99 protein-coding genes, 1 tRNA gene, 2 pseudogenes, 1 riboswitch and 2 other annotated features are annotated in these 105,098 nt (G+C 36.4%); of the genes and pseudogenes, 76 read left to right on the forward strand and 26 right to left on the reverse strand.

Annotated elements, in window-relative coordinates; genetic code table 11:
• Positions 1–196: 196 nt before the first annotated feature.
• The 3 genes from FC81_RS03040 to FC81_RS03050 form a co-directional block, all read right to left on the reverse strand.
• A tRNA-Lys gene (locus FC81_RS03040) sits at positions 197–269 on the reverse strand.
• 85 nt (positions 270–354) lie between these two features.
• A complete protein-coding gene (locus tag FC81_RS03045; RefSeq protein ID WP_057742892.1) occupies positions 355–915 on the reverse strand; it encodes an ECF transporter S component in 561 nt (186 codons plus the stop codon).
• A 1-nt stretch (position 916) separates the two neighbouring features.
• Positions 917–1,774, reverse strand: coding sequence for a pyridoxamine kinase (locus FC81_RS03050; RefSeq protein WP_338041709.1), 858 nt, complete (start codon positions 1,772–1,774; stop codon positions 917–919).
• A gap of 310 nt (positions 1,775–2,084) precedes the next feature.
• Between FC81_RS03050 and yycF the strand changes: the two genes are divergently transcribed.
• The 24 genes from yycF to FC81_RS03170 all read left to right on the forward strand — a co-directional run bounded on the left by yycF (position 2,085) and on the right by FC81_RS03170 (position 28,864).
• Positions 2,085–2,798, forward strand: a complete 714-nt coding sequence (gene yycF, locus FC81_RS03055; protein ID WP_057742894.1) for a response regulator YycF — start codon at positions 2,085–2,087, stop codon at positions 2,796–2,798.
• Positions 2,799–2,838: 40 nt separating this feature from the next.
• Positions 2,839–4,701 carry a cell wall metabolism sensor histidine kinase WalK gene (walK, locus tag FC81_RS03060; protein ID WP_057742895.1) on the forward strand — a complete coding sequence of 621 codons (1,863 nt, stop codon included), beginning with the start codon at positions 2,839–2,841 and terminating at the stop codon, positions 4,699–4,701.
• Entirely contained in the window at positions 4,691–6,034 is a 1,344-nt protein-coding gene (locus FC81_RS03065; RefSeq protein ID WP_057742897.1) for a YycH family regulatory protein, read from the forward strand. Before walK ends, FC81_RS03065 begins: the two co-directional genes overlap by 11 nt.
• Before the next feature lie 19 nt (positions 6,035–6,053).
• Positions 6,054–6,857 (forward strand): two-component system regulatory protein YycI, encoded by an 804-nt coding sequence (locus tag FC81_RS03070; RefSeq protein ID WP_057742899.1) that lies wholly within the window; start codon positions 6,054–6,056, stop codon positions 6,855–6,857.
• A 52-nt stretch (positions 6,858–6,909) separates the two neighbouring features.
• Positions 6,910–7,728, forward strand: a complete 819-nt coding sequence (locus FC81_RS03075) for an MBL fold metallo-hydrolase (RefSeq protein ID WP_057742900.1) — start codon at positions 6,910–6,912, stop codon at positions 7,726–7,728.
• Between the two features lie 146 nt (positions 7,729–7,874).
• Entirely contained in the window at positions 7,875–9,179 is a 1,305-nt protein-coding gene (locus FC81_RS03080) for a S1C family serine protease (RefSeq protein WP_057742902.1), read from the forward strand.
• A 453-nt stretch (positions 9,180–9,632) separates the two neighbouring features.
• On the forward strand, positions 9,633–10,112 hold the full coding sequence (gene rlmH, locus FC81_RS03085; protein WP_057742904.1) for a 23S rRNA (pseudouridine(1915)-N(3))-methyltransferase RlmH: 480 nt from the start codon (positions 9,633–9,635) through the stop codon (positions 10,110–10,112).
• A gap of 33 nt (positions 10,113–10,145) precedes the next feature.
• Entirely contained in the window at positions 10,146–11,711 is a 1,566-nt protein-coding gene (locus FC81_RS03090) for a hypothetical protein (RefSeq protein ID WP_057742905.1), read from the forward strand.
• 174 nt (positions 11,712–11,885) lie between these two features.
• Positions 11,886–13,571: a DUF927 domain-containing protein gene (locus FC81_RS03095; RefSeq protein ID WP_057742907.1), complete on the forward strand. Its 1,686-nt coding sequence runs from the start codon at positions 11,886–11,888 to the stop codon at positions 13,569–13,571.
• A 109-nt stretch (positions 13,572–13,680) separates the two neighbouring features.
• Complete coding sequence (locus tag FC81_RS03100) at positions 13,681–15,069, forward strand: recombinase family protein (protein ID WP_057742909.1); 1,389 nt, start codon at positions 13,681–13,683, stop codon at positions 15,067–15,069.
• Between the two features lies 1 nt (position 15,070).
• Entirely contained in the window at positions 15,071–16,708 is a 1,638-nt protein-coding gene (locus FC81_RS03105) for a recombinase family protein (RefSeq protein ID WP_057742910.1), read from the forward strand.
• Between the two features lie 434 nt (positions 16,709–17,142).
• Positions 17,143–17,421 carry a Mor transcription activator family protein gene (locus FC81_RS03110; RefSeq protein WP_057742912.1) on the forward strand — a complete coding sequence of 93 codons (279 nt, stop codon included), beginning with the start codon at positions 17,143–17,145 and terminating at the stop codon, positions 17,419–17,421.
• Positions 17,421–17,795, forward strand: coding sequence for a hypothetical protein (locus tag FC81_RS03115; protein WP_057742914.1), 375 nt, complete (start codon positions 17,421–17,423; stop codon positions 17,793–17,795). The genes FC81_RS03110 and FC81_RS03115 overlap by 1 nt, the downstream gene beginning before the upstream one ends.
• Complete coding sequence (locus FC81_RS03120; protein ID WP_057742916.1) at positions 17,785–18,258, forward strand: hypothetical protein; 474 nt, start codon at positions 17,785–17,787, stop codon at positions 18,256–18,258. Before FC81_RS03115 ends, FC81_RS03120 begins: the two co-directional genes overlap by 11 nt.
• Positions 18,259–18,288: 30 nt before the next feature.
• Positions 18,289–18,783 carry a hypothetical protein gene (locus tag FC81_RS03125; protein ID WP_057742918.1) on the forward strand — a complete coding sequence of 165 codons (495 nt, stop codon included), beginning with the start codon at positions 18,289–18,291 and terminating at the stop codon, positions 18,781–18,783.
• A 286-nt stretch (positions 18,784–19,069) separates the two neighbouring features.
• Complete coding sequence (locus FC81_RS11100; protein WP_235804623.1) at positions 19,070–19,324, forward strand: JAB domain-containing protein; 255 nt, start codon at positions 19,070–19,072, stop codon at positions 19,322–19,324.
• The gene (locus tag FC81_RS03135; RefSeq protein WP_057742921.1) at positions 19,317–19,637 is read left to right on the forward strand and encodes a DUF960 family protein; all 321 of its coding nucleotides are present in this window, start codon (positions 19,317–19,319) and stop codon (positions 19,635–19,637) included. The genes FC81_RS11100 and FC81_RS03135 overlap by 8 nt, the downstream gene beginning before the upstream one ends.
• Entirely contained in the window at positions 19,624–19,926 is a 303-nt protein-coding gene (locus FC81_RS03140; RefSeq protein ID WP_057742923.1) for a hypothetical protein, read from the forward strand. The genes FC81_RS03135 and FC81_RS03140 overlap by 14 nt, the downstream gene beginning before the upstream one ends.
• Before the next feature lie 562 nt (positions 19,927–20,488).
• On the forward strand, positions 20,489–21,532 hold the full coding sequence (locus FC81_RS03145) for an SMEK domain-containing protein (RefSeq protein WP_057742925.1): 1,044 nt from the start codon (positions 20,489–20,491) through the stop codon (positions 21,530–21,532).
• Positions 21,522–21,749: an ABC-three component system middle component 6 gene (locus tag FC81_RS03150; protein WP_057742927.1), complete on the forward strand. Its 228-nt coding sequence runs from the start codon at positions 21,522–21,524 to the stop codon at positions 21,747–21,749. Before FC81_RS03145 ends, FC81_RS03150 begins: the two co-directional genes overlap by 11 nt.
• Positions 21,736–23,481, forward strand: coding sequence for a DUF2326 domain-containing protein (locus FC81_RS03155; protein WP_057742928.1), 1,746 nt, complete (start codon positions 21,736–21,738; stop codon positions 23,479–23,481). The genes FC81_RS03150 and FC81_RS03155 overlap by 14 nt, the downstream gene beginning before the upstream one ends.
• A 428-nt stretch (positions 23,482–23,909) precedes the next feature.
• Entirely contained in the window at positions 23,910–25,004 is a 1,095-nt protein-coding gene (locus tag FC81_RS03160; protein WP_057742930.1) for a hypothetical protein, read from the forward strand.
• Positions 24,988–27,018, forward strand: a complete 2,031-nt coding sequence (locus FC81_RS11105; RefSeq protein WP_235804624.1) for an McrB family protein — start codon at positions 24,988–24,990, stop codon at positions 27,016–27,018. Before FC81_RS03160 ends, FC81_RS11105 begins: the two co-directional genes overlap by 17 nt.
• The gene (locus FC81_RS03170) at positions 27,002–28,864 is read left to right on the forward strand and encodes a nuclease domain-containing protein (RefSeq protein ID WP_057742932.1); all 1,863 of its coding nucleotides are present in this window, start codon (positions 27,002–27,004) and stop codon (positions 28,862–28,864) included. The genes FC81_RS11105 and FC81_RS03170 overlap by 17 nt, the downstream gene beginning before the upstream one ends.
• Positions 28,865–29,492: 628 nt before the next feature.
• On the opposite strand, the gene FC81_RS03175 is transcribed toward FC81_RS03170, so the two are convergent.
• Positions 29,493–29,750, reverse strand: a complete 258-nt coding sequence (locus FC81_RS03175) for a hypothetical protein (RefSeq protein ID WP_057742934.1) — start codon at positions 29,748–29,750, stop codon at positions 29,493–29,495.
• Positions 29,751–30,405: 655 nt separating this feature from the next.
• Positions 30,406–30,981, reverse strand: coding sequence for a TetR/AcrR family transcriptional regulator (locus FC81_RS03180; RefSeq protein WP_057742936.1), 576 nt, complete (start codon positions 30,979–30,981; stop codon positions 30,406–30,408).
• 169 nt (positions 30,982–31,150) lie between these two features.
• Here FC81_RS03180 and FC81_RS03185 point away from each other — a divergent pair, with 169 nt between their 5' ends.
• The 3 genes from FC81_RS03185 to FC81_RS03195 all read left to right on the forward strand — a co-directional run bounded on the left by FC81_RS03185 (position 31,151) and on the right by FC81_RS03195 (position 33,940).
• Positions 31,151–32,272: a M24 family metallopeptidase gene (locus FC81_RS03185; RefSeq protein ID WP_057742937.1), complete on the forward strand. Its 1,122-nt coding sequence runs from the start codon at positions 31,151–31,153 to the stop codon at positions 32,270–32,272.
• Between the two features lie 71 nt (positions 32,273–32,343).
• Entirely contained in the window at positions 32,344–33,192 is an 849-nt protein-coding gene (locus FC81_RS03190; protein ID WP_057742939.1) for a YitT family protein, read from the forward strand.
• 235 nt (positions 33,193–33,427) lie between these two features.
• A complete protein-coding gene (locus tag FC81_RS03195; RefSeq protein WP_057742941.1) occupies positions 33,428–33,940 on the forward strand; it encodes a GNAT family N-acetyltransferase in 513 nt (170 codons plus the stop codon).
• A gap of 2 nt (positions 33,941–33,942) precedes the next feature.
• Here FC81_RS03195 and FC81_RS03200 read toward each other — a convergent pair whose 3' ends face one another.
• On the reverse strand, positions 33,943–34,410 hold the full coding sequence (locus tag FC81_RS03200) for an HXXEE domain-containing protein (protein WP_057742942.1): 468 nt from the start codon (positions 34,408–34,410) through the stop codon (positions 33,943–33,945).
• Positions 34,411–34,669: 259 nt separating this feature from the next.
• Here FC81_RS03200 and yidA point away from each other — a divergent pair, with 259 nt between their 5' ends.
• The 5 genes from yidA to FC81_RS03225 all read left to right on the forward strand — a co-directional run bounded on the left by yidA (position 34,670) and on the right by FC81_RS03225 (position 38,389).
• Positions 34,670–35,473, forward strand: coding sequence for a sugar-phosphatase (gene yidA, locus FC81_RS03205; RefSeq protein ID WP_057743097.1), 804 nt, complete (start codon positions 34,670–34,672; stop codon positions 35,471–35,473).
• Positions 35,474–35,674: 201 nt separating this feature from the next.
• A complete protein-coding gene (locus FC81_RS03210; protein ID WP_057742944.1) occupies positions 35,675–36,613 on the forward strand; it encodes an NADP-dependent oxidoreductase in 939 nt (312 codons plus the stop codon).
• Positions 36,614–36,761: 148 nt separating this feature from the next.
• The gene (locus FC81_RS03215; protein WP_057742946.1) at positions 36,762–37,097 is read left to right on the forward strand and encodes a PadR family transcriptional regulator; all 336 of its coding nucleotides are present in this window, start codon (positions 36,762–36,764) and stop codon (positions 37,095–37,097) included.
• Positions 37,097–37,948 (forward strand): DUF1129 domain-containing protein, encoded by an 852-nt coding sequence (locus tag FC81_RS03220; RefSeq protein WP_057742947.1) that lies wholly within the window; start codon positions 37,097–37,099, stop codon positions 37,946–37,948. Before FC81_RS03215 ends, FC81_RS03220 begins: the two co-directional genes overlap by 1 nt.
• Positions 37,949–38,071: 123 nt before the next feature.
• The gene (locus FC81_RS03225; protein ID WP_057742949.1) at positions 38,072–38,389 is read left to right on the forward strand and encodes a hypothetical protein; all 318 of its coding nucleotides are present in this window, start codon (positions 38,072–38,074) and stop codon (positions 38,387–38,389) included.
• A 427-nt stretch (positions 38,390–38,816) separates the two neighbouring features.
• On the opposite strand, the gene FC81_RS03230 is transcribed toward FC81_RS03225, so the two are convergent.
• Positions 38,817–39,488, reverse strand: coding sequence for an ABC transporter ATP-binding protein (locus tag FC81_RS03230; RefSeq protein WP_057742951.1), 672 nt, complete (start codon positions 39,486–39,488; stop codon positions 38,817–38,819).
• 2 nt (positions 39,489–39,490) lie between these two features.
• The gene (locus FC81_RS03235; RefSeq protein ID WP_057742953.1) at positions 39,491–40,525 is read right to left on the reverse strand and encodes an ABC transporter permease; all 1,035 of its coding nucleotides are present in this window, start codon (positions 40,523–40,525) and stop codon (positions 39,491–39,493) included.
• Between the two features lie 317 nt (positions 40,526–40,842).
• Here FC81_RS03235 and FC81_RS03240 point away from each other — a divergent pair, with 317 nt between their 5' ends.
• Positions 40,843–41,130 carry a hypothetical protein gene (locus FC81_RS03240; protein WP_057742955.1) on the forward strand — a complete coding sequence of 96 codons (288 nt, stop codon included), beginning with the start codon at positions 40,843–40,845 and terminating at the stop codon, positions 41,128–41,130.
• 282 nt (positions 41,131–41,412) lie between these two features.
• Here the strand turns inward: FC81_RS03240 and FC81_RS03245 are convergent, their stop codons facing one another.
• Positions 41,413–42,360 (reverse strand): S41 family peptidase, encoded by a 948-nt coding sequence (locus FC81_RS03245; protein WP_057742956.1) that lies wholly within the window; start codon positions 42,358–42,360, stop codon positions 41,413–41,415.
• 789 nt (positions 42,361–43,149) lie between these two features.
• The gene (locus FC81_RS03250; RefSeq protein ID WP_057742958.1) at positions 43,150–43,770 is read right to left on the reverse strand and encodes a LexA family protein; all 621 of its coding nucleotides are present in this window, start codon (positions 43,768–43,770) and stop codon (positions 43,150–43,152) included.
• A 126-nt stretch (positions 43,771–43,896) separates the two neighbouring features.
• Here FC81_RS03250 and FC81_RS03255 point away from each other — a divergent pair, with 126 nt between their 5' ends.
• On the forward strand, positions 43,897–44,160 hold the full coding sequence (locus tag FC81_RS03255) for a hypothetical protein (RefSeq protein WP_157054691.1): 264 nt from the start codon (positions 43,897–43,899) through the stop codon (positions 44,158–44,160).
• A gap of 32 nt (positions 44,161–44,192) precedes the next feature.
• A complete protein-coding gene (locus FC81_RS03260) occupies positions 44,193–44,570 on the forward strand; it encodes a hypothetical protein (RefSeq protein WP_057742961.1) in 378 nt (125 codons plus the stop codon).
• Positions 44,571–44,856: 286 nt separating this feature from the next.
• Here the strand turns inward: FC81_RS03260 and FC81_RS03265 are convergent, their stop codons facing one another.
• Together FC81_RS03265 and FC81_RS03270 are read right to left on the reverse strand one after the other, a co-directional pair.
• The gene (locus FC81_RS03265) at positions 44,857–45,372 is read right to left on the reverse strand and encodes a MarR family transcriptional regulator (protein WP_057742963.1); all 516 of its coding nucleotides are present in this window, start codon (positions 45,370–45,372) and stop codon (positions 44,857–44,859) included.
• On the reverse strand, positions 45,365–45,766 hold the full coding sequence (locus FC81_RS03270; protein WP_057742964.1) for a hypothetical protein: 402 nt from the start codon (positions 45,764–45,766) through the stop codon (positions 45,365–45,367). The genes FC81_RS03265 and FC81_RS03270 overlap by 8 nt, the downstream gene beginning before the upstream one ends.
• Positions 45,767–46,115: 349 nt before the next feature.
• On the opposite strand from FC81_RS03270, the gene FC81_RS03275 reads away from it, so the two are divergent.
• Genes FC81_RS03275 through FC81_RS03290 form a run of 4 tightly spaced genes read left to right on the forward strand, consistent with a single transcriptional unit; the run spans position 46,116 to position 49,648 of the window.
• Positions 46,116–46,697, forward strand: coding sequence for a hypothetical protein (locus FC81_RS03275; protein WP_057742966.1), 582 nt, complete (start codon positions 46,116–46,118; stop codon positions 46,695–46,697).
• A gap of 47 nt (positions 46,698–46,744) precedes the next feature.
• On the forward strand, positions 46,745–47,791 hold the full coding sequence (locus FC81_RS03280) for an efflux RND transporter periplasmic adaptor subunit (protein WP_057742967.1): 1,047 nt from the start codon (positions 46,745–46,747) through the stop codon (positions 47,789–47,791).
• Positions 47,784–48,467 (forward strand): ABC transporter ATP-binding protein, encoded by a 684-nt coding sequence (locus FC81_RS03285; RefSeq protein ID WP_057742969.1) that lies wholly within the window; start codon positions 47,784–47,786, stop codon positions 48,465–48,467. The genes FC81_RS03280 and FC81_RS03285 overlap by 8 nt, the downstream gene beginning before the upstream one ends.
• Positions 48,467–49,648, forward strand: a complete 1,182-nt coding sequence (locus FC81_RS03290) for an ABC transporter permease (protein ID WP_057742970.1) — start codon at positions 48,467–48,469, stop codon at positions 49,646–49,648. The genes FC81_RS03285 and FC81_RS03290 overlap by 1 nt, the downstream gene beginning before the upstream one ends.
• A 609-nt stretch (positions 49,649–50,257) precedes the next feature.
• Here FC81_RS03290 and FC81_RS03295 read toward each other — a convergent pair.
• Entirely contained in the window at positions 50,258–51,121 is an 864-nt protein-coding gene (locus FC81_RS03295; protein WP_057742972.1) for a YitT family protein, read from the reverse strand.
• 107 nt (positions 51,122–51,228) lie between these two features.
• On the opposite strand from FC81_RS03295, the gene FC81_RS03300 reads away from it, so the two are divergent.
• From FC81_RS03300 to FC81_RS03320, 5 genes are all read left to right on the forward strand, one after another.
• A complete protein-coding gene (locus tag FC81_RS03300; RefSeq protein WP_057742974.1) occupies positions 51,229–52,566 on the forward strand; it encodes an MFS transporter in 1,338 nt (445 codons plus the stop codon).
• Between the two features lie 432 nt (positions 52,567–52,998).
• Positions 52,999–53,490 carry a GNAT family N-acetyltransferase gene (locus FC81_RS03305; RefSeq protein WP_057742976.1) on the forward strand — a complete coding sequence of 164 codons (492 nt, stop codon included), beginning with the start codon at positions 52,999–53,001 and terminating at the stop codon, positions 53,488–53,490.
• A gap of 253 nt (positions 53,491–53,743) precedes the next feature.
• A complete protein-coding gene (locus FC81_RS03310; protein ID WP_057742977.1) occupies positions 53,744–54,163 on the forward strand; it encodes a hypothetical protein in 420 nt (139 codons plus the stop codon).
• A gap of 182 nt (positions 54,164–54,345) precedes the next feature.
• Entirely contained in the window at positions 54,346–54,699 is a 354-nt protein-coding gene (locus tag FC81_RS03315; RefSeq protein ID WP_057742979.1) for a bacteriocin immunity protein, read from the forward strand.
• An 84-nt stretch (positions 54,700–54,783) separates the two neighbouring features.
• Positions 54,784–55,530 carry a CPBP family intramembrane glutamic endopeptidase gene (locus FC81_RS03320; protein WP_057742980.1) on the forward strand — a complete coding sequence of 249 codons (747 nt, stop codon included), beginning with the start codon at positions 54,784–54,786 and terminating at the stop codon, positions 55,528–55,530.
• An 82-nt stretch (positions 55,531–55,612) separates the two neighbouring features.
• Here the strand turns inward: FC81_RS03320 and brnQ are convergent, their stop codons facing one another.
• Positions 55,613–56,995 (reverse strand): branched-chain amino acid transport system II carrier protein, encoded by a 1,383-nt coding sequence (gene brnQ / locus FC81_RS03325; RefSeq protein ID WP_057742982.1) that lies wholly within the window; start codon positions 56,993–56,995, stop codon positions 55,613–55,615.
• Between the two features lie 132 nt (positions 56,996–57,127).
• Positions 57,128–57,366 (reverse strand) — a binding site (T-box leader).
• Between the two features lie 319 nt (positions 57,367–57,685).
• Between brnQ and tnpA the strand changes: the two are divergent.
• The 22 genes and pseudogenes from tnpA to FC81_RS03430 form a co-directional block, all read left to right on the forward strand.
• Positions 57,686–57,952: pseudogene (gene tnpA, locus FC81_RS11255) on the forward strand (IS200/IS605 family transposase); the annotation flags it as partial.
• Between the two features lie 21 nt (positions 57,953–57,973).
• A complete protein-coding gene (locus FC81_RS03330; protein ID WP_235804628.1) occupies positions 57,974–59,239 on the forward strand; it encodes a KUP/HAK/KT family potassium transporter in 1,266 nt (421 codons plus the stop codon).
• Positions 59,240–59,382: 143 nt separating this feature from the next.
• Entirely contained in the window at positions 59,383–61,224 is a 1,842-nt protein-coding gene (locus tag FC81_RS03335) for a heavy metal translocating P-type ATPase (RefSeq protein ID WP_057742984.1), read from the forward strand.
• Positions 61,225–61,273: 49 nt separating this feature from the next.
• Positions 61,274–61,504, forward strand: a complete 231-nt coding sequence (locus FC81_RS03340) for a heavy-metal-associated domain-containing protein (RefSeq protein WP_057742986.1) — start codon at positions 61,274–61,276, stop codon at positions 61,502–61,504.
• The gene (locus FC81_RS03345; RefSeq protein WP_057742988.1) at positions 61,504–62,049 is read left to right on the forward strand and encodes a ferritin family protein; all 546 of its coding nucleotides are present in this window, start codon (positions 61,504–61,506) and stop codon (positions 62,047–62,049) included. Before FC81_RS03340 ends, FC81_RS03345 begins: the two co-directional genes overlap by 1 nt.
• A 48-nt stretch (positions 62,050–62,097) precedes the next feature.
• Complete coding sequence (locus FC81_RS03350) at positions 62,098–62,778, forward strand: Crp/Fnr family transcriptional regulator (RefSeq protein ID WP_057742990.1); 681 nt, start codon at positions 62,098–62,100, stop codon at positions 62,776–62,778.
• A gap of 208 nt (positions 62,779–62,986) precedes the next feature.
• On the forward strand, positions 62,987–63,232 hold the full coding sequence (locus FC81_RS03355) for a hypothetical protein (RefSeq protein WP_057742992.1): 246 nt from the start codon (positions 62,987–62,989) through the stop codon (positions 63,230–63,232).
• 379 nt (positions 63,233–63,611) lie between these two features.
• Entirely contained in the window at positions 63,612–64,907 is a 1,296-nt protein-coding gene (locus FC81_RS03360; RefSeq protein ID WP_083478743.1) for a threonine/serine exporter family protein, read from the forward strand.
• A gap of 98 nt (positions 64,908–65,005) precedes the next feature.
• Positions 65,006–65,141, forward strand: a riboswitch (FMN riboswitch).
• A gap of 172 nt (positions 65,142–65,313) precedes the next feature.
• Positions 65,314–66,354 (forward strand): bifunctional diaminohydroxyphosphoribosylaminopyrimidine deaminase/5-amino-6-(5-phosphoribosylamino)uracil reductase RibD, encoded by a 1,041-nt coding sequence (gene ribD, locus FC81_RS03365; protein WP_057742994.1) that lies wholly within the window; start codon positions 65,314–65,316, stop codon positions 66,352–66,354.
• 3 nt (positions 66,355–66,357) lie between these two features.
• Entirely contained in the window at positions 66,358–66,957 is a 600-nt protein-coding gene (locus FC81_RS03370; RefSeq protein ID WP_057742995.1) for a riboflavin synthase, read from the forward strand.
• 15 nt (positions 66,958–66,972) lie between these two features.
• Positions 66,973–68,175, forward strand: coding sequence for a bifunctional 3,4-dihydroxy-2-butanone-4-phosphate synthase/GTP cyclohydrolase II (locus FC81_RS03375; RefSeq protein ID WP_057742997.1), 1,203 nt, complete (start codon positions 66,973–66,975; stop codon positions 68,173–68,175).
• Positions 68,176–68,192: 17 nt separating this feature from the next.
• Entirely contained in the window at positions 68,193–68,657 is a 465-nt protein-coding gene (gene ribH / locus FC81_RS03380) for a 6,7-dimethyl-8-ribityllumazine synthase (protein ID WP_057742998.1), read from the forward strand.
• 216 nt (positions 68,658–68,873) lie between these two features.
• Entirely contained in the window at positions 68,874–70,856 is a 1,983-nt protein-coding gene (locus tag FC81_RS03385; RefSeq protein ID WP_057743000.1) for an ABC transporter ATP-binding protein/permease, read from the forward strand.
• Positions 70,857–71,360: 504 nt separating this feature from the next.
• Positions 71,361–72,101 (forward strand): EAL domain-containing protein, encoded by a 741-nt coding sequence (locus FC81_RS03390; protein WP_057743001.1) that lies wholly within the window; start codon positions 71,361–71,363, stop codon positions 72,099–72,101.
• 19 nt (positions 72,102–72,120) lie between these two features.
• Positions 72,121–73,227 (forward strand): GGDEF domain-containing protein, encoded by a 1,107-nt coding sequence (locus FC81_RS03395; protein ID WP_057743003.1) that lies wholly within the window; start codon positions 72,121–72,123, stop codon positions 73,225–73,227.
• Between the two features lie 228 nt (positions 73,228–73,455).
• Positions 73,456–74,304, forward strand: coding sequence for an alpha/beta hydrolase (locus FC81_RS03400; RefSeq protein WP_235804626.1), 849 nt, complete (start codon positions 73,456–73,458; stop codon positions 74,302–74,304).
• Positions 74,305–74,574: 270 nt separating this feature from the next.
• Positions 74,575–76,263: a glycoside hydrolase family 13 protein gene (locus FC81_RS03405; protein WP_057743005.1), complete on the forward strand. Its 1,689-nt coding sequence runs from the start codon at positions 74,575–74,577 to the stop codon at positions 76,261–76,263.
• Between the two features lie 69 nt (positions 76,264–76,332).
• Complete coding sequence (locus tag FC81_RS03410) at positions 76,333–77,727, forward strand: glycoside-pentoside-hexuronide (GPH):cation symporter (protein ID WP_057743007.1); 1,395 nt, start codon at positions 76,333–76,335, stop codon at positions 77,725–77,727.
• Between the two features lie 23 nt (positions 77,728–77,750).
• Entirely contained in the window at positions 77,751–77,993 is a 243-nt protein-coding gene (locus FC81_RS03415) for a hypothetical protein (RefSeq protein WP_057743009.1), read from the forward strand.
• A gap of 144 nt (positions 77,994–78,137) precedes the next feature.
• The gene (locus tag FC81_RS03420; RefSeq protein WP_057743102.1) at positions 78,138–79,127 is read left to right on the forward strand and encodes a LacI family DNA-binding transcriptional regulator; all 990 of its coding nucleotides are present in this window, start codon (positions 78,138–78,140) and stop codon (positions 79,125–79,127) included.
• A 352-nt stretch (positions 79,128–79,479) separates the two neighbouring features.
• Positions 79,480–81,156 carry an adenine deaminase gene (gene ade, locus FC81_RS03425; RefSeq protein ID WP_057743011.1) on the forward strand — a complete coding sequence of 559 codons (1,677 nt, stop codon included), beginning with the start codon at positions 79,480–79,482 and terminating at the stop codon, positions 81,154–81,156.
• Between the two features lie 170 nt (positions 81,157–81,326).
• Positions 81,327–82,436 carry a PQQ-dependent sugar dehydrogenase gene (locus tag FC81_RS03430; RefSeq protein ID WP_083478737.1) on the forward strand — a complete coding sequence of 370 codons (1,110 nt, stop codon included), beginning with the start codon at positions 81,327–81,329 and terminating at the stop codon, positions 82,434–82,436.
• Between the two features lie 66 nt (positions 82,437–82,502).
• On the opposite strand, the gene FC81_RS03435 is transcribed toward FC81_RS03430, so the two are convergent.
• From FC81_RS03435 to FC81_RS03470, 8 genes and pseudogenes are all read right to left on the reverse strand, one after another.
• Positions 82,503–83,261 carry a MurR/RpiR family transcriptional regulator gene (locus FC81_RS03435; protein ID WP_057743013.1) on the reverse strand — a complete coding sequence of 253 codons (759 nt, stop codon included), beginning with the start codon at positions 83,259–83,261 and terminating at the stop codon, positions 82,503–82,505.
• Between the two features lie 66 nt (positions 83,262–83,327).
• On the reverse strand, positions 83,328–85,007 hold the full coding sequence (locus FC81_RS03440; protein ID WP_057743014.1) for a glycoside hydrolase family 13 protein: 1,680 nt from the start codon (positions 85,005–85,007) through the stop codon (positions 83,328–83,330).
• Complete coding sequence (locus FC81_RS03445; protein ID WP_057743016.1) at positions 85,007–85,429, reverse strand: PTS sugar transporter subunit IIA; 423 nt, start codon at positions 85,427–85,429, stop codon at positions 85,007–85,009. Before FC81_RS03445 ends, FC81_RS03440 begins: the two co-directional genes overlap by 1 nt.
• A 16-nt stretch (positions 85,430–85,445) precedes the next feature.
• On the reverse strand, positions 85,446–86,255 hold the full coding sequence (locus FC81_RS03450; protein ID WP_057743018.1) for a PTS system mannose/fructose/sorbose family transporter subunit IID: 810 nt from the start codon (positions 86,253–86,255) through the stop codon (positions 85,446–85,448).
• Positions 86,239–87,042: a PTS mannose/fructose/sorbose/N-acetylgalactosamine transporter subunit IIC gene (locus FC81_RS03455; protein WP_057743019.1), complete on the reverse strand. Its 804-nt coding sequence runs from the start codon at positions 87,040–87,042 to the stop codon at positions 86,239–86,241. The genes FC81_RS03450 and FC81_RS03455 overlap by 17 nt, the downstream gene beginning before the upstream one ends.
• 11 nt (positions 87,043–87,053) lie before the next feature.
• Positions 87,054–87,530, reverse strand: coding sequence for a PTS sugar transporter subunit IIB (locus tag FC81_RS03460; protein WP_057743021.1), 477 nt, complete (start codon positions 87,528–87,530; stop codon positions 87,054–87,056).
• A gap of 220 nt (positions 87,531–87,750) precedes the next feature.
• Positions 87,751–88,451, reverse strand: a pseudogene (locus tag FC81_RS03465) (fructose-6-phosphate aldolase).
• Between the two features lie 290 nt (positions 88,452–88,741).
• Entirely contained in the window at positions 88,742–89,215 is a 474-nt protein-coding gene (locus tag FC81_RS03470) for a nucleoside 2-deoxyribosyltransferase (protein WP_057743023.1), read from the reverse strand.
• Positions 89,216–89,398: 183 nt separating this feature from the next.
• Here FC81_RS03470 and FC81_RS03475 point away from each other — a divergent pair, with 183 nt between their 5' ends.
• The 3 genes from FC81_RS03475 (at position 89,399) to FC81_RS03485 (ending at position 91,770) form a co-directional block, all read left to right on the forward strand.
• Complete coding sequence (locus tag FC81_RS03475; RefSeq protein ID WP_057743106.1) at positions 89,399–90,133, forward strand: deoxynucleoside kinase; 735 nt, start codon at positions 89,399–89,401, stop codon at positions 90,131–90,133.
• Positions 90,134–90,230: 97 nt separating this feature from the next.
• A complete protein-coding gene (locus FC81_RS03480) occupies positions 90,231–91,184 on the forward strand; it encodes a CPBP family intramembrane glutamic endopeptidase (RefSeq protein WP_057743025.1) in 954 nt (317 codons plus the stop codon).
• 109 nt (positions 91,185–91,293) lie between these two features.
• Positions 91,294–91,770 (forward strand): universal stress protein, encoded by a 477-nt coding sequence (locus tag FC81_RS03485; protein WP_057743027.1) that lies wholly within the window; start codon positions 91,294–91,296, stop codon positions 91,768–91,770.
• Between the two features lie 67 nt (positions 91,771–91,837).
• On the opposite strand, the gene FC81_RS03490 is transcribed toward FC81_RS03485, so the two are convergent.
• Positions 91,838–93,304, reverse strand: a complete 1,467-nt coding sequence (locus FC81_RS03490) for an amino acid ABC transporter substrate-binding protein/permease (protein WP_083478738.1) — start codon at positions 93,302–93,304, stop codon at positions 91,838–91,840.
• A gap of 218 nt (positions 93,305–93,522) precedes the next feature.
• On the opposite strand from FC81_RS03490, the gene FC81_RS03495 reads away from it, so the two are divergent.
• The gene (locus tag FC81_RS03495) at positions 93,523–94,383 is read left to right on the forward strand and encodes an endonuclease/exonuclease/phosphatase family protein (RefSeq protein ID WP_057743028.1); all 861 of its coding nucleotides are present in this window, start codon (positions 93,523–93,525) and stop codon (positions 94,381–94,383) included.
• Positions 94,384–94,500: 117 nt separating this feature from the next.
• On the opposite strand, the gene FC81_RS03500 is transcribed toward FC81_RS03495, so the two are convergent.
• The gene (locus FC81_RS03500; RefSeq protein ID WP_057743030.1) at positions 94,501–95,328 is read right to left on the reverse strand and encodes an undecaprenyl-diphosphate phosphatase; all 828 of its coding nucleotides are present in this window, start codon (positions 95,326–95,328) and stop codon (positions 94,501–94,503) included.
• Positions 95,329–95,633: 305 nt separating this feature from the next.
• Positions 95,634–96,440: a 2-keto-4-pentenoate hydratase gene (locus FC81_RS03505; protein ID WP_057743032.1), complete on the reverse strand. Its 807-nt coding sequence runs from the start codon at positions 96,438–96,440 to the stop codon at positions 95,634–95,636.
• A 258-nt stretch (positions 96,441–96,698) separates the two neighbouring features.
• Positions 96,699–96,943, reverse strand: a binding site (T-box leader).
• A gap of 164 nt (positions 96,944–97,107) precedes the next feature.
• Between FC81_RS03505 and FC81_RS03510 the strand changes: the two genes are divergently transcribed.
• The 6 genes from FC81_RS03510 (at position 97,108) to FC81_RS03535 (ending at position 103,525) form a co-directional block, all read left to right on the forward strand.
• Positions 97,108–97,914 (forward strand): hypothetical protein, encoded by an 807-nt coding sequence (locus tag FC81_RS03510; protein WP_235804627.1) that lies wholly within the window; start codon positions 97,108–97,110, stop codon positions 97,912–97,914.
• 167 nt (positions 97,915–98,081) lie between these two features.
• Positions 98,082–98,645: an alkyl hydroperoxide reductase subunit C gene (gene ahpC, locus FC81_RS03515; RefSeq protein ID WP_057743035.1), complete on the forward strand. Its 564-nt coding sequence runs from the start codon at positions 98,082–98,084 to the stop codon at positions 98,643–98,645.
• Between the two features lie 18 nt (positions 98,646–98,663).
• Complete coding sequence (locus tag FC81_RS03520; RefSeq protein WP_057743037.1) at positions 98,664–100,337, forward strand: FAD-dependent oxidoreductase; 1,674 nt, start codon at positions 98,664–98,666, stop codon at positions 100,335–100,337.
• A 304-nt stretch (positions 100,338–100,641) separates the two neighbouring features.
• The gene (locus FC81_RS03525; protein WP_057743038.1) at positions 100,642–101,433 is read left to right on the forward strand and encodes an alpha/beta hydrolase; all 792 of its coding nucleotides are present in this window, start codon (positions 100,642–100,644) and stop codon (positions 101,431–101,433) included.
• Between the two features lie 120 nt (positions 101,434–101,553).
• Positions 101,554–102,426 carry a fructokinase ScrK gene (gene scrK, locus FC81_RS03530; protein ID WP_057743040.1) on the forward strand — a complete coding sequence of 291 codons (873 nt, stop codon included), beginning with the start codon at positions 101,554–101,556 and terminating at the stop codon, positions 102,424–102,426.
• A gap of 193 nt (positions 102,427–102,619) precedes the next feature.
• The gene (locus FC81_RS03535; protein WP_057743042.1) at positions 102,620–103,525 is read left to right on the forward strand and encodes a LysR family transcriptional regulator; all 906 of its coding nucleotides are present in this window, start codon (positions 102,620–102,622) and stop codon (positions 103,523–103,525) included.
• A 103-nt stretch (positions 103,526–103,628) separates the two neighbouring features.
• Here FC81_RS03535 and FC81_RS03540 read toward each other — a convergent pair whose 3' ends face one another.
• Positions 103,629–104,756, reverse strand: coding sequence for an oxidoreductase (locus tag FC81_RS03540; RefSeq protein ID WP_083478740.1), 1,128 nt, complete (start codon positions 104,754–104,756; stop codon positions 103,629–103,631).
• Between the last annotated feature and the right edge of the window lie 342 nt (positions 104,757–105,098).

Here is a 105,098-nt window from a genome sequence, read left to right on the forward strand (position 1 = left end):
TGAGCTGGTTATTTTTTTGCACTAAAAAACTGCTACTCGATTGAGTAACAGCCACTTGCCGCCAGAAAATATTTTGTAGTTCTCTTTTTGGTTCTCTTTTTTTATTATTTATTCTGATTAGATGCAAATATATAAAATAAAAAACCAGCAACAACGCTATTTTACAAGCCTTTATCACTGGTTACGTACTGTCTGATGGGTGGCCAGGGGATCGAACCCTGGACCCACGGATTAAGAGTCCGTTGCTCTGCCAGCTGAGCTAGCCACCCATATCTTATCAACAAAAAATATATTACCATTTATATTGATAAGATGCAAGGAAAAATTAAAAAAAGTTATAAAAGAGTGGCCTTACTAATTGTGGCGTCGCCTAATTGAACTAAAAATTTGTTTCAATAAAAAGTAAAGCAGAGGAACACAGATTGCTGTCGAAATTGAGTTGATAACAGTCGCTGGCAGACTGAAGAAAGAGGCAACAATTGCTGTTTTAAAGGTCGTTCCAACCATCAACGCTTCAATAATCGATGTACAGTAAGATGTTCCAATTTTGAGCGTACCAGCGATAATAGCGATAATAATAATATTTTGCTTACTATCATTGTAGTCGAAAGCTTTTAGTAAAAGACTGACAACAACTGCAACAACTGTAATCTCTAACATAGTTAACCATGAAGTTAATGCATAGCCATTTAAAATATCGAAACCGCCTAAGCCAATTACTCCGGCTAAAGCGCCGTTACGTAAACCAAGAAACAAAACAGCTAAAATTGCTAAGGTATTGCCGAAATGGATAAAAGGCCTACCAACAAGGGCTGGAATCGGTATTCTAAAGATAAAAATCCCGAGATAAATCAGTGCGGTAAACAGTCCAGTCATAATAATTGCTTGCAACGAATTCTTATTATAATGCAGCATGTTAAGCCCTCCTTGGCATATGTGCTAAATCTTTTAAAAGCTGTGGTAGTTGCGCAGCATAATCAACACCGTAGTGTGGATTAAAATCAACCATGTTGAGTGTACTATGAATAGAGTGACTAACAAAATCCATTGCTTTACTGATAGCAGTCTTAAGATCGATCTTCTGTACTAGCATAATGAATAGAACGCTGGCAAAAAGATCGCCAGTACCAAAATAACTTCCAGGAATTTTAGGTACCTGCCGACTCCATATTTCCTGGGAAATTTTATCGTAGCTAAGAACAGCGATCTTATTATTGAGTAAATGAACACCTGTTAGAACAATTTGTTCGATATCAAAGGTTTCTTTCAATTCTTGCAGCAGTTGTTCTGCTTCAAAAAGAGAAATTGCTGTAGTTGTTGGCTTTTTACCCAAAAGAAATGCAGCTTCAGTTATATTGGGAGTAATTATTCGTGCCTTACTTACTAACTGCCGCATTCCTGCAGTATAGTTATTATTGAATCCGCGGTATAAACGACCATGGTCGCCCATTACAGGATCAATAAGAACAAATGATTGTGGAGTTACAAGCATATCGAAGTATTGTGAAATAATCGTTAATGGTTGTTGACCTAAATATCCAAAATAGACACCTGAGAATTTAAGGTCAAGTGAATGCCAATGGTTAATAATTTTTTTTAGCTCATTGCTCAGGTCAAGGTAAGTATTAGTTCCTAAACCTCCAGTATGGGTTGATAGAAGAGCTGTTGGTAAAATAGTTGGACGCAAACCTGCGGCACCCAGCAAAGGTAAAGCGACACTCATAGATACTTGTCCAGCACACGAAAGGTCTTGGGCAACAAGAATATTTTTCACTATAAGATACACCTCCTTAATTTTTATAAAGTAACAATATTATAGCACAATTAGACCTTTGCCATAATTCATTATAAAGTAGCTCAGATAGTTGGTATTTAGAGGCTAGTTGGCTTTAATTTAAGGATAGGTTATAATGAAGTGGACTACGGTTTGAAAGATTCTAAAAAAATATAATTTAGCCAGAGAGATAACTGAAATTGAGCGTAGATTATATCAGTTAACAATATGGCAGTCTTTTTTTGAAAAACTGCTTAAGTGATCGCTTAAATTCGCAGTTTATTAAGCGGTTATTGGAAGGAGCTTGAAAATGAAAAAAATATTAGTCGTGGATGATGAGAAGCCGATCTCTGATATAGTTAAATTCAATTTGACTAAGGAAGGCTTTGATGTCTATACAGCTTATGATGGCGAGGAAGCGTTAAAACAAGTAGAAGAGGTTAATCCGGATTTAATTTTACTTGATATTATGTTGCCTAAAATTGATGGCCTAGAAGTTGCTCGTGAAGTTCGTAAAACGCATGATATGCCTATTATCATGGTGACTGCGAAAGATGCTGAGATTGATAAGGTTTTGGGATTAGAATTAGGGGCTGATGATTACGTCACCAAACCTTTCTCCAACCGGGAGTTAGTTGCGCGTGTTAAAGCCAATTTGCGGCGCCAATCAAGCGTAGCGGCAACTGCACAAAATGAAGATGAAAATAAGAATAACGAAATTACAATCGGTGATTTAACGATTCATCCGGAGGCCTATATGGTTTCTAAACGGGATGAAAATATTGAATTAACACATCGTGAATTTGAATTGTTGTATTACTTGGCCAAACATATCGGTCAGGTTATGACGCGTGAACATCTTTTGCAAACAGTTTGGGGCTATGATTATTTTGGCGATGTTAGAACAGTTGACGTAACAGTTCGACGCTTACGTGAAAAGGTCGAAGATAATCCCAGTCATCCGACATGGTTGGTCACACGTCGTGGAGTTGGCTATTATTTACGTAATCCAGAAACAGAATAAAAATAGTTGGAATTAGGTCTAGTAGGTTAGTGGAGTTGTAATGAATAAAAAACTATATTTTTTTCAATCCATACACTTTAAAATAGCTCTCGTTTTTGCGTTATTATTTCTAATAACGTTCCAAATAATCGGGGCTTATTTTGTACAACAATTAAAGAAAGATGACTTAAAGACCTTTAAGCAACAAGTCGAACTATCAAGTTATGTTGATAATTCTTTGATTGATAATCTAGCTAAGGGTGATATGAAGAGCGCCAATGCAAATATTCGAGATATTTTGGAGGACATCAATAACTCTAACGTAACGCAAGTTCAAGTTGTTGATACAAAGGGAACTATCAGAGGCGATAGTGACGTTAACAGTCAATCATGGGTCGGTCAAAAGACAACTGATGAGGATATTAAACAAGTTCTTTATAATGGGAGGACCTATACTAAATTAACGTACGATAAAACTGATGATAAGCGATATTATGTTTCAATTACGCCTTTATTCAGTTCAAGTGGAAATACGAATACTTTAGTAGGGGCTGTTTATTTAAGGGCAAGCTTGGAACAGGTTTATTCATCACTTAGTAATGTTACGGTGATCTTTTTTTCTGCCGCGTTAATTGCAACGGGGCTGGGCTTATTCCTAGCGATCTTAATTTCCCGGGCTATTACACAGCCGATTGATGAAATGAAGAAACAAACAGCACGAATTGCGCGCGGTGATTATTCTGGACAAGTGCATGTCTACGGTAACGATGAGTTAGGACAACTGGCACAGGCGGTTAATAATCTATCAGTACGAGTGGAAGAGGCACAGGAATCATCGGAAGCTGAACGACGACGCTTAGATAGTGTATTGTCACATATGTCTGATGGAGTGATCGCAACTGATCGGCGCGGAAATGTCATTATTATGAATGAGATGGCTTCCGAAGCACTAAATATTGACGCTGCAGAAGCTGATGGTCAGTCCATTTTAGATGTATTGAATATTCGTGGCCGGTATACGTTACGTGATTTGTTGGAGAAACATGATGAAATTATCCTTAATCTTTCTGACGATGAACACGAACAGGTTCTGAATGCCTACTTTTCTTTAATTCAGCGTGAATCAGGTTTTATTAGTGGACTAGTATGTGTTTTACATGATGTTACTGAACAAAAGAAGATTGATCGTGAACGGCGGCAGTTTGTTTCGAATGTGTCACATGAATTGCGAACACCTCTGACAAGTATGCGAAGCTATATCGAGGCCCTGAACGACGGTGCATGGAAAGATCCTAAGGTCGCACCGAACTTTCTAAAGGTGACTCAGGATGAAACTGACCGAATGATCAGAATGATCAACGATTTATTGAGCCTTTCCCGAATGGATTCTGGAACATCAAAACTAGATTTAGAGTTAGTTAATTTAAATGAGTTATATAATTATATCCTTGATCGTTTTGATATGATGTTGAAGACAGATACAAACGATAATAAAAAAGCCAAGAAGAACTATACTATCAAGCGCGACTTTACACGAAGAGAGCTATGGGTCGAAATCGACACAGATAAGTTCATGCAAGTTGTTGATAATATTATGAATAACGCCATTAAGTATTCACCTGATGGCGGAGTGGTCACATGTCGCTTATTAGAGACACATAACCACGTTATCTTAAGTATTTCGGATCAAGGTCTGGGGATTCCTAAGAAGGATGTATCACATATTTTTGATCGTTTCTTCAGAGTGGATAAAGCAAGATCACGTGCGCAAGGAGGAACTGGTTTAGGTTTGGCTATCTCGAAGGAAGTTATCGAGCTACATGGTGGAAAGATATGGGTTGATAGTATAGAAGGAAAGGGTTCAACATTCTATATCTCGTTACCTTATGAAGAATACGAGGGGGATTTATGGGATGAAAATTAAAGGCTTCTTATTGCATACAGGTTTGACAGTTACCGTGATTATAAGTGTTATTTTAACAACCATCATCTTAACGAACCCGGCTACTTTTCAGCGAGACTCAAAGACAACGACTTCGCCAGGTGAAAACGACGCAACTGCAAGTAATAAAACTTTAAGTGATATCTATGCCCCTGTACAGGTTATTTTGAATCAAGATCGGCAGCAGTATCAGCTGGACAGTTCAAAAGTTAGTTTGGTTAATAAGTTACGGACAGAAATCCGTAAGTGGAAAGTATCGGATACAGTTACTAAAACAGCTCTAAGAAACGAAGAGGAATACGTTGCTTTTCTAGAACAGAAAAATGCGGTTGTTTTAAATTACTCAGATCATCTAACAATAAAATTATTTAACAAAACTTTTTCAAAAACAATAAAAAAATATCATGATGATAAGTATAATCGCATTTTAATTCCTCTGAAGCAGAAAAAAGTGATGTATCTTCTAAATGATCAGGCAAAAACAATTTATAAACTTGAACTAAGAAATGAGAATATTAGAAAAACAGCTAAAATAGCTGAGAATAATAAAAGTAACAGATTACAGGTAGAGTATTATTTACTAGATGGGTATTTGACGATGTTTTATTTGAACACTGTTCAAGTACCGCATTATACTTACTTAATTAACAAGGCTAATGCCAGTTCTTTTGTTACCCAGCTATTGGATTCTAATGGCGGAAACTCAATAACGACTAAAATGCAAAAGGATAAGATTATCTACTCAGATGGAGCAGATAACCGAATGACAGTTGAGGATCCAACTAACCGGATCAAGTATGCTAACTACTCTAACTCTGACTATAATAACAGTGTAATTGAGCGCCAATCTTTTAATGATCATCTAAAAAGGAGTTTTACAAAGTTAAACATAATTGGAACATCCCTGGATGATGTGCATTATTCAGAGTTTAATCAAGTAAATGGAACTGTTATCTATCGTAGTTATGTTGCTGGATTTCCAATTATCAATGAAAATAATTATGGGGCATTTAAGATCCAGACACTAAGTTCTGGCGGACTGAAATATGACTTTTCACTGTTGAGTTTGCAGGTTCCGGTCCCATCAGGTGGGAAAAGTGTAACGTTACCGCCAACTGTGACTGTTTATCAAAACTTAATCAACGCGGGCTATTCGGCAAATAAACTAAAAAATATTCAAATCGGGTATAGCTGGCGTAAAAATGAAGCTTCAAGTTTAGTTATCGACTTAGTTCCGACGTACTTTGTGAATTATAATGGCAAGTGGACAGAATATAACAAGTTGTTAAACTCGACTTCAAATAGTGGGAATTAGCTGAAAGGGCGGCGCAAAAGTGAATTTTAAACGAATAGAATTGATTTTCTTTATAGCATTTATTGCGCTGGATATTTTTTTGTTTGCATCATACAAGCAAAAAGATGATGCGGTTGAATCAACAGCTAATACTTCATCAAGAAATACTACAACGTCGATTATGAGAAGTATTCATAATGATCAAATATCGTATGGGTCGTTGTCTAATCAAAAAAAAGAAGGTTTCTATATTGCAAGTCCGGTAAAGAGTAATCTTAAGGAACGAGCAGGTCAGCTTCAGGGTGTTCTCTGGTCATATAATAACCATAAATTGACTGTTGATTTTGGAACGAGCATTAAAATCAAAAATACTGATTATCCACAAAAAACACTAGATGAGGTTGTAAAGGACAGTACTAAAGTGATTGACGGGGATGACTATCAATACGATAAGTATCTGTCAACTAAGAAGAGTGCTGTGTATACTCAAAGGGCCTTGGGATCACCCGTTTACACAGCTAATGGGCAAATTAAATTTACAATTCGAAATGGTTATATAACTGAGTATACACAAGGGCATCTAGCTAAAATTGAGACGTTGCGCGAAAAGAAACCAATGATCAGTCAGCAACGGGCCTTGATCTGGCTGTATCAATATAATAAGCTGATCAATAATAGCACAGTTGAATGGGTTCGTCTGGGGTACACTCAGCTACTAACAGTTAATGACAGTATTGTTTATATCCCAACCTGGGTTATCAAGGTTAAAAGCGATTCGTCAGGCGGCATTCAGTATCGGCGGATAAATGCCTTCACTGGTGCATTTATGGAAGAAAATAATTAAATAGCTATTTAAGTAAAATACAGTAAGAATCAAGAAAGGGCAGATAGATAGAATGGCAATAGATAATCAACAAGAAGATACAATGAAGATCAGTGTGCTAGCTAGCGGAAGTACGGGTAATGTTACATATATTGAAACGCCTAAACGTAAAATACTCGTTGATGCCGGATTAAGCGGTAAGAAGATAGCTGGGTTAATGCAGTCAATTGGTCGGGATCTGAATGACGTTGACAGTTTACTGGTAACACATGAACACAGCGATCATTGTAAGGGTGTTGGTGTTTTAGCCCGAAAGTATCAGCTTGATGTCTATGCTAATAAGGGAACATGGGGAGCAATGGCACATAAGATCGGTAAGGTTCCGGTTGAGCAAAAGCATATTTTTGAGATGGGAAAGACGATGTCGTTCGGTGACTTAGATATCGAAAGCTTCGGTGTTTCGCATGATGCTGTAGAACCACAATTTTATCAGATTCATCATAATGGACATGCATTTGTTATTTTAACGGATACCGGCTATGTTTCTGAAGGTGTTGAAGGAGTCATCAAAAATGCTGATGGATATTTATTAGAATGCAACCATGATGTTGAAATGTTACGTATGGGTGGCTATCCATGGCCACTTAAACAACGGATATTGAGCGATCGCGGGCATCTTTCAAATGATGATGGAGCAACGGCCTTAATGGATATTTTAGGCCGAAATACTAAGAAGATTTATCTTGGTCACTTAAGTCAGGATAACAATGTTAAGGAGTTAGCTCATTTAACAGTAGCATCAACGATGGAGCAGCACGATTTTGGTGTTGGTCATGATTTCAATATTTTTGATACTGATCCAAATAAGGCAACAAAATTAACAATCATTTAATAAAATTAATTTTTTTTAGACAAATTTAGTATTTTATTCATGCTTTTTTCAAACTTTATCGTTAAAATGGAAACATACGTAAGTATGGATATTTTAATTGGAGGGAGGGAAGTATTTATCTCTAACTAAGAGAAAATACAAAACGCATGAAAAATGGTAATGAGCAAAAGGAAAAAGAAGCAAAGTATAGCGAGGTTGGCGGGGCTAAGAAACGATCTGGGATGCTAAAACTTTTTTTGATCGCACTAGTAGGTGGTATTATCGGCGGTGGTGCAATTGTTGGTGGATATACAGTTTACCAGCAAAGTGAATCCAACGCGGTGACGACAAACAATGCTAAAGGTCAAACTGGTGTTAGCAATATCAAAGTTAATGTTAGTACCCAAAGTACAAAGGCATTTAATAAGATTCAAAATGCAGTTGTCTCGGTAGAGGCTTACTCAACGAAAAGTTCTGGGGACTCACTAGATGATATTTTCGGCTCTGGTTCCAGTAGCAGCGGAGCAACCTCGGAAAGTGAAGGATCAGGGGTAATCTATAAAAAGAGTGATAATACGGCTTTTATTGTAACTAATAACCATGTTATCTCTGGTTCAAATAAAGTAGAGGTTCTATTAAATGACGGGAAGAAGGAAGAGGCCACAGTAGTTGGTCACGATTCAGTTACTGACTTAGCGGTTTTGAAAATCAACGCTAATAACGTTAAACAGGTAGCTTCCTTCGGCAATTCTGACAATATTCAAGTTGGGCAGACAGCTCTTGCAATCGGATCACCGTTAGGTTCAACCTATGCAACTTCATTAACACAAGGAATCATTTCAGCTAAGAAGAGGACGATTGATACAACGGATAGTTCTGGTGTTAATTCAGGACAAACAACGGTTATTCAAACAGATGCAGCTATTAATCCGGGTAATTCTGGTGGTCCATTGATTGATCTTTCGGGACAAGTTGTTGGAATAAACTCGATGAAACTAGCTAATACTGGGTCAAGTAGTAGTTCAACCAGCTCAACCTCTGTTGAAGGGATGGGTTTTGCGATCCCTAGTAACGAGGTTGTCAAGGTCATTAACTTACTGGTAAAAGACGGCAAGATAAAACGACCAGCATTAGGAATCTCACTAGTAGACTTAAACTATGTTTCTACAAGTGATCAGAAGTCAGTACTTAAGTTACCAACAAGTATTACAAGTGGGGTAGTTGTCTTAAAAGTAGCTGACAATTCACCGCTTAAGTCTGCAGGGATAACTAAGTATGATGTTATTACTTCGCTTGGTGGTAAAGAAGTTAAAGGATTATCTTCTCTACGTGAAGTTTTGTATAACCATAAAATAGGTGATACAGTTGAAGTGAAGTATTATCATGAAGGGACACAGAAAACAGCGAATGTAAAACTATCACTTGAAGCAGATGATTCAAATACAACAACGTCTTCAAATTCAGGTAATTAGTATTATAAAGTTTAAAGATAATTATGGATTAAAAAAGGTCTTTCTGTATGCGACTAAACAGATGCAGAAAAGCCTTTTTTTGTGTCTTAACGGTGGATAACTCTTTATTTGTGGATAAAAAAGTGATTTACTAGGATAGTGGTTGTTGAAAAAGGTCAAAACGGTTGGCAAGTTAGCTTTTTATACAGTTTGGAGTTATCCACAGTTGTGTGTAAAAGCTGTGTGTAACTTTTTAAAAAATGGGTAACATAACTAATAAACGTTGCTATAATAGTGTTTGATAGTGAAAGATAAATACTTATTAGTTGTTAATAACTGTGGATAAAAAATTTTGACTTGACAAAATTGAAATTAATAAATATTGTGACGAAAATTTGTTCGGTGCAAGATATAGAAATCGGCTTGTGGATAAGTGGATAACTTTGGGGATAACTTGTGAAAAGGTGGAGAGTTATGAACATTAAAATTGTAGTTGTTGGTAAACTGAAAGAAAAATATCTAAAACAGGGAATTGCAGAGTACACAAAAAGATTAAGCAAGTTCTGTAAGTTTAAAATAATTGAAGTTGCGGATGAAAAAGCACCGGAAAAGTTGAGTCATGCCGAAATGGAGCAGGTTAAAGAAGTTGAGGGTGCGCGAATCCTAAACAAAATTCAAAGTAAAGAATATGTTTATGCACTGGCTATTCTGGGTAAAGAACGCTCATCTGAGGAATTAGCTGACGAGTTACAAAAGCTAGGAACATATGGTCATAGCGATATCACCTTCATTATCGGTGGTTCATTAGGTTTGAGCGAAGCTGTCCTTAAGCGGGTTGAAGCACAAGTATCTTTTGGTCGTTTTACATTGCCACACCAGTTGATGCGGTTAGTTCTGACGGAACAGGTTTACCGCAGTTTTATGATCAATGCAGGTAGTCCGTATCATAAGTGATGCGGTTTCAAATAGTTTTAAATTAGGAGATTTGTGATTAAAAAAATTATGACTAAAAATAAAAGAGATATTTACAGAAAAGCTGTGTCAAAGGCAGACATTAGCAGTAAGTCTATAGCAAATACCTATGAAAATATGCTTCAAACATTTAAAAAAAGCGATGTTTTTTCTAAAGATAATGATGATGGAAATTTCCATTTTATGGAAGAGGAAGTTGAGATTTTAGGGACACTTTTAAAAGCAGAGTTGAAGAAATCAAATCCTTATTTGATTAAGGGAAATGGTGTACGAACAGCGGAAGCATTTAAAAGAGTGGATGTAGAAGATCAAATAGATTATTACTGTGAGTTGGACAAAGCCATATGGAAAATGAAAGAAGATAGTATAGCTAGGAAAATTATTCTTGAGTCAAGGGCATATAAAGATATGAACGCACAGGTTCAAGAGTTGATAAATTTTAAATCTACGGTGTCAGAGTTCTTGGAAACTGCTAAGAATATGTCCAACCAGACGAGGTCTTCTTTTTATGAAGAAGCCACACGATCTTTAGAGCTTATTATTAGAGAAAATAAGGATTTTGCTTCTAAAAAATATAAATTATTAGATATAGCTGATGAAAATTTTATCAGTGATTTAAAAATAGCAAAAAGTAACTTAAAAGATGACGTACTTTCAAAATATATGGAAGTGGTTATAAATGAGTATATCAATAATAGCTTATTAACGATTAGCGGACGGTATGCGGATATTAATACACCTGCTCTTATGATTAATATTGCTGTGTTTATCCACAAAAGAGAAGAAATAAAAAGGAAATCTAAAAGCTTAGAAAAATTTATGAAGTTTAAAGAAATGCAGTGTTATGAAGTAGAGCATAAAAAATATAAGAATCTAAAAAAATCTTTTTCTGAGGAGCTTAGGAAAAATGAGCTTTTAGGCAATGTATGTTCTATATATGAGAATCTAGAACGAAAAGAAGCCATGCTAAAAAATGGTAACGACAAACAAAAAAGGATAGAGGTAGAAAGAAACTTTGCCAATTTTATATGGGGGGATGAAGTCGGTTACGAAGATGGGACTCTTTATAAGAAAAGAAGCAAATTAGATATTTTGGATTTTACAAATCGATTAGAAACTACTCTTTTGAAGTTAAAAGGTGAAATTAATTCTATAAAGGATGCAAAGTTTCATAAAGTTTCTTCAGATGAGGTTGTTCTTTTTCGTAAAGTATTAAAGTGTGTGGATAAAGAGCATTTAAAATGCTTAGAAACGTACGGTGGAAAAGACATAGCTAATCAGAAAAGGAATTTAATTGGACGACTTATTATTGAATTGAATCAAATAAATCAAATAATAAGATATCTGGTTGCTGATGAAGATGAAATAAGGAAAAAATATCCTAAAGAAGAAAATATCTCTGAAATTAAAAATGAAATGATTACCATGCTAGACAGTATCATTAAAAAAACCTGTATATTATTGTGGACATTTGAAGAAGTCAGTAAAAATGGTTCCGATACTAGGGATGATTATCTTGAAAAAATTTCGAGTTATTTTATTCAATCTCCGATTAGTAGAAAAATGATGGATAACCTTTAAATATAACAAATCTAAAAAAAAAAAATAAGCTGAAAGCAAAAATCTTTTTTTCTTGCTTTCAGCTTATTTTTTTTATACGGAAAGTTAGTATATATGCATCGGATGCAGATATTAAGTGAGTATCTGTTCCGAGTACAAACTTATGCATATATTATTTTATAGGAGGAATTCAAAATGTATTTAAATGAGAATATCATACCTTACCCTTATTGTTTACAGAACACGGCTATTTATAGACGTGAAAAGGATGGGGCTAAATTTATTACACCTGTCATGGGAATTGTTGGTCACTATCGAAGTTTAGAGACTCATGCTGAGATTTACGATTTGCAGTATTTTGAAACTGCAACGGGCTATTTTGAAAACATTAGAATTGATGGGAAGCTTTTCACAACACAGGGTATTGAGAAGTTGATTTCGCAAGGTGTAAATTTCCCAGTTAGGAATAAAATTGCGGTACTTGATTATTTAATCGCGCAGAGAGGATGTATACCGATTCAATATTATTACAATTCAGTTGGTTGGGTAGAAAAAAATAATTGGCAAGATGATAAGCAATTTGCCCATGCTGAATTGATAAGTTCTAAAAACATGGTTGGCTTTAACGAAGGCTCTCGATATGATCTCGTTTCACGTGGAACTTTTGATGATTGGAATAATATGGTCCAACAGGAAGTAATGGGGAATACGGCCTTAGAACTTGCTTTGGTTCTGGGGGCTTCGTCAACACTGGTTCCATTGGTTTCTTTCATTAATCCAGATATTTCCAATCTCCTTGTTCATATCGTAGGTCAATCTTCTTCGGGAAAAACCACTAGTGCGCAGCTTGCTGCTTCAGTTTCCGGCCGCCCAACTACTAACAATAGAGGCCTTATACGGACTTGGGCAACAACTCAGAATGCTCTTATGGCGACCCTTAATAACAATTTCGGGATACCACTAGTGTTAGATGAGATTTCTATTTCTCAAATTCGTGATATGACTTCGTTGGTTTATCAATTAGTGGACGGAAACGAAAAAGCACGTTCAAATCAGGATGCTGGGTTAAAGAAAATTCGTAATTGGAGTACTACCATTATTAGTACAGGAGAAGCCCGTTTGACTGAAAAAGTTGCTAAAAATGATGGTCTAAAAGTGAGGATACTTGAGCTATCAGATGTTGAATTCACAACTAGTCCAGAACAGGCAGAACATATAAAAAGTGTGGTAGCAACAAACTATGGATGGTTACAGCCTGAGTTCGTAAGAAGACTTATAGCTGAAGATGTTATCTGGAATGCTATTCCGGAGCGCTATACACAGTGTATTGACCTTTGTGTTAAGCAGCTGCCTGAATCAAGGTATCGTCATCGGATTGCGGATCGAAATGCTGTAATAGTTCTAACAGCCTATCTTTTAAATAAACTGATGGGAACAAGTATTGACTTGGAAAAACTACATGGTTTTATTGTCAAGCATACAGATAATGCTCATATTGGCCAAGATGTGGGTCAAGAGGCATTTTCAGATGTTGTGCAATATTTGATACAACATCAGCGAGATCTCAAGTCGTATGTAGATAAGTACAACACACCTTTAAACTTAATTGGAATTTTTCTCCGTCCAGAAGGCACTGATACAAATATTCGTGTGGCTATTTTGAAAAAGGAAATGACACGGATACTCGATGATCTGGGCTACGAAGATAAGGCAACAATTCTTAAATTATGGAAAAAGCGTGGTATTTTAGAAAGCGAAAAAGACCGAAAAACTAATCGAGTTACAATAAACAGGCGGCGTGAAGTAACTTATACTCTAAAATTGGATTGGAATTATCGAGAAAGCTTTTTTGTACTTAATCAAAAACATTTTTCAAATTAATAAGGAGGATTATTTGTTATGGACGAAAGAAATATGACGATAGAGCAATTTGCTGAGCAATTAGTAAAAATTATTTTTGAATTTTTGAATGGAAAGGAGGAGGGATAATTTGAAAATAAAGGCTGTCGGATATGTACGTGTATCGACCCAAAGACAAGCCGCGCAGGGTTTTTCCCTGTTGTCTCAAAGCCAAAGGATAGCAGGGACTGCACAAGAGCGTGGCTGGAGTTTGAAGATGTTTCAGGATGAAGGCGTGAGTGGACATCACATATCTAATCGTCAGGGGATACAGAGCCTGATTAGAGAAATAAAGTGTATTAATCAAATTGATTATCTAATTGTCACTAAACTTGATCGCTTAAGTCGTAATGCAAAAGAGCTTCTACAATTGATGGAGCTCTTTCAAAAGAATGGGGTAGAATTAATTAGTCTGACTGAACAGTTAGACGACTTTACAACACCTGTGGGGATGGTACAAGCACAAATTTATGGAGCCGTTGCAGAATTTGAAAGATCAATTATCCAGGAAAATGTACAATTGGCTCTAGCTCATAAGTTTCAGCAGGGACGGATAATTTCATCTCAGTTGCCGTATGGATATTTTTTTGATAGACAACACAAGGTTCAAATTGAAGTAACGACTTCGGTGATTGTTAAGTTTCTTTACGAAACATATCTAGAGGGTAAGGGGTACCGTAAATTATCGACGTTGGTAAAAGAAAGGTTTAACAGGGATCTTCAACCAGTGAGGATAAAACAAATTTTGATGAATCAACACTACATTGGGATAGCTAAAACGAATTACGGGAAGCGTCAGGATATTTATCCGCCTATCATAGAAAAGCAAATTTTTGCTGAGGTACAGTCATTAATGGTAAAGAAAAGAAAATTCTGTCAAAAAAGAAAAACCAGAAAAAAGCCGCAATTACTGCAAGGAAAATTAATATGCCCCTTATGTAAGCATCATATGTCAGATAACCGAGTATGCTCAAACGGTAAAACTTACAGCTATTACTATTGCAGTGTGGGCACAAACTATTCACGACAAGATAGGGCGTACCATTCCTATAGGCTTAGAAGTACTGATGTTGAACGGAAAGTCACGGAAACAATTCACGATATTTTTAAAAGTGAAATTTTTCAAAAATATTTCATTAAAGCTGTGGTACGACATTTTTCCACCAATAAAAAAATAAAGGGGGATGGGAAGCACTCCATCAACCATAAACAAATCTTTAGACAGTTTGAAAACGGTGATTTAACCGTAGAACAATTAAGGGAACGGCTGGTACTTGTCAGTGATAGAAGTACATCTAAGAACGGACAACGTAAAATGAAATTAAGTTTGTGGTTAGAGATGTTTTCAAGGCTAGAACGAGATGGGTTCATCGATCTAATTGTAAATAGTGTAATCATTGATCAAAGAAAAAATATTAAGTCTATTTTATTGGTCAAGGGCAAGTTTGACCTTATACGATTAAAAAAGGAGTTGTTATAATTTGGCTGAAATAAAAGTAAAAAAGACAGTTGGATATGTCAGAGTGTCTACTAGAGATCAGGCAATAGAAGGTTACTCGTTAGATGCGCAACGACAAAAGATAAGTGAATTCTGCCAGCAAGATGATATGGAGCTAGTAAAAATCTATGCTGATGAAGGGATTTCTGGAAGTAGTGTCGAAAAAAGGCCTGGAATTCAAAGACTTCTTGCTGATGCTCAAAACAAGAAATTTGATATGGTTGTTGTCTGGAAGAATAGCCGAATTGCACGTAATACGAAGGATCTGCTTGAAATGGTCGATATTTTTCAGAGAAACGGAATAGGTTTTACTTCTGTCTCAGAAAAAATAGATCTTGACTCAGCACAAGGAAGATTTATGTTTACAATCATGGGCACGGTTAGTGAACTTGAAAGAAATAATATTGCCGAGAATGTTTACCTTGGGACATACAAGAGAGCACAGGAAGGATATGCAACTGTTGGTCGTGTGTTAGGGTATAAACCTGGGCTTGATAAATCGGGAAAGAAAATTTTAAACATCGAACCCCGAGAAGCAAAAATTATTCGTCTGATTTTCAATTTGTTCGATCGGGGGAAGGGATTTAGAGCAATTGCTAATGAGTTAAATCAGTGCGGATATCAGACAAAAAATAGAAATGCATTCTCAACAATAGCGGTAAAAAATATTATTGATAATCCATTGTATGTCGGGAAAGTACGCTATGCTAAGTACCGTAATTGGGATAAAAAAAGGCGCAATGGCTTAAATAAAAAAATGGTATTGGTGCAGGGAAAACATGAGCCTATAATTTCCCAAGAACTTTGGGATCGAGTTGAAGCGAGGCGGAAAAGTACAGCAAAGATTCCTGCGTGGGATCATCAAGGAACGAACATCTTAACAGGATTATTAAGGTGCCCAGAATGTGGTGGAGTGATGGCAGCAAGTAATACGACCAATACTTTGAAAGATGGAACTAAAAAACGTATTCGTTATTACAGTTGTGCAAATTTTCGTAATAAGGGTAGCAAAGTTTGTCACGCTAATTCAATTCGTGCAGAAGAAGCCGAAACACTAGTGATGAAAAAATTATTATACGTTGTAACCGAGCCGAACATTGCGCAGATCATTGCGAGAAAAATGGACAAGGAAAAAAGCGCTAATATTCAACAGCTGCGGGAAACTATTTCTAACAAAAAGACTATTATTGCAGAATTAGAGGAGAAAATTAGCAAATATGAGGACCTCAGTAAAGAGGATGCTATCCTTGCACAAAGTATTACGCCTAGAAAATTAGCTTTAGTCAATGAAGTTTCTAAGTTACAACTACAAATAGACCAGTGTTCGAAGAAAATATTGGTGTATGGAAAAGGGCCAACAAATATATCGATAAAAAGAGTTGTAAGATTAATCAAAGAGATTATTTCGAACAAGGAGCGTAAATACCTCAAAAAAATGTTTGCATTGTTTATTGATAACATTCAATTTAACCGCAAAGAAAAATTAGTTTGGGTAGAAATGCTCTTCAATAAGGAAATCATACAGCAGATTAAGAAGCATCAACAAGAAAGAGCAGGTTCTCTGAAAGGAGCACCTGCTCTTTCTTTGCAATCTAGTGAAGAAATAATAATAAAAGTATAAAAAATGGTAAACGTATATTTTTATGATTAATTACAGGTAGGGTTACCAAACTGCAATTTATTGTACACGATTATATGTAGATGTATTAGTTGTCTTAAAAAATCGGGAAAACGGGTCTAGTCTTTCTAGACACTTGAGAACAGCCAATACATTTGTCCGATCAATAGATAATTAAGGAATGTTGAACGGGTGTTATTGGGAATTTTAAGGAAAAGTTCCAGCTCAAGATGTAATAAATGGTACTTCACATATATATTATTAAATTGGATGCAGGCTAATTTACATAGCGGGCATTTATTTGAATAGAAGGAGAAGTGTAAGGAAGATGCAAGGCAACGTTACTTCTAAAGTGAAGTAGCGAAAGGATTACGCAATGACTAAAATTTAAAGGGAGGTTAATTTGTGTTTAAAGATGTATGAAGGGAGGAACGGTTATGAAAGAGCCAATTGATATTGAGTCTCTACAATCTTTTTATAAGGGGCTCAGTGAAATAATTGGAATTGATGCAATGCTGGCAGTTTACGAACACTATCGCGGATCACAATTGACAATCCCAACGCACTTGTATGATAGAAAACGAGCTGCGATACAGGTCTTAAAAAAATACGATGGAAGTAATTCCCAGTTTTTAGCACGAAAGTATGGTTATTCACAGAAGTGGGTTATGAAAACGGTTCATCAGGCAGATAAAGAAAAAAAGGGGGATAAATAATGAATTTTGCAGAACTATTTGGTTTTAATGATCGAGTATTGCAAGACACAGTGATGGTAAGGGAGATTAATGGCAAAACAATTAAGAAGCAGGTTAAAGGATCGTTTAACTGGCTAGGAGGAATTTTTACAATCTTTTATGCAGTGTTTAGCCAGAAATATAAGACTACAGGTTTTGTTGCCAAAATTGCTATTCCATTCGTAATTGCGTTGGTAGTCAATATTATCGTTTCAAGTGCGATGGGGTCAGTAATATCATTGATCCTTAATTTAGCTGAGCTAGCTTGGTTTGGTTCAATGTATGATACATGGTTCAAAAATCAATTGCTTGCTAATGGTTATACGGAAGAAGGTACAACAGAAAATGAACATTAATACTAAAAAAACAATAGCTAATTTAGATATAATTGGGTCAATCATTATGATAGTATCTTTGTTCGTCGGTAATTTTTATGCTGGGGATCCAGGTGGAGGGTTAGTTTACAGTTTGTCTTATCCAGGTTACAAGCTGATTTTTAACAGTGATTACATGTTGGGAACTTTATTTATCATTGTCCCAGCCTTGATTTTAGTTGTGGATCGTATAAAATCACTGCAGCAATATGAAAGTTTGCTTAAATTTGGTTTACCAATTGTGAGTTTAATCTTTTTGTTTGTGTTGAAAGGACAGTTAGGTGATACTGGGAACTTTGGTGGTTCATCATCATTTGCCTTAGGAGCTTGGTTATTTTTACTCGGTAATGTACTGGTTCTTGTAAGTGGAGCGGCTCGCTTTTTCCACATAGATCTTGAACAAAAGATCACTGACATCACAAAACAGAGTAGAAGCAAAAAATAATTTTAAGTTTATAGAATATGGGGGTAACAAATGTACTATGAAATTAGTGAAGATGACCTAAGAAAAATTGAAGACTTGTTACGGTCAAAAATTAAAACAGACTGTTACCAAACAAAATTTGAACATGCGGATTTTAAATTGCCAGAGTTCCCGGATAAGGAATTTCTTAAAGGTGTCCAAAACAAAGAATTACAGAAGGAAATTCAGAAAATAGCAGCAAATAACTCACGCATAGTTGTTTTTAAGGCTATTAATCCTAACGAAAAGAATCGTGTATTCTGTTTTACGTTTACCCAGAATAGAGCAAATCAAAAATGGGAGTTTTCAACTAGAATTATTAAGGGAAATCTTACTAAAGCAACAGATCAGTTGGAAACAGTAGCTTTTCTCATTGGGATTTTTAATTGGCCAATTTTAGCCTTGGCTTCCGGGCTGAAAATTGTAACGGTTGGACCAAGCTTTTTCAAAATGATGAGTTATAAAGCAGAAGTACAGAAGTATTTAAGGGACAAAACACAAGCGTAAGCTAAAAGACTTGGATTAACAAACCAAGTCTTTTTTTGTGTATTAAATCAGAAAAGGTGAAAACTCATTAGTAAATACAAGAACAAGAGGGTTTCTATTGTCAGCATTAAGCTGATTAAAAAAGGAAGTTTTTTATATGAAAAGCGCAAATGTACGACATCCCAGGCGGCTTATGGCCTATTTTCATCATTTATCGAGGATAAAGCCAGTGAGCAGTTAGTGGTAGGCGGCACTTAATGCCAAAGGAGAACCAGTTAATATTTCAATAGTTCATATTGTAACGATTTTGAGTTCAAGGGCTATATCACATGATGTAGTTAGAAATGCAATTTTGTCCAATGCTCCCAGTATTATTGTTGCTCATAATCATCCAAGTGGAGATATTACACCCTCTAAAGCAGATATTAGTTTCACACAAGAGCTTTATAAGGTTTGTGAGTTATTACAAATTAAGCTATTAGAGCACCTTATCATAGGTTTTGGTGGAAGTTATCTTTCAATGAAATCAAAAGACATTTTTGGGGCAGCAAGCAATGAATGAGATGGGTATTTTTTATACTCAAAAAGTTAAAGAAACAGTACCTAGAGAATTACAGGCGGTTTGTTGGCAACTGCTCAATAAAAGACGACGTAATAGTCAAGTGCTTGCTTTAGTTCAAAGATTTGAATTTACAATTCAGAGCCAGCAGCTGTTTTTAAAGTATGAAGATAAAAATTACAGTAAAGTATTTGAAATCAAAAATTATAAGCATTTGTTTGAAGGAACGCTATGGGTGATTGTTCAGTCTGACAGGGCAACGATGATTTTCCCAGAGGAAATCAATGAGGAGAAGAGCGAAGATGAAATTCTATAAACATCAAGCGGAAATGATAATTGTTCAACAGTTAAGTTCTTTGTTGAATCGCAAAGTAAAAAATGAAGAACTTGTACCTGAAACATATTTTTTACACAAGGATGAAATGATTCAAGTACCAACAATTGATGAAAAGCCATTGCCGCAAAAGGTAATGGCTTATTTTTATGGTTGTGAAAGTTATATTGGTTTTTTGATAACCGACTTGCAACAGCAGAAATTGCTAGCATGGGGGATTTTGGATAGCAATAATCAACTAGTTAGGGGGAGGGGAGGTCAAAATGAGTAAGTGGATTGAAGTAGCGCTACGAGTAATTATCTCAGCCGCTGCGACAGTTATTAAAGAAATGAAAGGCAAATAATAATGGCAGAAAATGAAGTGCAGAAACATCTAAAAAGAAACTAAGTTTGCGAATACAAAAATAAGCTTTACTAATCTTTTATAAGTAAAGCTTATTTTTTTTAATTCTAGCATTTACGTTTACATTTTAAAGACAAAAGTTAGTGACTGGCAGGAATTGGGACAAGCGGTTGGTTATTTAATAAAGTACTGGGTAAACAACATTTTTTTGGTGGGCAATGACTGTGACCAAGATCATCAGAGGTATAAACTAAGTTGATAACTAGATGTAGGTGGCCCCGTATTTCTTGAATGATGGTCATGGTATTTTGACCCAGTAGATAATTAGTAAAGATTAAAGACAGTGTATTCAGTAAACTGTCTTTTTGGGGGTGATTTTAGGTAAAATAATTATTAAAAGGATAACAGGATATGCGCTATAATAAAATAAACATGGATTCAGTGGTAAGCTGATAGAATATGGTAATTAGTTGGAAGGATGGATTCTGTCATGAATAAAGAGGATGTTTTACGCCTTATTAATAGAAGGCTTTCACTGTGGGCACAACAAATTGAAATGTTTAGTGCAGCTAACATGCATGATGCAGCTATAGTTGCTGAGCCAATTATTGCACAATTATTGCAACAAGTTTTTAATTGGAATTTAGAAAATCTAAATGAACAGGTCCTGAATTTTCCCGGGGCTGATTTAATTGATTGCAAAAATCAGATTTTGGTTCAAGTTACTTCTACTCCATTAAATGCAAAAAAGGCGAAGAATACGTTCGAAAAGTTAAAAAAACAACCATCTTTTTCATCGTATCGTGTTTTAATTTTTTCCTTAATTGTGGTCACACCATCATGGGCAAAAAAAGTACATTCAATTAAAAATAGCGAAAATAAAATTATATCTAAATTCGATCCAAAAAATAATTATCTTGATTTTAAACTTCTTTATGCTGAACTTGTTTCTTCTAGTCAGTTCAAATTAGATAAGCTCGAGGATATTCTCGATGTTATTAATGAAGCTGTTAGTGAACTAGTTGCCGAGAGAAATCCATTGATCTTAGAGCAACTTATTAGTCGGCTCTCAAACGCTGATCTTAGTGTAAATCAAAGGTCAATACGCATACCCCCCCATGCATTTCATATTCAAGAAAAAATAAAATTCAACAAGTTAGAGACATTAACAGCATTTATTCTTAAGAATACAGATTCTGAATTATTTGACTCAATATATAAAAGTTTTTTAGAACAAGGGAAAAATGCGGATAAGACTATATTTTCATTACTTCAGGAAGGATACTTTTTTGACCAAGAAGTTATTGCAGCCCAAACTTCTGTACAAAAGTTTGGTAAACTGATTGGTTATCTCACCAAATATCTTAATACCAACGGTACAGGTTTTCGAGATGCTCTTGGTCATTCACTTGGACAGGATGAAATCGGTCGTTACATTGTAGAGATAGTAGTTGACGCTTTCAATAGATGTGAGGTTTTTGAAGAGCCACCACGCATACCTTTAGGAAAGGAGAATGTTCAACATGTTCAATAAAATTGATCCAAAATTAAGTCCATACTATGTTGGAGCATTTTCCTTGTCAATTATCCGACAATATTCTCAGTTGAGTTTTCAGGAATGGTTTGAGTTAGTTGAACAAAAAATAAGTTTTAAAATTGGTGAAAAATTATTTACTTTGTCTCTTGCTTGGCTGTATATTTTGGGACAGATTGACGAACAAGGGGGGCGGTATATTTATGTACATCATTAAAGAGCTTAAAATTAGCATTAATAACAAGGTTATTCGTGATGTGAATTTTATTAATGCGGCTAACCTGATTGTTGATGAAACCCCTATGCCAGATGGTGTTCCTACTAAGTCGGGTAATAATATAGGCAAGACTACTTTCTTACGTATTATTGATTTTATGCTTGGTGGTAATCGAAAAAAGTTGTTTACTAGACCCACTGACGTTTCGGAAGAGTATCTTACTAAAAATTTAGGAACTTTTAGTATGACTCTTCAAGATACCAAAACTAAAAACAGAGTTAATGTTGTACGTGGATTTAATTCTAAAGGCCATGTTTTTAGTCAAATTAATGGAAAGAATGTTTCTAACCAAACTGAATATTTGAACTATCTAGCGAATTTATTTTTTACTGATGAAATTACTTCTGATTCTTCACCATCTTATCGAGAGTTAATCGATCGAGTAGTCCGGTATAGCAGTAGAGCAGTGGAAAACACTTTTAAGTATTTACAAGGAACTCCAACTGGACGGCGTTATGAATCTATCTATCTTTATATGTTTCAAATAGATCCTGCGATTTCTACTGAGGATATTAAATCTTTAGAAGATACTAAAAGTACTTATAATCAGTTTCTAGATCAATTGACAACTAACGCTGATATTCATCAATTAGAAGCCGAAAAAGCTATACGCGAAACCGGCGTTCAAAAACTTGATCAACGTCGAAAGGATTTACTAGAAATTCCAAATTATCAAATAATCCTAGATGAAGTAATTGCTGATAAAAAGAAAATTACTAAGATTAATCAACAGCTTGCTGATGTCCGTATCAAACGAGACATCCTTAGAGAACAAAAAGAAAAATTAAATCTTGATGATAATATTGTTGATGATACTGAGCTACAGTCAATGTATGCTGATGCTAATGAGTTATTAGGTACTCTCCCAAAAGACTTCCGTGAAGTAGTTCAATTTGTTCGTACAATGAAGATGAATCGTTACAATTTTGCTAAGAAGAATCTGTCTGACGTGTTTTTAACGATAAAATATTTAGTAAATCGTCGTGATAAGATTTTAACTAAAATCTCTAAAAATGAACATATTTTATTACGTGGTGATGTTGGTGAAGTAACTGATATCCAAAAACTTATTAGCGAATATACCCTACAGGTGGATAAATTAGGCCGATTGACTGAGCAAATTAATCAAATAAAGCAAGCCCAAGATAAGCTAGACCAGTCGACTCAAAGGTTAGAAAGTAAAAGTTTACAATCATATACTGCTGAGCACCTTAATAAATTTAATAGTGTATTACATGAATTTAGTACAAGTTATTTAACACCTGTTTTTCAGTACCTATATGGTAATAACGAAAGTGCTTATATCTACGCTGAAGAAGGGAAAAGCGCTCAGGGTTCTCCTTTTTATAAACTTAAAATCTCTAATACATTAGAAGCAAATTCTTCTGGAAGTAAGCAAGCATTAACTATTGCTTTTGATATTGCTTACTTAGAATATGCTCGTTCTTCAGGAATTGCTACACCTGGGTTTGTCATTTCAGACCGAAAGGAATTGGTAGATAATCGACAATTAATACGTTTGATAGAATATGCTAATAAGAAGCGTATTCAAGTGATCTTTCCAATATTACAGGATAAGCTATCAGATGAAAATCTGAACAATACCAATGTCCTTATTCGCCTTAGCCAAGATGATAAACTCTATCGAATTGAATTATCAGGTAATAACTAGTTAATAATGACGTCTACCTTTTCCTTCTGGAGGCCTTGGATATTATTTTAATGTTTAGTATGATAGTATGTTTGTTTCTAAGTGTTAATTATTTAAAATGATGTCAGTACATTGATTGTACGGTATTTATTGCAGCATCAATGATAATTAGAATATTGTTTGAGTGGTAGTTACTGCAGATAAAATCATGTAATTAATAATTAAAAAAAGAAATATTAAGGAAAATATTTCCTTTTTATCGTGAGGCTGACCGCCTATACTGAAATAGTATGTGCATGAATGCGAGTGGCTAATTAAATACGCTTTCTTGCGTCAAAATGAATTTAACGCATACTATGCACCAAGTGATTATGGTATCAAAAATAACGAGATTTTATGCATTAATAAATCCAAGTCGTATGACGGTTTGATGAGTAGGAGGAACAAATTTGGAATACTCGATTTTTACGATACGCGTGGCAGAAATGTTATTAATGCCAATTGATTCTCAGATGTTAGCTGGGATATATGAAAAAGCACCGAAAAAGAAAATGGCTAGTGTTGCAAAAAAAATTCCTGATCGGATGCGAGAAAAAATTATTGGTAATCTCTTGGATCGTGGGAACGTTGCTTATACAGTTTCTCAGATTATAAATGGGAAGGTAGATCGATTCTATAAAATAAATAATTTTAATATCATAATAAAAGATATTTCTTATTCTGGACTTCAAGAGCTTATACAACATCATGATTCCAAAGCGGGAGCTATTTTACTTACGATGCTAAAGAATTATAAAAATAAGGCTATTGAAGTGTATATTGGTGATGCGGTAACCAACATTGAAGATTGGCATGAAGCATGGAAGGAAATTGATTGGTCTGTAAACAATAAACCATCGATATCTCAAGATAATTTAGTAGAGGATAAATTAAACAGTGAAATTATAAGATTGACCAAGGCCAACTCAAAATTAAAAGAGAAATTTAATCAAGCGAAAAAGCAACATAATAACGAAATAGAGCAGTTAACTAATAAATTTAAAAAGCAACTAACTGAACAAGCTGAATTTGCAATTAAAGAACGAAAACAAAAAATAGATGAAATAGAAAGAAAATATGGTGATGTTAGTGAAACGGCAGCTAGTAAGTATGAGGCAGAAGTTAATAGATTAAACAGTGAAATGGATAGACTTAAACGAAAACTATTTCAGAAATCTGAAATGGCAGATAAATACAGTTCAATGCTGAAGTTAGTCGGAACAGCGTATATTAAAAATTTAACATTGGTTGCCGGCGAAAAGCAATTAGAGAGTTCAAATGATGAATATATTTATATTGGTGTTTCAAATACGATGGATCAATTAATGGAATGGATAAAATTTATAAAACCAGAGCGACTTGTGTTGCTACAAGAGATTACTGCAAGATATGTATGGTTATCATTAATGGAGAGGATTCGTGAAGAAAAAATAACAACAGATGTTATTTTCTTAAGTCAGTATGAATTGATTAATGGGGGGACATATAATGTTGGCAACAATTAATGAAGGTAAGCAAGATTTCAAAATGGTTGGTTATCTTGCTAGTAGAGATGATCTGGATATAACAGCGAAGGGGAGTTTACGCGCAAGACTATATCCAAGTACAGATTGGCCGGAATCTATAGATATTACGAATATTCCGCATCAGATGAGTATGATCATTAATAATAATTATCATATTGGTTTCACTGATGATGAGTCTAGTTCTGACCCCGAACAACGCAAAGACATTGCATTCGATTATCTGAAGAATAAGTGGTTTGTTACCACCCCAAGCTTTAACTATAGTGATTCTGGAGATCGTTTATTTTTAAATGCGTTTGACGTAGAAGTACTACCGCAAAATCCAGGGACCGAGCCCAGTCAAGTTTGGTTTACACGCATTCCACAGTTTAGTGTAGTCGATGAATATAATAGGCCAAACAATCAATACGAATTTGAAGATGCGTTACTGAAGGGGAAGGTTCTTGGAAATGTTGTTCCGTGGCCGGCCGATGCCAGTGAAGCTCCTAGAAGTGTCATTTGGAAAAACAGTGATGTTGAAATGTCTTTTTATGTTGGTATTGAAAAACAAGAAAAGACCACTAGAGGCTTTGCATACTTTCCGAAAAACGGTGAAAAAATAAGACGTGTTGGAATTACTGTAGATGATACGGATTGGCTCAGTAATTTATTGACACTTCGAGGTAAAGATGTTATGTATGTTCCTCAAGATATTGTTCTGAGATATGAGAAGCGTGCATCTGAATTTCATCCTCAACGAGTTACTAATACTGAAACCAATATAACTGACAAACAATCCGAGAACATCACTATTAGTGAAGACAATGTGGAGGAAGCAAAAATTGGTAAGCAAGTAACTAAGTTGGACGATACTATAATGAAGTCAACGGTTAAGTCAGATTTAAATAATTCTAAGCAGTCAAGGTTTATTCAACGTTTTATTCAGCAAACAGATCGAATGGGTTTGCACTATAATGTGAAAGACTTGATTAATTTCCATACTGCGATGGAAAGCAATGGATTGGTGATTTTGTCCGGTTTGAGTGGTACAGGAAAATCAAAATTAGTAAGTGCCTATGCAACTACCTTAGGAATTGCTGATCAAAAAACTTTATCTGCTCGTTTGTGCTTTGTGCCAGTCCGGCCGTTTTGGGCAGATGATTCTGATTTACTAGGTTATGCTGATACGGTAAATAGTGTTTATCGTCCAGGGGACAGTAGACTTGTAGAAACATTATTAGCTGCAGATAAAGATCCCAATAACCTGTATATTGTTGTCTTTGATGAGATGAATTTAGCACGAGTTGAACACTATTTCTCGCAGTTTTTGTCGGTTCTTGAGCTTTCTTCTGATAGCAGGTATGTTCAGTTATATAATCCACAACTTAGCAATAGACTATATAACCAAGAAACATACCCGTCCCGTATAAAAGTTGGAAGTAATGTTCTTTTTGTGGGAACGGTGAATACAGATGAGTCAACTTTTCAATTTTCTGATAAGGTCCTTGATCGTTCTAACGTTATCTCTTTGCACATAGTACCGTTTAATCAGAATTTCAAGAATGCTCCCGCTTCGGAGAATGAAGATTCTATGGATACTATGAAAATGAGCACTGAAGATTATTTCAACTTAGTGGATAAAAATAACGCAAAACCGTTAACTTCTGAAGAAAAATCATTGCTTTGGGATATCCATAGTGCATTGAACTCAAAAGATCGGAACCTTGGTATTGGCTGGCGAATTGTACAGCAAATCGAAAGCTTTCTCATTTCTTTACCGGATATCGAAAACGGTGTATCACGCGGTGAAGCGTTTGATCTGCAGTTAGTTCAACGTGTATTGACTAAAGTTCGAGGTTCAGAGGAATTATTACGTGATCTAATTGAAAATGGGGATGATGGTATTTTAGTTAAAATTTTCGATAATAATAAAACGATTTCAAAGTTTACTGAATCACGTCAGATAGTCCAACAAAAAGCTCGGGAGTTGAAATTATATGGGTTTACAATGTAATTTAATAATTAAGTCTCAAGACTCACAAGGTAAAATTAAATTGAAGTTAAAACTATATGATGAAGACTGCTTGTTTGAATTATCAGAAGATCAGATTGAATCAGTTCCTGAGTATAGACCATTCGATATTTTGATTACATCTGGGGATTCTGAAAATGGGTTTTTTGAACTACCAGAACTTGAAGATTACGAAATTCAAAATCGTAGAGACTATTCGGAGTCAGATGATGTAAACAGCTATAGTTTTAATCAAAATTATTGTATTTATACGAACAGTTGGGAAGATAAAAAAAGTTCTGTTGATTTGCAAACTGTTCCTTTAACTCCTGGATATTACACAGTACGTGTTAAAGAGAATAATGGGCAAACTTTCTTTGCATACTGGTATATTTCTCCCAAAGAACTCACTACACCAGAGTGGCAGGTTATGCGTGATGATGTTGAAAGGATGGTCAAAGGATTAGCTCTAGATTATTCAAAAAAAATGCGAAGTAAGGTTAAAAGTATTGAAGGTGCACATACTATGAGTATTCTTGACGATGATACTGCATTTTTAGTTGAACAAGAAACACGGATTAGATATGCGATTGAAACGCTAAGAAATGAAGCAAAGTATCAAATTAGTAAAGCATACTCATGGGTATCAGCAGGGTTAAAGAATGAAATTGATCAACAGACGATTCGTAAAATTGGTGAACGTCCAGATAAACGTGGAATGTTATATACCCCACAAAGGTATTTGGAGTATGATGTAGCAGCAAATCAGTGGTTAAAATTATTCTTGACTCGCCTAGTTAAATTTTGTGGAAAGCAAATTGCTTATAACTGTCAAATAGAGATTGCAACTAAGGATGACTATAATGGACAGCATAAATATGAACAACAATGGACTAAAAGTGAACGAATACACTTTGAAAAAAATTTTATTAATAATCTTACTGAGCTGCAAAAGGCCACAACTATTTTAAAAAAATTACAAGAATATTTGCGCCTTGTACTTGAGGATGCTTTTCTTAAAAATGCATCTATGCCTAGTAACACTGCATTACCTAAGGCACTTATGCTAAACGCATCCTACAATGTTTTATACCGAATTTATATGGTCCTATTCCAACAAAAAAAGCAATTTACTTTGGCTAGGTCATATCGTCGGTATTGGAAGAAAACGGCTCAACTTTATGAAATTTGGACGTTTATTAATGTTATGAAATCATTAATCAGGCAAGACTTTGAACCGATAGGTGGATGGATTTATGACACTCATGGAAAAAACAAGGACTTGCCTTTTCTAACAGAAGGTACACAAGTAAGTTTTTCAAGTAGTGAATTATTTATTAATTTGACATATAACGAAACGATACCTTCTAATAGATGCCGAGTTAGTGCTTCTAGACCATTGATAACAGTATCTGATAGAAATAAGCCTGACATTAGAATTGATGTTTTTGATATAGAAAAGCGGTATTTGGGAAGCGTTTTGTTAGATGCTAAGTATATAAAACTTATCAGTATCCTAAAAAAAGTAAAATCGTTCGATAAAAACAAGGGGCTTAGGGATCAGTTTACATCATATGTGAATGACACGAGTTCTCCGTTTCATGATAATTATCCGTATATTGAAGATATGCGACCTGTTCGTGCTTTATTGGTTTTGTACCCAACCAATAATTCTGAAGATGTTGTTAAGGAGGAGAGTAGGTATACCGGCAAAAACGTTCGGTATATTCAGATGCGACCTGGTGAGGATTTTGTAGAATTAGATTCCATACTTTCTGAAAATATTAGCAAAATTCAGGATCGTTCAAATATATTTGAAATGTTTGATTTGCATAATTCGAAAAATTAGGACTAGTATATGTTTAAAAGAAAATATACAGCTTGATTAGCCTGATTAGCCAACGTATTTCTACTTGAAAATAAATAATGTAATTTAAAGTTTTTTTGCGATACTTTTGCGAAGAACGTATCTGAAGAATGCTCAAAACACGTTGTTGCTATGGAACAACTACAAGAGCGTTCAGCTCAGGTTGCCTTCGCCACTTATACAATAATCATGAGAAGGTAATCAGTCTGATCTTGAAGGGGCCAGAACTAATTGATGTGCGAACGATAGCTGTGAAATATGCTCAAAACAGCTAACATCACCTATTTAAGCGGCGAATTCTTAACTCAATGGCAACAATCCGGTTTCGTTGAGCCATTCAATGGTATGTTGAGCTCCAACGCCAATTAGGTTAATCTGAGGATAATTAACCGCGGGGATGAATGATACGGTAGTCCGTATCATAAGTGATGCGGTTTTCTGACATAATAATAAAGAAATAAAAAAGTACTTTCTATGAAAATAATATAATGACCCGTAAGGCTTAGTTTCTTGAGCTAATCTTTGGGGGCGTTATATGATTATTTTGTTTGTTCTACAGTACTCAATAAGGAAGCCGTGTGGGTTTCTCTTGCTAGCAATAGCTCCTTTTTTAAACACTGTCCAAATTAATATTTCGCCCATTTCTAAATAACGTAGCGATAAGTAGTTTTTGTATCGAGAAGGGACAATCACGGCCAATATTATATTGGTCTTCCTTTAAGCTAAAGATAGCTAATGGATTTCTAGCTTTATTTTCACCAACTTGGTTTTGGTAGGCACATTCATCTTCAGATATTATCGAGGGTTTTAAATAATTTTCTTCATCAGTGACATTAAGAATAACTTGTTTAGATGGTAACTCTGCCACAGATACTCCTTCTGTGGCAGAGTTTTTTGTGTGCTGCGTGAAATAGGATGTAAGTATTTTGTAAGTCTCGCCATTATCGAAGGCGCTATGCAGTGTGAAGTCAAGAAGTGGGGAGAATTACCACACATAGAATCTCACGACAGTAAATAGTAATAGCCTGATCATGTTTTTTATCATAACCACACTCATCTGAGTTAAAATAAAGATTTTACCAATTGGGTAATTGTTTTTTTAGCAAGGCAAAAGCCTTTTAGGGATAATCGTGTAAAATATGACACATAACTTTTTGCCGTGCAAACTATTCTTAGATTCTAAAACGCTAGCAAAAAATCACTTTGGTTAATACTTTTTAGTTGGGTAACTTATTTTGGGTCAATAATAAAAACTAATGCAACTTGATTGCTACTTTTAATAGCAAGAAATGACATACTATTATCCTTTGACCTTAAGTCACGTCGCAACCACATTTGATTATTAAAAGTCGCCAACCCTTAGTTAATAGGAGCTAACTAATATTAACAGACATCATTATAGCTTTGGACATTTGTAGCTAAGCAGGGAGCAATCAGCAAAGGAGAAACAAGATAATGTTGTACCTACGTAAAGACTAATAATTAAGTAGGATATTTAGTAAAACCGATTGGAAGAGTCAGAGTTAATTAGCTAAAACTTTTGTATGCAAGTCGCGTTGTAGCATAGTCATGATCTCTGTTTGCTGCTGTATCCAGACAGGGTTAGCCGCATTGTTTAACGCAAATCGAATAGAAGTTAAGGATAACTCACTATAAAAGTGGGCTAGAAAGTCAATTGAAAATTGATCATTTAATGCTTGTTGCTGTAAGTAATTTTTACAAGTTTCAAGAGTTATCCGTCGAAGTTCAGCTTCTAGGGTAAGTGGTGTTTCGTGAAGTTCCAACAATGCTTTTAGTTCGGTAGAATTCTGCGAGAGACTTAGGAAAATAGTCGTTAAAGACTCTAAGATGGTCTCATCATTAAATTTAGTGAATTTTCGTTCGATCTCTGTAGCAAAAGCAGTACTTCGTGATTGGATTATTTGTTCAAGAAGATCATATTTATCATTAAAGTGATCGTAAAAAGTAGATTTGGCAATTTCTGCCTCAGTATAGATTTTGGCAACAGTTATTTTCTTGAAGGGTATTTTGCAAAGTAAGTCTAAAAATGTATAGATTATGTTGCGGCGTGTTTTTTTTACGCGAATATCACTTGTCATAGATTGCGTCTCCATTCCATTTTTTAATACGATTCACTAATAAAGGTTTGATATCCTACTCTTTGGCTGATTTTGCGTGTTGTTTTAGATTCTAATTGGCATTACTATGACGTTGAAATTCAAAGATAGACAATGTTTTTCAACAATTGTATAAAGAGGGGTATTGTGCATGCAAAATTTAGAACAAGAACTAAAAGAGCGGTTAACAACTTTGCAAGATAACTTAAAAAAAGCAAATTTAGATGCTTATGTCATAACTAACCAAGAAGATGTCTGGTACTTTACAAATATTAATTATAAACCTGAACAACGACCATTTCTATTCGTAGTGTACCCAGATAAAAAACCATTATTCATTGTACCTAAATTAGAAGTCGACCATTTTACGGTTTCGTATTTTGATTATGAAATGGATAACTATTTCGATGTTACTTCAAAGAATGGTGAAAACTGGTACGATGTCCTTACAAAATATTTAGCACCTTTGGCAAGAGTAGGGATTGAAAGTAATGGGGAATTATTGGTAACGAGATTTACGCCGAATATTAACTGGGAGACTAGGTTCCTAATTCAAAACCAGCGAATGCTTAAGAGTGAATACGAATTAGACAAACTTCAGTATGTCTCAGATGTCTGCAGTAAAGTTGTACAGCAAACATTGAAGATATCTCGCAAAGGTACAAAGGTGATGGACACCTATTCAATCGCGATGAAAGTTGGGGCAGAAGAACTAGCAAAAAACTTTAGTTTGGAGAATCGGACGATCAATGCAGTTTGGCCAGCTAAATTCAGTTTTATGCCACATAGTATTCCAGATGTTAATGCGACACTCGGTGCAGGCCCTAATATCGACATCGCACTTTTTAATCTTCAGGGCTATGCTGCCGAATGTGAACGGACCTTTTTCGTTGAAGAGCCAACTGATGAGGAAAGAAAACATTTTGAACAGATGATGATGGCTAGAAAAATTTTCTTGGAGAATTTAAAACCAGGGAAAAAGGCGAGCGATATCGAAAAAGTTGTCGATAGTTATTTTGAACAAGAGGGGGTACTAAACCGAATCTTACATCGTCCGGGGCATGGAATCGGATTGAATAATCATGAATGGCCGACATTGTCTTTAGGAAATGATGATATATTGCAAGAAAATATGGTTATTTCAGTAGAACCGGCAATTTATTTTGAAAACCACGGTGGTTATCGGCATTCTGATACTGCAGTAATTACAAAAGACGGTTATCGGTTATTGACCAAGGCACCGACTGATCTTGAAGATTTAATTCTAAAATAATTAAGAGGCGAGACTACAACGACTGTAAATAAGTTTACAGCCGTTGTGTTATCTATGGAAGGAAAATTGAAATGGATAAATATATTCTTTCAAATATTCGTAAACTTACGGTTGCAGTAGTTTATGGTTTATTATCGGCACTAGGGATAAACTTATTTCTAAGTTCTGCACATGCTTATTCGATTGGAGTTCCAGGAATTGCCCAGTTACTGAATAGTTTATTAAAAGTAGTACAGATCAACATGAGTATTAGTCACTTAGTTATTTTACTCAATATTCCACTAGTTATCTGTTCGCTTCTTTTGTTTGGGTGGAACTATACATTATATTCTCTAACAGCAGTTATCTCTAACGTTATTTTTTTAGCGGTTATTCCGGAGGTAACAATCCTGCAAGAACGATTAACTAATACGATTGTTGGCGGAACTATTATCGGAATCGGGATCGGTTTGTGTTTCCGAAATGGTTTCTCAACAGGTGGGACAGATGTTGTTGTCAGCTTTATTCAACAAAAGTATCATAAAAATATCGGCTTTGTAAATACACTTATAAATGGCATTATTTTAGCAGTAACAGCTGTGTTTTTTGGAATCCCGGGGACGGTTTATAGTTTGATCAGCATGCTACTTACTAGTTATGTGATGGATAAAATTTATATTCAGCAGAAAAATGTGACACTGGTTATTTTTACAAAAAAACCAGATGAATTAAAGAAAGCATTGCGTAGTTATAGTCATGGAGCAACACTTTTCCCTGGTCAAGGAATCTACGCTGACCAAAAAACGGATATGATAATGATGCTGATTCAGAAAAATGAGATTCCATTTTTGAAAAAAACTATTCTTAGATGCGACCCTGCGGCATTTATTAGTGTCCAAACAACAGATTTTATCAGTGGCAACTATATTCGAAGGTTTTAAGCACAAGGTTTACTGTATATATGCTGTAACGGTAAAATACCTACCAAAATAGTGTACAAATAGAAGGTCCTTAGGAAAACAGCTTTATAATAAATGAAGTAAATCTAGCCTAGCACTATCGTTATGTGTATATTTGGTTTAAAATAAAATAGACCAAACAAACACCGTCAAAAAATGTTTCACATGAAACTTTTTGAAATATTCAGATGATAGAAGATTAGTGAAGGAGAAAAAGATGACTTTAAGTTATAAAACTCCGCAAGAGGATGAAACCACTAAATTATGGCGGTTAATGTCAGAGCTGGATAATGAAACACGTTTTATGGTGTATGAACCTGGGGAGAGAAAAGAACTAGGCTCTGGAATAGAAACGCTAAAAGGTTTTATTAAATCTGCTCAAAATAAGGTAGACTTTCTAGAGGTTGCGGTAACTGAGGCAGGGAAAATGGTCGGCTATCTTGCAGCAGAGAGAGGTAAAGCCCGCCGGCTTAACCGTACTGCTTATATAGTTGTTGGAATTCTGGCTAAGTACCAGGGACAAGGAGTGGGGACAAATCTATTTAAGGATTTAACGGTATGGGCACAAAAGGCCAACCTTAAGCGTCTAGAACTAACAGTAATGCAAAATAATACGCCAGCACAACACTTGTATACTAGCAGCGGTTTTACCATTGAAGGGGTCCGAAAAAATTCAATGTTTGTAGACGGAAAATATATTAATGAATATTATATGGCTAAAATACTATAAATTTAACTATGGTTAAATAATTTATGAATTAATAATAAATTTCCAGCAATAATTATGATATTTAAGGGAAGAAAAAGACCGACCGCGATTAGGTTAACCTGCTGACAGTTATGCCATAGGATCCAACCTATTAGGATGAATGAGAATATTCCTAAGATTAGACCAGGGATATAGCTTCTGAGCAGTACAGCTTGTATTATATGGACTAGAATATGTAAGTTATAGGCAAGCATTAAAGTAAAGTAAAAGTTGAGGGCCTGTGTATACCAGCATAACAGCATAATAATTAGCAAGAGACAATATTCTTCTAGTACCATTAATGTAAAGGCACGAGGGCTACTATTTGGAATCAAATGGAGAAACCGGTTATTCCGCTGTGCTTTGAGTTTAATCAGCCAAGTAGGCATAAAAGCAATTTCTTCTAGTTCATGTAGCATAAAGACCAATGGAAAAGCTAAATAAATATTCATCAATGTTACTCCAATCTAGTTGGTTATGTTTAAATTACTGTTATTAGGATAACAGTAATTTAAATTTTACTAAAGAGAAGTTTAGCAATTAAGCAAACGGTTGATCAAGAAATATTAAAAATAATAGTGGAGATATTTTACTAAAAAATAATAAAAACATTCTAAAAATGCATAAAGCAGGCTGAAAAAGAAAGGATATGCTACAGTATTTTTAGAGAAAAGTTATTTGTGAAGGAGTGTGGAGACTATTAAGATCAAAATGATAGCGCTTGACATCGATGATACGTTAGTGAATTCAGAAAAGAAACTAACTAATTCGGTAAAGCATGCAATAAAGAAGGCAAAAGCGGCAGAGATAAAGGTGGTTCTTTGTACAGGACGCCCTTTATCTGGTGTTGTATCACTCTTGAAAGAGTTAGATTTAGCTGATTTGCAAGACCAATACGTTGTTAGTTTTGGAGGTTCACTAGTTCAAACAACCAGTGGAACCGTTATTTCAGCAACTCCTCTTAGCTACGACAGTTATCTTGATTTGGAGTGTCTTGCTCGAAAAAAGCAACTTCATTTTCATGCAATCAGTAATGACCGAATTTATACGGCTAACCGTGATATCGGAGAATATACGATACATGAATCAAGTTTAGTATCGTTAAATGTTTCTTACCGAACTCCAGATGAAATGCGCGGTGTTAAGATTATTAAGGCGATGTTTATTGACCAACCAGAGATTTTAGAAGGAGCACTGAAAGACTATACTGGTTTTGCAAAGCTAGAGGATAGAGTTACCTTTACGAGAAGTACACCGTATTTCTATGAGGCGAATGCTAAGGGGATCAGTAAGGCAAGTGCATTACAACAACTTTGCCAGAAACTAAGTCTGACGGCTGATAATGTAATGGCTATTGGTGACGGTGGTAATGATTTAAGTATGATTAAGTTTGCGGGTCTGGGAGTGGCAATGAAAAATGCAATTCCAGAGCTAAAAAAAGTAGCACAAGCGATAACGGCGGATAATAATCATAGTGGCGTCGCAGCTGCAATTGAAAAATATGTACTTCATTAGAAGATAAGAATTTTACAAGTTTAACAGTTAGAGAACAGCCGCAACCAAGTAATTTTACTTGACCTAAGCGGCTGGTTTGTGATTATATATCGTGTACGATCTCTTGGGATAGTTGTTTCTGAGGCAGCAGTTAAACTTAAAAAATATCAGGCCTTGAAGTTAAACGGGAGATATAATTAAACTTTGAGAAGGAGAAGAAGAATGAAAGCAATTGTAATTGATCAATATGGGACAGCTGAAGAACTGCATGAAACAGAAATGGAGATTCCTGAAATTGCTGCAGATGAGGTTTTAGTGGAGGTAGCCGCGACCAGTGTGAATCCTATCGATTGGAAAGCACGTTTAGGGATGCTGAAGAAGATGTTTGCTTGGACGTTCCCCGTGGTTTTAGGTTGGGATCTTGCAGGAACTATTGTTGAGGTTGGAAAAGATGTTACTTCATTTAAAATTGGGGATCAAGTCTTTGCGCGCCCCGATATTGATGCAAAAGGTAAACGTGGAACATATGCTGAGTTTGCAGCTGTTAAAGAAGATAAGCTAGCGTTGAAGCCACAGGAGATTTCTTTTGAAGAAGCGGCAGCTATTCCTTTAGCTGGATTGACCGCATGGCAAGTGATTGTTGATCGCTTAAAAGTTAAAAAAGGTGAGAAGGTCCTAATTCAAGCAGGTGCTGGTGGTGTGGGGATATTTGCTATTCAGATTGCAAAATATTTAGGAGCATATGTTGCAACAACAGCTAGTCCCCGTAATAATAAATTATTACGGAGTTTGGGAGTAGATGAGATTATCGATTACCATACGACCTCAATTAAGGCTACCTTAAGTGATTATGATGCTGTTTTTGATACTGTTGATCAAATAGATGAAGGTTTAAGTATTTTAAAGCCAAGCGGTAGATTAGTTACAATTGCAGGTCAGCCTACTGAAGAACAAGGATCAAGGACCCAGTCAGTTTCTTCGTGGTGGCTCCAACCTAATGGAGAAGAACTAAGCCTATTAGGTAAGCTAGTTGCTCAAGGTAAAGTTAAGGTGATAATTGATAGTACTTTTGCGCTGACAGCTAGTGGGTTGCAGGCAGCTCACAAACGTAGCGAGAGTCACCATGCACAAGGAAAAATTATTATTAAAAATACGAAATAAATAATTCCTTTAATATAACAGGCAGTCTCTTAATTTGAGGCTGTTTTTTTATACTTGAAAAATATCTTTAGCTAGTATGCTTTACAAACTAGTTAAGGATATGCTATCTTACTAGTATGTTAAACAAACTAGATGAGAAGGTAGTATGATGGCACAAGATATTTCTAGTCAAATTTTAAAAGGAATCTTACAAGGCATTATGCTGATGATCTTAGATAAGAAGCCAGAATATGGGTATGGTTTGAGTAAGCAAATGAATATCTATGGTTTAGAAAATCTCCCTAAAGGAACGATCTATCCGCTGCTGGCAACGATGGAAAGACGTGGGTTGATTGAAGGCAGGCGACAAGCTTCGGTCGAGGGACCTAATCGTAAGTATTATTTTATTACAGAAAGGGGCCAGAAGGCTAAGACCGATTTTATTCATGAGTGGAACAAATTACAGGTAACAGTTTCAAAACTAATTAATGAGGAGCGGATTTAATGAAGAAGAGTGAGATTATTGACAAAAATAATCAGCTACGTAAACAGTTAAATTCTACAAATGAAAAATTCTACGAAAATTTATTATTATATGTTCGGTTTAAGGGAGTAACGCGCGATGAATACGCAGTAGAATCACAGTTACTAACAATTCTACAGGATATTTTAGATGCCCAAGGAGACGGAATCAATGCTGAACAATATTTTGGTAAGAATACAAAAGAATTGGCAGATACCTTATTAGCTGAGATTCCGCGGAAACCGTGGGAATTAGTCCGGCTTGTTTTGTTCGTGATTGCAGTCTATCTTGCGGCGTGCTTATTACCGGAGCTAGTATACCCACAGAAACCAGCTGATATTGGAAAGTTGATATTATCAGGCGGATATTTTTTTCTAGCAATTATAATTGGCTTTAAATATTGGGGAAATTCGATTTATAAAACCGGTTCGCATAAGCATAATAGAGTTGTTAACTTTTTGATCTTATGGATTGTGACTGTTATTGTGATGACTCCCGGTTTTTTAATTAATATGTTTGTTAAAACGCCACTGCGGTTTCGCTTGATTGGTTGGAGCGGGATCCTAGTGATTGGTATTTTCTTAACCGTTGGATTATTTATTTTTGGGAGACAAAAGAATAAAGAGATCGGCTGGCCGTTTGTTATTTTCGGCATGGGAGTTGGACTATTAGGAATAGCGATGCGTCTACCTCAAATAGGTCCTTTATTAAGTGAAACAACGACTGGAAAGTACCTGTCAGTAGGGGCTTTAATAGGAATGCTAGTATTATTTTGGGTGCTAAATGTTTATATAGCTAGGAGAGGTATAAAAAATAAGAAAGACAGGCAGTAAAGACTGCCTGTCAAAAAGGTAAGATTATGGACTAATAGATCAATACTGAAGGCAAAGTATACTTTTGGACTGATAATCGTAAATATTATTGTATTCCATTTTATAACAAAGGAGCATTAATAGATGAGTGAGTATATAGTCAGACAGTATAAAAAAGATAATTTGCAGATTATTGCAGATTTTTTAATAGAAAATAGTGCATATCAAGTAAATGAAAGTGAATTAACGTCTCAAAATATTGAACTTTCATTTAAGGTAAAAGAAATTGAGCGATTTTATCTTCTTTTTCATGGTAACAAGCTTATAGGTACAACCAGGATGTTTAATTACATTTATTCCGCAAAACAATTTCAAAATGGAATTTATAGCGGATTTTTATTGCTTGATCCAACTGAACGGAATAGTTCAGCTATCAAAGTATTAGTTGATGCAACCCATTGAACCCAAGAGTCTTACTTATTATTCAGAAATTAAGATTGAAAACAAGGCATCACTACAACTATCTCACTTAAACGGATACGTTGAGTCCCTGAATACATGGGAAGACCCTGGCCATTATATATTGTTAATGAGTGACCTAGCAAAAATTAAGCACTCCATTAAAAATGTTTCTAATCTTCTACGAGTGAGCTCGGATATCCCTAATGTTTAAGGGTTCAATTTGGGTTAAAAACGAAGGGTATCGGGCAAATTTTTTATTAGATAAACAACCATTGAAAACTACGATCCAGAACGAACATTCGTGGCAAACTAGCTGCAAAACGCTCTGTTTGGAAACTCATAAGATAAATTAAAAAGTGAATACTTTATCTTGTTTTTGTGTGTAATTAGTATTGCACCTATTCTATTATAAAATATTAAGAAAAAACTATTTCAGCAAGGACATCCTACCGTCAATAATCTGATAAATTTTATCCGCATTCTTTTTTAGACGCATATCATGAGTAACAACGATGATTACTTTGTTTCGTTTGTGAGCGAGTGTTTTTAGTAGTTTCATTACTTCAGCAGAGCGTTCCGTATCAAGGGCAGCTGTGGGTTCATCTGCTAAGATGTATTCTGGATCCGTGTATAATGCACGCGCAATAGCGACTCGTTGTTTTTGCCCACCGGAAAGCTGGTTAGGGTATTTTTCTTTTAGTGAAATAATATCTAGATCTGTAAGTAATTGATCTAAATCTTGAGGCGATATATTCGTTTTTTTGACTTTATCGGCCAGCGTAAATTGTTCTTTAACAGATAAAAACGGTACGAGGTTATATGATTGAAGGATAAATCCAATTTTATTTAACCGAAGTTGCGACTGTTCTTTTCTATTAAGTCGAGTGATAGCTTCGTTATTGAGCGTTACGTTACCCGAAGTTGGGGTCTGTAGTCCGCCTGCAATAGTTAAGAAAGTGGTTTTTCCAGAGCCAGATGGGCCGACAACTAGAATTAATTCTCCACTATTAGCTTCAAAGTCTATATTCTCCAGAGCAACATAGCGGCTGCTGCCGGAGCCGAAGACTTTATTAACTGATGAAAAAATAAGATTTGACATATCTATCCTCCGATTACTTTATAGGGATCGACTTTTGCTATTTGATAGATTGGAATAATACTGCCGAACAGTGACATAAGGACAATACCGACACTAGTTGAGATAATATTAGCTATATTGATAACAATAGGAACTTCGCTAGGTAACAGAAGTGCAGTAATAAAACCAAATATAATGGCAACTATAACACCGAATATGGAGATAATTAAGGACTGAGATAAGGTGTTCAACGTTAAGAATTTTGTTGGGATCCCTTGAGCTTTTAGTACACCATAGTTTGGGAGTTTCTGAATTGTTAGAATATATAGAAAGATTGAGATGACAATAAAAATAATAATATAAAGAAAACTAATCATAAAATTAAAAGTCATATTTTGAGCACTATAACCGGGTAGTTTATTAATAAACTGATCTTTACTTAGGACTAAAGCGTTTGTGGGTTGCTTAATTTTCTTTTTAGATGTTAGCAGTGCATTAATTGTTCCTCGAGTCAGTGGCTTAATTGTTGTAAAAGAAGTATATACCACGGGCGTTGCGCTGAGAGTAGCCTGAGGTGTAAAGCCCGCAATACGCAATTTAACATCGGAGTTATTTAAGTATAGGGTATCCCCAATTTTAAAACCCGCTGTTTTGAATATATCTGATACAAGGACTGTTCCTTTGGTAGTGAATTTTTTTCCATCAATAACAGAAAGGTTTTTATAGATAAACGAGTGTTTAGAAATAGCAATAATTGTCGAATTTTCCTTTAACCCACTTTTGGCTTTTACGATGGAACTATATTGTGAAATAGGGGTTCCGCTAGTGGATCTAATTGTCTGATTAGATAGGAATGATTGTGCCAATCGACCTTCAGAATCTTTATCCAGCACAATAGTTTCAGCTCCCCATTCATTAACGGCAGCTTTATTGAGACTGGCTAGACCAGAAGATAGGCCAGTTAGAATAATGAGTAAATAACTTACTAAAAATATTAGTTCAATTACTAACGAGTAACGCAACTTTTCGTACCACATCTCTTTAACAGCTAGAAACATATTATTCTCCTCATTTAGTATTTTAATATGGTTAATATTCCAAGGCTTTATTATTATAAAAGTGTCACTTATCATTATATAGTATTTAGATTAGTTTGGTTAAAATAAGCTTGGTAAAAAGTCGGACGTGATTTTAGCGAAATAATATGAGCGACTGTAGTCTATTGAGGCTGTATAGAAAAGATCTCAAGTTATTTGGTTGGTGTGCAACTGATAGATACTTTGAGAAGACAGCCAGGTTTAGCATATTGAATTAGAGAAGAAAGGAAAAAATGGAATTACCTGAGGTTTTAAAATTAAATTAGATTGAAGAAAAAATGGTCACAACAAAAACTTACGAAAGAATTGCATATTTTACGACAATCAATTTCGAAATGAAAATGTGGTGCAGTATTACCATTATTTGTGGTGTAATAATAGCTGTGAAATTTTATATAATGTCTGTTTTCATGCAAATTGGAGAGGGGATAATAACAAAATGGATAGAGTTACCTGAAACTTTAGTAGCAGTTGGGCTGGCTTGTTCAATTAATTGGCATAAACTTACAACAGCCCTTTCTAAGATTAGTTTGTTGCTGCTTGTTTTAGTTGCTTTATATATATAGCCTGATATTTATGAATTTATTGCTGGCTATATTAGTGGGGTGAACAATTACAGATTCTAAAAATATGGTTTTTAATCTGGGTTAAGCTACTTTAAGTAATATGGGAAAATGGTTAGTATTGGGTAATGATAGTGCAATAATATTTTTAGGTACTTGAAATACTTCATAATTATTGTGTAAGAAAAACAATAATTATGGAGTATTTTATGCGTATTTGTAGGTTAATTTACGCCAAACAAGGAGCTGTAATTGTAATATTTATTGTAAGCAGTCAGGGCATACTTAGTTGCTTAGCCAGTCTTGAGCACTTTTTAAAGGATGCGTACTGTATTGTTGAGGTATAATTTTGTCATTTAAAAAATAGTTACCATTCCGTGTCCGAATACCACTAGTGGTTAAGTTTATTTGTCTTCCGTCAAAAAGGGTGTATGTTTGATTGACACTTGTATAACCAGCAGTTGGGCTGCCAAAGAATTTCACATTAGGTAGTCCTTGTAATGATAGAGCAGTTAGTTCGCCAGAACTAGCGGTTCCCTTATTTATAATTACAGCAATTTTTCTATGGAGTAATTTCTGAGGACGCTGGACTTTAACCATAGAACTGCCAGCATTAATCATTGAACCAAAAAGTCTAATTGGGGTAACTTTTCCTGATTTGCCAACAAAAGAAAAAATTTTCCCGTTAGGAATTAATGCTGAGATACCTCCGATCATAGGCCCCATATCTCCACCAGTATTATCACGCAAGTCTAAGATAATCTTCGAAGGTCGATTTTTTTGAAGAGCCTCATTGACTTTATTGGCATAAGCATTACCCTGCTTAATTGAACCTGTAAACTCAGGTTCGTGGATGTATAAGAAATTTGTGTATTTTATAAGAGGCGGGTTTGAATGAAATTGGTTAATTTTATCTTGCTGTGTTTGGATGTTTACGAAAGAATGTTTTCCTCCTGCTATTTTTAGTGCGGTATTTAGAATAGGTATTATTTGTTGATAGTTCTGTTTCTTATTAATTTGATCCAAAGCTCTTTTTTTAGCAAGTTGCCATCTCTTACGATTAGTATAGATGCCATTTCTATCTATTTTATCGATAGCTGTTTTGCCGTATTCTTCAGCGGACGGTGGGAAAAGGTAGACATTAAATTTTGGCCCATAACGATATAAACCGTAGACTATAATGACAATTAATGTTAAAAAAACGCTAATTAAGCTAGTTTTTCTATGCTGCATAGTAATTGATTCCTTCCTTTGATGGTTATCTTTTCTGTTCCCAGCGGACAGACATTGGTATTTTTCTAAGACCTATCTAGTATTCTAAGTAAGAAAGGTAATTAATCCAAGTTACAATGCAGTAAGGAATCTTACAATTTGTTATTACACAGGTTATCTACCAGCGCACAAAAAAACAGCCCAGCAAGATAAGTTTAAGCTCTTTACACTTCACCTGTATCTTTCGATCTAATTAACCTAATTTTTAACAATCTTAAATCTCTTCAAAATCATCATCAATTTATTAATTATCTCGCTGGACTGCTGCTTCATAAGGGATAGTCAAACTCTAACCTCTTTTCTAACTGCCTTACGACAGCTTTTTTAACCTCAGCTACTATATCTATTTATTAGCCTAGCGCCAAGGTTCAGTCATAGCGTTTGCTATAACCCCTTACACTCTGTATTATATATGATATTTATTTTTATGCAAGCGATTACACTTAGAAGAGAATACTTTATAGCTCGATATAAAGGGGCGAATAAGTAGTACCGAAAATTTATAAAAACACTGCCATTATGTTGTTCAACAATTCATTTTGCAATAGATAATCCTAAACTAATATCTATTACTCGTGAAAAATGTGCATTATATTAGACTTGTTAAAAAGGCAGTGCTAGCATGGGTGTTGTAGTTGATGTAGTTGCTAATATTGTGTCGCCTACATTCCACTAAATCAACTTTTCCTCATTTACAAGACCGCAACTTAATAGTTGGGGTCTTTTTTTGTGCAATAAAAAAACCTCTAGTTAGAGGTCTGAGATAAAACGAATTGCTTTTCCTAGGATTTTAATAGGATTTTTCGATGTCGAAACGATAGGGTCATATTTAGGATTATCTGGTAATAATAAAATTAGTTTTTTATTTTTTTTGACGCGTTTTAAAGTTGCTTCATTATCATTGGTCAGTAAAACAGCAGCAATTTCTCCGTTTTCAACTTCAGGCTGTTGTCGGATAAGAACATTGGCACCATTAGGAATCGTGGGGGACATTGAATTACCCTTAGCTCGTAGATAAAAAAGTTTCCCAGAAGGGAGGCTTTCCTGTGGTTCCTCAATGTAACCATCAACATTCTCTTCGGCAGTAATAGGATCACCACAAGCAATTACACCAATAATAGGGATTTTAACCACTTTAGTTACAGGTACCATGTTAGTTGGTATTTCAACGCCTAGTAAGTTTTCTGCGGTAGTTCCTAATGCTGCAGCAAAACTTTCAAGCCTATTTAAAGGAAAAGTACGCGAACCGTTAAAGTATTTTGAAACGGCTGATTTTGCCATATTAACGCGACGTGCCACTTCACTGATTGAGAGCTGTTGTTGTTTGGCAAGCTGCTGCATTTGAGCAATAATCTCTGCATTAGATTTCATAGCAGAACCTCCTTAGTAATAATTGTTACTAGTATAACACTGTTCTTGGTTGCGAACAATACTTGTAATGTTAGCAAACCTTTGACAAAAGAAAACGATGGTGTTAAGTTTACGGTGTTCTCTTAAGTGAACGAAATACGAAGCGAATATAAAGATAAAGCGGCCACTTATCTATTATTTGCAGAAAACGGGGGGATGTTAATGGCACGAAGAGTTTCTGTTTATGCAATTTACCGTGGCGATCATTTTATTGATGTAGGGACACTTCCTGAATTAGCCCAACGAAATAAGTTAGCCATAGGAACACTACTATTTAAAGCTAGCCCAACGTATGCTCAGCGAACAAAGTATGAAGGATCAGTTCGAGTTTATAAAATTGGTCAATGCTAATGAAAGAGATAATTGAGGCGGGGGGAAGAAAAATGAAAAAGCTATGGAAAGCTAACAGAGATAAAACAAGTTTCTGGATCTCATTAGTAACGTTTCTGCTTATTCTTGGGCTAACTTATGCTGAATTTAAACTAACGTTTTCATTTACCGCTACTGAGATGACGTTAATAACCAGTGTGCTGGGATCTTTTATCATTTTGATTGGAAATATCCTCAATAATAAAATTATTGTTGAGGCCGGTAAAAGTATTGGCAGTGCTGAGTTCAGCGAAAAAATAGTTAAAACAACTCAAGCAGTAGTCGATATTCAAAAGGACTTAGTGACTTTAAAGAAAACACTTGAGAACAGTAATACGCAACAGTTTGAACAAAATATTAAAATACAGGAAAAAATAAAAAATGATAAATAGAATACAGCAAGAAATGTTTTAGAACCTGGGTCAAAAGCTGATTTTTGACCCAGGTTTTTGCTGATTTTGCATAAAAAGTGTTCCTTAAAAAGTCTGTGTTTGACTTCGAACAACTCCATAACGAGGTACTTACGATATGTTAATACTTAGATTTTGCCAACTTATATGGCATATTCTTATAGTAGTAACTAAAGAATAGTAATTTAAATATACCGTGACTAAAAAAGGTGCTAATTCTAACTAAATGAACTATCACCTTCTAAAATTTAAAATATTTCTATTAATTTTAAGACTTATGCTGCTTGCTGGGAAGGTCTTTTTGTTGCAGACTAGTTATTAGCCTCTCAATGAATAAATTAATTGTACCAAGTTCATCAACGGAAAAAACCGACAAGACCTTTTGATAGCCAATAGAAGCTTGTTGATGCAACTTTTTATAGGTAGAAAGTATGGTTAAGCCACGGTTCGTTAAAGTATAGTTTTTAGATTTATTATCTGCTAGGTAATGGACGTCAGTAAATTGTTGTTCAAGCAGTTTTTTGGTTAGTCTAGTTATAGCCGGTTTACTGGTATTTGAATATTTAGCTAATTGAGTATTGGTGCTGTTTGTGGTTACACTAATTAAGTATAGAAGTTCAAGTTGCTTTAAGGATATTTTTTTGACTAAGTTATTAAATTCGACCTTGCCATCACCAATAAAATTATTTTGCTTATTTTTAAGACTCTCTTCAAGTTGAAATAGTTTTCGTAGATTAGTTAGAACTTTATTATGAGCTTTTTGTTGTTCTTTTAAATTACTCATTGATACTTCCTATAGTTGCTAAATCTTTATTATCAACAGCCTGAGTAATCTCTTCGCAGCGGGTAATTTTGTTATCTTTTAACGTAAAGACTGCAAAGACTTCAACGTTACCTCGAGAATTATCTTTTTTTAAGACAGATACGATATAGTGTAAGAATACTTTCCCTTTCGTTGCGTCGATGATAAAGTCCTTAAATCTGTCTATAGATAAACTTCGAGTGACTTTTTTCAATGTTTTTATATGACTAATAAATTCTTGGTAATTTGTGGTCTGCATATCGGTTGTCTGCTGGTAGGTCTCACTAAAGTAAGTGGCTATTTTCTGTTCGTTTAAATCGATAAGAACATCATTGTAGGTTGCCTTGATAAAGTCGTTTATTTCTAATTTATTCATATAACATATGACCTCCATTTATTGTTAACATGTTAACAATAAAGTTGGAGTAAGTCAAATGGGAAAAATAGTTTCTAAGCAAATACTATTAAGTACAGTTTATCTTGGTGCATTAAGTTGCAATTAATTTAATACATCTATATATTTTCTGATAAAATAAAGACTTATTTTAAATTAGCTTTATTATTAAAAACTATACTAGACATTTTTATGTTAGATATGTTACGTTACAAACATATACGACCAATAGACAGCAAATAGCACTATAAAAAATAGAAAGGATAAATTTATTTTTGAATATTAATAGCATGCTTTTGATTGCTGCTTAAATACCTTAGGGGGAAATTTTTTGCTAATTATAAATGTTATTTTTGGTAAGCTGGATGAACTATTTGCTTTTTTACGTTCTGATAAAAAACAATGGCCAGCATTTTTTGAACTAGTTATTCTATCTGCTGGTGCAGGTTTTATATTAGGCCTGAGAACTAATATGCATGGACTACAGTTAGGCCGTTTACTTGTAGGGACTTTTACTTCAGTTGGGGCCATTTTAGGCTTACTGTTTTCAATATTAGCTCTTTTTGTTTTATTTTTTGTTTTTAAACTAATTTTTGGTTTGGAAATTAGCAACAGGGAGCTTTATAAGGTAGGCTTGATTGGCAATGTTCCTAATGTTTTAGGGACTATTTTTACTGCAATCTGTACACTAATTTTTGGTTTCAACGAGAAGGGCTATACTAGTGTCCAATCTTTTGCAGAAACTGAGGTAAAACCATTAGCAGCATTTTATAATATACTTGATCCCTTTACAATTGCAGAAATTCTCCTTGTTAGTTATCTTGTAGCACGTTTTACAAATAAAATGAAATTATTGCCGGTATTTGTTGGCATCTGGTTGGTAATTAAATATGCCTTTGGATTTATTGGTTAAAAGTAATAAAGCTGCGTATTTATTAGGTGAAGAGGGGATTCTATTTAATGAAAAAGAAAAATATAATTATTGGTTCAAGCGTTATCCTGTGTTTATTAGTGTTATTAGGAGCCGTATACATAATTAAGAAACATCAAAACAATACTGCAGAAGCAAAAGCACAGAAGTACTCGATCTATCATGTGACCAAAACAGCTGATTTGGCTTTAAGCGGTAGTGTTCAAGCACAGAAATCACAATTATTAACGAACCCAGATGGAAAAGTTCAGACGGTATTGGTCAAAAACGGTGATACTGTCACAGAAGGACAGCAACTATTAACAACACATGATACTGATGAACAGGAAACAGTCACTACGCTGCAAGAGCAAGTTAATAAGGCCAGAAGAACGGTGCTGCAAGCTCAACAAGAAGCTAATTCTAGCAAAAGTCAATTAGGGAAGCTATCTGCTACTGATGATGGCTACTCAGACCTACAAAAACAGCAGACGGAGGCGCAGAATGCATTAGCTGATGCTCAAGCAGATCAAACAGAAGTACAGAATAAATTACAACGAGCAAATGCTAAGGTTGATAATACGTTAACAGCTCCGTATGCAGGCACAGTGCAATTAGATTACAGTAAAACAGGTGAAGCAGAAATCACATTAATCAGTAACGACTTAAATATTAGCGGTGAGATATCTGAATATGACTATGACAAAGTTAAGGTCGGGCAGAACGTTGATGTGACGGCTACAGCTACGGGACAGAAAACAAATGCAACGATTTCATATCTTGCTAAAGTACCAGCAGCAGATAGTAAGCCTAATAATGCAAAGTATCAATTTGAAGCCCCTTTAAATGCTAAGTTCTTAGATGGGCAAACAGTTAAGATCGCTGTTCCGACTTCACAGGTACGTCTTCCAAAGGAAAGTGTTAGAAAGGGTCAGATCTACTTAGTTAACAATAAACATGTGACCAAACGAAATATTAGCGGACATGTTCAGAATGGTTATTATCTTGTGAAATCAGGAGTTACAGCAGGGCAGAAAATTATTGCTAATCCAGATAGTGCCTTAAAACAAGGTGAAAGGATTGCTGCGGATGATTGATATTAAGAAAGCTAATAAGTTTTATGGGCAAGGCGAAGCTGCTTTTCATGTTTTGCACGATATTGATCTTTCAATAGCAGAAGGAGAATTTGTTTCGATCATGGGGCAGTCTGGTTCGGGCAAGTCAACGCTGATTAATATAATTGGTTTTTTGGATGATGAATTCAAAGGTGAATATTTCTATTATAAACACCCTATTCATAAGTATACTCGTGCACAATTCTCTAAGTTACGTAATCAAAATGTAGGTTTTGTATTCCAAAACTTCAAATTAATCAATACACTGACTGTAGCGGATAATGTTGGTTTACCCCTTTTATATGCGGGAGAGAAGCGACAAGCAATCAAAAAACGAGTCAAAGATGTTTTAGAAGCTGTTGGTTTGCCGGATGCTAGTGAGAAGAAACCCCAAAATTTATCTGGTGGACAGCAGCAACGGGTTTCAATTGCACGCGCAATTGTTACCAACCCTAAGTTTTTGATTGCTGATGAGCCGACAGGAGCACTTGATAGTCAAACATCACGAGAAATAATGGCATTATTCAAGAAGTTAAATCAAAAAAATAGAACAACAATCATTATGGTAACTCATGATGAGAAAGTTGCTCTTCAAAGTGAGCGAATCGTAAGAATATTAGATGGTCGGATTTTATCAGATAAGAAGGTGGGAGCTTAATGCTTTTTATTGAGTTGCTAAAGACCTCATGGCAGTCACTGCGAGTTAATCCTAAACGGAGTTTTTTAACGATGATCGGGATTGTTATTGGAATTGCAGCGGTAATCACCATTATTGCTCTTGGAAATGGAGTTAAAGCAAAAATTCTCAAGGAATTACAGGCGACTAATTCGGGAAAACAAACGACTGAGATCAGTTACTATCCTAATGATAGTACAGCTGGGAGTCAGGGCTTTAGTGAAGATGATCTAATGCAAATTAGAAGTGACTTTAGTGCGTCTCTCTCAGATGTTCAATTCAAACGAGATACTAAAAATATCAATAAGCCAGTTTTCCTGGGAAATGAAAGTCGAACGGCAACAATTTCACTAGTTAAGGGTGCGAATCAGCACTACACTATTACTACAGGTCATAATATTGCCAAAAGTGATAATGAAGTCAATAATCAAGTCGCTTTGTTAAGTAAAAAGATGGCTATGAAAGAGTATGGAACAGAAGAGAATGCTTTGGGATCCTCGTTGACGGTTAGTGATAAGACATATCAGATAATAGGTGTCTTTAATAAACCAACTGATAACTATAATGTTGATTTTTTGCTACCACAGAAAACATACTTATATTCAACAGCTGCTCAAAACGGAAGTACAATTAAGCTGACCTTCAATAAGGGAGTTAAAGTATCAGCTGCCTCTAAGAAGATTGCTTCATTTCTTAAGAAAAATGGTTCGAGTAAGAAAGAAGGAACCTATGAGTATACTGATATGGGTTCACTACTTAGCGGAATTTCAAAAGTAATTAGTTCATTAACCTACTTTATCAGTGCAATTGCAGGAATATCACTTTTTATTGCAGGTATTGGTGTTATGAATATGATGTATATTTCAGTTTCTGAGAGAACACAAGAAATTGGGATTAGGTTGGCAGTCGGTGCGTCAGCCCGTTCAATTATGCTACAATTTCTACTTGAAGCGATTATGCTAACTGTTTTTGGAGGACTACTAGGCTTTTTGATTGGTTGGGGAACAGCAGCGTTAATTTCACTCGCTTTGCCATTTAAGGCGATTGTGACAGTAAGTTCTTTCTTGTTAGCTTTTGGAGTTTCATCGTTGGTGGGGATTGTATTCGGTCTTTTACCAGCCAAACAGGCTGCTGATAAAAACTTAATTGATATTTTACGGTAGTATGCTGAATTAGGTAGAACAGTTCTAAGTCATCTAAAACGAGTATAGTTATAAGATAAGCTTTGTAAAGGGGAAGCAATGTTTTTTGCTTGCTCTTTTTATTTGATTTACATAATTGGTTTTTATTAAAAATAAATAATGTGGTTAAAAGATTCTAGTTCAATATTTGAAATATCAAATAGTAATTTGCTCAGAGCTGATGACAAAAAATTATTCTGAGATAAAACAGAGTTCTCTAACTAGCTAAGTAATATAGTTATTACAGCATTGATAACAAAAGTAGCTTTGCTACTAGGGATTAGTTTTAATGGCTTCTTTGGATCCTGTTAGCTAATTACAGAACGGTAATAATACCATATTGATATTAGTTATCTTTAAGCGTGTTAGCCAGTTTTTAATTAACATGATATACTTAAACACAGAAGAAGAGACTCTACTAGAATAGAGCTTTCTATATCAGGTATTTTAAAGACGGTAGCTTGGGTACGAAATATTATAAAAAGCCGTCCCGCAACTGGAAAAAGTTGAGTAGGGCGACTTTTTTATTAGTTTTTATCAATGTACCAGTAGTGCATTGATGAGAGTGATTACGTTACTCTTAGCGAAGAGCTAGATAATACTTCTAACATCCAAACCCCTGGCACTTCTTATATCCTCGACAACAATAAAGGCGTTCTTATCTTCTTCTTCAATAATGGGGACAAGACGCATCACTCTTTTGGGACTGGCAATCATATACAACATCGGCTGGTCTTTATCACTATAATAACCTGTAGCAGTTAAAATAGTTATTTCTTGCTTAAACTGAGAAGAAATATTAGCCGCAATCTGTCTATACCGAGGCGAAATTATCATAATTGCTTTTTTGGCACCAATCGTCGATAAGAATTGATTAGTAAAGACTGAACACGTATAGAGATAGATGATCGTCAGAATAGTATTATTGAATCCAATTATGAATATGAATGGTATTGCTACAAACAAATTAAAGATTAAACTCCCAGTCCCTAAAGAGATGCCCCAGTAACGATTAATAATTTTGCCGATAATAGAGTCACCTGCGATCGTTCCATTAGATTTAAAAATTATCCCCATAGAGATTCCTGTGAGAGCGCCCGCTAAGAGTGTGGGAATAATCAGCTGATTAGTATGGTAGTTATAGATCACTGGTAATTTCAAAAAGATCGTCATGCATAATAAGCCCCAGATTGTTAAAAGAGTGGTCTTGGTATTAAGCAAACGGTAGCCGATAATAATCAAGAATAGATTGATCAGGAAGTTGGAAATATATGAAGGAAAGTTGAACGTATAGTATAGTATGGCGGTGATTCCCATTGCACCGCCTTCACCTAAGTGACAAGGAAGCAGTAGGTAATTATAAGTCATTGAATATATAAAAGTACCAGCTGCGATACCTAGAAACTCAGAAATTCTTAAATTTAATTGTTGGAAATAGATAACTAACTTTTTCATTTGAGCACCTCTGCTATGTAATATTGAAGAAAAGAACATTGATTAAAACTAATCTTAGTTTTTGAAGGGAGCCATTAACTGACTGCTATTACATAGTAGTCTAAATTATGGAAAAAACACATCAGAAGAAATATTATAAACACACACCTTTTTCAAATGTCCATTTAAGAATCTATTTGGCGATCATTTTAGGTCAGTTTACTAGCGGTTACGCGATTAAAGTCAGCGGAACAGCTATTGCCGAAGCCCAAAAATATCTACAGATATCCAGTTCCTGGATCGGGCTGATAGGTGCGGGGACACTAATTGGCCTTGCAGGTAGTGTTTTTGTCGGAAAAATTTCTGATAACATTGGACGAAGACGACTGCTGTTGGTTAATATGTATATTCTGACAATTATTTCATTATGTCAGCTATTTACGTCAAATCTTTGGCTAACACTTATTTTTAGAATAATTATTGGTCTAATGATTGCGATTGATTATACAGTCGGAAATACGTTACTTATTGAATGGCTGCCCTTTAAAGAAAGCGGCAAGATGCAAAGCCATTTAATTATATACTGGGTTCTAGGTTTTATCATAGCGTACTTTTCAGGAGCGCTGATAACTGGTTTTGATAGTTTAACATGGAAACTTATCATGGCTTCTCCAGCTATCCCTGGGGTAATTACCGCTGTTTTTCGGTCGTTTGCTAAGCTGCCTGCATCACCTAGCTGGTTGGTCAACCAAGGGAAGCCCAAGAAAGCGCAAAGGATTATTCAAAAACACTTAGGGTTTAAGTGGGGCATCTCTAAGAAACAGCGTAAGCAAGTTACAAAACCATCCCCTGTCTTTTCTTGGACAATTCTTTTTTCCAAAAAATATATCAGACAAACGATCGTTGGTGGTGTGTTTTACGCATCCCAGTCATTTACTTTTTTTGGAATTAGTATTTTTTTACCGATCTTAGTTACAAAGATGGGGATATCCAATACCGACCTAGTAGGTTATCTATATAATGGGTGCATGCTTGTAGGTGTTCTCCTAGGTATAAGAATCTTTAGAAATATTAGTAGAAGACATTTTCTTGTTGGCGATTTTATCTTAGCCGCAGTTTGTTTACTCGTACTATCACTATGGAGCTCAATTCCTAAAGGGATGTCACTATTAATCTTTTCCTTCTTCTCAATTGTCCTTTCCATTGGGCTAGTTATCGATTATCCTTATACCTCTGAACTTTTTGACTCAAATGTTCGTGGAACCGGTGTTGGAATGGTCGTTACACTCAGCAGAGTTGGTGCTGCCGCAGGAACTTTTTTACTCCCTGTTATTACAAATGGCTTAGGTGTAAAAGCTTCAATGTTACTTTGTGGTTTAGTTCTTTTGCTTTCAGGGATTTTCTGTTTCGCGTTTGCCCCAGAAACCTCTTTGCGACATTCAGAGAAGCTGACGTCCGAGCAGTAATTATACATGAAAAATAACTGTATATCTAGCCTTAGAAGGTAGTATGATAAAGCCTTTTTTGTAACCCTGATTTAGTAATAATATTACGGAAAATACAAGGAGTCAATTAGAGATAAATAACTTTAGAACATGTTTCCTTATACACTTAGATTGCAACTTGAAGTGGTCTAGGAGTACTAAGAAGGAAGTGTGTTTTTTTGCTAAAAAACCTTTAATTTAATTACACAGTTTTAGAATATCATATTTATTTATATTCAAGTGATATTCTTTAGAATTATACTCCATTATTAGTTTATTACATGGTATTCTTTAAATACTAAGCGTAAAAAATATAACAACTAAAATAATAAAACTAGTAGAGAATACTTAATTGAAGTAAATAGGCTAAAAGAATATTAGGTATGATCTGTGCAAGCTTAAGGAGTAGTTATTGTGAAAATATTATTTGGAAGTCCTAAAGAATATGAATTAGATTCAATTATGCAGATTGAAAATGCAGGTTTTTCCTCTGATGAGGCGGCTACACGTGAAAGTATGCTTAGCCGTATCCAAACAATCCCCGATACTTTTATTGTGGCATATAATAAACAGCAGGAACCACTAGGCTATGTAGTAGGACCAGCTTCAGGAGAAAAATATATTAGTGATGAGTTATTTGAACATACTCAGGCCAATAGTGGGGATGATAAATACCAAACGATCCTTAGTTTAGCAGTTTCTCCTGATTATCAGGGTCATGGTATTGCAAGCAAGTTACTTACACAGTTAGCTGAGGTTGCTCGTGAACAAGGGCGTGCGTATATCACACTAACTTGTTTAGAAAAATTAATCCCATTTTATGAAAAAAATGGTTATCTTTTAGAAGGTGTTGCTGAGTCACAGCATGCAAATGAAGTTTGGTATAACATGACATACAAGCTTTAATATATACATTAGGGCCTAGTCAATATATTCGTGATTTCCCGGGAAATAGCAACTATAATACACTAGTTACTTAGAACTTATCCTAAAGCACCTCTTAACGTCTATTTACAGATGTTAAGAGGTGCTTTTTTGAATAAACCTTTTTACACAGAGTATTTCAGAGATCCTACCTTTAGATATTTCATTGACACTTACAGAATATAAGACTATTCTTTAAAAAAATAAAGGCTATATAATTTTAGGGGGGAGAATAATGAAAATTTTTTGGCAGTTATTTTGGGGATACATCCTTTCCGGTTTAAACTTAGGGATCACATTACTAATAATCAATGAACGCGGAACCGATACGCAGATTCCAGCAGGGATGGATCTATTGAATATGTATTTTATTTTTAATAGTCTCGTTTTTTTCCCAGCTGCTTATCTGATTATAGTTAAGTACCGTAGGAACAGAAAAAGAAATGCAGAAATGAGTAATATTCAAAAAGCATTTAAAAATAATGGTGAATCGTTTGCCACTGCGAATTTCATTCCGGCTTACCTCTATCATGGTGCAGCAGCAGACTCAACTGCAGCGATTTTTTTACTATACTATCTTGTCTTTCTTATTGCCCCGTTAGTATTGTTATGCTGGGGAATCCGAATTTTATATAGAAGATGTTATTTTAAATAGTATTCATTAACTAGCTGAATTATTTACCCATAAAGGATTGAAGTGACGAGTGGTCTGATATGTGTGACTATGAGACTAGGCTTGTATTTCTATATTAATAGGTTTAATTTATAATATAAAGATAGTTGGGTTAGTTGGATATTTATATTCTTGAACAATTCAAGAAGGAGGAGTAAACGAATATGAATAATGATCTCAGAAGTAAGGTTAAGGAAGATCTACAGAAACTCTTTGAGAATTTAGATAAACGTAAGACACAGACGGTGGAAATACTCGATATCAAAGATGTCTTAGCGCAAATTCACAGTAAAATAGGTGATGTTAAGAATCCAGAAGCTTTGATTAATAGATTGGTGAACTATATCCGTAGCCTTGCAATAAAAGGTAGAATTCATTTTTCCAGTACAGAAGAGCAATTAATAATTGATTTGGGTGTAATTGGACAACAAGCAGGGCTTAATGGTGTGTATATGGCCGATTTTTCTGATAAAGCTCAGTTTTATAGTGTTTTAGAAAAAATACCACGGCATAATTAACTTTAGCTTTTGACCCTGAATATTGACTGCAACCCGAAACCTTGTATATTCTTAGATTAACGAAATAAGAGGATAAATTACGACATGTTTGATAGTTTACAAAAAATTAAAATAAATTGGAAAATAATTATTTTCTGGATAGGTATACTGATATTTGATGATTTTATTTTTACCCCTTTGAGTGTAATGTTACATCTGAGAGGATCATACTGGCTACTAGGAGTGTATTTTAAATTAGCAGAGCTTTTATGTGCAGTCGTATTAAATACGTTGCTACTTCATCAAAAGGTACATTTGAGAACTAGGATAGGTAAAAATTCAGTGATGCTATTTTGGGCTATGGGTGCTATTTTATTGCTAACTTTAACTAGTCTAAATGGTAACGTTAAGACGGCCTTAATCGTTGGAACGATTGCTAGTATTCCAGAGGAATATATTTTTAGAAGCGTGATATTAGGTAGTTTACTTAGCGGTATATCCCACGTGAGAGCTGTTAAACCAGTGTTAATACAGATAGCTGTTTCTAGTTTGTTATTTAGTCTTTATCACTTAGGCAATGTAAGGTTTGACGGCTTACCAGGGACGTTGCTGCAAATGATTCAGGTTTTGGGGTTAGGTTTTCTTTTAGGGTGCTTATATGTAAAAAAGGGCAGTTTGATCTTCCCACTAATCGTTCATTTCTTTTTGGATTATATAGTCACGATAATAGGAAAAGGAGTTGTTGCACCGTCAGTATCACAGCTAACTATTTTTAGTCTAGGTTCAGCTCTGTTTATTATGTGTGTGTATGTTATGGTCGGGCTTATTCTATTAGATATACATAACTATTAAGCTTTAATACATTAAATTAAAATACAGAAAACCCGCAAACTTACTGTGGAAGCTGAGTGTTTGCGGGTCTTTTAATATATGTTTAGCGTTGGCTAGGAGAAACACGACTAATAACAGGCTGTAGGAAATGATAACTTAGTCCAAGGACAGTTCCGATCAAAGCTGGGACGACCCAGTCCATTCCAATTGCTGAAAAAGGAAGGACACTATGTTGAAAGGCCGTTAAAGTTTTTCCCAGACCACTTTGGCTGATAACAGCAGGGAATGAACTAATCATGTCTAATAGAGCGGGGATAGTTGTAAAACCAACAACTAGTCCATATACAACTGGATCGTGGTCAAACAAAGGTGAACAAACTGATAAAAGGATCAAGACCATTGCAAAGGGATAAAGGAACATTAGAATAGGTGTTGACCACTCAATGATGGTATCCAATCCAAAGTTGGCGGTAATGAAGGAGACAGAACACATTAAAGCTAACCAAACATGATAACTAAGTTGGGGAAAATGTTTATGAAAGTCTTGTGCAAAAGCGGCAACTAAACCAACAGCAGTTGTTAAGCAGGTCAGGGTCATTAAAGTAGCTAATAGAGCATGACCAATACCACCCATATAAAAGGAAACGATTTGATTAAAGGCTACGCCTCCATCAGCAGACAGTTTAAAATGGGCGAGGGTCGTTGCACCAAGCCAGATCAAACCGATATATAAGATACCTATAGCCGCAGTAGCAAGGAATCCAGCTTGAGCTGTAACACGAGCATTGCTGCTGGGTTTAGTTTTTCCCAACTGGCGAACAGCCGTAACAACAGTTACACCAAAAGCTAAACCAGCTAGAGCATCCATAGTATTGTAGCCCTGTAAGAAACCATTAAAGAAAGCAGCTTGGTGATAAGCGTGTACGGCAGGTTGTGTACTTGCTGCACCTAGTGGATGGGCAAAAGCAAGTAAAAAGATACTAAATAATAGCAGTAAAAAAATAGGGTTCAAGATCTTTCCCAGGCTGTTTAGGATATTAGACTCTTGATATGCGATGAAAAAGGCAAAGATAAAAAATAGAGCTGAAAAAATTAGCAATCCTGGACGAGCCCAAGAAGTTGGTAACAGGGGCTGGACCCCGACTGTAAAAGGAACGGTGGCAGTCCGGGGAGTTCCGAATAATGGTCCAATAGTTGCATGAATTAAAATCATGAAGGTTAAAGCAAAGATATGGCCTAATGGTTTACCGATATCATAGACACCTTCAGATTTGGTAACACTGATTGCTAGTACAGAAAGTAGCGGTAGGGCAACAGCTGTTACTAAGAAACCAAGCATTGCTACGAACCAGTGAGAACCTGCCATTTGGCCTAAATGTAAGGGAAAGATTAGGTTTCCCGCTCCGAAAAATAATGCAAATAACATTGAACTAACGATAAAGTATTCTTTTTTGTTTAGTGGTTTTTTATTCAAATCCTGATTCATTCTTGATCTACCCCTTTTTTTCTTGGATTGTTTAAACGTTTAATCTGACTAATATCACTTTCATCTTTCAAATTCATCACCCTCTCCATTCAAAAACGCTACGAAAAAAGCACCCCTAATCTGCTATAACAGATTAAGGGTGCTTAATAGCACGGTACCACCTTATTTTTATAACCATCAAAGATGATTAAATCTCACGTACGGCTAAAAAAGCGATACGCCAGCACGATAAAGGGTGCCACCAGTGTACGTTACTAAGATTTCAGTACATCGCTCAAAAGGGATTTTCCCGTTCGTTATCATGCTTTCTCTCACCAAACAAAGCTCGCTTTATGAATACAGAAGGTACTTAACTTTCTCACAGCGTTTCCGTGTATATTAACTTGGGAATAGTGTACTATTAAAATAATTATTTGTCAATTTATTATTACAGGATAACAAAAAAATGATTACGGTAGAGTGCAGAGGAAGGGAGTTCTTACAATATGTCACTTGCTATATTTTAAAACTAAAATGATAACAGCCTAATCAAAAGCCACCTTTTGATTAGGCTGTTAGTTTATTAATATCTGCGAATAAACCACAAGTTTTACTTGTGGGGGTGAAAAAAGCTTCAGCGTGAAAAACTCCCTTTCGATATAATAGTTTTTGGCTACCAACCAAGACTAAAATCGAAAGGGAATTTTTGCCTTGTCTAAAGACGCTAATAGCTTAACACATACTAGATGGAATTGTAAGTATCACATTGTTTTCACACCCAAATATAGAAGAAAAGTAACTTATGGACAATTAAGAAAAGATATCGGGCATATTCTTCGGCGGTTGTGTGAATTGAAGGATGTTGAAATTATTGAGGCACATGCAATGCCGGATCATATACATATGTTAGTAAAAATATCGCCGAAGATGAGTGTTTCTAGATTCATGGGACATGTTGGGAAGAAGAATATTTATCTCAGTTGGCCGTTTGTTTATTCAATGCTGATTCTAAATTATATGGGGCAAGGTTCTTGGATTATGACACATATTCAGCAAGATAACTTACTAGAACAGTCATCTAATCCCTTTTTTGAGATCCTACCGGGTCAGTGGCGTTTTGTTGGTGTCATTTTAGCAACATTAGCGGCTATTATTGCATCACAAGCTCTTATTTCGGGCGCATATACACTTGTTAGTGAAGCGATCAACTTAAAGGTAGTTCCTCGTTTGAGGACCTTCTATCCCAGTGATACTAGGGGACAGATGTATATCAGTACCGTTAACTGGATATTATGTATCATTGGACTTCTAGTAGTTTGGTCTTTTAGAACATCACATAATATGGAGGCCACATACGGACTCTCAATTACGATCACAATGTTAATGACGACGATCCTTTTATTTGAATTTATCAAAAAACACGGGCAACTAATAACTGCCGGGGTATTCTTAATTTTATTTGGCAGTATTGAAGCCGTCTTCTTGATTGCTAGTTTAGGTAAGTTTATCCATGGTGGCTACGCTACTTTAATTATTATGAGTGCTATTTTGGCAGTGATGATTATTTGGTTTTATGGTAACAAACGCCGGGAAGCCATTTCAAAACAAGATGATTATTTATCACTGAAAAATTATCGTAAACAGTTGATCAATCTCTCACAGGATGAAAAAGAACCTTTATTTGCAACAAATTTAGTATATATTGCTAATATGCACCAGAACTATCTGCTTAAACGAGCTATTATCTATTCGCTGATTGGCTCAAAACCTAAACGAGCAGCTGTCTACTGGTTTGTTACAGTTCATGAATCATCAGATCCATATGAAAAAAGTTATGCGGTTGATATGTTAGGGAGTAGCAATCTTGTCCATGTTATTTTTAACTTAGGATTCAAGGTTGAGCCGCAAATTCATGCTTATATTAAACAGATTGCGAATGATCTTATTAAGCAAGGTGTTTTAGCACCGCAGTTTCTACGCTATGCAATCGATAAACACGGAATCGTAGGAGATTTTAAATACGTTATCTCAAACCAGTATTACACGGATTTATTAAATTTGCCGAATGTTTATACATGGGACAGATTTCTAATCGGGGGACGGTTATGGTTGCAGTCGCATACAGTTGCACCTAGTAGCTTTTATGGACTTGAATTCAGTGATGTTGTAGAGGAATTTGTGCCGTTATTTATTGAGAATCAAAAACGTAAAAAACTAACACAGTTATTTGTTAAAAATACAGTTAAGAAGAATAATAAGAGCTAGTTACTAGCGAAGAAACCTTAATTAATAAAGAGCCGGGTCAAAGATTTTCATTTTGACGCGGTTTTTTGTATTTTTCTTGATATCTGTCAATTTATTCTGAGATAAAGAGTCTTAAACTAATAGTAGAAAAGGAGGAGAGTGCGATGGGCAAGATCCAAGGTTTCTTAAAAAGATATGAACGTCAAAATGTTTTGCTAATGACTATTCTGTTAGTATGTGCGGGAATAGTTCATTATTTAAGTGGAGCGGGACTCAGTTATAAACTCTTGTTAGTTATAGTTGCATTATTTGGCGGAATACCAATAGCACTTAGAGCCAGCGGGGCCCTGTGGTATAAGGTTACTTCGATTGAATTGTTAGTAACAGTTGCAGTTATTGGCGCATTGGTTATTGGTGAATTCAATGAAGCTGCAATTGTCGTATGGTTATTCAGTCTGGGTAATATCCTTGAAGCTATTACTTTGAAAAAGACCCGTTCAGCGGTTAAAAAGTTAGCTGAAATGGTACCACAAACAGCTTTAAAAGTAAGTAAGAGCGATAATGCTATCGTTACAAAAGTTGACATTGATGATGTCATTGTAGGCGACGATCTTTTAGTAAAAACAGGGATGCAGATCCCTGTTGATGGAGTAGTCATTGCAGGCGGTGGCTATGTTAATGAGGCCAGTATTACAGGTGAGGCGAAAAGAGTAAAAAAGCGGATTACAGATAGTGTTTCAGCTGGGACAATTTTGGAAAATGGGACATTGACAGTTACGACTCGAAGCGTGGGAGAAGAAACAACTTTTGGGAGAATTATTGAATTAGTTGAGGAAGCTCAAGATAGTAAAGTAAGTGCACAAAAAGTTATCGATAAGTTTGCTAAGCATTACACGCCGCTCGTAATTGTAGCAGCATTGATTGTTGGACTACTTTTTAAGAATGTTAGGCTAGGAATTACAATTCTTGTACTAGGCTGTCCAGGTGCATTAGTAATAGGAGTCCCCGTATCAACTGTTGCGGGAATCGGGAGTGCAGCACGCAAGGGGATCCTTGTGAAGGGTAGTAGTAGTTTTCAGTTATTAAAAAAGATTGATATACTTGCTTTTGATAAAACGGGAACCCTTACTAAGGGAATGCCAGTACTTACAGCAACCTTTACCTATGAAGGTGACGTAGAGAGTAACCATCGTCTTCTCTACAGTATTGAACGTGAATCAGATCATCCGTTAGCAAAAGTAATCGTAGCGGAGTATAACAGATGTCAATCGTTACCGGTTAGCCAGACAATTGTGATAAAAGGGCGAGGGATACAAGCTGAAGTTAATGGGGAAAAAGTTTTGGTAGGAAATGAACGTTTGCTCAAAGACAATAATGTAGATATTCGAGCCGCAGTCCGAGATAGAGATACGCAAGCCGGGAAGTCATTGCTGTATCTTGCAGTCAACGGTAAGTTACATGAATTGCTTGCAATTAGTGATACGCTGCGCGCGGGTGTACCGAAAGCTTTTCAGCAGTTGAAACAGTTAGGTTTACAGCAGCTGGTAATTCTCTCGGGCGATAATACAGCTGCGGTTGAGCAACTGGGACATAAGTTGGGAATCAGCAAGTCCTTCGCTAACTTACTGCCTGCTGATAAGGCAGCTGCGGTTAAACAGTACCAAAATCAGGGACAACGTGTGGCTTTTATTGGAGATGGAATTAATGATAGTCCAGCTTTGACTACCGCTGATCTTGGGATCGCGATGGGGAATGGGACTGATGTTGCATTAGATGTTTCTGAGGTTGTTTTGATGAATTCCGATTTTGAGAAATTACCGCAAGCTATTTCATTTGCCCGAAGAGTAATGAGAAATATGACTGAAAATATTATCATTGCAGTTGCTGTGGTAGGTTTGCTGTTTATGGGACTAGTGACAGGGCATATTTACATGGCTTCAGGAATGTTTTTTCACGAATTAAGCATTTTAGTCGTGATCTTTAATGGAATGCGGCTTTTAAGATAATAAACAGATTATTATCCCAATTTTACATTATATGAAAGGAATGAGTACAATGATAAAAATAACGATGGTTTTAGGTGAACTAACGTGTCCATCTTGTCTAACTAAAATTCAGGCAGCACTTGAAAGTCAGGGAGCCCAGGAAGTAAAAGTTCTCTTTAACACAGGGAAAGTTATTATTCGAACAACTAAAAGTAAGCCAAGTGCGGCAGCTTTTAAGCAAGTTGTGACTGATTTAGGGTATAAGGTTTTGAAAGTGCGTGTTAAGGAGGAAACTAAATAATGTTAGCGGGAAAAAAGTACCAAGAAGAGTTAAAACAGGCAGATCAGGACCACCATACGCCGACTGCTGGCGCAATGGTGGGGCATATTACTGCAAATTTATTAATTCATAGTCTTAAAATCAACCAAGCAAAGTGGTTTGTTAAGGAAACAGCTGTACTTTTTATGGAACAAAATGCTAATGAATGGCTAAGAAAAGAATATGTGTATTTTGATAAGATCAATGAATTAATGGTAAGTGAAGGCGAGGCGATACCAACAGTTACCACTCAACTCGTGGAATATACAATGCTCCAAGAAGACGGTGCCCAAAAGTATGAAGCAGGTGAGCAGCAGATCTTTGATCTGATTAAAGACTTTGATACACAGTTGCTTTTTATTACCCGGGCAATAAAATTAGCTGAACAAGAGGGAAAGACAGCTTTGCGTTATGAATTAGGTGAGTTGGACGGATGGATAAAAAAGCAGATTTTTAAAGGTCAGCGCTTTTTAGGACACGAGCTGACGGAAGGTTTAACTTCAGCCGAAATTGATGAGGATGATTAGCTGGTAGGGGGCTTATAATATTAGGGGAGAAAAAATAGGAGGATCTCAATGGCTAATAGTAAAAAGGATCATCTCTGTGTGCAACATGTTCCTCTTTTTACCGTGTTAGAACGTGCAGAGCAAGAACAAATAGAACAGCTTATCCATTATAAGCAATTTAAACAGGGAGAACAGTTATTTATGCCAGGTAATCCACAGCAGCTTTTTATTGTAGCTCGCGGCGAAGTTAAAGTGTACCAGTTAACAGCAAATGGGAAAGAACAATTCTTACGGGTATTAACGCAAGGAGAATATGAGGGTGAGACTTGGCTCTTTGGCAATGCCAATAATAATATTTTTGGTACTGCAACAACGGAGACAGAGGTTTGTACTTTACACAGAACAGACTTACAGCGGCTATTAAAAAAGTATCCCGTTTTAGCAATAAAGTTATTAGAAAAGAGCGTTGCTAAAACAGTTGCTTTGGAAAAACAAAACAGGCTGTTGATGATAGACCGTGTAGAAGATCGCTTAGCGGCTTATTTGCTCAATATGGCTAAAGCTGGTGCAAGTGATTCGTTTACTATTGCAATGAAGATGAAAGAGCTAGCAGCTTTTCTGGGAACAACACCCGAGACGTTATCCCGGAAATTCAAGTTACTTGAAAAAGTTGGTTATATCAAACGACAACGCCGTCAAGTCGTACTAATAAATCCTCAAGGATTGGGTATGGTCGTAAGACATTATTGATGGGAACAGTATGGCCGGACCGTTACGTAGCCTATGCGCTATCTTATCAGTATGGAAACTAGATGTTGAGAATTAAGGCGGTCGCGTTCTTATTGAAAAAATTGGATACGCAGGTTAAGATAATATGAAATTTTTAACAGACTATAAAGTTGAATATATATGTTATAATGTAAGTGCATACATTTTGAATAGAAAGGAGATTGTTACTATGTACATGATAAAACTTAAAGTATCTTCTTTTGACACAACCTTTTGGGATGATGAGGGAAAATATTACTTAACTGGGACAACAAGCAACTCAGAAAAATATCAAGGAGGAATCAGATTTAATATTCGTAAGACAAATATTAGTGATTTGGTAAGAACTTCTAGTATTGATTTTACTAGTGATCCCAATGATAGTGCTGTAGTTGATGGCAATGATCATGACCGGATTAAGCTCTCCTTTGCTTAGAGTTTCTGGATATATCAATATAAAATAAAGAATACCACGAAGAACAACAAGTTGGTGTTTTGATTAAATAAAAAGGGACCCAGTTAAAATTCAACTTTTGACTGGGTCCCTTAGCTATCTAGAGGTGGTGGTTTTGCTGTTTTATGTTAATAATTAGATTTAGATAAGCAATCTGTTAGGTTTACTGGTAAAATCAAGGTGTGTAAATAAATTAGGATGTTTTGTAGAGAGATTATATGTCAGTGCGTGGTGAGTGAAGTTGTTTTTGGATAACATATCACGGCTCAAAGCAAAAACTATATCTCATGGAGGTACTATTGTGAATGAAGGAATAGAAAAGAAACCAATAAAAAAATATCGGATATCACAACGTCATCATATGACGATCCACTGGAAGGATTTTATTCTCAACAACAATATTTTAGTGAGGGATGCTAGCTTGAAAGAACGTTCTTCCATAGTTGGTCGGGTTGGAATCGTGATGTTATCTTGCGGAACTGGAGCATGGCGGGTTCGCGAAGCGATGAATAAGATCTCACGGGTATTAAGGTTAACATGTTCTGCAGATATTGGGTTGATTTCACTTGAATTTACGTGTTTTGATAATGAAAGAAGTTACACCCAAGTGTTATCCCTGCCTAATACGGGAGTTAACACTGATAAATTAAATGATATGGAACATTTTGTTAATAATTTTGAAGTTGAAGCTCTTTCTTTGACAGTGAAAGAAATTCATTTGGCACTTGATAATATCCAAAGAAAAACGGGTAATTATTCACCCCTGATCGCGGGTTTAGCGGCAGCACTAGCATGTAGTTCCTTTATTTTTCTACTTGGTGGTGGTATACCGGAAATGATTTGTTCCTTTGTCGGAGCGGGGATAGGAAACTGGACACGTAGTAAAATGAATGCTAAACATGTAACTACTCTGATTAGCATCGCGGTAAGTGTTGCTATTGCATGTTTAGCGTATCTTTGTATTTTTCTCTTTTTTAAGGCTTTTTTCCAAATACTTGTTCAACATGAAGCAGGTTATATCGGGGCAATGTTGTTTGTAATTCCAGGCTTTCCCTTTATTACCAGTATTTTGGATATTTCCAAATTAGATATGCGTTCGGGGCTTGAACGTCTAGCATATGCAATTATGATTACGTTGGTAGCGGCATTGATGGGCTGGTTGGTAGCTTTAATGGTTCATTTTCAACCAGGTAATTTTTTGATGCTCGGTCTTTCACCCTTATTATTACTTTTACTAAGAATCCCAGCTAGTTTTTGTGGAGTTTTTGGTTTTTCAATTATGTTTAATAGTTCACTTAAGATGGCTACGGCGGCCGGTTGTATTGGGGCAGTGGCTAATACGTTACGGTTAGAACTAGTTGATTTAACGGCGATCCCACCTAGTGCAGCTGCTTTTGTGGGCGCATTGGTGGCTGGCTTAATCGCTTCGGTGATTAACCGTTATAACGGTTATCCACGCATTTCCCTGACTGTCCCTTCAATTGTTATTATGGTACCAGGGCTGTATATTTATCGAGCGGTTTACAATATTGGTTCTAATGCAATTGGTGTTGGAGCGCTTTGGCTGACTAAAGCGGTGATGATCATTGTCTTCTTGCCGCTCGGTCTTTTTGTAGCACGGGTCTTGTTAGATAAAGATTGGCGTCATTTTAACTAATAGGTGTAGAATTTGCCATAAAATTATTAATAGTAAATTAAATAGTTTTTAATTGACAACTTAGCCTAAAAAAGACATAATGACAAGGTAAAATTAAATAGTTTCTTCGGGGCAGGGTGTAATTCCCGACCGACGGTAACAAGCTTAGTGCTTGAAGTCCGTGACCCGCTTTGTGCGGTGGATCTAGTGAGAATCTAGAACCGACAGTTAAAGTCTGGATGGGAGAAGAAAAAGTGACGCTAGTTTTTTTGTGTTACTTTACTTTAATGGGTATTGCTTTGGATTGGGAAAAAATAAAAAAGCAGGTTACCTTGAATAGTGAATGATTCCTAATGCCCCGCATCTGCGGGGCATTTTTTTATTATCTAAAGGAGTGTGATTAGTAATTAATACACCTTATTTTTTTATGAAGACGGCTTTGGTAGAAGCCGAAAAAGGTCGTTATCAAACATACACTAACCCGATGGTCGGTGCGGTTATTGTTAAAGAAAACCAGCTTATTGGCTTAGGACACCATGCAGCATTTGGGAAAGAACATGCTGAAATCAATGCTTTCAATAATGTTGTACAGCAAGAAAAGATTAAAGGGGCCATAATGTTCGTTACATTGGAACCATGTTCTCATTTTGGGAAGACACCACCTTGCTGCCGTGAAATTGTTCGCAGAGGTATAAAAGAAATTTATATTGCCCAAAAGGATCCTAACCCATTAGTTGCTGGTCAGGGGATTGCCTACTTAGAAAAACATGGAGTACGGGTTCATGTTGGAATATTAGCGGCTGCTGCTCAGAAACTAAACCGATTTTACAACTTTTTCTATCTACATGATTATCCGTTTATTACGTTGAAAACAGCTCAGACTTTAGATGGACGCATTAGTTTAACGGCTTCACACAGGACATACTTGACTGATGAGTTAGTCTTCAACGATGTCCAACAACTACGTGCTGATTATCAAGCTATTTTGGTTGGGAGTGGAACGATTCTTGCAGATAATCCGCTGCTGACTGTTAGGATGATGAATTTAAAATATCCACCAGTCCGAATAATTATAGATCGACGTGGACGGCTGATAAATACGTATAAGGTTATAAATAATGATGCACCGACGTGGATTTTTACAGAGAATATGAAAATGAGCCAATATTTTACTAATAGTGAGGTTGAAATTTTCTTTAAAAAGAAGTGGACTCTGAAAGAAGTTATGCAGCGTTTGGCGCAAGCAAAAATTCAGTCTGTATTAGTGGAAGGCGGTGCGAGGATGCAAGACGCTTTTTTGGAAAGAGGATTATTCCAAGAGCTGCTTGTGTACCAAACTAATCAGTTGGCAGGGGGGAATAGTTTAGCGGCCTTTCAATCTAAACGCAGCCCTCAAAAACTACTTGATTTAAAAATAGTAGAGAGACGACAAGTTGGGAATGCATCGCGACTTTGGCTGAGGAGGTAGAAAATGTTTACAGGAATTATTGAAGATATTGGAATTGTGCAAAATATTACCCGAAAACAGGAAATAATTTTTTTGAGTATTATGGCCCCTAAAATCAAGCTTGAGGATAGTCAAATTGGGGCCAGTATCGCAGTAGATGGTGTTTGCTTAACTGTAACCGCAAGAACAGCAAGTGTGTTTACAGCTAATATCATGCCAGAAACCTTTCGTATTACAAGTTTAGCCAGGTTAAAAAGAGGTGATAAGGTAAATCTTGAAAGAGCTGTCGCAGTTGGTGGTCGTTTTGATGGTCATTTTGTTCTTGGGCATGTAGATCGAACGACTAGTATTTTACGGCGCTATCAAGACCAGACTGCCCAAGTCCTAGTTTTTAAGATCCCGGTAGGATTGGAAACACAGATTGTTACTAAAGGCTCAGTCGCAATAGATGGTATCAGCTTAACGGTTATCTATGCTGATTCACGCACATTCAAGGTGGGGTTAATTCCTCATTCACAACAGGTAACAACGTTAAGTAATAAAACCGTCGGCGCTTACGTTAATTTAGAAACGGATGTTTTGGCAAAATACTCTGTAAAACAGATGCGAGCGAATCAATTTTAAGTGGAGGTGTCAGAAATGAATAACAGTTTGGTGAAACAAGCGATTGAGGATTTAAAAAAAGGAAAATTAATTTTGGTAGTTGATGGTCAAGACCGTGAAGCAGAAGGTGACTTTGTTGGATTGGCAGAATATGCGACTGGAGAAACATTGAACCAGATGATTACTTATGGGCGTGGACTTGTATGTGCTCCAATGACACGCGAGATAGGTGAATATTTAGCATTGGATCCGATGACTATCCATAATACTGAAAGCTTTGGGACTGCTTTTACGGTTAGTGTGGATCATAAAACAACTAGCACCGGTATTTCAGCTTTTGATAGAGCTAAAACTATCAGAGCTCTCGGGACTCCTGAATCAAAACCAGAAGATTTTGAGCATCCAGGGCATATTTTTCCTTTGATTGCTGAAAAGGGTGGAGTTTTGAAGCGACAAGGACATACGGAGGCGGCAGTAGATTTGGCACTAATGGCTGCTAGGCAACCGGTGGCTTACATTTGTGAAACGTTGAATTCAGATGGGACGATGGCACGGTTATCACAATTAGAGAAACTGGCACAACGACTTGATATGACATTGGTCACTATTCAAGACATAATTGCATACCGCTATAGTCTTAATCAAAATGCAGTCGCTGCAATTGCGCCAATTGAGATGCCGACTAGAAAAGGTGTTTTTACCTTAACTGGCTATGTTGCAACGACAGATGAACAGACCCAGTTATGGTTGAGTAAAGGCAAAATGACGACGGATGAGCCGCTGCTTTTAAGGCTACATTCAGAATGCTTTACAGGAGATATTTTAGGTTCAAAACGCTGTGACTGTGGTGAACAGTTGCAGATGGCCATGCGAAAGATCCAAATGGAGAAAAGAGGAGCTGTCTTGTATCTGCGCCAGGAAGGTCGCGGAATAGGTCTTCTGAATAAGCTTAAAACTTACAAATTACAAGAGCATGGTTATGATACGTATGATGCCAACGTTAAGCTGGGTTTTGCGCCGGATGAGAGAGATTATGGTGTTGCAGCAGCTATTCTCTGTGATCAGGGGATTAGACGCGTAAGGTTGATGACGAATAATCCAAGTAAAGTTGCAGCGTTAACCGCATATGGAATTGAAGTGGTTGAGCAAGTTCCACTTGAAACAAAACCACAAGCAGAAAATCTAAAGTACTTGAAAACTAAAAAAAGTAAATTTCATCATACACTGCATTTTATTTAGAAAGGAAGTTAAAAATTATGACAGTATATGTAGGAAACCTAATAGCTAAAGAAGTAAAACTCGCAATTGTAGTAGCACGGTTCAATGAATTAGTAACAAGTAAATTGCTAGGTGGCGCGATGGATGCATTGACGCGACACGGTGTTCCAGAGGAAAAAGTTGATGTAGTTTGGGTTCCAGGTGCGTTCGAGATTCCGGCTATTGTTAAGCTGCTATCTGGGTCAGAAAAGTATGCGGGAATTATAACGTTAGGTGCGGTTGTCCGTGGTGAGACAAGTCACTATGATTATGTCTGCAACGAAGTCTCAAAGGGAATTGGGGAATTGGCTTTAAGGGGGCAGACACCGCTTGTTTTTGGTGTTCTGACTACGGAGACGATTGAACAGGCATTGCAGCGCGCAGGTGGCAAAGCCGGGAACAAGGGGAGCGAGGTCGCCAATGATATTTTAGAATTAATAAGCTTGCGGGAGCAGTTGCAGTAGTTGAAAGGCTATAGTTAAATAGTTCATTAATATTTTAACGAACACTTTTTTAAATTTTCACTAAAGGTCTTGTGAATAACAGTGATTAGAGATATCGTTATAAATAAGTCTCTTTAAAGGATTAAGATAAAACTAGTTCTGTGATACCGTGAGTTATCAGTCAACTAGCAAGTTCTTTCGAAGGTCTGCTTAATACAGTAGGAAAGAAGGTTAATAATGGCATTTTTAGAACTAAAGAATATTCATAAATCATATTTTCTAGGTAAAGAGGAATTCCCGGTTTTAAAGGGAATTGATCTGGGTTTTGATAAAGGTGAATTTGTATCTATCCTAGGTGAATCTGGTGGCGGTAAGTCAACACTGATGAACATTATTGGTGGTTTAGATCGGAACTTTGAAGGCTCAGTTTCTATTAACGGTGAAGTACTTGATCACAAACAAGAAAAGCGGCTAGATCTTTATCGCAGGAAAACGATTGGTTACATTTTCCAAAGTTTTAACCTGATTAATTATCAGACCAACCTGGAAAATGTAATGACAAGTCTGAATATGACAGCCTTATCAGGTGTTGAACGAAAAAAACGTGCAATTGAACTACTGGATCAAGTGGGGTTAAAAGAACATATTCATAAATATCCTAATCAGTTATCAGGGGGACAGAAGCAGCGGGTTGCAATTGCCCGTGCCTTAGCTTCATCACCGGATATTATTATTGCCGATGAGCCTACTGGGGCACTTGATGCGGTTAATACTAAAGATGTACTGGATATTTTAGAAAGCATCGCTAAAGATGGCAAGCTAGTAATCGTGGTAACACATTCTCAAGAAGTTGCTGATTATGGAACACGAATTCTTCACATGGCAGATGGAAAGATTGATGAAGAAAAAACTTTAAAAGATAAGTTTTTAAATAAAGAGACAGCAGAAGAGGTTACCTCAAAGCCCTTAGCTGCGCAAACTATTTGGAACATGGCCTTTGACCATATTCGCTTTAACAAATTACGCAACTTCCTTATTACATTAGGGTCTGCAATTGGGATCTTTTCTGTAATCTTATTCTTAGGGTTAGGTAATGGAATAAAAGGTTATATCAACGATCAAGTTAATCAGTTGGCTAATCCTAAATATCCAACAGTAATGAAGAATGTGACTACAGATAAGAAAGCTTCTAATAATGAGCGAATGCAAGAGACAGCTCAAAAGATGACGACTGATTATAAATCAACAACGCTATCTGACCAAGCACTCAAAAAAATTACTGAATTAGACCATGTTAACCGTGTAATAAAGGGTTATCAATTTAATAATGCTTCATTCACTCATGGCAAAACTACGATCCGGGGATCACAGTTTCAAACATGGACACCTGCATTTTCGGAGAAGGTTATTAAAGCCGGAAAAGCTCCAGGTAAAGATGAGATATTGATTGATAAAGCCTTTGCCAAGAAGATCAATAGTAATTGGAAGTCTGTTATTGGTGAAAAAGTCAGTGTGAAGTTTATGGCTTTCAATAAGGATAATACACCTGTGCAAGTTACAGACAGCTTTAAAGTTTCTGGAATTACAGATGGCGGGCAAGCCGGACCAGTCTTCGGGACAAATTATCAGACAGCTAAAGCAAGTTTAGAACGTGCCGGGGCACTTTCAGAAGCTAACGCAGCTTCTGTTGCGGTTGATAAGACTGAAAACGTTAAAGCAGTTGTTAAAAAGGTCAATACAATAAAAATTGATGGTAAGCGGGCATTTGTTGGTATCTCAATCGGTGATATTTTAGATACGATTAATACGATTACAAGTTTAGCTTCATATGTACTGGCTGCAATTGCGGGTATTTCATTGATTGTATCAGCGATCATGATTATTGTGACAACCTATATGTCCGTAACAGAAAGAACCAAAGAAATTGGAGTTCTGCGTGCATTAGGTGCCCGTTCGAAGGATATTCGCAATTTATTTACGAGTGAGAGCCTGATGATCGGGATGATCTCAGCAGTGGTTGGGCTTGTAGCTGCTTATGCGGGTCAGTTCTTGATGAATATGGCACTTCACGGCATGATCAAGTATGATATTGTCCAGATTTCATTAGGGAATGTCTTGTTTGCAATCATCATAAGCTTGGTCATTGCTTTAATAGCAAGTTTTGTTCCATCAAGAAAAGCGGCTAAGTTAAATACGATCGATGCCTTAGCGGCAGATTAGATTTTTAGTTTACGAAGTGTACTTAAACAGAACGATGGTAAGCCTGATTCTAAATTTAGACCTAATCTTAGCCTCTTAAGATAAAATTAAAAATTAAATTAACAATGTCTGAAGAGAAATCAGATTAAATATGATTCCTAATAAGACGCGTTTTCCCACGAAAAAAGAGTTATTTTCTTATTCGTGGGATTTTTTTGCCGTAACGTAAGGGTTAACATTAACCAGCGATAAACCGATTAAAAGTATAGGCAAGGCAAACTAAGACGGTAATAAAGTTAATAAAAAAATAATAGTATTCAGTATGGTGGATTAGTTCCTGATTTTAAGGGCTAGAATTACTGCCTACTTCAGAAAGTGAGCTAAATTGTTAGCGAAAATTGTACTTCAAGTTATACTAAGTTTGAAAAGTTAGTATCTTTTGAACGTAATTAAGCAGCAGCTGCGTATTTATTTAGAATGAGCAAGTAAACTTAAAAATTAGGGATGAGGAGAGGACAAGAAAGTATGATTGAAGGTATAACCAGAAGTAAGAATGAGTTAATTGAAGATTTTTATCTAGTTTTTCAGCCAATATTTAAACTGTGTCCGGCAGGATCCCCTCAGATTGTCGACTATGAAATCCTCTTGCGTGCTGCAAATCATTGTTTCCCCAAAGATAGATTTCAAAATTTGATGAAAGATGATAAGCATAATAAGATTTTTTTAACGTGGTTTGCGGAAGAAATAAGTGAATTAACAACTCATTTTCCACAAAAAAGGTTTGATATCAACATTGAACCGCAGCAATTGTTTTATCAGAGTACATGGGATTTCTTAACAAAGCTGAGCCCATACAGTGCGCAGCTTATAATTGAGATTACAGAAAGAGTTCCACAGCATTTTGAATACCCTTCTAAAAATGCTATACTTTTAGAGAGCTCTTTGAGCAAAATAAAGAGTTTAGGTTATCAGGTCGCGTTGGATGATGTTGGTAGCGGCCAGAACAGTCTTGGTGAAGTTATCAAAAACTACCAAAATATAGACCGGCTTAAATTCTCAACGGTTTGTTTTAGAAGTGTTAATGATCAGATCGAACTTGATTTTTTAAAGTCGTGGATCAAATTATCTAAAGAATATCAGTTAGATATTGTTGTTGAGGGTATTGAAACAGAAGAAATGGCAGCGCGCTTTGTCGATGATGATTATTATTGTTTACAACAGGGATTTTATTGGCAACTGCCAGAGGATGTAACGAGTCTGAATTAAAAGAAGTTGTAGGTAAACATTGGATAAATTTATTTTTTTAGTTTTATTAATGCCGATTATGTTAGTTAGCCTTTTATTTGCTAAGTATATTTTTTATTCGAGAATATTTCAAAAACTTAAGCAGCCTGCTTTTTTTTCAATGGCAGTGCTGTTATTTGTGACACATCAATATTTTATTGTTTCTTTTGCTATCAATAATGTTGGTTTTGTTTGTTATCAATATGCACTAGCAATTGCAGCGTATTTTATCAATAAAAAATATGGAATATTATTGATGATCCTTTCAGCTTTTACGGTTAATATTTATCTAGCAGCTAATAATAGTACCAGTTTTTGGCGGTTAGTTTTAGCTGTAGCGACTTCATTGGGAATACTTTTATTTATTAGTATCGTTAAAAAAGTAGCCAGCAGGCATATACTTGCGGGTTATTATTTTGCCAATTTTGCGGTTAACACTTTTATTCCATGGCTTTTTGGAACGCTATATCCAGAGCGCTTTTATAGTTTTACCAATATGCTCTTTGTGGCGTTAGGAAGCTGTGTCATCAATGTTTTTGTAGGTAGTTATACGCGGAGTGTCGAAGCTGAAAAAAGGAAACTAGCGAGAATTGAAAAAAGAGAAGCTCATGATAAGTTGACAGGCTTATATAATTATAATTCTTACAGTCGTTTTATAGAAAAACTAAAATTTGAACCACAACAGGATTGGCTGGCAGTAATGATCGATGTGGATTATTTTAAACACGTTAATGATACTTATGGACATCTTGACGGTAATGAAGCTTTGAAGTTTTTTGCGCACGGTCTAAGAGATTTTATCGAACAAAATATTACCGCTGAAAACCGCTTATTTCGATTTGGCGGGGAAGAATTCTGCTTACTCATCAAGGACTATCCTTCTGAGGAATGCTTAGAAAAATTAGATAGATTTCAAGAAATATTGCATGAAAGGCCTTTTATAACTGAAAAGGGACATAAGTTAATTATTTCATACTCGGCAGGGATGGCTTCTGCTAAGGAGAGCGAGCAAGATGTTCTTTTGATGATCCGGAATGCTGACGCGGCTCTTTATATAGCAAAGAAGAGTGGGCGGGGTAGAGTAATTTGTCCTGACTGCCATTTTTAATATTAAAGATACTAACTGGGAATTGTAAAAAATTCCTAGTTTTTTTGGGTTGTAAATAAAGAGAATAATTTAAGAAGAAGTTTCACGTGAAACCTTTCGATTGAAAGACATCCTTTTTGATAAAGTAAAAATAGTTTATACTCAAATAGAAAACATCATGGGGTTAGTTTGCTGGATATATAAAGAGTTTAAGATCGTAAATAAATAGTTGAAAGGATGGTGATTGAAATGAGGACCACTAACAAGATATTTATTCTTATTGGATTACTTGTCTTTATCTTTGGAATTGGTGGGTATTTAGGATTCAAGCAGATAAGAAAAACGACATACCCTAGGGTAAATGGTGTTCCGACAATTTATTTGCATGGCTGGGGGGCTTCAGGGCAATCTACCAATAGTATGATAATGTACGCTCAAAAATATGCGCATGCTCAAAAAGTTTTAACTGTCGTTGTTCCTAAAAAAGGTCAGCCATATGTAAAAGGAGAATGGACAACAGGAGTAGCACGTCCGTTGATTCAAATTGTTTTTAAAGATAATAAGGAAAGTAATTATCAGTTGACTAGTGGATGGCTGAAGAAAGTAATGGTTCTTTTGAAAACACGTTATCATGTGAATCGCTTTAATGCTGTTGCACATTCAATGGGTAATCTAACGTTGATGTATTATGAATTGAATTATGGCAGGAATAAAAAATTGCCTCAGCTACGCAAGGAAGTAAATCTTGCAGGACATTTTGATGGTATTATTGGGATTGATGACAAGCCTAATCGAAATAGCTTATTAAAAAATGGAAAGCCGCGATTTATAAATAAATATTATCGCTATCAGTTGGCGCAGCGCCATTCCTTTCCAGCAAATCAAGTTGCTATTCTTAATATTTTTGGTAATATGGAAGACGGTAGTAATTCTGATGGGGATGTTACGCGTGTTTCAGCTAGATCATTAAAATATTTATTACGCGGACAATATAAGAGTTACCACGAAATTGAAATTAAAGGTCCAAATGCACAACATAGTAAACTACATGAAAATAATCGTGTTAATAAAATTATTAATGATTTTTTATGGGATTAAAAATAAAGTGTGCAGAACGTTTTAGAATAATTTATTTATTCTAAAAAAGACATCTGGTAAATAATTTATTATAAGGCATACCTCAAAGTTAAAGTGAAAATCGTTTAACTTTTGGGGCACACGCCAATAAGTTATTTATGAGGTGTCTTTTTTAGTTAGCCTAGAAAGCACCTTTTAGAAAACGCTTGCAATATTTTTGAAAAGGATTTATAATCACATTGATAAAACTTGGAACGTTCCAACTATTAGGTTAGAAAAGGAGGAATTTGAATGACAGACAGTAAATGGTGGCAAAGGGCCGTTGTTTATCAAGTGTATCCTAAAAGCTTTCAAGATAGTGATAATGACGGGATCGGGGATTTAAAGGGAATAACGCAGCGCTTGGATTATATCAAGAAACTAGGGGTTGATGTTATCTGGCTCAATCCAATCTATAAGACCTCAAATATTGATGGTGGTTATGACATTTCTGATTATCAGGCGATCAACCCGACACTAGGAAAGATGACTGATTTTGAAGAACTCTTGCATAAGGCACATCAACTTGGTTTAAAGGTTATGATGGATTTAGTTGTTAACCACAGTTCTTTTGAACATGAATGGTTTCAGCGAAGTCTTGTTAAAGGAAAAGAAAATCCTTATCGTGATTATTATATCTGGCGTGATCCGGTTGCTGGACATGAACCAAATAACTGGGGATCATTCTTCTCTGGGCCGGCTTGGACTTATGATGAGGCTTCTGGTCAATATTACCTGCATTTATTTGCTAAAGAACAGCCAGATTTGAATTGGGATAATCCGAGATTGCGTCACTCTATTTTTGAAATGATGAATTGGTGGGCAACCAAAGGAATAGATGGTTTTCGGATGGATGTTATTTCATTTATATCTAAGCCAGAAGGCTTGCCAGATGCACCGCAAGGAGCGCAGGCATTATACGGTGACGCAGGAGCACTTGTTGCGAATGGGGCGCATGTTCATCAGTACTTGCATGAGATGAATCAAGAAGTCCTAAAGAAGCATGATTGGATTACAGTGGGTGAGACAGCTGGTGTAACAGTAGATGAGGCTTTAAAATATGCTGCTCTAGATGGGTCAGAGTTAAATATGGTTTTTCAGTTTGAACATATGGGACTCGATGGAAATAAAAATCCTGCTTTAGGTAAGTGGGATAATCGGCGTGTTGGATTACCGGAATTGCGTGAGAATCTTGTGAAATGGCAAAAGGCATTGGCTGGAAAAGCTTGGAACAGTCTTTATTGGAATAATCATGATCAGCCGCGGGTCGTTTCACGTTTTGGAAATGATAGTTCAAAATACCGTGTTCTCTCAGCTAAGATGTTAGCCGCAGTTCTTCATTTTATGCAGGGGACACCATATATCTATCAAGGTGAAGAGTTGGGGATGACTAATGTATATTTCAAAGAACTGGCTGATTATCGTGATCTTGAATCACTTAATGCCTACCATGAGTTAGTAGAGCAAGAAAAACTCGTTGATAAGCAAACGATGCTTAGCTATCTTCAGGTGCACTCGCGCGATAATGCCAGAACCCCAATGCAGTGGGATGATAGCCGCAATGCTGGCTTTAGTGAACAGACACCTTGGCTACAAGTTAATCCTAACTATAAGAAGATTAATGCTGCGGCTGCACTTGAGGATCCAACTTCAGTATTCTATTTTTACCAGCGCTTGATTAAGCTACGCCATGAATTGCCTATTATTACAGAGGGTAAATTCGAACTTATGCCGGAAAATGAAGGCGACCATGCCGTTTTTGCTTATACACGTCAGTTAGCTAAGCAAACGATTTTAGTTATAGCTAACTTTACAGCTGAGGTTGTTACCCGCAACTATGATCTGCCCCATGTGGCTAAGACATTGGTTAAAAACTATCCGGATGATCAAAAGGAGAAACTGCGTCCCTATGAAGTAAAAGTGTATATGTATGAAGATTAGGTTAAGTTGATAGTCGGTTAAAACAGGAAATATACAAAAATTATTTTTATTCTTTGGGGAGGGTTAATAATGGCAAGAAATGCAAAGGTTGACGAAGATAGAGTTGTAGGTGCTCTACCGTGGAATGAGCGTTTAAGTTATGGTGCGAGTGATTTTGCATGTAGTTTTACCTTTAGTTTGATTGGGACTTACTTAATGTATTTTTACACCGATGTTTTTGGGATAACTGCTGGGGCAGTGGGAACCTTAATGTTGGTCGCACGAATTATTGATGCTTTTGACGGACCGTTTTGGGGTGTGATGATTGATCATACACATACTAAATGGGGAAAAAGCCGCCCGTTCTTACTCTGGTTCAATGCACCATTTGCAATTTTTACGGTTCTTTGTTTTACAACACCTGATTTACCAATGTTCTGGAAAATTGTATGGGCTTACGTAACGTATATTGGAATTGATGTTTTATATTCAGCAGTTAATATACCATTGACCTCGATCTTACCAAGTATGACTGAAAACTCAGATGAACGGGTATTGTTATCAACGATTCGTTCGCTGTTTTCCAACTTTGGCGGTACCTTGATTTCAGTTATTGCATTACCGTTAGTTGGTCTTTTTGGTGGTGGGAATAACCAACGGGGCTTCTTCTTACTAGCAGTAATGGCAGCAGTTGTCTTCTTCGTAATTTACTTGGTTGTTTTTGCAAATTTAAGGGAACATGTACAGACTGAACAGTCTCAAAAACCGCTACCGATCAAAGAGTCCTTGAAAGCATTGAAAAGTAACTGGCCATGGGTAATTGTAATTGTTCTAAATTTTGTTTATTGGCTGGGAATGCAGACTAAAGGACAAGTAACAATCTATTTCTTTAAATATAACTTGGGACGTCCGGGCTTAGTTTCGTTCGCACTGTTATTTAACGCAATCGGTTTGGTTTCGGTTTTTCTAACTCCGCGAGTTGTAATTAAATTCGGTAAGAAAAAGACGTTGCTAGGCGGCCTTATGATAAGTGTCATAGGACAATTATTAATGGGTGCAGGTGCAGCGATGCTAAATATTCCAATTATTATTGCCGGAATAGTTATCGGAAACTTTGGGAACGGATTTGTAGGTGCTTTGATCGCGGTTCTATTGGCTGATGCAGTTGATTATGGTGAATGGAAAAATGGAGTTCGTGCTGAAGGGATTGTAACCTCAGCTTCAAGTTTTACTGCTAAGTTTGGAATGGGAATTGGTGGTGCGATCAGTGGTCTGCTGCTAGCATGGGGACATTATATTCCTAATAAAACACAACCGGCATCAGCTCTCTTTGCGATCGAAGCCAATTATATTTGGGTACCAATGCTGGCATTAATTATTTCATTTATCTTAATTCTGTTTTATAAATTAACACCAGATAAAGAACGTGAGATGTCTGCTTACTTAACTAAGAAACATTTTCGTGAAAAAAATAAAGAAAATTAGTTATTGAAGGAGGAGACATAACAATGTTGCAGAATAAGTTAGTAATTGATCCCAATGAGTTTGCAATGAATTTGGTAAAGGATGCAGTTAAACAGCCTGGGGTGACTAACCAGCGCTTTATTAAAGAACAGCTAACCTTATATTTGGAGTCATATTATATGATTAAAGAATTCAATGAGCTAGAAACTAGTCAGTTTGAAACAATGAAACATCAGCAAATTTCTGAATTGTTTGATAAAATGTTGTTAGGGAGATTTAATCCTTAATATAAATAAACTACGACAAATGGTAAACGGTTAGTGTAAACAAAGAATAATTCAGTAAAAAATCTGCTTATCTTTAAAAAGTCACTGATGGAAGGGTGCGCTAGCCTTTGTTGTACTTTAGATAGAGGCTGACGAATGGCAAATATGAATGATGTTTCACGCTTAGCTGGTGTTTCACGGGGAACAGTTTCAAATTATATCAATGGTGCGCGGGTCCGCCCAGCAGCACAAGTGAAAATAGAAAAAGCAATCAAAGAATTGCATTATGTGCCTAACGCAGCTGCCCGAACATTAAAGACAAATCGGTCAAACTATGTAGTGCTTATTATTCCAATGGTCAATACGCCTTTTTTTGCAGAGTTAAGTTACCGGGTTCAGAGAACTTTGAAAAAATATGGTTATAAGATGATACTTTGTAATTCTAATAGTCACCCGCAAGAAGAAATCGAATATATCCAGATGGCTAAAATGCAAAAAGTCGCTGGGATTATTACAATGTCTTACGCTGATATAAAAGAATTGGTTCCACCAGGCTTACCGTTGGTTGCTCTTGAAAAAAAGGTCACAGACGCTTTTCCGTTAATTATTTCTGATAATTACCAAGGGGGTTGTTTAGCAGCTGCTAAGCTGCACGAGCTGGGGGCAAATAAATTACTATTTATTTCTAAAGCACCAGTGAAAGATGTCTCTCTCATCAGAGAACAGGGGTTTAACGATTACTGTGAGAAGAAAGAGATTCAACATGAGCGGTTTATAGCAGGAGATAACGATCATTTTGTAGATGATTTTCATAAGTTTATTACAGAAAACCTTAGAGAGAAGGACTTTAAGTATGACGGTGTTTTCTCAGATTCTGATGAATACGCGAGTGATTTTTGGTACCTACTGTTAGAACGAGGAATTGCTGTTCCTGAAGAAGTTCAGATTATCGGCTTCGATGCGGCAAGGGTCTACCCGAGACAGCAGATAGCACTCTCATCAATCAGACAGCCGGTAATCGAAATTGCTGAACAAGCGGTTAAGGGATTACGTGAGCAATTAGAAAACGATGCTGTTCATGATAAAAGTTATCAACCGTTGATATTACCGGTTACTTTTGTCCAAGGACGAACGACTAAGAAAGCTGAAAAGTAACTGCCATACTGATGGCTAAAGTATTGCGATAAATTATCAAGAGAGTGTGACATAAGTCGGGAAAATTTGAGTACTAACTCAAAATTACGAACATAGCGAGTACTTTGCTATGAGTAATTCGAAGTTAGACGGAGAATTTTGACTTATGGAACACGTTTATACGGAATAAAAGAGGAGCTGTGCCAAAACTTAACTTTTGGCACAGCTTCTTTGTTTTATAAAGAAAGTCTTAGCTGCCGGTTAATTAGTTTGAACAAGGAAAAAACTATTTTTATCGACTTTTAATTTAGCCTTTTTTCAACTTTGAAGTTTATATATAATTAGCTTAAGAATTGAGGAGGCCTTTATCTAAATGAAAGAATTAGAAAAATGTATAAAGAACGGACAAGTCTTGAATGTTTTCAGTCGTCAATTTGAAAAGAAAACATTATGGATTGACCATGGAATGATCGTTGCAACGGGTGATAATGCTGAATTAAGAGCAGCCGAGGAGATTAATGCCCATAATGCATATCTTGTTCCAGGAATGATCGATGCACATGTTCATATCGAAAGTTCAATGGTAGCTCCTAGTGAATTAGGTAAAGTCCTCTTGCAAAAAGGTGTCACGGCAATTGTAACTGACCCACATGAAATAGCTAATGTGTGCGGTGTTTCGGGAATAGAGTACATGTTGGAGGATGCTGCTCAGACACAGCTGGATGTATTTATCATGTTGCCATCATCAGTGCCATGTACGCCGTTTGAACATAATGGTGCAACCTTAAATGCAGCTGATCTGCGACCGCTCTACCAGCATAAAGAAGTGGTAGGATTGGCTGAGGTGATGGATTACCCTGCAGTAGCCGAACAGGACCCAGAGATCATGCGTAAGATAAAGGATGCCCAGGACTTGGGATACCATGCGGATGGCCATGGTTCAGGACTGAATTATCAACAACTTGATCTTTACCGTCGGGTTGGGATTGATACAGATCATGAATGCACTAGCCTGCAGGAAGTGCAAGATCGTTTGTCTGCTGGATTTCATATTTTTCTTAGAGAAGGATCAGTTGAACGTGACTTGCAGCATACGGTAGGAGCAGTAACAGAAGAAAATGCCCAACGTTTTGCCCTTTGTACAGATGATAAGTTAATAAGTGATATTATTACCGAGGGTTCCGTAGATTACTGTGTACGATTAGCGATTGAACAGGGAGTTCGGGTTGAGACAGCCTATACGATGGCAAGTTATAATGCGGCTTGTGCACATAAATTAGCGACACTTGGGGCTCTTAGCACCGGTTATCAGGCGGATCTCCTTGTACTAGATAATTTGCAAAAAGCTACTGTCAAGAAAACGATGAAGAAGGGGCAATGGGTGCAGGCTAATTCTAGTCAGCCATTACCTTTTAAGCAAAAGACAGTTCGGCACAACTTAAAGTTAGCGGATCTTGCGTTACCACTTACAAATACATATTGTAATATTATTGGAATCAAGCCCAATCATATTGTAACGGAACATTTGAAGAAAAAAGTTTCTTGTAGTAATGGTTTTTTTAAAGCTGATATCCAGCAAGACATCCTTAAGATGGTCGTGGTTGAACGCCATCATTTACGAGGAACCTTTGGTTTAGGTTTAGTTCATGGCTTTGGGCTCCGAAATGGTGCAGTTGCAACAACTGTTGCACATGATTCTCACAACATAGTTGCTGTGGGAACTGATGACGCGTCCATCTACACTGCAATTCAAAAAGTTACGGCTTGCGATGGTGGAATTGCAGTTGCTTCTAATGGGAAAATAACTGCATGCATGCCACTTCCATTAGCTGGGTTGATGTCTCAAAAATCGTATGTTGAAGCAGCAGATGACCTTAAACATATCATGATTGCTTATAAGGACATCAGTTCTTCACAGATAATTGATTTTAATCCATTTATTACCCTATCGTTTTTAACTTTACCGGTAATACCTTCTTTAAAATTAACAGATCAAGGATTATATGATTTTGAACAAGGTAAGTTTATCAGTGTTGAAGTGACTAAATAGATTTACTTCAAGTAGGGCTAAGTTTGAGTGGCAATTGATTCCTGTTTTCTGGGTCGTTTTCCCCTAGTTTATATTCTTGCTGCAGCAAAAATATTCTGTCTAAAGATAATTACGGGTATGATAGAAGTAGCAAGGACAAGCTGATCGATAAGCGAAATGAGGGGACTGTAATGAAAAAAGCATATATTATTGTAGGAATAATAGGTGTTATTTTTGTAGTGGGTGCAGGGATGTTAGTGTATAGCAAGACTAGCTTGAATCAACCTCAGCAAGGTAATGTGTCGGGACTAGCTAAAAAAACGACGTTGGGAAGTAAGCCTAAAGTGAGGGCTAGTAATTTAGAAGCACCATGGTCACTCATCTTCTATAAGAAAAGTGCCTTAGTAAGCCTAAGAGATAGTGGGGAGATTCGCGAGGTTTTAGCCAATAAAAAAACACGTGTCATTGGAACTGTCGCAGGGGTAGAACATGGTGGCGAAGCGGGCTTGCTAGGTATGGCTGTAAGTGACCGCAGTAAGCAGCCCTACCTGTACGTTTATTATTCAACTGATAAAGACAATCGGATTGTGCGATATAAGTTGCACGGCCGTAGCGGTCATCTAAGCTTGGGACAAAGGACACTTTTACTTAGTGGAATTCCACATGCAGCCAATCATAATGGTGGTCGACTTGCCTTTGGACCAGATGGAATGTTGTATGCTACAACTGGCGATGCGGGTAACCCTGCCAATGCACAGAAGCGAACTTCTTTGGGGGGAAAGATTCTCCGAATGACCGCGGCGGGCAAAGTCCCCAGTGATAATCCTTTTAAAGGTTCCTTAGTATACAGTTACGGGCACCGCAACCCACAAGGGCTTGCTTGGAGCAAAGACGGTACAATGTATGCAACAGAATTTGGACAAGATAGGTGGGATGAACTAAATAAGATTGAAGCTGGTCATAATTATGGCTGGCCAACTTATGAAGGGAAAACTAGGAAGAAAGGTTTCACTAATCCTGTACAACAGTGGAAAACGCTGGAGGCCAGTCCAAGCGGTATGGTCTTTGAGAAGGGTGTTTTATTTATTGCTAACTTACGTGGGACAAGTATTCGGGCGGTTGCTGTTTCTAATTTGGCTTCTTCAGTAAATTACTTTAGAGGCCGTTATGGTCGTATCCGCGATGTTACTGTTTCACCGAAGGGCGAATTATGGTTTATCACCAATAACACAGATGGTCGAGGAAGTCCGAAAAGTAATGATGATCGGGTGCTCTCGGTGCCGCTTATACAACAGAAATAAAAAAGCTCAGTATATTCAGTATGTTGAATATGCTGGGCTTTTTGAGAAATCAGTAATCTTTGGTGATTATTCATCAAATAAAATGAATTCTTTATATTTTCTGCTTAAGATAGAAAGAATAAAACTTAAACAGGTCATTGAGTAGATTGGTTCTTGCCCATTAATATTGGGTAATAAACCTGCCTCATAATAAAGAGAATAGTTTGCATGTTCTGTTAGATAATTTGTTCCGAATGAGGTTACTGAACACAAAGGGACATGGTTGATTTTTAAGACCTTTATAGCATCCCTAATATTAGGAGTATTTCCACTTAATGAAGTAACGATTACCAAATCTTTTGTTGTAAGCTTATTTGAAATGATTTTAAAGTTAGATTCACCTGAAATTAAAAAATTTGCTCTTCCTGAAATAAATAGATCATTTGCAAACTCTTTAGTAGCATTGTTTTGTGAAAAACCAGTTGCATATAAAACTAAGTTATCTGCTTTTTGCATTTTATCTAACAAAAATTGAAAGTTAGCCTGTTTAACATAGTTAAACGTTCGTTGGATGTCATGCTGTAATTCGGCAACTAAATCAGTAGGTTCAAAATTATTAATTGCGAGTGACTGTTTTAGAATGAATTTCAACTCTGAAAAGCCCTGGAATCCCATTTTTTTTGCTAAACGTAAAACTGAACTCTTGGAGGAGAGCGTCTTTTCACCCAATTCAGTAATTGAAGAATCGATGACTTCAGAAGCGTGACTTTGAATAAATTTAACCATTTCTTTCTCATTATCCGATAGTGAGTCATAACAGAGCCGCAATCGTTGATCAAAGTCCATCAAGTACGTCTCTCCTTCCTAATCTATTACCAATAGTGTAACATGGATAGTCAAATGCTAAAGCAGTCATAAATTTTGATAGTAAATTAACGCTTCATAAGGACGTAAAACTATTTTTGAAGGTAGTTTTTCAGGTGAATTGGAATAGTTGCTTAGTAAAAGGTAACTGTCCTTTTCAAATAATGTGGAAGGAATATTAAAATTAACGTTAAATTTTGAAAAGGAACAAATAACAATTATTTTTTCCTCGTTGTTGGTACGTGTGTAGCTGTAGACAGCTGAGTCACTTGAATCCAGTAATGTGTAACTACCATCGATCACTACGGGATACTTTTTACGAAGGGTTATCAGTTTTTGATAGTGATAATAAACTGAGTTTTTGTCTGCAAGTGCCTGAACGACATTTATTTCCTTGTTGTCTGGTGAAAAGTCCAACCACGGTTTTCCGCTCGTAAAACCGGCTTTAGCCGTTCCATTCCAAGGCATGGGGGTACGGGCGTTATCGCGTGATTTTAAGAAGACAACACGTTTGATATAATTTTCGCTCATACCAGCTTTACGTAATGTTTTAATCATATTTAGTGTTTCAATATCTTGATACTGGGTAAGTGATTTAAATGGAACATTACGCATACCTAGTTCTTCACCTTGGAAAATATAAGGTGTTCCTTTCATCATATGGAGCAGTGTTCCGAGCATTTTGGCTGATTCGATTCGATACTTTTGATCGTCTCCAAAACGAGTAACAGCACGCGGCTGATCATGATTACTCCAATATAATGAGTTCCACCCCTTATCTAGTTTAGTCTGCCACTCACTTAAAACTTGGCGGAGGTCACTCATTTTAAAGCGGACATCAGAGAATTTGCCAAAACGGCCGTAATCGAGATGCATATGATCAAAATGAAAAATCATATTTAATTCCTGACGTTTGGGCTCAGTATAAAGTAGTGCCTGGTCGCTATTTGTATTTGCGGTTTCACCAACGGTTAAACTAGGGTAATGGCTGAGGACCTGTTGATTCATTTCATGCAAAAATTCGTGCACACGCGGCCCATTTGAAGCACCGAAGTAATAGTTTTTAGTATACGGTAGGGTACCGGGAGCGTCAGGGTAGTGCTGCTTTTTACTGATTAGGCTAATAACATCCATACGAAAACCATCGATTCCAAGTTCTAACCAGTAACGCATCATTTTGTAAATTGTAGTACGAACTTCAGGATTCTCCCAATTTAAATCAGGTTGTTGTTTTGCAAAAAGATGTAAATAATATTGCTTTCTTTCAGGAACATATTCCCAAGCAGAGCCACCAAAAGTTGAACCCCAATTATTAGGGGGGTTACCATTTGATTTAGGATCTTTCCAGATATAAAAATCAGCATACTTGCCTGAACGACTCTGCCTGGAATCTTTGAACCATTGGTGTTGGTCGCTGGTGTGGTTAACAACAAGGTCCATAATTATTTTTATCCCTAACTGATGTGCTTTTTCTAGGAGTTCCTTAAGGTCATCTAGTGTGCCATAAATAGGATTAATCTGATAATAATCAGCGATGTCATAGCCATTGTCGATAAGTGGGGATGAATAGATTGGATTTAACCAGATAACATCGATCCCAAGATTAGCTAAATATGGCAGTTTAGAGATTATTCCCTTTAAATCACCAATCCCATCCTCATTACTATCTTTAAAGCTTTGGGGATACACTTGATAGACAACGCTCTTTTTCCACCAGCCATTATTCATTATTCGTCATCCCCATCTTGTATTTGGGCTGTCAAATAGTCGTTAACGTAAATCAATTGTGTCCGTGCGTCTGTTAGGGCATTTCTGATAGTGGTAGGTGATAAGTAGTTTTCTTTAGGTAGAGCCAGTAAAATAGTGAGAATTACAGGCAGGTTAATACCTGTAATCAAGTGAATATGGGGTTGAGTAAGATACTTCACAAATGCTTGATTTACTGAGCCACCTAAAAGATCTGTAAAGATAATTAATTCATCTTGTGTATCAAGATCATCTAGAAGCGCCTTAATCTGTACATCTACAGGTGTATTATCCATATAAGCATCTACTGTAATGATTTTAGCTACATTAGGAGCAATATAGTTAAAGGTGTCCTTTAAACCAGATGCCATCTGGTGATGAGTTGCAAAAATTATTTTACGCATATTTTACCTCCTTAGACTAAACGGTTAAAATTCCAAAGTACGATAGGACTAAAGCTAAAATAATAATTAAAAAGATAATTTTAATAATACTTAGCTTTTTAGAGGCAATTAGACGGTAGATAATAAAAGTCAAAAGTGCAGGTAAAAGTGCCGGCATTATCTGATCTAGAATTTCTTTTTGAATTGGTAGTTTAACCTTACCTGTTTGGAAGACTAGGCCCACCTTCATTTTAATTACTGAAGGAATTAATGCTCCAACAACAGTCAACCCCATAATTGAAGCAGCTTCGGTAAAGACTGAGAGTTTATCACCTAAAGCCGTTACTAGTTTTAGACCGGAGCTATAACCAATTGAAAAAAGTTTGAATCGGAAAAAGAGAAAGAGAATGTTGAGACACAACCAGATAATTGCACCAGTGGGGTTTCCTTGCAGGCCCATATAAGCAGAGATAGAACCCATGATCGTTGGGTATAGAACCCAAATTAATGTATCGCCAATCCCAGCTAATGGGCCCATCATCCCTGTTTTAAAGTTTTGGACGGTATCAAGGGATTTAATGCCATCTTTTTCTTCCATCGCTAAACTTGCACCTAACAATAGGTTAGCCATCCAAGTAGTAGTATTAAAATATTTGAAATGATTATTTAGAGAAGCCTTGTATTCCTCATCGTTAGGGTAGATTTTACGTAATGCTTTTTCCAAACCGTATACAACAGCAGGACCTTGTTGGTTTTCGTAATTAAAAATATTGCATGCCATGAACATATAACGAAAAGCGGCTTTGCGGATATCTTTCTTATTTAGAATCTTACTCATCGAAGTCATCTCCCTCATCTTCAGCAGCACCACCATTTGTTGCCGTCGTAGCAGCTGGAGTGTTCATTTTAGTGGTAAAGAAATAATAAGCGATTGCAAATCCAATAATTGAAATACCTAAAATAGGAATATTCAAGTAACCAGCCAGTACGAATCCAATCAATAGCATTGAAAGATATTTTTTAGCGGGCATGACCTGCAACAAGAGTGCGATCCCGACTACGGGTAGCATGCTTCCGGCGATTGAGAGACCATTGGTAAACCATTTTGGTAAAAAAGTTAGGATCGTTTTAACGATTTGTTCACCAAAGATAACGCATAAAGCTGTTGGAAGGGCAGTTGAAAGCCCAAAAATCAGAGGACCCACCCAGAAAATTCGGTTCATTTTTTTAAAGTTACCTAAATTACCCGCTTTTTGCGCAGCATGTGTAACATAAGTATTAAGTAATTTAGCGATTACATCTAGCTGAATGCCTAGCATACCAACCGGGACCCCGACTGCTAAAGCAACAGCCTTGGCATCCTCAATGTTATGGGTTGTTTTTATTGCAACGTAGATCCCGACCAGAGCGGCTAGTCCCCAATTAGGCACTGAAGAACCACCGATGTTTGCAACACCAAGAGCCATTAATTGGAATGTTCCGCCAATAACCATCGCTGTCTGCATATCGCCCATGATGACTCCCAAGAAAAGAGCAATCATGATGGGAAACCAGGTAGTGATGACAAGCCCCTGCTGGTCTAAGACCATCCAGAAGGATAATAGAATAACCAATGCACCTTGTATAATAGCCATGTTCTCATCTCCTATTTGATATAAGTCTCTAACGGTTCCTCAGAATCACTTGGAACGAAGTGAAAAGTCACGGGAACACCAAGTGCTTGGATTTTTTTAAGATCAGCAACTTCTTTGTCATCGACCGAAACCATTTTTTTGACAGTCTTTTTGCCTGCACCATTAAACATAATGCCAATGTTGACTTTAGGAACCTTCACGCCTCCTTCAATTAAGCGTACGATTGTTTCAGGTTCTTTCACGATTAGAAAAACATTGTGGTTATCGTATTTTCCGTTGTTGAAGTTCGTGATGGCCTTTGGGGTATCAATAATTGACATGCCTGTACCGGCAGGTTTGCTCATGCGCATAGCCGCTTTTTGATTTTCATCTTTGCTGACCAAGTCGTCGACCACCATTAAGCGTTTGGCTTTGGTATGCCCGGCCCACTGTGTAACAACGATTCCGTGAATTAAACGCTGATCAATACGTGCTAATACTAAACTCATAATAATCTCTCCTTAACTAGTTGATAGCAAAAGTATACGGTCACACTAAAACGTTTACAATAGTTAGCGAGGCTTTCGGGAAAGACTATGCCTCTTTAGGGAATTGCTTCATTTATACGGGAAGATTCCCTATGGTACATTATCAATAAGGATAAAATAAAAAAGAACTGAGTTTTTTACTCAATTCTTTAAAGGGTATTAGATAAATAACTATTAATTGTCAATGTGAGAAATCGGTGATTAGTGATGTTACCGTTGTAGCAGGGCCATAAATGCTTTCCCAATCGGTAGTAAAAGCATTAACGGCCTGAGAAAATCGCGGGGAGAGCGTAACGTTGTTTCAAGAATAGCAGGGCTGATCGTAGCTACTTGTGCACCAGCTGTAAAGGCTGTGTTGACTTGCTGAACATTGTGAAAGCTAGCTGCTAAAATCTGAGCGTGAGTGTGGTCACGCTGAATCTGTGCAGTTAAATGAGTGATGACTTCAGCCGCATTGATATTCATATTGACCATTCGATTGTAGTAGGGTGCAAGATAGTCAGCATCAGCTGCTAGGGCTAAATAGCCTTGAAATTCGCTATAGATAGCAGTGGCTGTAACATTGATATCTTCATGTTTAAGCAACTTAATTGCAGCAAGGCCAGCTGGATTAGTTGGGATTTTAATAAAAACATGCGGGTCAATTTGCTCCAAGATGGTATGAGCATCAGCCAATATGGCAGCCGTTGTTTGACCGACAACTTGAACATGCAGCGAGGCATGACTACCGATTAGTGCTCGGATCTGGCGCATATGTTTGAAGAAGTTTATTTTACCTTCTTTTTTTACAATACTTGGATTAGATGTAACGCCACTTAAAGCAATAATATCCTTGTATTTACGAATTTGATCAAGGTTGACCGTATCTAGTAGAAGTTCCATGGATCGATCCCCCTTATAAGTCTAAAAATGCGATCTACAAACTTGCTGTCTGACTATGAATCATTTGGCTTTACGCCATAAGAATATGCTTTTTGGAAAGTTGAAGTAAGTAAAAGAAAAAAATTGCTAAAAATAATTATGTAGTTAGAAGAGGTAGTGTAGATAAAATAGACCAACATAAATGGGATAAGTCACAAGAAAACCGTTGACTTATCCCGTTTGCTTAGTACAGTATTACATACATGAATAGCATCAAATATTTACGCTAACCTATAAGGCTATTTTCTAAACTAAAGTATATCGCGTTTAGAGGGCTTTGATTTCAAATCGTTAAAGTTATAGCGTGTTAATTCGTCTAAGCCGTTTTTACTTGCGTCAAAGTAGGCAGTCAGGCTTTGGGCGATCATTAAGTTCAGATTTTTTTTAGGGTCAAATTGAACGATTGCAATTGGAATATTAGCATGAAATGCAGTACCAACTTCAAACATAGTACCGGAATCAGGCTCATTATCACTTTCCTCAGCTTTATAATCTACAATAGCAACTAGAATATCGGCGCGATTTATTTGGCGGACATCAGATGCAAAGACATATTGCTGCCAAGCGCGACTGCCGAATTTCTCTTCTTCAAACTGATGTTCTTGGGGCAAGAAGATCCCGTCTGCGGCGATTGTTTTATTTGTAAGCAACGCATTTTTAACTTTTTGAATACGTTCTTTTTGGTGTTCGCTGAAAAAAGGTGATGCAAGATAGACTTTGTTCAATGATATAACCTCACTTTTTATAGTTGATAGAGATACTAGATACAGTAGCTATTTACATAGTATACACTATATTATGTAAAAGCAATGCTTTATTTTTCGACACAGACCGAGTATGATGGTGGGTGGTTACTAAATAATATGACTAATAAAGAGATGGAAAAAAGAAAGGGTGGATCGATCATTTTGATTACATTATCGGGTATTATCGGCTCAGGAAAATCGAGTTTGACTGCAATCTTAGCAAACGAGCTGGGAACAAAGGCCTTTTTCGAACCAGTTGAAGATAACCCTGTATTACCGTTGTTTTATAAGGGAAATGAAATTGCCGCAACTAAAAGAGCAGCAGGAGACAAGGAAGCAACTAATCCTTACGCATACTTACTGCAAACTTATTTTTTGAATCGTCGTTTTAAGATGATCAAGGAAGCAATGCAGGATGATAATAATATCCTAGATCGTTCAATCTATGAAGATGAACTATTTATGAAGATGAACACAGATATGGGTAACGCTACGCAAGTTGAATATCAAATTTATAAGAGTTTGCTGAATAACATGATGGAAGAGCTACCCTTTGCGGCTAAGAAAAAATCACCTGATCTAATGATTACGATTAAAGTCTCATATGAAACAATGATTAAACGGATTACGAAGCGGGGACGTAAATTCGAATTGATTCAGAATGATCCATCATTGGAAGAATATTACAAGCACCTCTTGGAATATTATAATCAATGGATGCAGCAATACAGTGTTTCACCGTTGTTAATTATAGATGGCGATAAATATGACTTTGTTGGCAGTACTAGTGATCGAATTACAGTTTTAGAAACAATTGAAAATCGTTTACTAGAGTTAAAGAAGTTAACCCCTAGTGAGATTACTAAGATGGGTACACGACATGAACAGGCTCTTTAAACTCTTCAGTTAACGAATATCTGCTAAGAAATATTATTTACAAGTATCTTTCTAACAACGTATACTTGAAGAAACGACTTCGAGGCGGGTGGAACAAGTGAGTTTATTCAATAGGAATAAGAATAAGGCAAGTGCAGGCAGTAAACGAAAAAAGCAAATAGGTAATCTACTCATGATAACAGCGGTTTATTTTGCTGTTTTTCAAATTGCAGCGACTGCAGCTGGAGTTGTAATGATGTTCAGTCAAAGTCGAGCTAATCGCTCACTAGCTGTTCTAGAGAAAAGTGGTATTCCGTATTTTGTTGCACTGGCGTGTGGAATGCTGGTTATTATTGCTGTTACATCACCACGGTTAAAAAGAAAAATTTTTGCAGAGACTAATGTTAGAATGACACCTGTTATTTTCGTCTGTCTCTTAGCTGTAATGATGAGCGGTCAAGTCATATCAAGTTTATACAGTTCAGCACTTGAGGCATTTGTTAATCTTTTTGGTTACAGTGTAACAGCGCAGATGGAGGCAGCAACCGCCCATAGTCAGACATTTTCAATGCTGGTTTACGCCAGTTTATTGGGGCCATTGAGTGAAGAGATCGTTTTTCGTGGCTTTTTACTGCGAGGTTTAGAACCATATGGGAAAAAATTTGCAATTATTATTTCAGCATATATGTTCGGTTTATATCATGCCAATTTAGTGCAAAGTCCTTTTGCCTTTTTGTTAGGGCTAGTACTTGGATACACGGCGCAAGCTTATGGTTTAAAGTGGTCTTTTGCACTGCACGTTTTTAACAACTTTATTTTAGGTGATTTTATGGTCTTTATGTTGCGGAATGTCCCAACACATCAAGCTGAAAGTATCAGTGGCTTAATTCTCTTAACCGGGGGACTGTTCGGTTGCATTTTATTATGGCGTAAGCGAGCTGTACTTAAAGGATGGCTGCGAAGATATCAGATAACAAAGCCTTATCTACGAGAAACACTGCTGGGAAAATATAATATTATTATAACGACACTTGTTTTCATTTTAGCCTGTTTAGGATTAGAAAAACTTTGAAGCGGTTTAGACCCCAATGTTATAATGTAACCAAACGGAAACGCTATTTAATAAGTTTTGTTTTAAATAGCAGTAGATGGATGCATTTACAAAAGATGGGGTGATGAGGATGGCTCATAAATATAAAAGAGTTTTGGCAGCAGTTGATGGTTCTAAGGGGGCCGAAACGGCGTTAAAGAAGGCTGTTGAGATAGTCAAGCGCAACCATACTAAATTAGATGTGTTACGAGTTTTAGATTTAAGTTCGCTAGAATATGGCGGTGCAGGAATTGCCTTAGATGGTGAACGAATATATAAAATTGAACAAGCTAACGAAAAATACATGCAAAAATTGAAAACAACTTTACTCGAAGAGGGGCTCGCAAAAGAGCAAGTTGAGGTTCACTTACGATTTGGGAATCCTAAGGTTGTTGTTGTCGATGACTTTCAGCCTGAATACCAGAACGATTTAATCGTTATTGGGTCAACCGGTAAGAATTTTATTGAGCGCTTAGTTGTTGGCTCAGTGGCCGCTTATATTACCCGAAACGCTAACTGTGATGTTTTAATGGCTCGACCAGATAAAGAAAATAAAAAGAATAACTAAAAAGAACCGTTATGAGCGAGACTATGCGTAAAAAATGCATAATTTACTGCTTGTAGCGGTTTTTTAGTTATTTTGTTTGGCTCAGTTTTCTCTCAACTAATTTAGAAAGCCAAGTTAGAACAGTAATCAGTAGTAAATAAATAATTGCGATGATCGTCCAGATTCTAAAGCCTTCAAGATTACGAGCAATAATGATTTTTCCGGTCTGTGTTAACTCAAGCAAACCAATGATTGAAAGAATTGAAGTATCTTTCAGTGTAATGATGAATTGATTAATAAATGAGGGGATCATCATTTTTAATCCTTGAGGTAAAATAATTTTACGCATAGCTTTACTGAATGAGAGACCTAGGCTTCTAGCGGCCTCCATTTGACCAGTCTCAACAGCTTCGATACCACCTTTAACGAAAGCAGCGGTATATGCCCCTTCGTTGAGAGATAAAGTAATGATACCAGCCATAAACGCTGAAATTTTTGTTCCAGTTAAACTAGGAAGGCCATTATAGATAAATAAGGCAAGGACCAGCAGTGGCAAGCCTCTGAAAAGATAGATAAGGGAAGCGGCAAGGCCTCGTAGAAAAGTGTTGGGAACAACACCTAAAAGTCCAAGAATAATTCCCAAAATAGTTGCGCAGACGATTGAAATTAATGTTAAAATGATAGTTTTACTTAAACCAGCAAGTAATGCATCCTTATTTTGACGTAATAAACCGCTAAAGGTATGATTAGCTTTTTGTGTAGCAGCATTAGCTGCTTGTCGCTTGTTGGTTGCAGCCGTCCCTAAATAGTTATGAATGATTTTGGTATATTCTCCATTTGCCTTAAGCTTTTTTAACCCGGAATTGAATTTAGCGAGTAATTCTTGATTTTTACCTTTCATAACAGCAAAGCCGTAATGACCGCCCTGTGCAGGTTTAGTAACAATTTTTAAGCTAAGCCCGGTCTTGATAGCATATTGCATAACGGGCTGGTCTTCAAAACAAGCAACCGAATTACCAGTAATGACATCGTTATACATATTATCTGAGTCATCAAAAATGACAGTTTTAAAGCCATATTTCGATTTTAGCGTTTCAGCATATGCGGCTGCAGCCGTCCCTGTTTTAAGCGCTACCCGCTTACCGCGTAACTGGGTAAGACGATGAACGGAACTATTTTTAGCGACCGCCATAACAAACCCAGTTTTATAGTAAGGATCTGAAAAATCAAATTTTTCTTGTCGTTCAGGCGTAATTGCCATCCCGGCGATCACACCATCAAGTTGGCCAGACTGCATTGCTTGAACAGCCGCATTGAAGCCCACAGGTTTAATATTAACTTTGAAGTTTTCAATTTTAGCAATAGCATTTAATAATTCAAGATCAATACCGATATATTTATTGTTCGAGTTGGCAAATTCAAATGGAGGATAGGTGACATCGGTTCCGATCTGGTAAGTTTTTTCTGCAGCATTAACGGATGAATTACTGTTGAGGCCTAAAAAAACTAGCAGACTAACAAAAAATAAAAAAACTGATAAGTATTTCTTATGCAAGAAAAAAACCTCACTCTCAATTTTGGGTAAGCTGGTAAAAGTAATTTTGACTCAGGATACCCTCTTTTCATAATAACATAAGCAATCCTTGTTTTAATATGCTGTTTAGATGTTATTCAGAGGAAAAACAAATAAGACTTTACTAAAGAAAAAGCGTATTTTTGTTGAAAGCGTTTTATTTATGTAGTAGGATTCTTGGTTAGGGAGGTTGAATAATAATGAAGATCTTAACACTGAATTGCCGTACTTCAACTGAATATAATACCAGAAAGCAATTGGAAGCAATTATTGACCTCATTATTAGTGAAAAAATAACGGCATTCTGCCTGCAGGATGTGGGGCAAGCAGCTACTGGAAGAATAGTCACACAGTCGAAGTTGCAGCAATTACATTTTATGGCAGCTGAAAAGGGCGAGGATACAGTCAGAATAAGCAACTTTGCATTTCTTCTCCAAAGAGAGTTACAAAAAATAAAGATTAGCTTTTCATGGACGTGGGTAGCAACACATGTGACTAGCAAAAATGTCACTGAAGGTTTGGCTATTTTTTCCAAAGTGCCGTTTACAGCTGTTAGAGCTAAACTTCTAACAGAAGAGATCACTTATAGAGAACAACAGTGCAGAAAAGGTCTAGCTGCGTATCTAGAAGATGGGCGAATACTTGCCAATGTGCATTTTAGCAGACAATATGAACAGTTCTTGCTGGAATGGAATAAGATGACGATGTGGCTCAAGACAATTAAAAAAAATAACCCGCTTTTTCTGATGGGTGCTTTTAACATTGATGCAGAGAGTAATATTGCAGGTTATAAAAAGATTTGCGAATCTTTTCAAGATACATATGCTACCGCCTTATCACGCGGGGATGGTTTAACAATTCGAGGTGCTGTTAATGGCTGGCAAGATAATCAGATTGGAAAACGAACTGATTACATTTTAGCATCGCCAGCACAGCCAATTATTTCTAGCCGTATTTATTTTGAAGGTGATTTAACGCCACGTATTTCAAGTCATGCAGGGGTCGTAATTGAAACTGATGATCTAACGTATACTAAAAGTACGGGTAAGGTAGCGCAATAATGAAAAAATTAGGACATACTGTTATTGACGGTATAACAAATAGGGGGATAAAACTAAAAGTAATCTTTTAGCCTTATCCCCTTTATTTTATAAGCTGAACGGCTGTTACATCGCTTTTTAGTGTATTAATGCAAAATATCCAATGACAATAATACCTAAAATGATTCGATACCAGCCAAATGCTTTGAAGTCATTCTTTTTAACATAGTTTAATAAGAAACGAATCGATATGTATGCAACGATAAATGAAACAATGACACCGACTGCAAGAACAACACCGGGTAACCCCGCTAAAGAGCCGCCGTGCTTAAAGTACTTGAATAACTTAAGTAAAGAAGCACCAAACATGGTTGGGATAGCTAGGAAAAATGAAAACTCAGTCGCTACGTAACGGGAGGTCCCAATAGTAATCCCACCTAAGATCGTCGAGCCTGACCGTGAAGTCCCTGGAACAAGTGAGAGAATTTGGAAGAGACCAATTGCAATTGCAGTCTTATAAGAGAGAGTATTCAGATCAGCATACTTAGGTTCAATATCATGGTTACGGTTTTCAATGATAATAAATAAAATACCATAAACAATAAGGGCCGTGGAAACGACAAACCAATTCATCAGGTGTTCATCCATCCAGTCATTTAAAGGCAGACCAATGATGGCAGAAGGAAGCACAGCCACGACAACCTTTTTCCATAAGGTCCACGTATTTTTCTTCTCAAGTGAGCTTTTTTGAGGAGACCATGGATTTAATTTGTGGAAGTAAATAACGACAACAGCCATAATAGCCCCCAGCTGGATAACGACGTTAAACATATCGACAAATTGCGATGATTGTTCTAACTTGATAAACTGATCAGCCAAGACTAAGTGACCAGTTGAACTGATAGGTAAGAATTCGGTAACCCCTTCAACTATCCCTAATATTATAGCTTTGATGATATCAAACATAAAGATTCTTCTCCTTTATACACTAAAAATTAATTTTACTGTATCATCATACTTCATTTGAACCTGATAAACAATTTTAGTTAGTTATTTAGGGCGGCTTATAAAGAAAATTTAAGTAATATTTGTTTTTCAAAAGAAACTGCAGTCAGGCTAGAAGAAGGAGGAATTCAGATGAATAATTGAATTAGTTCACAGTTACGCGCAAAAAAAGTACCAGCCCAAATAGCTAACTTCTTTGTGGTGCTTTAAAGTTTAGGCCAGTACTTTTTAGGAGTGTTTTACTTGATCCAAGGGATTATGAGTACTTATTGTGTAACTTTCAATGTAACAGATCCTAAGCCGTGATCAAATGAGACCTGCCATTTACCAGCTGTCAATTTGGGTGGTAAGACGAATGTTCCAGATGATACCATTTGTCCAGCAGTGAACTTTTTGTTTTGTGATTCAAGTTTTTGAACCAACCAATGAAGTGATTTGAGTGGGTTCCCTAATACTTCCGCAGAAACACCATCTTTGACTTTTTTACCATTATGGAACAATTCACATGTTACTTCTGCAAGCTCGTTAGTTGAGGAAAAAAGTTCGTTTGTATTGTGCTCTTGACCGTAAACGACCAATCCGCCAACGGCTGCATCTGACATGACCATATATTTAGAAAGTGTGGGAAACCAGTCTTTGAAACGAGAGTCTGGGACTTCCAGTCCGCCAGCAACAGTCGTTTTACTCATTAGTTCTTCCAGTGAATCAGATGCAAAAAGATCTTCTTTTGCGCGGAAGGCTAGTTCAACTTCGACTAAGGGTTCCATTAAAGTTTGCAGACTTACAGTAGCAGGTGACTTTAGAAAATGGCTGGCTACCTGCGCGCCATATAATGGCGAATCTGCAGCAAACATTTTTTGAGTTTCAGCGCTTGTTAATGATACTTTATAGCCGCCTACTTCTTCATCTTTTAGTCCAGTTAGATATTCTTGAACACGATAAGCCTGGGAATCATTGGTTACTTGCTCTTTCCAAGCAGACTCCATGAGTGGATCTCCGCTAGTATAAGATTTAAAAAGTGCTTCTGCAAATGCCTTTTCAGCTTTTGATAGTGTGTTAGTTTGTAATGTCATGATGAATCTACCTCCAATTATTTTGATGTATTTAGTTAAATTATAATTGAGATAGCCCTCATCAGTTAGTTCATTACCTCTACCTACAGTAGCGAGGACTATCTGCTATTTTTGGAAAATGATCTACTAAGTTTTTAATCTGAATGTCACTTTCATCGCTATTATTAATATTACTTTCAGCTTGCATATATCCTCACCACACTTTTAATTTTTTAAATTCAAAAAAACCTGACCCAGAAAATATCTCTATCTTCCAAATCAGGGGACGCCAAAAACGTGTTACCACCTCTGTTTGTATTCTCATCACTGAAAACACCTCATGCAAACTAGACGATTGCTAATTTGCTGGCCGAATAATGGCGGCAACCAGTACAAGCTACTAGCAAAACTTTCACTGTACAACTCCTAGGGGATATCCATCTATCTTCTACAGTCCGTTTTTCAGCAAGCAACGGCTCTCTTATCTGTTTCACATAAATTTATTTCCTATTCAGCGTCTTTCTCATCTGAATTTAATTATTATCTGTATATTAGCTATGATAGTTTATTTTGTCAAGTATTTATTAGTGTATTTATTTAATGAAATCAAAAATTATATTGGTTATTATTGTTACCAATAGTTAAAGTGTAGTAAGCTTACGGTGAAAAATAAATTTGAGGAGGCTTAATGATGAAAAAGTATGGGTTGATCATACTTACTATGGGTAGCTTGCTGCTTGGTGGCTGTACTTCACAATCTGAAAAAGCATCTACTAGTAATAGTGCTAAAATAGAAGTAAAAAAACAACAGTCTTCTAAAAAAGAAAGTTTTTTGCATTCTGACAGTACTGACTCAAAACAATTAGGTCGAATCAATACTTTTAATCAAAAGTTACGGCGAAGGTTGGGAAGTGAAGCTTTACTGCCAGCGGCTGATGGATTAACGAAACAAAGTAATAAATTAAATATTAGATACAACGGAACTGATACTGAACATAGTATCTTCTATAGTGTTGGTAAAAAGGCTAAGGGATTTAATGATAATTCTCTAGCACAGGAAACGCCATACGCTGAATTTAGTCAAAAAAATTATGCAACTACTGAAGCGGCTGCGCAACAGATAGATCATCGGACAGCAGCTGATTTTAACGGATTACCGCCAGTTGATCTAGGCCATAACATTCAAGGGTATCTGGATGCGGGAGCAGGTCAGCGGTATTTAAGTTGGAATGAAGGAAATTGGTCATTAGTTATCCATGCACCCGCTGCACAAGAACAGCAGCTTAAGAATCTGGCAAAGCAAACGGTTAATTTACTTGAGAAATACGCACTACCTGTTCCACGGCTTTATGGGCAGGTCTACTTTGAGGTTGAAAATCAAGCTGGGCAAAGAGATCAAGTTATAACATGGCAAGATGAAAAGACGGTTTACAAATTAAGCGCTCATAATTTTACCACAGCTATTAAAATGGTTGCGAGCATGAAAGAAAAATAAGAGGAATATTTAACGTAGATAATAGAAAATGTAAAACGGGTTTTAAAGTTAAATGTTAGTAACTATTAAAAAGTATTTCACAAAATATATTTGCATTTATAGGCATTTGGATTATAATAGTTATGGGTTTAGAATTATTCTAAACAATTTAAGAGGAGGTTGTTTTAATGAATTTTATTAATCAAAAGTTGACTGATTTTAAAGTCAATGCATATCAACAAGGAGAAACAAAGGAAGTTGCAACAGCAGATGTGTTAGGAAAATGGTCAGTTTTCTTCTTCTACCCAGCAGATTTCTCATTTGTTTGTCCTACAGAATTAGGTGATTTGCAAGATCATTATGAAGAATTCAAAAAGGCTAATGCAGAAGTTTATTCTGTTTCAGAAGATAGTGAATTTGTGCATAAAGCTTGGGCTGAAGCAACCGATACAATAGGAAAAATTCAATATCCAATGTTAGCTGATCCTGCTGGAAAATTAGCACGTTTCTTTGATGTTTTAGACGAAGCAGCAGGTCAAGCCTTCCGTGGTGTCTTCATTATTGATCCAGAAGGTCAGATTAAGTCTTACACAATAAACGATATGGGCATTGGACGTAATGCTGAAGAGATACTTAGAACACTTGAAGCAGCGCAGTTTGTTGCGGAACATGGCGACAAAGTTTGCCCAGCTAACTGGCACCCAGGTGAAGATACGATTACACCAAGTCTTGATTTAGTTGGAAAAATATAGTAAAGCGAGACGATAAAAATGGCGGAAAAACATATTTACGATACCATTATCATTGGGGCTGGACCAGCAGGCTTATCCGCAGGAATTTATGCCGGCAGAGCAACTTTAGATACACTGATTATTGAAAATGATCAGGTCGGTGGACAGGTGACAACAACATCTGTTGTTTGGAATTATCCTGCTGTTGAAAAGATTGATGGTACAGCATTAATGAATAAGATGCAAAAACAAGCGGTCTATTTTGGAGCTGAAATAATCCGAGATAATGTCGAGGCATATGATTTTACTGATGATGTTAAAATTGTCCATGGAGATAAGCAAGATTATTATGGTCGCAGTATTATCTTAGCAACGGGAGCTAAGCCACGAAAACTGGGTTTTCAAGGTGAAGCAGAGTTTAAGGGTCGTGGTGTAGCTTACTGTTCAACATGTGACGGTGAATTATTCAGCGGAATGCAGGTTTTTGTTATCGGTGGAGGGTACGCTGCCGCCGAGGAAGCAGACTATTTAACTCGTTATGCTCGCCACGTAACGGTTGTTGTGCGGGAACCTGAATTTACATGTGCACCGTTAACTGCGGCACGTGCTTTAAATAACCCTAAAGTTGATGTCAAATTTAATACTGAGTTAGTTGCAGTCATAGGTGATAATTACTTGACAAGTGCTCGGTTTGTTAATAATAAGACAAAAGAAGAAACTAGTTATCATGTGCCGGCAGGAGAACAAACTTTTGGTGTCTTTGTCTATGTTGGAACACAACCAGCTACTAAGGGATTACCAAAAACACTTGAATGTGATGAGCATGGCTATATCAAGGTCGATGATTGCCAAGCATCTAATTTAGACGGTGTTTTTGCGGCGGGGGATATTGTCGCTAAACCGTTACGGCAAATTGTGACGGCAGCCGCAGATGGTGCTAATGCAGCTACAGCTGCAGAGCACTATGTTACTGCTCAGAAGCAACGGCTTAATATACCGATTCATCCCGCAGCAGCTAAACCAGTCCAAGCTGAAAAAACGTTGGGACAAACAACTGATTTGGAAACTAAGGCTGAAAAACGACCAACCCATCAAGGACAATGGTTTAATGCTGAATTACAGGGACAACTGCAAGGGGTTTTAAATAAGCTGACCTCTGATGTCACACTACTTCATCTAGATGATGGTAGTGCTAAAAGCCAGGAGTTAGGTGCGTTTGCGACTGAGTTTACAGACTTAAACCAGCATTTGTACTATGAATTTAAGCACGCGGTTGGACAGCAGCGGCGTTTGCCGGCACTTAGTCTCTTGGATGCTGAGCAAAATGAATTAGGAATATTCTTCAGTGGAGTTCCGACAGGACATGAGTTAAATTCATTGGTATTGGCACTGTATAATATTGCAGGACCAGGACAGGCGTTGGAGCCAGCGCTAGTTGAGCGTATCAAAGCCTTGCCGAGGACTAAAATTGAAGTTGGCATTGCACTAACATGTCATTTCTGTCCAGATGTTGTGGCAGCTTGTCAGCATATGGCTGTGCTTAATCCGAATGTCTCTGCTGAAATGATCGACTTACAGATGTTTCCAGAACTAAGAACTGAAAAACATATAATGAGTGTGCCAGCAACCATCATTAATGATGGCGAAGTTATCTTTGGCAGTCAGACACTAGAACAACTAGTAGACGCGTGTGAAAAAGTAACGATGGCTTAATCAAACTGTTAAAATGAATCAAAGAGAATTATTTAAATAAAAAACGAGTTCGGGACAAAAGATCCGAACTCGTTTTTGTGTCTTCTATTTTCAAACATCTAGTGTTGAACGTGGGCACCAAAAGGTAGCTGGCTACACTTAACTCCGTAAACTAGACCAACCTCGGGATTCTCTACGATGTTAGTGCTCACCAACTAAACATTCTGTGGGCATGCTTGTCTTTTTAGACTAAAGAATAGTTTTGCCAGCTAGTCTTGGGAAGTGTATGATAAAATATATTTATAGTAAAAGAAGTGATTTATAGATGAAAAAAGAGCGGCGAATAATAAATTCCGTACTAATTATTTTCGGTATAATTCTTTTTTTGAGTGGTCTATGGTGGTATCGGCAGGCAAGGTTTTTACAGAGATTAGATGTGCAAAAGAATGAGGTTCCGACTTTGTTTATCCCAGGTTATAGGGGTAACCGTCTCTCTTTTGGAGGAATGATTTTCAGATTGGATCATTATGGCTTAGGTACCAAAGCAATGGTAGTTCGTGTGAGCACAAAAGGGAAAGTAAAGTTTGAACAACGAAGGTCTCTTAAAACTAAAAATCCATTAATTCAAGTTCTATTCGCAAATAATCGAGATGAGCGGCTTGAAGCAGTCCAACTAGGAAAAGTTTTGACAATGTTAAAACAAAAGTATCAAGTAAAACAGGTTAATTTAGTAGGACATTCAAGCGGGGGTAATATTGCCTTTAACTATTTGACAAATACAAGTGCTAAGAAATCACAAGCACCGCAAGTCATGAAATTTGTCAATATCGCAACTACTTTTCCAGGAAAAGAGAAAGACGGAAAAAAGTTGGATCCGCAACTAAGTATTTTAAATATCGCTGGAAATATTTGGAATTTTAGAACAGATGGCGGTATCCCATTAGATAGAGATATGGCTTTAAAGAAAATCGTTAAACCTTATATAAAAAGTTACCAAGCTAAAATAATTAGTGGAAGTCCTTTGACAACATATCATAGCATGCTACATGAGAACGGAGAAGTCGACCGTGCTGTAGCAGTGTTTTTGTTTAAGAATGGTGATCAAGTGCCGAGGTAATGGGAATTGATAGCGGTGGCTAATTTAAATTTGAAATTAGCTACCTAAGATTGTTATGATATATCTATCTGTATTTTGACTAGTAAGATTTTTAACAACTTGAAAGAGGTGCATGTATAAATGCTATTAGGAAGTGTTGAAGCAGGCGGAACTAAATTTGTTTGTGCGGTAGGAAATGAAGACTACCGTATTAAAAATAGTACTAAGTTTCCAACGACGACTCCCGAAGAAACTTTGGGCAAAACGATTGCGTATTTTAAGAAATTTAAGATTGATGCATTATCTATTGCGTCTTTTGGACCGATTGATGTGCAGTATACGAGTAAAAAATATGGTTTTATAACGAATACCCCTAAACCGGGTTGGAAAAATGTTGATTTTGTAGGTTTACTGAAAAAAGAACTTAAGATCCCTATTTTTTTTACAACTGACGTTAATGGTTCGGCTTTTGGTGAATATACAGTAGCCCAACTTTTTAACGAAAAGATTAAGTCCCTGGTTTATTTAACAATTGGGACCGGTGTCGGAGGCGGTGCAGTTATTGATGGGGAAATTCTTGGAACAAAGGGACATCCGGAGATGGGACATGTTTATTTGAAGAGGCATCCTGCTGATACAGATTTTGCAGGAATCTGTCCATTCCACCAAGACTGTCTTGAAGGACTAGCTGCCGGGCCAACACTTAAAGCACGTACAGGAATTGCCGGTGAAAAAATTGCCCAGGATGATGGCATTTGGGATATCCTATCGTATTATATCGCACAGGCGGCTATCCAACAGACTTTAATTTTACGACCGGATAATATCGTTTTTGGTGGTGGCGTTATCAGTGAACGATTGCTTAAGAAAGTAAGACGTGATTTTGAAAAGCTCAACAATGGTTACTTGGAGATCGATGACTTAGAGAGTTATATTCGTATGCCAAGAGTTGAGAATAATGGTTCCGCTACATTAGGAAACTTTGCTTTAGCGTTTAATGAATTGCAAAAGTAATAGAAGATCTATTAGTTTGGCTAGTTACTTAGAGTATTTTTCGGTTTGAAGTTTTGTTCGAGCATCATCTCAGAACAACTAAGAGTTATTTGTATTGTTTAATGAATTAATTACTACCTATGGTACAATGATGAGTTCGGGGACTAAACGGTCATAGATTTGCGTAAATATTTATTATGCGGAGATGAGATTAATGACGCTAGATCAGCTTTTTTATGTTATTGAACTGTCGCAGCAGCGAACATTGGCGGAGACTGCCGATATGCTGCATATTAGTCAGTCTGGATTAAGCAAGGCAATATCTCAGTTGGAAGATGAACTGGGAGTAAAGATATTTGAACGTAACCGCTATGGAACAGGATTAACCACAGAAGGTAAGGAACTGCTTCCCTTTATCCAGAAAGTTATTGATAATACGTTGAAGTTTAAAGACTATGCAACTGATTTAGGAGCCAAATCCAAAAAAGAAGTTTTTCATGTTGTGTTTGCGAACACAATATTAAAACCATTTCTGCAGGAATATTTAGAAATGCAGGCAAGTGGAAAAGATTTTAGGATGGATTTAAGCCAAGATTCATCTGCCAAAGTTGTCGAGCGAGTTGCTCATCATGAAGTTGATCTTGGCTTTGCAGCGGTGAATGATTATAACCACCAATACATTAAAAAACTTAAATTTGAACCCGTTCATAAAGGCTATTTACGACTTTTTACTTCCAAGCAGAACAAGATATCAACTGTTAAACATGTTGATATTACGCAGATTAAACGGCAACGTTTTGTATTATTTGATGATCCGTATAATGATGCGGTTTTTCGGCGTTTGCAGTTTTTGTGTGGACCTCTGGATGTTATTTTGAGAACATCTGATCCGTGGACGATTGTTTCATCGATTAAGAAACTTGATGCTGTTACTTTAGCTCGTGATTGGCAAGCCGTTTTTTCGGTTTATTCACCACTAGTTGAACTTCCACAGCTCAGTATAGGGCATCTTGTGAATGATCAATTTGAACTCGGCTGGGTATATGATGACGAAATGATGTTGCCACCGGTGCTTAAGAAGCTGATGCGAAAAGTATCGAGCAGGTTAAAGAAAACTTAGTTTTGAATGTAACTTAAAATAAAAATCAAAAAAGATGGTACGAAAATCAAATTATTTTCGCGCCATCTTCTTTTTGATTATGGTTCAATAGTTTTCAACAAAGTTAGTGTCGCTGATACTGGATAACTGATTCGTCACCAGGCATAGGAACATCAGTAACATATCCATGCTTGGGAATATTGCCTTGCCACCCCTCACCTTGGATGATTACATCGAACAAACCAGAAGGCCATTGCAAGTGGTTCAGACGTTCCGGTGAAATTTTAGAAACGATATCATCTTCTTTATTTTCAATTAACTTTTTGGTGAATTCAGGTTCCATCAATGCTTCACGAGCAATTGCGGCTAGATCGGCTACTTGAATCGCTTCATTGGCATCCTTCACAGTTAGGATATTTCCACAAGCAATCAGTTTTATGTTTGGATCAATTACTTTTGCATATAATTCTGTGAAGTTTTCTGCCTTATCACTTGGGGTAGCTTTCCAACCATCAATAGCGTTGCCCATTGCTGAAATGTGGATATAGTCCAGGTCTGTTTTGTTAAGGCGTTTGATTAATTCAGAGTTTTCTTTCCAACCGAATCCAAAGTTAGGTCCGTGGATCTCTTGTTGGCTTATACGGATCCCAATGATGAAGTTTTTGTTACCAAATTCTTTAACCACTTTAGAAACTTCATTAACAATATCAAGAATAAAATTCATCCGTTTAACAGGAGAGCCGCCATACCAATCTGTCCGTTGGTTGGAATATGCGGAGAAAAATTGTTGGAGCAAGTAATGGTTGGCCCCATGGATTTCAACTCCATCAAATCCGGCTTTGATAGCTCTAATAGTAGCTGCTCCAAATTCTTTGATAACGCGTAAGATTTCTTCAGTTGTGATTTCACGAACCGGATAATCGATGAAAGAGTAATCTCTTTTTGAGGGAACGATTGGAATTCCTCCACGATCATAATAGATAGCAGCTTGGCGACCACCATGATGCAACTGAAGGATAGCCTTTGCTCCATGATCTTTTATGGTATTAGCAAGCTTAGTTAACCCAGGGATGTACTTATCAGTAGAAGCACCGATTTCTCCCTTGAACGCAATACCAGCTTCATCTACATATGTTGCTTCAGTGATGATCATGCCACCTACTTCTGAACGGGCTTTATAATAGTTAAGTTGTTCTTGAGTGACATCACCGTTGTCAGTTCCTGACCATGTTAGGAGCCATAACGACTCTATTGTTCAATACTGCACCATGTTTGAATACTATTTTATCAAGTAATTTATTCATTATAATCTACCCTCCATGACTTTATGTGAATATATTAACATTTAATGAATACGCTTTACATAATGAAAAAGTTTTGTTAAGCTTAACTTTTGTTCAAGTTAATTTGAATTAAAAGAGTAGGTGGTTTTTAGTTGAGTGTGTTTGTCTATGAGCTTGAGGTTTTAAATTAAATCAATAATAATGGAGCTGTGCCAAAAGTTAAGTTTTGACACAGCTCCCTCTTTTATTCCGTACAAACGTGTTCCATAAGTCAAAATTCTCCGTCTAACTTCGAATTACTCATAGCAAAG

It is taken from the genome of Liquorilactobacillus capillatus DSM 19910 (assembly GCF_001434915.1).
Taxonomy (GTDB): Bacteria; Bacillota; Bacilli; order Lactobacillales; family Lactobacillaceae; genus Liquorilactobacillus; species Liquorilactobacillus capillatus.

Excerpts from the sequence above, each read along its gene's own strand:
- FC81_RS03045 (WP_057742892.1), bottom strand. The coding sequence starts at position 915 with ATGCTGCATTATAATAAGAATTCGTTGCAAGCAATTATTATGACTGGA.
- yycF (WP_057742894.1), top strand. The coding sequence starts at position 2,085 with ATGAAAAAAATATTAGTCGTGGATGATGAGAAGCCGATCTCTGATATA.
- walK (WP_057742895.1), top strand. The coding sequence starts at position 2,839 with ATGAATAAAAAACTATATTTTTTTCAATCCATACACTTTAAAATAGCT.
- FC81_RS03065 (WP_057742897.1), top strand. The coding sequence starts at position 4,691 with ATGAAAATTAAAGGCTTCTTATTGCATACAGGTTTGACAGTTACCGTG.
- FC81_RS03075 (WP_057742900.1), top strand. The coding sequence starts at position 6,910 with ATGGCAATAGATAATCAACAAGAAGATACAATGAAGATCAGTGTGCTA.
- FC81_RS03080 (WP_057742902.1), top strand. The coding sequence starts at position 7,875 with ATGAAAAATGGTAATGAGCAAAAGGAAAAAGAAGCAAAGTATAGCGAG.
- rlmH (WP_057742904.1), top strand. The coding sequence starts at position 9,633 with ATGAACATTAAAATTGTAGTTGTTGGTAAACTGAAAGAAAAATATCTA.
- FC81_RS03095 (WP_057742907.1), top strand. The coding sequence starts at position 11,886 with ATGTATTTAAATGAGAATATCATACCTTACCCTTATTGTTTACAGAAC.
- FC81_RS03110 (WP_057742912.1), top strand. The coding sequence starts at position 17,143 with ATGAAAGAGCCAATTGATATTGAGTCTCTACAATCTTTTTATAAGGGG.
- FC81_RS03115 (WP_057742914.1), top strand. The coding sequence starts at position 17,421 with ATGAATTTTGCAGAACTATTTGGTTTTAATGATCGAGTATTGCAAGAC.
- FC81_RS03120 (WP_057742916.1), top strand. The coding sequence starts at position 17,785 with ATGAACATTAATACTAAAAAAACAATAGCTAATTTAGATATAATTGGG.
- FC81_RS03125 (WP_057742918.1), top strand. The coding sequence starts at position 18,289 with ATGTACTATGAAATTAGTGAAGATGACCTAAGAAAAATTGAAGACTTG.
- FC81_RS03135 (WP_057742921.1), top strand. The coding sequence starts at position 19,317 with ATGAATGAGATGGGTATTTTTTATACTCAAAAAGTTAAAGAAACAGTA.
- FC81_RS03140 (WP_057742923.1), top strand. The coding sequence starts at position 19,624 with ATGAAATTCTATAAACATCAAGCGGAAATGATAATTGTTCAACAGTTA.
- FC81_RS03145 (WP_057742925.1), top strand. The coding sequence starts at position 20,489 with ATGAATAAAGAGGATGTTTTACGCCTTATTAATAGAAGGCTTTCACTG.
- FC81_RS03150 (WP_057742927.1), top strand. The coding sequence starts at position 21,522 with ATGTTCAATAAAATTGATCCAAAATTAAGTCCATACTATGTTGGAGCA.
- FC81_RS03155 (WP_057742928.1), top strand. The coding sequence starts at position 21,736 with ATGTACATCATTAAAGAGCTTAAAATTAGCATTAATAACAAGGTTATT.
- FC81_RS11105 (WP_235804624.1), top strand. The coding sequence starts at position 24,988 with ATGTTGGCAACAATTAATGAAGGTAAGCAAGATTTCAAAATGGTTGGT.
- FC81_RS03170 (WP_057742932.1), top strand. The coding sequence starts at position 27,002 with ATGGGTTTACAATGTAATTTAATAATTAAGTCTCAAGACTCACAAGGT.
- FC81_RS03180 (WP_057742936.1), bottom strand. The coding sequence starts at position 30,981 with ATGACAAGTGATATTCGCGTAAAAAAAACACGCCGCAACATAATCTAT.
- FC81_RS03185 (WP_057742937.1), top strand. The coding sequence starts at position 31,151 with ATGCAAAATTTAGAACAAGAACTAAAAGAGCGGTTAACAACTTTGCAA.
- FC81_RS03190 (WP_057742939.1), top strand. The coding sequence starts at position 32,344 with ATGGATAAATATATTCTTTCAAATATTCGTAAACTTACGGTTGCAGTA.
- FC81_RS03195 (WP_057742941.1), top strand. The coding sequence starts at position 33,428 with ATGACTTTAAGTTATAAAACTCCGCAAGAGGATGAAACCACTAAATTA.
- FC81_RS03200 (WP_057742942.1), bottom strand. The coding sequence starts at position 34,410 with ATGAATATTTATTTAGCTTTTCCATTGGTCTTTATGCTACATGAACTA.
- yidA (WP_057743097.1), top strand. The coding sequence starts at position 34,670 with ATGATAGCGCTTGACATCGATGATACGTTAGTGAATTCAGAAAAGAAA.
- FC81_RS03210 (WP_057742944.1), top strand. The coding sequence starts at position 35,675 with ATGAAAGCAATTGTAATTGATCAATATGGGACAGCTGAAGAACTGCAT.
- FC81_RS03215 (WP_057742946.1), top strand. The coding sequence starts at position 36,762 with ATGGCACAAGATATTTCTAGTCAAATTTTAAAAGGAATCTTACAAGGC.
- FC81_RS03220 (WP_057742947.1), top strand. The coding sequence starts at position 37,097 with ATGAAGAAGAGTGAGATTATTGACAAAAATAATCAGCTACGTAAACAG.
- FC81_RS03225 (WP_057742949.1), top strand. The coding sequence starts at position 38,072 with ATGAGTGAGTATATAGTCAGACAGTATAAAAAAGATAATTTGCAGATT.
- FC81_RS03230 (WP_057742951.1), bottom strand. The coding sequence starts at position 39,488 with ATGTCAAATCTTATTTTTTCATCAGTTAATAAAGTCTTCGGCTCCGGC.
- FC81_RS03235 (WP_057742953.1), bottom strand. The coding sequence starts at position 40,525 with ATGTTTCTAGCTGTTAAAGAGATGTGGTACGAAAAGTTGCGTTACTCG.
- FC81_RS03240 (WP_057742955.1), top strand. The coding sequence starts at position 40,843 with ATGGTCACAACAAAAACTTACGAAAGAATTGCATATTTTACGACAATC.
- FC81_RS03245 (WP_057742956.1), bottom strand. The coding sequence starts at position 42,360 with ATGCAGCATAGAAAAACTAGCTTAATTAGCGTTTTTTTAACATTAATT.
- FC81_RS03250 (WP_057742958.1), bottom strand. The coding sequence starts at position 43,770 with ATGAAATCTAATGCAGAGATTATTGCTCAAATGCAGCAGCTTGCCAAA.
- FC81_RS03260 (WP_057742961.1), top strand. The coding sequence starts at position 44,193 with ATGAAAAAGCTATGGAAAGCTAACAGAGATAAAACAAGTTTCTGGATC.
- FC81_RS03265 (WP_057742963.1), bottom strand. The coding sequence starts at position 45,372 with ATGAGTAATTTAAAAGAACAACAAAAAGCTCATAATAAAGTTCTAACT.
- FC81_RS03270 (WP_057742964.1), bottom strand. The coding sequence starts at position 45,766 with ATGAATAAATTAGAAATAAACGACTTTATCAAGGCAACCTACAATGAT.
- FC81_RS03280 (WP_057742967.1), top strand. The coding sequence starts at position 46,745 with ATGAAAAAGAAAAATATAATTATTGGTTCAAGCGTTATCCTGTGTTTA.
- FC81_RS03285 (WP_057742969.1), top strand. The coding sequence starts at position 47,784 with ATGATTGATATTAAGAAAGCTAATAAGTTTTATGGGCAAGGCGAAGCT.
- FC81_RS03290 (WP_057742970.1), top strand. The coding sequence starts at position 48,467 with ATGCTTTTTATTGAGTTGCTAAAGACCTCATGGCAGTCACTGCGAGTT.
- FC81_RS03295 (WP_057742972.1), bottom strand. The coding sequence starts at position 51,121 with ATGAAAAAGTTAGTTATCTATTTCCAACAATTAAATTTAAGAATTTCT.
- FC81_RS03300 (WP_057742974.1), top strand. The coding sequence starts at position 51,229 with ATGGAAAAAACACATCAGAAGAAATATTATAAACACACACCTTTTTCA.
- FC81_RS03310 (WP_057742977.1), top strand. The coding sequence starts at position 53,744 with ATGAAAATTTTTTGGCAGTTATTTTGGGGATACATCCTTTCCGGTTTA.
- FC81_RS03315 (WP_057742979.1), top strand. The coding sequence starts at position 54,346 with ATGAATAATGATCTCAGAAGTAAGGTTAAGGAAGATCTACAGAAACTC.
- FC81_RS03320 (WP_057742980.1), top strand. The coding sequence starts at position 54,784 with ATGTTTGATAGTTTACAAAAAATTAAAATAAATTGGAAAATAATTATT.
- brnQ (WP_057742982.1), bottom strand. The coding sequence starts at position 56,995 with ATGAATCAGGATTTGAATAAAAAACCACTAAACAAAAAAGAATACTTT.
- FC81_RS03330 (WP_235804628.1), top strand. The coding sequence starts at position 57,974 with ATGCTGATTCTAAATTATATGGGGCAAGGTTCTTGGATTATGACACAT.
- FC81_RS03335 (WP_057742984.1), top strand. The coding sequence starts at position 59,383 with ATGGGCAAGATCCAAGGTTTCTTAAAAAGATATGAACGTCAAAATGTT.
- FC81_RS03340 (WP_057742986.1), top strand. The coding sequence starts at position 61,274 with ATGATAAAAATAACGATGGTTTTAGGTGAACTAACGTGTCCATCTTGT.
- FC81_RS03345 (WP_057742988.1), top strand. The coding sequence starts at position 61,504 with ATGTTAGCGGGAAAAAAGTACCAAGAAGAGTTAAAACAGGCAGATCAG.
- FC81_RS03350 (WP_057742990.1), top strand. The coding sequence starts at position 62,098 with ATGGCTAATAGTAAAAAGGATCATCTCTGTGTGCAACATGTTCCTCTT.
- FC81_RS03355 (WP_057742992.1), top strand. The coding sequence starts at position 62,987 with ATGTACATGATAAAACTTAAAGTATCTTCTTTTGACACAACCTTTTGG.
- FC81_RS03360 (WP_083478743.1), top strand. The coding sequence starts at position 63,612 with ATGACGATCCACTGGAAGGATTTTATTCTCAACAACAATATTTTAGTG.
- ribD (WP_057742994.1), top strand. The coding sequence starts at position 65,314 with ATGAAGACGGCTTTGGTAGAAGCCGAAAAAGGTCGTTATCAAACATAC.
- FC81_RS03370 (WP_057742995.1), top strand. The coding sequence starts at position 66,358 with ATGTTTACAGGAATTATTGAAGATATTGGAATTGTGCAAAATATTACC.
- FC81_RS03375 (WP_057742997.1), top strand. The coding sequence starts at position 66,973 with ATGAATAACAGTTTGGTGAAACAAGCGATTGAGGATTTAAAAAAAGGA.
- ribH (WP_057742998.1), top strand. The coding sequence starts at position 68,193 with ATGACAGTATATGTAGGAAACCTAATAGCTAAAGAAGTAAAACTCGCA.
- FC81_RS03385 (WP_057743000.1), top strand. The coding sequence starts at position 68,874 with ATGGCATTTTTAGAACTAAAGAATATTCATAAATCATATTTTCTAGGT.
- FC81_RS03390 (WP_057743001.1), top strand. The coding sequence starts at position 71,361 with ATGATTGAAGGTATAACCAGAAGTAAGAATGAGTTAATTGAAGATTTT.
- FC81_RS03400 (WP_235804626.1), top strand. The coding sequence starts at position 73,456 with ATGAGGACCACTAACAAGATATTTATTCTTATTGGATTACTTGTCTTT.
- FC81_RS03405 (WP_057743005.1), top strand. The coding sequence starts at position 74,575 with ATGACAGACAGTAAATGGTGGCAAAGGGCCGTTGTTTATCAAGTGTAT.
- FC81_RS03410 (WP_057743007.1), top strand. The coding sequence starts at position 76,333 with ATGGCAAGAAATGCAAAGGTTGACGAAGATAGAGTTGTAGGTGCTCTA.
- FC81_RS03415 (WP_057743009.1), top strand. The coding sequence starts at position 77,751 with ATGTTGCAGAATAAGTTAGTAATTGATCCCAATGAGTTTGCAATGAAT.
- FC81_RS03420 (WP_057743102.1), top strand. The coding sequence starts at position 78,138 with ATGAATGATGTTTCACGCTTAGCTGGTGTTTCACGGGGAACAGTTTCA.
- ade (WP_057743011.1), top strand. The coding sequence starts at position 79,480 with ATGAAAGAATTAGAAAAATGTATAAAGAACGGACAAGTCTTGAATGTT.
- FC81_RS03430 (WP_083478737.1), top strand. The coding sequence starts at position 81,327 with ATGAAAAAAGCATATATTATTGTAGGAATAATAGGTGTTATTTTTGTA.
- FC81_RS03435 (WP_057743013.1), bottom strand. The coding sequence starts at position 83,261 with ATGGACTTTGATCAACGATTGCGGCTCTGTTATGACTCACTATCGGAT.
- FC81_RS03440 (WP_057743014.1), bottom strand. The coding sequence starts at position 85,007 with ATGAATAATGGCTGGTGGAAAAAGAGCGTTGTCTATCAAGTGTATCCC.
- FC81_RS03445 (WP_057743016.1), bottom strand. The coding sequence starts at position 85,429 with ATGCGTAAAATAATTTTTGCAACTCATCACCAGATGGCATCTGGTTTA.
- FC81_RS03450 (WP_057743018.1), bottom strand. The coding sequence starts at position 86,255 with ATGACTTCGATGAGTAAGATTCTAAATAAGAAAGATATCCGCAAAGCC.
- FC81_RS03455 (WP_057743019.1), bottom strand. The coding sequence starts at position 87,042 with ATGGCTATTATACAAGGTGCATTGGTTATTCTATTATCCTTCTGGATG.
- FC81_RS03460 (WP_057743021.1), bottom strand. The coding sequence starts at position 87,530 with ATGAGTTTAGTATTAGCACGTATTGATCAGCGTTTAATTCACGGAATC.
- FC81_RS03485 (WP_057743027.1), top strand. The coding sequence starts at position 91,294 with ATGGCTCATAAATATAAAAGAGTTTTGGCAGCAGTTGATGGTTCTAAG.
- FC81_RS03495 (WP_057743028.1), top strand. The coding sequence starts at position 93,523 with ATGAAGATCTTAACACTGAATTGCCGTACTTCAACTGAATATAATACC.
- FC81_RS03500 (WP_057743030.1), bottom strand. The coding sequence starts at position 95,328 with ATGTTTGATATCATCAAAGCTATAATATTAGGGATAGTTGAAGGGGTT.
- FC81_RS03505 (WP_057743032.1), bottom strand. The coding sequence starts at position 96,440 with ATGACATTACAAACTAACACACTATCAAAAGCTGAAAAGGCATTTGCA.
- FC81_RS03510 (WP_235804627.1), top strand. The coding sequence starts at position 97,108 with ATGATGAAAAAGTATGGGTTGATCATACTTACTATGGGTAGCTTGCTG.
- ahpC (WP_057743035.1), top strand. The coding sequence starts at position 98,082 with ATGAATTTTATTAATCAAAAGTTGACTGATTTTAAAGTCAATGCATAT.
- FC81_RS03520 (WP_057743037.1), top strand. The coding sequence starts at position 98,664 with ATGGCGGAAAAACATATTTACGATACCATTATCATTGGGGCTGGACCA.
- FC81_RS03525 (WP_057743038.1), top strand. The coding sequence starts at position 100,642 with ATGAAAAAAGAGCGGCGAATAATAAATTCCGTACTAATTATTTTCGGT.
- scrK (WP_057743040.1), top strand. The coding sequence starts at position 101,554 with ATGCTATTAGGAAGTGTTGAAGCAGGCGGAACTAAATTTGTTTGTGCG.
- FC81_RS03535 (WP_057743042.1), top strand. The coding sequence starts at position 102,620 with ATGACGCTAGATCAGCTTTTTTATGTTATTGAACTGTCGCAGCAGCGA.